The organism is Streptomyces longispororuber, from assembly GCF_024448165.1.
Lineage (GTDB): Bacteria > Actinomycetota > Actinomycetes > Streptomycetales > Streptomycetaceae > Streptomyces > Streptomyces longispororuber_A.
On record NZ_JAMOLN010000002.1, the window covers coordinates 1 to 113,695 of the forward strand.

Sequence of the window (113,695 nt, forward strand, 5' to 3'; positions counted from 1 at the left end):
GCTCGCCCGGCGGGCGCGCGGTGGCGGTGAAGGTGGTGCGGGACGCGCTGCTGCGGGACGAATTGTTCCGGCGGCGCTTCGTGCGCGAGGTCGAGGCGGCGCGGCGAGTGACGGGATTCTTCACCGCCGGGGTGGTCGACGCCGATCCGGAGGGAAACCCGGCCTGGCTGGCCACGGAGTACGTTCCCGGACTTTCCCTCCAGGACGCGGTGGCCTCGCACGGAGTGTGGCAGCAGCAGGCGGTACGGGGCCTGGGCGCCGCCCTGGCCGAGGCACTCGCCGCCGTGCACGCCGCGGACCTGGTGCACCGCGATCTGAAGCCGTCCAACGTCCTGCTGGCGGCGGACGGTCCCCGGGTGATCGACTTCGGCATCTCGGCGGCGGCCGACGACACCGCGCTCACCGAGGCCGGGATGGTCATCGGGACAGCCGGTTTCATCCCTCCCGAGCAGCTGCGCCACGAGAGCTTCGGACCGGCTGGTGACGTGTTCGCCCTGGGGGCGGTGCTGGCGTACGCGGCCGCAGGAGTCGGCCCCTTCGGTGGCGGCGCAGCGCACGCGGTCAACTACCGGGTCGTGCACCAGGACCCCGACCTGAGGGGCCTGGAGCCCGCTCTGGCGGCGGTGGTGGCCCAGTGTCTGGCGAAGGACCCGGAGGAGCGGCCCACGGTGTCGTGGTTGCTGGACGCATTAGGACACCCGGAACCCACCGTCGACGACCGCCACGCTCGACAGGGCACTCCGGGACTGGAAGCCGACGTCACCACGGTTCAATGGATGCCCGGCCCAGTGGTCGAAACGGCCGCACGGCTGCGGGCCGAGGTGCCCACAGAGCCCGTGCCCCGGGCAGAGGACGGCACGCCGGAGCCGCCGGCCGATGCACCTGCGCGCACCCGTCCCCGCCACCTGCGGACGGTTCTCGCCGCGGCGACCGCCCTGGCCGTCGTAGTGACCGGTGCCGTCGTGTGGCAGGTGACCGCGAACAAGGGGACGGACGATTCCCCCTCCGCCGCCCCGCCGAACGTCGAGGAACTCTGGTCCCGGCCACTGCACGAGGGACAGACGATCGCGGCAACGGCGGACCGGACGGTCTACCTCCAGAACACGGACCGCCACGAGATCGCCGCCCTGTCCCTCGCCGACGGCTCCGATCGCTGGACCCGCCGCGTCAAGATCTCCGACATCTCCGGGGAGAGCGACTACGTGAGGAACACGGTGGGAGACGACATCGAGGTCACCGGCGTCTCCGGCGGCCAGCTGTACTACGGAAGCGGACAGTACCTGTACGCGCTGGACGCGGACGATGGTGATCCGCTCTGGAAGCACATGGACGACTCCTTCCACCCGTCCCCGATCGTCGTGGGTGACGGCGCCTACGCGCAGATGAACGCCTTCTTCTACGTCCTCGACCCGCGGACGGGCAAGAAGCTGTGGACGCACGTGTACGACAGCCTGACGTCCGACGACGCCACCGTCACCGGTGACAAGCTCCTCACACACGGCAAGAAGAAGCTGATCGCGGTCCACATCCGTACACGCAAGGAGGCATGGACCTACGAAGCCGACTCCGAGGTGGAGACGGCCCCCGTGACGGCGAACGGCACGGTCTACTTCGGCACCAAGGACGGCGCTTTGTACGCCGTCGACGCCGCGTCGGGCGACGAGCTGTGGCGCGGCACCTTCGAGGGGGAGCTGTGGGACGGCCGCCTCGGTGGGGGAGCCGGCGGGCCGGAAGTGGCCGACGGGACCGTCTACTTCGAGAACGACGGCTATGTGTCGGCCTTCGACGCGGACACCGGTCGGGTGCTGTGGCGGAACAAGCAGACGACGGAAGAGGTGACGTCCCTGACCGTCGTGGACGACACCCTCCTCGTCCACGACTCGGACGGGTACCTGAGCGCACTGGACACCCGTAGCGGAAAGTCCCGATGGCGGGAACCGGTCGACATGGACGACGACTCGGACTTCTGGATCGCCGGAAGCACCGTGTTCGTCGAGCTGGACGACCGGCTGACCGCCTACCGGGCTGCTACCTGATCCACATGTCGTCCAGATCCGCGACAGCGACGAACGAGGAGGAGTGAGTGCAGGCGTACACGCCGCTGGAGGCGGGTGACCCCGTGCGAGTCGGCCCGTACCGGATCGTCGGAAGGCTCGGCTCGGGAGGGATGGGTCGCGTCTACCTCGGCCTGTCACCGGGCGGCCGGGCGACCGCGGTGAAGGTGGTGCACGACGAACTGGCCGAGGACCCGTCCTTCCGCACACGGTTCGGGCGGGAGGTGGCGGCGGCACGTCGGGTGACGGGCCCCTTCACCGCGCCCCTGGTCGACGCGGACCCGGGCGCGGACGTGCCGTGGCTGGCCACCGCCCACGTGCCGGGCCTCTCGCTGGGCGCGGCGGTCGCGACGCACGGCGTCTGGCCCGAGCTGTCCGTACGGGCCCTGGGCTCCGGGCTGGCGGAGGCACTGGATGCGATCCACCGGGCCCACGTGGTGCACCGTGACCTGAAACCGTCGAACGTGCTGCTGGCACCGGACGGTCCGCGGGTGATCGACTTCGGGATCTCGGTGGCCGCCGACGACACCAAACTGACCACCACGGGGGCGGTGGTCGGCAGTCCCGGCTACCTTCCCCCCGAGCAACTGGTCGGTCGCGAGGTGGGGCCCGCCGGTGACGTGTTCGCGCTGGGTGCGCTGCTGGCGTACGCGGCGACCGGGACCGGCGCCTTCGGGGACGGGCTCGCATACGGCGTCAACTACCGTGTGGTCCACGAGGATCCCCACCTGGACGGCCTGCCGGACGGCCTCGCCGACGTGGTCGCCCGGTGCCTGGCCAAGGACCCGCGGCAGCGGCCCGCGGTGCTCGAACTCATTGAGGAACTGGGCCGGTGGGAGGGGGCCGACGGAACTCAGGGCACCTTCACCGCCGGCACGTGGCTGCCCGCGCCGATCGCCGCCGAAGTCACCGCTCTGCGCGCGGCCCCGCTGCCGGAAAAGCCCCCACGACAGCGGAGGACGCGGACCTGCCGACGATCCCCGTGGGCACGGCCCCGACCGCCGTCGCCACGGCGCGGCTCGGCGCGCCGCCCACGCGGCCGTCGTTCGCCGCCCGGCTGCGCGGGGTGCCCCGGCAGCGGCGTACGGCGGTCATCGCCGCCGCGGGCAGCCTCGTCGTCCTGACCGTCGTCGCCGGCCTGCTCCTGCCACGCGCCTTCTCCGGCTCGCCGGACCGGGGCAACGACAAGGGCAGCACCGGCAGCCCCACGCCCGCCGCGAAACAGCTGGCCGTGCGGGAACAGTGGTCGTCCGACGAGGACTTCTGGCAGCCGGTGGCAGCCCACGGCAAGGTGGTCGGCGAGGGCCAGGACGGCGCGCTGCACGCGGTGGACGCCGGGAGCGGCGACGCCGAGTGGACGTACGACGATCCGGGCGCCTCGTCCTTCGAGGGCGTGAGCGAAGGACTGGTGGTCGCCTCCAGCAGGGAGAACGGCACGATCCAGGGCATCGATCTGGACAGCGGCAAGCGGGCCTGGAGCGTGGCGGCCAAGGCGCACACGGCGCCCGGAACGTCGTTCCACCTCTATACACGGGTCGTGGTGGCCGACGGGACCGTCTACGTGAACGCCATGTACGACTTGCCCGAGGGGTCCGAACGCTTCGGCACGTACGCCGTGTCGGCCCTGGACGCCGCCACCGGGCGGCTGAAGTGGACCCGACCGATCGAGTACATCCTGTCCGGTGCGCTCGCGGTCGTGGACGGGGTCGTCTACGGCGGGGTGCGGGAGAAGGGCGGCACCTACTTTCACGCCTGGGACGCGGACACAGGAAAACAGCTCTGGCGGTACCACGCGAGCGCGAGCCGGCGCTACGGGGGCGAGCTGACGGCGATCGCCGTGTCGGACGGCACGGTCTACTTCGGCGACGACCGCGGTGTCCTGCACGCCGTCGACGCCCGGCGGGGCACGAAGCTGTGGACGTACGAACCGGACGTCGACGGTGTGGAGGAGTGGCTCGAACCGCTCGTGGTCTCCGACGGCGTCGTCTACGGCGGGACCGGAGAGACCACCAGCGACTATGGACCCGGCGCCGTGCATGCGGTCGCCGCCGACTCCGGCAGACCGCTCTGGTCCGAGCACACCGAACGCGAACCCGAGCTGCACGGTCTGCTGGACGGCTCGCTGCTCTTCAGCACCAAAGCCGGCACATTGCACACCGCGGACGCCCGTGCCGGAGTGTCCCCGGCTGAGGCGCGGCTGTCGTCCGGCGACCCCGACGCAACCTTCGATGGCGACCGGGTGTACTTCGACGGAGGCGACGGACGTCTTCACGCGGGAAGGATCTCCCTCACCGGCGGCTGAGCAACGCGACCGGACAGGCCCGGCGTCCCGCAGGTCTCCCGGTGACCGACGATCTTCGCCGACGTCATTCGCCCTCGACCAGCACGAGCATGACCGGACCCACGCACACCACAGCCCTCATCTGCACGTTTGGGATGCACCTCCCTCACTGGACGTGTGCGTTCATGTCTCGCACCATGGGCATGACTGGAGGCGCGGAGATCACGGCACTCAGCCGCCGCTCACCGGACGCACATGTACAGCAGAGGATGAAAAGGGATGGGGAACATGGAGCAGCGGACCTTCGGCAGGAGCAAGCAGCAGGTGTCCGTTGTCGGTCTGGGCACCTGGCAGCTGGGGGCTGACTGGGGTGACGTGCAGGAGGAGGACGCTCTGGCGGTGCTGGATGCTGCCGTCGAGTCCGGGGTGACCTTCTTCGACACCGCCGACGTCTACGGGGACGGCCGCAGCGAGGAGCTCATCGGCCGGTTCCTGCGCCGGCGCCCGGACGCGGATGTACTGGTGGCCACGAAGATGGGCCGCCGGGTGGAACTGGATCCGGCGCTGTACACGCTGGACAACTTTCGCGCCTGGACGGACCGTTCGCGCCGCAACCTCGGGGTGGACCGTCTGGATCTGGTGCAGCTGCACTGTCCGCCCACGCCGGTGTTCTCCTCGGACGCCGTTTTCGACGCCCTCGACACTCTCGTGGAGGAGGGCCGGATCGCGGCGTACGGAGTGAGTGTGGAGACCTGCGCGGAGGCGCTGACCGCCATCGCGCGCCCTGGCACCGCGAGCGTGCAGATCATCTTCAACCCGTTCCGGCTCAAGCCCCTGGAGGAGGTACTGCCTGCGGCAGCACAGGCAGGAGTCGGCATCATCGCCCGTGTGCCGCTCGCCAGCGGACTCCTGTCCGGCCGGTACACCAAGGACACGGTCTTCGCCGCGAACGACCATCGCACCTTCAACCGGCAGGGTGAGGCCTTCGACCAGGGCGAGACGTTCGCAGGCGTCGACTTCGCGACGGGTGTCGAGGCCGCCGCCGCGTTCTCGGCGCTGGCGCCCGAAGGTGCCAGCCCGGCACAGACGGCATTGCGCTGGATCATGCAGCAGCCGGGCGTCTCCTCCGTCATTCCCGGCGCCCGCAACCCCGAGCAGGCCCGTGCCAACGCCCAGGCCTCCGCTCTGGCTCCGCTGCCGCAGTCGACGCTCGACGCCGTCCAGGCCCTGTACGACGACAAGATCCGAGGCCAGGTGCACCACCGCTGGTGATCCCATGTTCGCCGCAATGCACGTAAAGCAGCCCAGTTCATTCCTCCCTCGGATGGTTGGCGCAATGCCGACTGGCATCTGAGCTGGGTGCAGTTCGTTCTGCTGGACAGCGCTGAGCTGCAGCGCTGTCCATGGACAAACGGTCCGGTGCGGTTGAGGATCTGCCTGTGACTGATGACGATCTCGTCCTGGCCGTGCGTGCGCAAGTGGCCGACAGGGAACTGCCGGAGCCTGCCTCTGCAGATCATGTAGGGGCAGTGGAGCAGATAGTGGGGCACCCCATGCCTCAACTCCTGCGAAGGCTGTACTGCGAAGTGGCCAACGGGGGCTTTGGCGCCTGGGACGTGGTGTCGTTGACGGACACCGGCGACTGGTTCAGCGACTGTGCGGACATCACGGAGGCGTTCAGCAACTTCGCCGACCCCGAGAACCCTCTTCCGTCCGGGATCGTTCCGCTCATGGACCGGGGCTGTGCGATGTGGGCGCTGATCGACTTCAGGACGGCCGACGGGCAGATGTGGGACTGGGACCCGAACCTGTGCTGCAGGGCGCATGCGCTGGCTCCGCTCAGCCAGTCGCTGGCCGAATGGCTCACCGACTGGCTGAACGGCGCCATGCCGGACGGGCCCTACCCGAATCGTGTGCAGGTGGCGCAGGACTGTCCCGCGCGGTGACGGTGGATGAGCGGGGATGAATGGGCTGATCGGTCGGAGCGAGTGGATGACCCAGGGATCGTCTCTTTGGGCGGCGCGGCGATTCTGCAGAAGCGGGACGCGGCTGGGCTTGTGGCCGGCGGTGCCGAGCCCTCAGAGGGCTGGCGTTCCTTGCCGGCTGCCGTTGAAGTTGTGGCCCTTCTCGATGTCCGCGATCAGCGGGACGTGCGTGGGCCGCCAGCCCAGGCGTTGCTGCGTGAGCGCGCTCGACGCCGGAGTGTCGAGCGACGTCAAGGGGCCGGGAAGGCCGAAGTGTCGGCCTGCATCCTCGGCGGCGATGCTGACGACCGGCACGTTCAGCCGACGGCCGATGGCCTAGGCGGTCTCCCTGAAGGACACCGCTTCGTCATCGACCGCGTGGAGGCGCGAGCCGGCCGGAGCGCCCTCGACGGCCAGCCGGTACAGGTGTGCCGCGTCCAGCCGGTGCACCGCGGGCCACCGGTTCGATCCGTCGCCGACATAGGCGGACACGCCCCTCGCCCGGGCGATGCCGATGAGCGTGGGTACGAAGCCCTTGTGGTCCCCTTCGTCGTGCACCAGCGGCGCGAGCCGTAGGACGGCCGCGCGCACGCCCCGCTCTGCCATGGCGATCACGACATGCTCGGCCGGAACCCTTCGACGCCGCCCGTGCCCCTGCCTCCGGGCGACCCGTCGCCTCTCGAGTGAACCTCACGCTCCCGGTACGAACCGCAAGGCAGGGCCTCCACCATCTCGGCGAAGGCTCGCCCGCGCGCGGCACGGGGCGGTGCAGCACCGGTAGCGGCGGAAGAACACCTGGTGACGGCCGGGCGAAGTCCGGCTCCGCGCGGCCGTCACCGTGATCTTCTCCTCCGAGCGGAACCACGCGTCTCGCGTCCCGGAGGGGGAACCTTGTTGCTCACACGCACCAGATGCGTCCGTCTCGTCCTCGTGGCGGCTGTGCTCGGTCTCGGCGCGGGTCTCACCCCGCCCGCCGCTCCGGCCTCGGCCGCGCCCGCCCTCGCGTCGGGTGCCAGTGCTGGGGAGGCCTGTCCCCGGCAGATGCTCGGGGCTCCGGCCGGGACCCGGCGGGCAGGTATCGCCGACGCCGATCCGACGGGCCGTTTCCAGGCCGGCTACGTCGAGGATGCGTCGTTCATCAGCCGTCTCGCTCTCTGGACCGACGGCGTGGCACAGCCGCAGACCCTGGGGGCCGAACATCCCGGAGTGACGGGGGTCAACTCCCATGGGGACATGGTCGGTTCGGACTTCTTCCCGGAAGGTGGAGGGCGCGGCTGGTCCTACCGGAACGGCGAGTTCAACACGCTGCCTGGTCTGAGCGCCGGGGCGTCGGGCTTCCCGGCCGCGGTCAACGCCGAGGGGACCGCCGCGGGTTCGAGTCTCGACGGCGGCGCCTTCCTGCCGGTCCTCTGGGCTCCCGACGGCGCCGTACGACAGCTCGCGCTGCCCGAGGGGGATACCCGGGGGCAGGCGCAGGACATCGATGACGACGGCACCGTGGTCGGCTGGGCCTCTACCGACGCGGGCGTGACCCACGCAGTGCGCTGGCTGCCCGACGGCTCGGTGGAGCGCCTGCCGGGGACGCCGCCGCAGGACGGTTCGCGCGCCACGGCTGTCCGCGGCGGGAACGTGATCGGCCAGGTGATCCCGGACACGGGCGACTCGTCGATGCTGCTGTGGCGCTGGGACACCGCGTCCCCGCAGGCGTTCACCGGTACGCCGCAAGCGGTCAACGCCCGGGGTGCGGTGGTGGAACTGACCTCCTACTACGTCAAACTGCAGCTCACCGAACCGGACGGCACGGTGCGCTCGCTGCCCACCGACACGACCCCCTACCCCACGGGCCACGTCGTGGCCCTCACCGATGCCGGGGTCGCCTATGGCAATTGGAACAGCACACCGGTCAAGTGGGACTGCCGACCGGCTGCCCTGGCAGAGCGCTGACCGGTCGAGCGGACCGGCCTGCCCACAGCACTGGGTGAACGCAGAGCCGACGCCGGCACACCTGCGCTCGGAGGCGGGCGCGCGGCGTCACCCGTGGTCTTCCCATTCCTCTTGGCAGAATCGCGCTTCGCTGAGCATGGCGTCTCCTGCTCTGGTGGCCCGTACGTACATGTTGAGGTCATCAGGCCCGAGGTCCCCGCCGCAGCCGAACACCAGCTGTATGGGCCCTCAGGTGGTGTGCAGGGCTGAGGTGAGGGCGTCGATGGCGAGTTTGCGGGCGACGTTGGCGGCGCGGGTGTCGCGCAGGCTGTCCAGGAGCAGGAAGTCGTGGACCATGCCCGCGACGCGGACGGATGTCACGTCCACTCCCGCCTCACGGAGCTTGTTCGCGTACTGCTCGCCCTCGTCGCGCAGTACGTCGGCCTCGTCGGTGATGACCAGCGTGGTGGGGAGGCCCTTGAGCTGATCGAGGGGCGTCCGCAGAGGTGAGGCGTGGTGCTCGGCGCGCTGGGCGGGGTCGGTGGTGTAGGCGTCCCAGAACCACTTCATCCCGTCGCGGGTGAGGTAGTAGCCCTCCGCGAACTGCAGGTACGACGGGGTGTCGAAGTCAGCGTTCGTGACCGGGTACAGCAGGACCTGCGCCTTGAGGTCGATGCCGCCGCGCTCCTTGTTCATCAGGGCGAACACCGCGGACATGCAGCCGCCGACCGACTCCCCGGTCACGGCGATGCGTGAGGTGTCCAGGCCGTGCGCGGCGCCGTTCTCCAGGACCCACTTGCCCACCGCGTAGTTCTGCTCGACCTGTGTCGGGTACTTCGCCTCCGGTGCACGGTCGTAGACCGGGAAGACGCCGGCGGCACCGGCGCCGACCGCCAGCTCGCGGAAGAGCCTGTCGTGGGTCTTGTCGTCGCCGAAGACCCAGCCGGCACCGTGGATGTAGAACACCACCGGAAGCGGCCCGGTGGATCCCTTCGGCCGGATGATGCGGGTTCGGACCGTGCCCCACTCGCCGGCGTCGACGTCGACCCACTCCTCGTCGACGTCCGGGCGCGGGACGCTCGGATCGCTCTGCAGACCGAGGAGGATGTCACGGCCCTTCTCCGGTGGGACCTCGTAGATCCGCGGGTGGGGGTCGGTTGCTTCACACAGTTCTTTGGCGGCAGGTTCGAGGTACGGGGTGATGGGCGGCGGTATCTCGGTCATGACTGCTCCCTGCGCCGGATGTGTGCTCTGTGCCTCGCATCCGGCGCCTCTAGGTCAGAACTTCACACGCCTGTCCATCCTTGCGGCCTATTGGTGATGTGCAACTTGCAGGGGAATTTCGCGCCTGCCGGGCGGTATGGCCCGCAGTGGTCACGCGGCCCGGCTCGTGGATGTGCCGGTGTGCCGGGACGCGGTCAGCCAGGTGCGGTAGCGGCGCAGCGCGCGGCGCTGCTGGAGTTGTTCACGGAGCAGGGCGTGCGCCGGGTGGGTGCCGGGCCTGGGGGACCGGCCGTGGGCGATGCGGCGCATCTGGTGGCGGACCTGGGCCATGGTGGCGGCCGATGCCAGAGCCTTGTCGGACCAGGTCGCCGGCCGCAGTTGCCGGTCGGCCTCGCGGTCGCTGCGCCAACGGTCGGGCAGGTCCGGCGTGATGGAAAGGGCGGTCCCCATGCCGACGAGCGCCACGCCGCTGGCGAGGACCGTCTCGGCGGTCTCGCGGCGGGTGATGCCGCCGGTGAGCATCAGCGGGACCGAACTGGTGCGCGCCAGGTCCTTGGCCAGGTCCAGGAAATAGGCTTCGCGGGCCTGCGTGCGCTCATCGGCGGGGCGGCCGGTCATCGCCGGGCTCTCGTAGCTGCCGCCGGACAGCTCGACCAGGTCCACACCCAGGGGTTCGAGCATTTCGATCACCTGCCGTGCGTCATGGGCGTCGAACCCGCCGCGCTGGAAGTCGGCGGAGTTGAGCTTCACTCCGACCCCGAACGACGGTGAGACGGCGGCGCGCACGGCGCGGACGACGTCCAGCAGCATGCGCGCCCGATTCTCCAGCGACCCGCCCCAGGCGTCGGTCCGCTTGTTGACCAGCGGTGAGAGGAACTGCGACAGGAGGTAGCCGTGCGCGGCGTGGACCTCCACGCCGTCGAAGCCTGCCTTCTCGGCGCGGTGGGCCGTCACGGCGAACCGGTTCACCGTGGCATCGATCTGCTCGGGCGTCATGGCGACGGGGCGACCGAACCGGCTGCTGTGCCGGCCCAGATCGACGCCCACGTCCGACGGCCCCCACACCACGCCGGGCATGCCGGCCTGTACCTGGCGGCCCGGGTGGTTGATCTGCATCCAGATCGACCCCCCGCCCGACTTGCCGGCCTCGGCCCAGTCGGCGAACGGCGCCAACGGCGTGGCCTCGTCGAGCACGACCCCCGCAGGCCCGGTCAACGCCTCGGCGTGCACCATGACGTTGCCGGTGATCAGCAGCCCGGTACCGCCCGCTGCCCAGCGCCGGTACAGCTCCATAAGGTGCCGGCCGGGCACCTGGCCTTCGTCGGCCAGGTTCTCCTCCATGGCCGCCTTGGCGATCCGATTGCCCAGTACCTGCCCGGAACGCAGGGGCAATGACGAGAACAGCACGCTGGTCATCCGAATCCTTCTCTGCTCTGCTCGACCGCGCGGGGCGATCCCATAGAATGTGTACGGCGCTTACATTAATCAGAAAATGTAAGCGGTGCATACATGAGAGGGTATGGCCCGTGCCACAAGCGACTGCGTACCATCACGGCGACCTGCGTGCTGCCTGCCTGCGTGCCGCGCGCGAGCTGCTGGAGGAGGACGGCAGTGCCGCACTGTCGATGCGGGCCGTCGCGCGGCGTGCGGGCGTGTCGCCGACCGCTCCCTACCGCCACTTCCCGGACCGCGAAGCGCTCGTCTCCGCCGTCGCGGCCGAGGGCTACCGCGAGCTCACCGAACAGCTGGCCATGGCCCACCCCGCGCCCGCGACCCCTGAGGAGCTTGCCGAGGTCGCCGTTGCCTATGTCCGCTTCGCGCTGGACCACTCCGCGCTGTTCCGGGCGATGTTCGCCGAGCCCTGCGACTCCGACAGCGAGGAACGGGTCGCCGCGACAGCGGCCATCTCGGAATACGTACGCGACATCGTTCGCCGCGCCTTCCCCGGCGCCGACCCCGAGGCGCTGTGGACCGCGGTGTGGGGACTCGCCCACGGTTTGGCGTTCCTGCACCTCGACGGCAAGTTCGACGCCGCCACTCCCGAAGCGGTCGCCGGTCACGTCCGCGCTGCGGTCCTTGCGTTGTTCGGCGCCGCCCCGGCGCTCTCGCGGACGGCAGCCACGCGGTCCCGGTAGCGTGCGGTCGGAGTGATGGTTCGGTGAACGTCTGGGGTGGCGATTCCCTGGCCATTTGGGGGTTGCGAAGCTAGCCGCATGGCCGGTGAGTCAGTGCGGGAACAGGCGGAGCTCACCCGCGCGAGGGCCCGTGAGCTGAGGCGCATCGCTCGTTTCCTGCTTGAGCAGAACCATCGACTGCTTGATGAGAATGACGAGCTCAGGCGGGAACGTGCCGGACTGTTCCGCACGGCCTGGGGCCGTGTGGCGTCTGAGCCGAGGTGGCCGCTGACATTGCCGGGACCACCACACCCCCCCGCCCGAGAACCAGAACCCGTAACGACAGCGGAGCGCGGGGCGAACCGGCAGTCCGCCCACCGTGCTTCACCGGCGTCACCCCACGCGCAGCGGAATCCATGACCCGGCCACCGGGAGCAAGGTTGGCCAGAGCACTGCGGAGCGCCGCACCGGCACCGGCGGCGTCACAGAACACATCGACACCGTCCCCTCCCCCCAGGCCCGAGACCAGCGCCTCGAGATCCTCGCCCACGGGGTCCACGACATGCGCCCCGAGCGCCGCGATCTTCCCCCGACGCTCAGCGTTGGGCTCGGACACCACAATGTGCTCGCCCCCGCGCGGGAACGCGTACCAGGCACCGATACCCACAGGACCCGCACCGGCCACAAGCACGACGTCCCCCGGCCCGGAACTGCTCCGACCGGCACCGTGCCATGGCACCGACATCGGCTCCACCAGAGCACCCTGCTTCAGGTCCACGTCGTCGGGCAGCCGATGGAACTGCCGGGCATCGATCGACACGAACCACATGTGCCGGATCCGCCCCCCCGTGCACCGCAACCAGCGCGGGGCCGCACCCGGTCGAGACGTGACGGCGAAGGGAGGCGACGTGGTCGGGCCGCGGGGCGAGGACGACGACCCTTCGGTGCAGGGGTACGGCCAGGGTGGCCAGGACCGCAGCGAGATCTGTGGCGCCGATCAGCAGCAGCCGCGGCTGACTGGTCAGTACTTCAGTGAAGGCGGGTCCCGGGTGGGGCAGTTGGCCGGGTGCGGCTGTCGTTGACCAGTGGTAGGGCGGCGTCAGCTCCAGCCGTACCGTCAACGGACGGTCCTCGGTCATAGCCGTGGTGATGGCGGCGCGCACGCCCAGCGACGCGAGCGCGGCTGCGTCCGAAGGTCTCCTACTTTTCGGGGCGCCATTGGTATCGGATGTCCGGCTCCCCCTCCTCGTTACGGTGACCGTCGGTGCACTCGGTGGGGATGAAACCGTGTCGCTCGTAGAAGCGGCGGGCCGGCTCGTTGATCTGGAACGTCCACAGCGCAAGACCTGCCGGTCGACGCCGCTTCGCCACCTCCACGAGACGATCGCCCATTCCTCGGCCCCGCCAGGCCGGATCGAGATAGAGCTGGTCCAGGTCGTCGCCGTCCAGCACCATCATCCCGACCACCGCCCCGTCGACCGTCGCCACCCAGGTCTCCAGACCGGGTACGACCACCTCCCGGAACCAGGATCTGACCTGGTCGTCCGTATGAGCGCGACGCACACCGGGAAGTGCGGCCGTGAAGGAACGCAGCCACACCTCGGCCACTGCCGCGGCATCGGAGTCGACCGCACGCCGGACGACGAAACTGTTGATCTCCACGGTGCTGCATACTTGCAGACGTACAGCCTGGCCGCATGCGACTTCCTGCGACGCTCGGGCCACCATCAGATGTGTCGGCTCCCGCGCGCCCCACGAAGTGCGTGTCGGTCCCGTCGTCACGGGGATGAGACGGCGGGACCGACTGCCGCCGCGCGGGGCGCAGCAGCTATCCAGGTTGCCGGTTCAACAGTCGCTCCGCCAGGTCGACTTCAGGCCTCCTCGCGTGCGGGCCAGCCCGCTTGCCTCTCGGGTGCTTCGCCGGTGGGTGGGAGGCGAACGGATCGGGTGGGGGCCGACCGCAGAAGGAGGGCAATTGCGTGTCCGGGTCTCGTCCTCCCAGACGCGGCCGGGCTCGCCGTTGATGTCGTAGTGGCGGCCCAGACGGACCTGTACGGATGGGAATCCGCCGACGATGTCCGATCCGTCGAGTGGCCAACGGTGGCACCAAGGGCTTCAACTTCACGGCGTAGGTGTCTCCGGAGCTCAGCGCCAACGCCCGCAAGACGTCTGAGCGATCCCTTCCCACCGTCCACTCCCGATGCCCCCTGCAACCGTCAACTGGCCATGTAGGAGGTGGTCTTAACGCCATTCCAGGACGTATCCGGTGCTCAGTGCCTCTTCCGCACCCGACTCACTGATTCTCTTTGGGCTGGCGCCGGGGGTGATGGGGGAGAGGAAATGCGTGAGGCTGGTGCCCTGGAGAGAAGCAAAGATCATCTTCTTGCCGTCCGGCGAGATGGCCTGCACGGTATTCTCCCGGTCCGTGGCCGGGATGATCGGCTTGCCCATCGCGTCGTCCGGGACTTCATCGACACCGGCGAGGCCCGAGGTGTCCAGCGTCCAGAATGAGTTCTGCCGCTTCGGGTCATCCGTCGAACCATCCGGACCGCACAGCACTCTCGCCTTGTCGACCCAGCCGTAGCAGTCGATGTCGTAGGAGATGTAGGAACCGTCCAGCCCGGCGCCGAGCACGGCACTGCGCTGCGGGAGATCGACGATGTTGAGGCCGTCGAGGCTCGCGATCGCCTTCCGCTCATCGGGGCTGATGCGCACGTTCATTCCATAGATGCCGCGTGCTGCGTTTCCAACAAGCGCGAGGCGCGCGTTGGTGCTGTTCATGGCGCCGCTGCCTTGTTCCTTACGTGCGTGGTCTCCTGAGACGGAGCGGCTGGCGATCCGTGCGGTGCCCGTGCCCTGGTCGAACTCGGTGAACCAGACGGCACTGCCATCCCCGGAGAAGACGGCATTCTCCTCGTGGGGGGCGTCCGCGAAGTCGTCACCTCCGTCAGCTGACAGCTCCGTCACCTTGCCGTTGGTATCGACGTAGCCCACGCGCGTGGCCTCGGTCTCGCGGTCCATGAGCACGACCGCCATCCGCGTGTAGCCCTTGTCGAAGAGCTGTCGAAGCGAGGACTCCGGGATCGTGCGGGGTCCGTCATCGGTCACGCCGACATCGTCGACGGCGTTGCCGCACAGCTCTGTCAGGGACGAATCGGCCGCCATGGTGGTGAAGGGTCCGGAGTCGTCCATTGCCGCAGCGGGGACAGGGAAGGTACGCGATGCCGTCGGCTCCCAGGTCTGCGCGTCCCAGCCCGTGACGGTCACCCGGGGCTGGTCATCCGTGGACTTGGAGCATGATGCTGTGACAATCACGTCCTGGTCGGGGAAAGCCGTGGTCTTGGATTGCTGCTCTCCGTCTCCGTTGGGGCCCTGCCGATCCCCTGGGGCGCCGGAGTTGCCCGGGCCGTCGCATGCTGTGGCAAGGGTGAACAGCATCATCGTGATGGCTAGTCCCGCCCAATGGCGCGGTGGTTGCCGGCTGCCGGTTCTGCGCACTCCTTTACCGCGCATACCTGCCCTCTCGGACGTCGCAATTGACAGTGTCCGCACAATCGTAGGGCGGGAGGACCGAATGGGCGCCTACGTCGCTCAACGCCCCCTCGATATCGGCCACATGGCGCGATGGGACGGCTCGATCGCGCCCATCGGGGAGCATGTGACGTGGGGCCGTTGAAGTGCGCGGCCCCACGTCAAGGCTCACGGCCACCGCGTGATGTCCAGGGGCAAAGCCCCCGGTCACCAAGCGGTGGCCGTTGCGCTCTCTACCGTGCTTGAAGCCGGTTACGACCGTTGAGGGAAAGCCTCAGAAGGTCAGGCTCCAGCGCTGGAGATGACCCGGGTCCAGGTCGAATATGCCCGGGGTGCCGTCGGTGACGCGCAGCTTCCAGGTGCCGACCGCGGGCACCGCCGAGGCGTCGACCGTGTAGGTCTCGTGCAGGTCGGGCGTGAGCACCCAGGGCCCCCAGGGCTTGACGTGGATGACGGTGCCGTCGGGGGCGATCAGGTCAATGACCATGGCATTGCTGAACCCGTGGTCGAGATCGATCGCGACCTTGAGGTCATTGGGTGCGTTGCCCGGCTTTCTCCGGACGACCAGTGGGGACTCGACCACACCCCACTTGGGGATCACATACGTGGTGGGGTTGACGAAGAAGTGTCCGCCGGATGCAAGAGCGGTCCAGGTGAACGAGAACTTCCGGGTGTTCCTCGCCGCGTCCGTGATGATGATGACCGAGTTGTAGTCACCGGCCTTGCCGGGCCTGCCGGTGATCAGACCGGTGGTGTGGTTGATCGACAGACCCCGGGGCAGCGACTTGGCGGAGTAGGTCAGCGGGCCGGGACGACTGCTGGATGCGGTGATCTGACGGCTGACCGGCTGGCCGACCGCCACCGGCTCGGTCGGCAGCGGTTCCGCGGCGATGTGGTTGACGTAGCGGATCCCGACGTTGACGGCCGCCCAGGAGTTGGCGACGGCCTCGTAGGCGTCGCTCCTCCCGCCGTAGAGGTCGGCGGCGGCCTGGAGCGTCGCGGTCCGGGCGCCGGCGTAGTCGGTGGTGCTGGTCATGTAGACGGTGAGCGCGCGGTACACCACGGCCGCGGCGTCGGTCAGGCCGATGCCCGCCACCGGGAGCCCGTCGTACGTGGGGCTGTCGTAGTCCACGCCGCTGATGGTCTTCTGTCCGCTGCCCTCGGCGAGCAGGTAGAAGAAGTGGTCGCCCACGCCGGCCACCATGTGCGGCTCCTGCCCCTTCGCCTGCGGCGTCCAGTAGTCCAGGGGCGCGTAGCCGACGGAGCTGATGCCGGCCTTGGAGGGACGGTCCATGTAGCGGATGGGCTTGCCGTCGCCGTGCAGGTCGTCCAACTCGGCCATCGTGTAGTCGGGTACGTCGTTGGGGTTGTCGGCGTGGAACTCGACGGCGGCGGCCATCATGTCGCTGATCGCCTCGTTGAGGCCCGGCGATTCGCCGCTGTTGCCCAGCCCGGCCGTGGCGGAGGTGACTCCGTGCGTCATCTCGTGCGCGGCGATGTCCAGGGACGTGACTGGGTGCTGTCCGTCCGCGCCGTCGCCGTAGCTCATGCAGAAGCAGCCGTCCTGCCAGTTGGCATTGGCGAGGGGGACCCCTTGCACGGATTCGTAGTGGACCCGGGAGGAACTGCCGCGGCCGTCGTTGGCTATGCCGTTGCGGCCGAAGTTGTCATGGTAGAAGTCCCACGTCGTCTGCGCGCCGTAGGCCGCGTCCACCGCCGCGGTTCCGGGGTTCGCCGTCGTTCCGTCGCCCCACACGTCGTCGCTGTCGGTGAACAGGACCCCCGTTGGCGTTGTCGCTCGAGTCGAGTGTCCGGTGGTTACCGTGTGCGGGGTCGATCAGGGCGTACGTGCCGTCGTCCTGGCGGGTGGAGCCGATCGTGACCTGCCCGCTGTAGAGGCTGTTGCCCTCGGCGGACTCCACGTGTTCGGCGTTCTCCAGGGTGGCGCCGCTCGCTGCGTCGGTCACGACGTGGCGTTCGCTGGGGGACCCGTCCCGCTGCAGGCCGGTGACGACCGTCTCCCAGGCCAGCTGGGGCTTGTCGTTCATCATCCAGACAACCTGGTGGGGTGCGGTGCGCGCGGCCCCCTTGCGGGTGCCCTTGGCCGCGGCCCTGCTCAGGGCCGACTTCTTCGCGGTGCCGGCCGACACCTTGGCCTTGGCCGTCGGCAGGGTCAGGTGTGCCTTGGAGGCGTAGGTGACGGTGTGCGACCCCTCGTGCTGATGGTCCACCAGGTCTCCGCCGAGCACGGGCAGTCCGGCATACGTCCGGTCGTAGCGGATGTGGACCGTTCCGTCGGCGTCTTTGATGACGTCCTTGGGGATCAGCTTCTCCTGAGGGCCCAGACCCAGCGAACGGGCGGTGTCCGGAGCCGTGTTGGTCGCCTGGTCGAGCAGCTTCCGGCGCTGCCCGGGCGACAACTGCACGGTGGCGGTTCCTGGTCTGGCCGTGGCCTTGATCTGGGGGAGCGCTCGTGCCGTGCGAGTGCTCCCGGATGCGTCGGAGGGGGAGGCGGCGCCGGCCGAGGCGGGCAGTGCGGACAGGGTGAGTGCTGCGGCCGTGACCACCACGGTCGAGATCAGGCGCCGCCGGGACCGGTGCGAACCCTGAGTGGACGCAGCCCTGTTACTGGAGGAATTCAATCTGGGGGACCTTCCGTTCGGCTGTCTGCCGATGTCGAGCGGCACACGGGCCGGTCTCCGGGGGGACCGGCCCGTGCTGTTTCACGGGGACAGGGGCACGAGCTTCACTTCAACGGGAAGCCGGTGTTGCTGGCGGGGAGAGGCTCGCCGCGCGCTTCGAAGTGCGCATCGTTTGAACCCCCACTGCCGAGCTGGGGCCGACCCGCGCTGATTCAAGGTCGACAGCGGACGGTGTACATCCGCTGAGAGAAGAAACTAAGTGCCATCACCATGTCTCCGGCAGGTGAGATGGGTGGCGACTACATGCCACGTGGCACGGATCCGCCAGGCTGCGCTTGAACGGCGTCGGAAGTGCCGGTGTGCCGCCGGCCGGCCGGCCGCCCTGTGACGGATGCGGTGATCGACATGAGGCTCGTCACGCTCCCTCGCCCACGGTCGTGGGCTCAGCGGACGCCGAAGGCTCGTGCAGCCATCCCCGGCGGGCGGCCTGGGCCGCGGCCTGGAAGCGGGTAGTCGCGCCGAGTTCGGTCATCAGATGGTGGATGCGACGTTGGGTGGTGCGCTGGCTCCAGCCCTGAGTACGGGCGATCGCCGCATCCGAGCAACCCGCGGCGAGCAACCTGACGAGGGAGACATGGTCGGGGTGGCCGGGCGCGCCGGGTGAGGCGGTCGGCGGTGCGGGGTCCTGAATGGGGGACGCACGGTCCCACTCCGCTTCGAAGAGTGCTTCCAGCGCGGTCAGCATCGGTGAGCGGCGGATCACGTGCGCAGTGAGGTGTCCACCCGGGGCGAGGCTGAAGGGAATGACTGCCTGCGTGTCGTCGGCTATCACGAGCTTGATCGGCAACTGTGCCCGCACACGTGCCTGTTCGCCGGAACGTATGCTCGGCAGGATGTCGTCCCTGAGGCGGTCCGGCCATGCGACAGCAGCCCGGTCGTAGACCACGCGGTGCGTGACGCCCGAGCTCTGTCTGCGGCGTTGGTCGTCCAGGTTGCTGCCGGGTCGGTCGACGTAGGGCGGCCGGTCGAAGGTGCGGATCTGATGGAGGGCGCCGTCGGTGAGCCGGCGGATGGCGGCGCTGATGTCGTCACGACCGCGGAGCAGTTCCACCGCGATGTCCGGGTCGGCGATCCGCAGAGCTTCGCGGTGTCTGTCGGCCAGTTGGTGAACCAGCGCGCGGGCCGCACCGAGCTGCTGCTCGCGTTCCTTGATCAGCTCGCTGACCGCGACGTCGGGGGCGGCCGCGGTGAAGCGTGGAGGGCGGCCCGCCGATCTGGTCGCGAGGCCGGCCTTCACCAGGGTGGACAGCTGGCGCCCGGCCTGGCTCGTGCTCGTCTTGCAAGCGCTCGCCACCTCGGAGGCAGTGCTGTGGGGCAAGCCGATCAGCGCGGTGTAGACGCGTTGCGTCTCCTCGCCGAGTCCGAGGACGTCGAGTTCCATGTCAGCTCCGGTCATTCGGGCCGTCGACTGCCAGTCGGCGGCACCCGGTCACACGTGTCGAACGGCAGCGAGGTGCCTTCATGCACCGTGCAAGTCCTGTCACCCGCTGGCGCGTCTGCGGCTGCACAGGACATGGGCTCTGCCCAACTCAAGGGCAGAGCCGGTCTTCCTGTCGGGCTGACAGGAACCGGCCGGCGTCATGCGTCGATGTCGAGAAGCATCGGCGCCAGCTCCTTGCGCGACCCGCAGCCGAGCTTGCGCAGGGTGCTGGAGATGTGGCTCTCGACCGTGCGGCGGGACAGGAACAGCTCGGTGGCGATCTCCTGGTTGGTCTTGCCCGAGGCCGCCAGAGCGGCCACCCGGTGCTCCTTCGGCGACAGCGTCTGACCGAGGGAGCGCCGTCCACCCCGCCAGGGATAAGGGATCGGTACGCCGAACTGCCGCATGCTGCGGCAGACGCGCGCGATGTCACGCGAGGCGGTCATCGCACCGTACAGGCGAAGGGCGGCCTCCAGGTCGGGACCGCCCCGCGCCGGATCGCGCTCACAGCGGAACCGGCCGAGCCGTTCGGCGGCCTGGGCCTCGTCGTAGCGCAGCCCCGCGTCCATGAGGATCCGACGCGCCTGCCCGAGCAGGGCCTCGGCATCGTCGGCGCGCCCGTGGGCGGAGGCGAGCACGCCCCGGACGGTCAGGAGGGAAGCCTGCGCGCGCGGCGCGTCCGTCCCGTCGAGCCCGGCCGCGAACTCGTCGACGAGTTCGGCGGCCTCGCTGTCCGGTCCCCGTACGGTCAGTGCCTCCACGAGGCACACCACCGGCGCGGCGCCCCACACCCAGTTCCCCTTGGCGCGGACGTCGGCGACAGCGGCCCTGGCGTGATCGGCGGCGCCGCCCGCGTCGTCCGTCGTCAGCAGCAACCGAGCCATGGCGGTCCTCGCCGCGATGAGGGGCCAGACGGCGCCGACCCGTTCGGCGACGGCGATCACCTCGCTGAAGCGGGCGGCGGCCTCCTCGGCCGGGCCGACCGCCGCGAGCAGCGAGCCGTGCAGCAGCCGCGAGTCCAGTGACGCCGCCCCGAACGTCGCGTCGGCCCCGCCCATCGGGCGAACACTGTCGAGCAGGCCGTCCCACCGGCCGGCGGCGTGATCGACCGCGGCGGCGACGAGGTCGACCACCTCGGCCAGGCGCAGGTAGTCCGCCTGCTCGGAGACCCGGCGCCCCTCGGCCAGCAGCGTCTCGGCGCGGTCCGGACGGCCGATGTGCAGGGCGGCCTGGGCCCAGTTGAGGCACGCGCGCGCACGCTCCCGGTAGGAGGCGCGCAGATCGTCCCCGCCCAACAGGTCGTCGATCAGCGGCCAGCTCTCCGGCCGGCCCTGCTCGAGCATGAGCCCCGCCCGCGTGATGCGGACGGCGACGTCGACACTCCGGTCGCCACTGCGCAGCGCGGCCGCCGCCGCTTCGTCACAGCGAGCGATGTGCTCGCGCATGTGCCGGTCCGTGACCGTCTCGGGCGCGGCAAGGACGGCGAGTGCACGGCCGAGGAGCGCGGGCTCGTCGGCAAGGTCCGCGAGGGCGTTGTCGATCTCCAGGTAGCCGGCGCGGGCGTCACCGGACTGGCGCAGCAGGCGTCCATGAGTGAAGCGCAACTCGCCGCGTACGGCGGCCGGCAACTGCTCGGTCACCAGCAGCCCGTGGACGATCGGCAGCGCCTCGGTGTGGGCGAGCCCGTCGACCGCGGCCCGGCCCAGTTTGAGGGCGAGCCGGACCCGGTCCGGCTGCGGGACGCCTTGCGCGTCGAGCGCCTCCAGCAGGAAGCGGGCGGCCGTCGCGTCGTTGCCGTGCGCGAGTGCGGCCTCGGCGGCCGCCTCCGCGTGGACGACGAACTCCTGGTGGCGGCCCGCGAGCCGGTAGTGATGGGCGAGCCTGGCCGCCGTGGGAGTGCCCACCCCCGACTCCAGAGCACGGGCGGTCCGCAGATGCAGCCACCGCCGCTCGGCCGCAGGCACCGCCTCGTACACCACCTGCTGGGCCAGGGCGTGGCGGAAGCAGCTGTGCCCGCCCTTCTCGTGCAGCAGGCCCATGGTCTGTGCGCGTGCGAGTGATCGGGCGATCGCGCGGGCGTCGTGCTCGGTCACTTCCGCCAGCAGACGGTCGTCGGTGACCAGGCCCAGGACGGCAGCCGCGTTCACGATCTGCCGGGCGTCGTCGTCGAGGGTGAGCAGGCGCTGCACGATCACGTCGCGGAGCACCGCCGGAACCGCGAGGTCGTCCAGAGCCTCGGGGCGAGCCGGGATCGTGCGCGGTGCCGAGCCCTCCACGAAGGTGCGCAGGACCTCTTCGACCACGAACGGAATGCCGCCGGTTCGGTCGTAGAGACGATCGGCGACCTCAGGAGAGAGGTCGGCGTGCAGGATTCGGCCCGCGAGCTGAGCCACTTCCGGCCGGTTCAACGGGCTCAGGACGACGACGCGGGCCGCGCCGGAAGGTGCCCGAGCCAAGGCCTCACTGATCGGGAGCCGCCCGGTCTCGGTGCGCGCGGTGAGGATCGCTGTCAGGCGAGGAGGAAGGTGTGCGGCGAGGAAGGCCAGGAAGTCGAAGGTCACCGTGTCTGCCCAGTGCACGTCCTCCAGCACGAGCACCAAGGGGCCGAGCCGGTCGAGCAGAGCGACGGCGGCGCGGAAGACCCGGTGTCGCTCCGCTCCTTGGTCGGTGAGGGCCGGCGGGGGCGGCGGCAACTGCGAGGCGATCTCGGGGACCAGCGGTGCCAGGGCGCCGAGCACCGGGTTGAGCACCTCGGCGCCGGCCGGCATGCTGCCCACCTGGCGGAAGGCGTCGAGCAGCGGGGACAGCGGCAGGGGCTCCTGGAGCTGCTCGCACTGTCCGACCAAGATCCTGCGGCCGACGACCGCAGGGGAGGACAAGAGCTCTCGTACCAAGCGGCTCTTGCCGATACCGGCCTCGCCCTCGACGAGGACGAGGGACGGCGGGGCGGCGATGGCCGCCTGCAGGACGGCGAGTTCCTCCCGCCGTCCGATGAGGCTGTCGGCCGGATCCACCGCGTGGCCCGCCTGCGACGGCAAGGGCACCTTCCGCCCCTCTCACCAGCCCGATTCCGCAACGTCGCGATCAGATTACCGTCAAAGTTCCGTGTGTCCTACGGAGGTTATTGAGGTGACACCGTCGCTAGCGTCTGCGTTCGATCCCAGAGCTTCATGCGGAAGGCGAACGAATGAGACGGCCCAACTCCTCCCTGTTCCGGGGGTGGTTGCCAGGTACCGCGGCGCTGACAGCGATCGTGCTGACAGCTGCCGTGCCCGGGGTGGCGGCCCCAGAGAGTCCTGGCAAGGAGAAGACCTACATAGTTCAGATGGCCCTGGCTCCCGTCGTCACCTATGGCGGCGACGAGTCCGGGCTGGAAGCGACCAAGCCGGCCCGCGGCAAGAAGATCAACCCCCGCTCGGCCAAGGTCAAGCAGTATGTCGACCACCTCCACGACCGGCAGCAGCGCGCGGTGAAGGCCGTGGGAGCGAAGAAGTTCCACAGCTACACCTACTCGTTCGACGGCTTCGCAGCTGACTTGACGGCCCGTCAGGCAGCGCAACTGCGCGCGATGCCGGACGTCGTCGCCGTGACCAAGGACCGGAAGGTCAAGGCGCAGACGGCATCGACGCCCGCCTTCCTCGGTCTCGACAAGCCGGGCGGCCTCTGGGACCAGCTCGCAGGCCCCGAGGGCGCCGGCGAGGACCTCGTCATCGGCGTGATAGACACCGGAGTCTGGCCGGACAGCAAGAGCTTCGCCAACCCCGACGCCGGCGGGAAGGCGTACAAGCCGCTCGCCGACTTCCACGGGACCTGCGACCTCGCCACCGATGATTCATGGGGCGAGGACGACTGCAACGGCAAGATCGTCGCCGCCCGCCACTTCGACGAGGCGTGGGGCGGCGACGACGGCATCAAGAGCCAGATGCCGTGGGAATTCCTCTCCGCGCGCGACTACAACGGGCACGGCACCCACACCTCTTCGACCTCCGGCGGTGACCACGGGGTCGCCGCCACCGGGCCGGCCTCCGTGTTCGGCGCGATCACGGGCATGGCGCCGCGCGCCCGCATCGCCTCCTACAAGGCGCTGTGGTCGACCAAGGACGGCTCCACCGCGTCGGGGGCCAACTCCGACATCGTGGCCGCCATCGACCAGGCGGTCGCCGACGGCGTCGACGTCATCAACTTCTCCGTGTCGGGCACGACCGACGACCTGCTCGACCCGTCCGAGGTGTCCTTCCTCGCCGCGGCCCAGGCCGGCATCTTCGTCTCCGCCTCCGCCGGCAACAGCGGCCCCGAGGCCAACACGGTCGCGCACCCGTCTCCCTGGGTGACGACGGTCGCCGCCGACACGCACAACCGGACGACGACCGGCACGGTCACCCTGGGGAACGGGCAGACCTACACCGGAGCTTCGCTCGCGGCCAGCTCGGTCGGCCCGGCCCCGCTCGTCTACGCGGGCAAGGAGACGACAGGCCTCTCGACCGCGAGTGAGACACTCGCCCAACAGTGCTACTCGGCCGCCGACAACAACGGCGAGCCCGTCCTCGACCCCGCCAAGGTGAAGGGCAAGGTCGTCGTCTGTGAGCGTGGCTCCAACCCGCGCGTCAACAAGAGCCTCGCCGTGAAGCAGGCCGGCGGCATCGGCATGATCATGGTCAACACCAGCAGCGATGCCGACGACACCGACTCCGACTTCCACTCCGTGCCGTCGGTACACCTGCCGCTCGCCGACCGCGCCGCCGTCAAGGAGTACGCCGGCACCGCCGACGCCACCGCGACGATCGCCACCGCCAAGGTCGGTTACGACGCCCCGGCGCCCTACGTCGCGTCCTTCTCCTCCCGCGGACCGACGACGGCTGCCGGCGGCGACCTGCTCAAGCCCGACCTCGCGGCGCCCGGCCAGGACATCCTCGCGGCGGTCGCCCCTCCGGGGCAGGGCGGGCTGGACTTCAACCTGATGAGCGGCACCTCGATGGCGGCCCCGCACGTCGCCGGCCTCGCGGCTCTGCTCAAGCAGCGCCACCCCGACTGGTCGCCGATGGCGATCAAGTCGGCCCTGATGACGACCGGCTCCGACCTCCTCGACGGGGCGGCCGACAAGCCGGTGGTCGCCTTCGCGCAGGGTGCCGGACACGTCCAGCCGAACAGCGCTGTGGACCCGGGTCTCGTCTACGACAGCGGCACCGACGACTGGTTCGCGTTCCTGTGCGGCACGACGAAGGGCGTCCAACAGGACGTCTGCGACGCCGAGGCCAAGAAGGGCAAGTCCTTCGACCCCAGCGCCCTGAACACCCCGTCGATCGCCCTCGGGCGGCTCGCGCCGGGGACCCGGACCGTGACACGTGAGGTCACCAACGTCGGATCGTCCTCGGCGACCTACACCCCCTCGGTGCGCGGCCTCGCCGGAGTGAGGGTTCAGGTGACGCCGAAGCGGCTCACGGTGCGTCCCGGCGAGACCCGGTCCTTCCAGGTGAAGTTCACCCGGACCACCGCGGCCGTCAACGCCTACGTGTCGGGCTCCCTGACCTGGACCGACGGCAAGCACCGCGTGCGGATCCCGATGGTGGTCCGCCCCGTGGCGGAGGCCTGGACCGCCGTCACCGGCGTCGCGGGCGTGCGGGACTCCGGCGAGCAGGTCGTCCTCGACCCGAAGGGCAAGCGGGTCTACGTCACCGCCCTCAACTACGGGGCGGCGCCGGGCCAGGAGAACCTGAGCATCGTCACCATCGCCCACGACCCGAAGACCGGCGCCGAGTTGTGGACGTCGCGCTACGCGGGCCCGACGGGCGACTACGCCGAGCCCCTCGACACCGACATCAGCCCGGACGGCCGGACGCTCTACGTCTCCGGTGAGACCAATGGCGTCGACACCGGCACGGACGCCGTGACGATCGCCTACGACACCGCGACGGGTGCGCAGAAGTGGGACGCGCGCTACACCGGTCCCGGCAAGCTCACTTCCTCGGCCTGGGAGAACGTGGTGAGCCCCGACGGCAAGCACGTCTACATGACCGGCATGACGACGCTCGCCGAGGGCGGTGTCGACGACTACTTCACGGTGGCGTACGACGCGACGACCGGCAAGCAGACCTGGGTGAAGACGTACGACGGTCCTGGCCACAAGACCGACGACTCCCGGATGATCGCGATCACGCCTGACGGCAGGACACTGATCGTCAGCGGCCAGAGCCCGGGTACCGGGACGGGATTCTCCGACTGGGGCACGGTCGCCTACGACGCCGCCACCGGCGCACAGAAGTGGACGGCCCGCCACGACGGCCCGGCGCACGGGCTCGACGTCCCGTCGGCGATGACGGTCTCCGAGAACGGCAAGTCGGTCATCGTGACGGGCGCCAGCAGTTCGGCCACGACCGCGACCGACCTGGTCACGGAGTCGTACAGCATCGCCACCGGCAAGCGGCTGTGGAGCAACCGCTACGACGGCCCGGGCCACGCGTCCGACAACCCGTACGCCATCACGGTGGCCGGCGGCAAGGTCTTCGTCACGGGCAACACCGAAGGCGAGGGCACCCGGTTCGACATGACGACGGTGGCCTACGACGAGGCGACCGGGCAGCGGAAATGGGTCCAGCGCTACGACGGCAAGGCCCACTACGACGACACCTCGAGGGGCATCTCCGTCACGCCGGACGGCAGCAAGGTCGTCATCACCGGCACCAGCAGCGACAGTGACGCCGGCAGCGACTACGTGACGATCGCGTACGACACCACCGGCGGCCGCCAGGTCTGGCTCGGCCGGTACGACGGTCTCGTCGGCTCCCTGGACAGTGGCCATGCGATCGCCATGAGCGCGACCAAGCACGGCGTACAGATGTTCGTGACCGGCCAGAGTGCGACGCGGGGAAGCTTCGACACCGGCGTCGAGATCGACATCGCGACCATCGCCTACTTCGATCCCTGGACCGAGCGATAGGAGGCTGACGGACAGCGCGGCCGCCCTCGACGGGGTGGCCGCGCCGGCTTGGTTCCTCACCCGGGCGACACCGCCACGACTCCCGACAACGCAACGCAACGGTCAGGTATGTGGGACGACCGCGACCGGACACGCGGAGTGGTGGAGCGCCGCATGACCCACCGGGCCCAGTTGCAGTCCGAGGGCGCTGCTGCGACGGCGGGCTCCGACGACCAGGAGGTCTGAGAGGGCGGATGATTCCACCAGGGCGTCCCGTGCCCGCCCTTCTTGGGCTGTTGCGTGCACGGTCACTGTCGGGTGGGTCTTGCGGGCGTCGCGCAGGCCTTCCGTCAGCTCGTTCTCGGTGTGGACCACGTGGGCCTCGAAGTCGGTGTTCGGGTAGTCGGGCAGCTCGTGGGCCGGGCAGCGCCAGGCGCGCAGTGCCAGGACGGCGCAGCCTCGCAGGTCGGCCTCGCGGAGGGCGAACTCGGCTACTGCCGCGGCCCGTTCGGGCGGGCCGACCCCCAGGGTGATCTGGCCGAAACCGCCATCCACGTTCTTGTCGTTGCCGCGTACGACGATGACGGGTGTCTCGGCGTGCGCGGCAACGGGCAGACTCACCGAGCCGAGCAGCAGTCCGGCGAACGTGCCGCGCCCGCGACTTCCCACGACCAGTACGGACGCTTCGCGTGATGCTTCGATGAGAGCGGCTGCCGGGTCCTGTGGAACCACTTGAGTGGTGATGGTCGCTCGGGGCGCGCGTAGCCGGGCGCGTTCGGCGGCCTGTGCGGTGATGTGCTCGGCGTACTGTTCCACCGAGCGGCGGTCGACGTCGAAGGACGGCTGGTGCCCCTCGTACCACTCCCTGCGCGAGGCGTGGACCACACGCAGGGCCGCTTTGCGGCGTTGGGCTTCGTCGACTGCCCAGTCCAGGGCCCGCAGGCTGGAATCCGAGCCGTCGACCCCCACGATCAGCGGACCGTCCACTGTCCCCGCCTCCTTTCGGGGACTCGTCTGCCTGAGCCCCCTCGGCTCAGACTGGCAGTCGTGGGGTGAGGGGTGGAGGTGCGAACCGGTCCCCGGTCATGGGTCGTTCGGCCCATGGGCGGGTGGGGCGGAAGGGCGCAGCCGGCAGGGGCGCGGGCCGGACGAGCGGGATCCGTCGACGGGTGCTGCGGGGACGGCTGCGACGGGAGACGTGGATGATGGCGAGGGGTTCTCGAGGTGCTGGCGTCACGGGGGCGTGGAGTCGAGCGGGACGGTCCACTCAAGGGTTGTTCCGGGCGGTTCGTCGGCGGTGATCGTGAACGAGCCGTGGAGCGCTGCGGCGCGGGCGCGCATGTTGGCCAGACCGCTGCTGCGCGTGACCTCGGGGTCGATGCCTCGGCCGTTGTCCGTGACCCGGAGCCGAAGCCGGTCGCTCGTGGCCTCGACCGAGATCTCCAACGAGGTGGCCGCTGCGTGGCGTGCGGTGTTCGACAGGGCCTCGTGCAGAACGGCAACCAGATGGTCGGCGTGCTCGTCGGGCACCGCGGTGTCCAGCAGCCCGCTCATGCGCAGTGACGGGGTGAATCCGAGGGACTCCGTCACCCGGCCGACCTGGGCGACCAGGCGGGCGCGGAGTCCTGCGGCCTCGGTGCGGTCGGTCTCGCGCAACGCATAGACGGTGGAACGCACCACTTTGATCGTGTCGTCGAGGTCCTGCACCACGCGGCGCACCCGTCGGGCGATGTCGGGGTGGTCGGCGAGCCGGTTGAGGACGGACTGCAGGCTCAGGCCGCTGGCGAACAGCCGCTGGATCGCCAGATCGTGCAGGTCGCGGGCGATGCGGTCGCGGTCGTTGAGGACGAGCAACTGCTCCGCCTCGCGCCGGTGCTCGGCGATCTCCAGGGCGAGTGCGGCGTGATCGGCGAATCCGGTGATCATCGCGATCGTGGTGTCGGGGAAGGCCATGCCGTCGTCCCGGTTGGCGATCTGGAGCACCCCACGCATCCGGTCCCGGGTGCCGAGCGGGATCAGGAACGCCGAGCCGGGGTGCGGAGCCGACGTGTGCCCGGCCTCGGTGCCCGCGTCCTCGTCCGGGGCTGCGCTCACGATGGTCTCGCCCGAACTGAGTACCTTGGCGGCCAGACTGGTTCCGCTGGGGAGGGCCAGGCCACGCTGTTGCTCGGCGCCGATGCCGACCGCCGCCTCGACGACGAGGTCGCCGCTGTCGCCCACGGGGACCGCGAGGGTGACGAGGTCGGCGTCGGACAGCTCCCGGACGGTGGCCGTGAAAGAGTCCAGTACGTCGGCGGGGTCCGTGCCCGAAAGCAAGGTGCGGGTCAGTTCGCTGCTCGCCGCCAGCCAGCGCTCCCGACGCCGGGCGTCGTCGTACAGGCGTGCGTTGTCGATGGCCACGCCCGCCGCTGCTCCCAGGGTGCGCAAGAGGGCCTCGTCGTCGGCGTCGAACGACTCGCCGCTGTTCTTCTCGGTGAGGTACAGGTTGCCGAAGACGCGTCCGCGGACCTGGACGGGGGTGCCGACGAACGTGGTCATCGGCGGGTGGCCCGGAGGGAAGCCGACGGAGTCGGGGTGTGCGCCAAGGTCGGTGAGCCGCAAGGGGTGGGGCTCGCGGATCAGGAGGCCGAGGATGCCCTCGCCGCGCGGGTAGTGGCCGATGCGGGCGATGGTCTTCTGGTCGATTCCGACGGTGATGAACTGATTGATCCCGCCCTCGTCGCCGATCACGCCGAGGGCCCCGTAGCGGCAGTCGACCAACTGGGTCGCGGACTCGACGATCTGATGCAGCACCACATCGAGGTCCAGGTCGCTTCCGATGGCCAGCACCGCGTCCAGGAGGGTGTGCACGCGGTTCTGGGTGGCGCGCACCCGGTGCACTTGTTGCTGTAGTTCCTCCATGAGGGCGTCCAGCCGCAACTGTGGCGCTGAAGCACCAGGACGCGCGGGTAACTGCGGATCGACTGCGGGTTGCCCCATCACTGCCCCCTCGTTCCCCTCCTCGGAGGCCATCCTCCCGGCCGACGGTGCCCGTGGTCGAGTCCTCGTGCGCTGTGCCGGCGGGTTCATGTCTCCGTCCGAATGCTCTCGGACACCGGTGCTCGAGTTGAGGGTGGCGACAGGTACGTGCGGGGTGTGGCGGGGCGGATGGCGAAGTGTCGCCCTCCCAGGGCCGACCGGCCCTGGACCCCGGGTCCGGAACCGCGAAGGATCGGGGGGCCAGGGTCCGATGCGCAGGAAGGAGCCATCGATGACGGACACCGAGAAGCCCGGCTCCAGCACTCCCATCAGGGTCTTCCTCCTCGACGACCACGAGGTCGTCCGGCGCGGAGTCCACGACCTGCTGGAGGACGAACAGGACATCACGGTCGTCGGTGAGGGCGCCACGGTCGAGCAGGCGCTGGCGCGGGTGCCTGCGCTGCGTCCGCACGTTGCCGTGCTCGACATCCGGTTGCCGGACGGCGACGGCGTCACCGTCTGCCGGGAACTGCGCTCCCGCATGCCCGAACTGGCCTGCCTCATGCTCACTTCCTTCGATGACGAGGAGGCCCTCCTCGACTCGATCATGGCGGGTGCGGCCGGGTACGTGCTGAAGCAGATCGAGGGCTCGAACCTGGTCGGCGCCGTGCGCACGGTGGCCTCGGGCCAGTCCCTCCTCGACCCGAGTGCCACCACCAAGGTGATGGCCCGGCTGCGCGGCGAGCGGACGAAGGAAGCCGAACCGGACGCCCTCGCCCGTCTCACGGAACGGGAACGGCAGATCCTTGACCTCATCGGTGAGGGCCTGACCAACCGGGAGATCGGCCGGCGCCTCTACCTCGCCGAGAAGACCGTCAAGAACCACATTTCCCGGGTGCTCCACAAGCTGGGCGTCGAGCGGCGCATCCAGGCCGCGGTCATGGCGACCGAGACGCACGAACGGCACCGGCAGGGCGGCACCTGACCGGGTGCGGCAGGGGCCGAACGTCCCTGCTGCGCACCCCGCACGGCCCATGTCCGTGCCGCCCCGGACCAGCAGGCTGACAACTCAGGGGTCGGCGAGGCGACCGGGAGGAGAACGGGCATGGGCGTGCGCGTGGGCATCAACGGATTCGGCCGGATCGGGCGCGACTACCTGCGCTGCGTGCTGGAACGAGCCGAGTACGGGGACCGGTTCCCGGTCGAGGTGGTGGCCGTCAACGACATCACCTCGCCCGCGGCGCTGGCCCATTTGCTGGAGTACGACTCCACGTACGGCAGGCTGCGCCGCACCGTGGCCTGTGACGACACCTCCCTGTTCGTGGACGGGCGGCGTATCGCCGTGACCGCCGAGCGGGATCCGGCCGTCGTGCCCTGGAGCACGACCGGGGTGGATGTGGTCATCGAGTCGACCGGCCGGTTCCGGACCCGTGAGGAGGCCGGAGCACATCTTGGATCGGGAGTGCGCAAGGTGCTGTTGTCCGTACCCGGCAAGGGAGTTGATGCCACCCTGGTCATGGGTGTCAACGAGGACAGGTACGACCCGCAGGCGCACCACGTGATCTCGAACGCCTCGTGCACCACGAACTGCGTCGCACCGATGGTCAAGGTCCTCGACGGGCGGTTCGGCATCACCAGGGGTCTGATGACCACGATCCACAGCTACACGAACGACCAGGTGGTCCTGGACGGGCCGCACAAGGACCCGCGCCGCGGCCGGAGCGCCGCGGTGAACATCATCCCCACGAGCACCGGTGCCGCCCGGGCGGTGGGCGTGGTGCTGCCCGAACTGGCGGGAACGCTGGACGGGTTGGCGGTGCGTGTGCCGGTGGCGGACGGCTCGCTGACCGATCTGACCGTTGTCCTGGAGCGGCCGGGGAGCGCCGACGAGGTCAACGCCGCGTTCCGTGAGGCGGCCGACGGGCCCCTGAAGGGGATCCTGCGGGTGTCCGATGCCCCGATCGTCTCGCGGGACGTGGTGGGCGATCCCGCATCGTGCGTCGTGGACGCCCCGCTCACCCAGGTCAACGGCGATCTGGCCAAGGTGTTCGGCTGGTACGACAACGAGTGGGGGTACGCCAACCGACTCCTCGACCTGACCGAGTGCATCGGCGCCCGACTGCCGTAGCGGCCTCGGCAGTGGTCGGGAGCCGAGCGGAGGGAGCGGTCATGGACGGACCGACGCGGATCGCGGTGATCGGGGTGGGCAACGAGTTCCGGCGCGACGACGCCATCGGCTGTGCCGTGGTGCGACGGCTGCGTGCGCGCGCCGTGCACCGGCCGCTGCCCGCGGGGACCGCCCTCGCCACCTGCGACGGGGATCCGGGGCGTCTGATCGGCCTGTGGGAGGGAGCCGAGTTCGCGGTCGTCGTGGACGCCGCACACGCGCACCCGGGCAGCCCCGGCCGGGTGCACCGCATCGAGCTCGACTCCGAGCGGCTGAACCGGCCGCCCACGACGAGCTCCCACGGGATGGGCCTGGGAGAGGCCGTCGAACTCTCCCGCGTCCTGGGCCGGTTGCCGGACCGCCTCGTCGTGTACGCGGTGGAGGGCGCCGACAGCTCGCTCGGTACCCAGATGTCCCGTGCGGTGGCGGACACGGTGGAGCCGCTCGCCACGGCGGTGGAGGACGAGATCGTCCGGCATCGCGACGCCGCCGCGCGGGGGTGACCAGGTGAAGCGTGCCGTGCGGGACTTCCAGGTCACCGGGATCGTCCAGGGTGTGGGCTTCCGGCCGTTCGTGCACCGCACGGCCACATCGCTGGGGCTCGACGGCTGGGTGGCCAACGTGGACGGCCATGTGCAGGGCACGGTCGCCGGGGTGCCGGACGACGTCGAGGCGTTCGCCCGCTGCCTGCGATCCGCGCCGCCACCCCTGGCGCGCGTGCGCGCGGTCCGGATGGCCGATGCGCCGACGGCGTCGCCGACACCGGGCAGCGGCTTCGAGGTGCGCTCCGGCGATCCGCGCCGGTGGCCGGCCGTACGGCCGCGCGAGATCCCGCCGGACGCGGCGACCTGCCCGGCATGCGTGACCGAGCTGTTCGATCCGCACGACCGTCGTCACCGCTACCCGTTCGTCAACTGCGCCGACTGCGGACCGCGCGCCACGATCATCGAGGAGCTGCCCTACGACCGCGTCCGCACCACGATGCGGCGCTTCCCGATGTGTGATGGCTGCGCGGCGGAGTACGCCGATCCCGGCGACCGGCGCTTCCACGCCGAGCCGATCGCCTGCGCGGCCTGCGGGCCGCAGCTCTGCTGGGCGGACCTGAGGGGTGAGGCGGCCCTGCAGGCAGCGGTGGGGGCCGTGCAGGAGGGCCGGATCGTCGCGCTGAAGGGGCTCGGTGGCTACCAGTTGGTCTGCGACGCGACCGACGACGAGGCGGTGGTGCGGCTGCGGCTGCGCAAGCGGCGTCCGGGCAAGGCGTTCGCCGTGATGGTGCGCGATCTGGACGCGGCACGGTGCCTCGCCCGGATCGGCTCGACGGCGCGCGAGGCCCTCACCTCGCCGGTGCGGCCGGTGGTGCTGCTCACCGCGGGGACTGTCCGGCTCCCTACGGCAGTCCACCCGGGTACGGACCGGATCGGCCTGTTCCTGCCCACCACGGGGCTGCACCACCTGCTCCTGGCCGCACTCGACCGGCCCCTCGTCGTGACCAGTGGCAACACCGCGGACGAACCGATCGCCGTGGACGACGCGATCGCCCGGCAGGATCTCGGAGGGGTGGCCGACGGACTCCTCGGGCACGACCGGCCCATCCGGGCCCGCTATGACGACTCGGTGGTCCAGGTGAGCGGCCGCACCGTCGTGACGGTCCGCAGGGCCCGGGGGCTGGCGCCGGCTCCGCTGCGGCTGCCCCGGCGGACTTCCGTACCGGTGGCCGGGGCGGGAGCGCAGCTCAAGCACACCTTCACGCTCGCCGAGGACGGGCGAGCTCATCTGGCGGCGCACACCGGGGACCTGGAGAACCCGGCGACGTATGAGGCGTTCCGCTCCTCGTACGCGGATCTGTGCTCGCTGACCGGGATCACCCCGCAGGCCGTCGCCCACGACCTGCACCCCGGATACCTCTCCACCCGCTGGGCGCACACCACCGGACGGCCCCGCATCCCCGTCCAGCACCATCATGCCCACCTGGCCGCGTGCGCCGCGGAGCACGGACTGACCCGCCCTTTCACCGGTGTCGCCTACGACGGCCTCGGGCTCGGCGACGACGGCACGCTGTGGGGCGGCGAGGTGATGGTCGCCGACCTCGTGTCGTACCGGCGCGTGGGCCGTTTCGCCACGGCCCCGCTGCCCGGTGGGGACGCCGCCGTACGACACCCTTGGCGTGCCGCGCTGGGGCATCTGTACGGTGCCGAGCCGCTGGGAGTGCCGAACCCGGCGGGGGAGTTGACCCGAGAGTTCACCGAGAGGCTCGATCCGGTCGGGGTCACGACGGTGCGCGCCATGATCGAACGCGGGATCAACTGCCCGCGGGCGTCCAGTGCGGGCCGCCTGTTCGACGCGGTGGCGAGTCTGCTCGGTCTGGTGGACAGCGTCTCGTACGAGGGGGAGGCGGCCGTCGCGTTGGAGAGCGCGGCCGGACGGATCCGTGTCGTCGCGCTCGATCGGCGTCTCGTGCGGGCCGGCGGACTCTGGGTGTACGACCCGGTGCCGACCCTCACCGACCTGCTGGCGCGCCGGGCGCACGGAGAGCCTGTGCCCGCGCTGGCGGCCGCCTTCCACCGCACGGTCGCGGAGGTGACCGCCGAACTCGTCGGCCGCGCCGTCGAGTCGGGTGCCCCACGCACGGTGTGCCTGGCCGGCGGCTGCTTCGTCAACCGCCGCCTGCTCGCCGACGTGCGGCGGCTGCTGCGTGCACAGGGGCTGCGCGTCCTGGTGGGCCGTGCCGTACCTGTCGGCGACGGCGGCATCAGCTTTGGGCAGGCGGCGGTCGCGGCCGCCCGGCTGGCCGCGGCCGGAACGAGCACGACAGGGGTGAGGGAGAGGGAGTGAGCGCGCGTCATGTGCCTGGGAATTCCCGGACGGATCGTGGACGTGTACGACCACGCCGGACTGCGGATGGCCACCGTCGACTTCGGAGGTGTGCGCCGCGAGGTGTGCCTCGCGTACACGCCTGAGGCCGACGAGGGCGTGTACGTCATCGTGCACGTCGGATTCGCCATCACCACTGTCGACGAGGCGGAGGCGCGCCGCACGCTCGAGGTACTGCGGGAGATGGGCGGGGCCGTCGAGGGAGAGCTCGGTGAGCCGCTCCCCGCCGGGCCGGGTGGCGAGCGCGACCGGGCCGAACGGCCCCGGAGCGACGCCCGGGCAGCCCATGGGGGCGCCGATCCCGGCGCCGGACGCTGAGAAGGACGGACCGACGGTCGCGCCGGCCCGGCCAAGACCCGGAAGGCGAAGGACATGACGCACAGGCGAGAGACCGTGGCCGAGGCGCATGCGCTCCTGGCGGACGGGACGACCGCACGGATCCGGGCGGCCGACGCCCGGGACCACGACGCCGTGGTGGGCTTCTACGAGGCGATGTCCCCGGAGAACCTGCGACTGCGGTTCTTCGGCGTGAGCCGCCGGTCGGCGCGCAGGGCGGCGGACCGCATGTGCGGCCGTGACCACCCCGGTCACCTCGGTCTGCTCGCGGAGGTGGAGGGGCAGCTGGTGGGTGTCGCGGAGTACGAGCGGACGCCGGACACGGACCTCGCGGAGATCGCCCTCGCCGTCGGTGATGCCTGGCACCACCGGGGGGTCGGCACCATTCTCATCGAGCACCTGGTGTCCGCGGCACGCGTCGACGGCATCACCGCGTTCACCGCGGACGCTCTCGCCGAGAACCACGAGATGCTGAAGGTCTTCGCCGATCTGGGGCTGCGCACGGCCCGTCGGTTCGACGGCCCCGAAGTCCATTGCACGGTCCAACTCGCCGAGGAGGCAGGGTATGCGGCGGCCGTGGCGGAGCGCGGGCGCGCTGCCGACGTGCTCAGCCTCGTCCCGTTGCTGCGACCGCGGTCTGTGGCGGTGGTCGGTGCGGGGCGCAAGCCCGGCTCGGTGGGGCGGGCCGTCCTGCGTAATCTGTCCACCGGTGGCTACACCGGCCGTGTGTACGTCGTCCATCCGCAGGCCGCCGCGATCCTCGGCGTCCACGCGGTGTCGTCCGTGGCCGTACTGCCGACGGTTCCGGATCTGGTGGTGGTGGCCGTGCCCGCGCCCGGGGTCGCAGCGGTTGCCGCGGAGTGCGGCAAGGCGGGGGTGCGTGCCCTGCTCGTCGTCACCGCCGGGCTGGACGCGGCTCAGGGCGCCGAGCTCCTGGAGACGTGCCGTGCGCACGGCACGCGCCTCGTCGGTCCCAACAGCCTCGGTCTCGCCAACGCCGAGGACACCGTCCGGATGGATGCCACCTTCGCTGCCGCGCACCCGAGCCCCGGCACGGCCGGGGTCGCCGTGCAGTCCGGAGGTGTCGGCATCGCGCTGCTCGGCGGCCTGACCCGCCTCGGCATCGGCGTGTCCAGTTTTGTCTCACTGGGCGACAAGTACGACGTCAGCGGCAACGACCTGTTGCAGTGGTGGGAGAGTGACGGGCGCACCGATCTCGCGCTGTTGCACCTGGAGTCCTTCGGGAACCCGAGGGCGTTCTCCCGTACCGCGCGCCGCGTCACCCGCCGCATGCCCCTGCTGACCGTCGACGCGGGTCGCACTGAGGCCGGGCGCCGTGCGGCCGCCTCGCACACCGCGGCCGCCGCCACCCGCACGATGACCCGGCAGGCCCTGTTCACCCAGGCCGGTATCACCGCCACCCGCACCGTTCCCGAACTCCTGGGCACCGCCGCCCTGTTGCACAGCCAGCCACTTCCTGCCGGACACCGGGTCGCCGTGGTCACCAACGCGGGAGGCGCCGGCGTGCTCGCGGCCGACGCCTGTGCCGAGGCAGGACTCGCGGTACCGGAGTTGAGGACGGATCTCGTCGGCGAGTTGTTGTCCGTCCTGCCGCCCGGTGCCGTCGCCACCAATCCCGTCGACGCCACCGCCGCCGTGTCCGAACAGCAGTTGAGCACCTGCCTCGACAAGCTCATGACCACCGGTGCGGTCGACGCGGTCCTCGTGGCTCTGGTCCCGACCGCGGTGTCCGCGGCGACCGGCGACGATCTCGTCCGCGCCCTCACACACGCACCTGGACGGAGTGGCACCCGCACGCTCACCGCGGTCCTCCTCGACCAGGCGAAACCCGTCCGCCTGCTGCCCGCCGGCACAGGGCGCGTACCGGCGTACGCCGACCCGCAGGCCGCCGCGCGCGCCCTGGCCCACGCGGTGCGCCGCGCGGCGTGGCTCGCCCGGCCGCCGGGCACGGTACCCGCACTCGCCGATACCGACCCGGTACGCGCACGGAGCGTCGTCGAGCGGTACCTCGCCGAGCACGAGGACGGAGGCTGGCTCCATCCGCAGGCCTGCGCCGAACTCCTGGACTGCTACCGGATTCCTCAACTGCCCTGGGCCTGGGCGGAGACCGAGGACGAGGCCGTCCTCGCCGCCGAGCGCCTCAAAGGGCCCGACGACCGGACGGTGCTGAAGGCGTACTGGCCTGGCCTGCTGCACAAGACGCAGGAACACGCCGTCCTGCTGGACCTGCGCGGAGACGCCCAGGTCCGCGCGGGCTGGCGGGACCTGGAGACCCGGTTCGCCGGGCTCCTGACGGGGGCCGTGGTGCAGCCGTTGGCGCGGCGCGGCATCGAACTGTTCACGGGGGTCGTCCAGGATGCGGTGTTCGGCCCGCTGGTGCTGTTCGGGCTCGGCGGAACCGCGACCGAGGTCCTCGCGGACCACGCCGCCCGCCTCGCCCCGCTCACCGACCACGACGTGCACGACCTGATCACGGCTCCACGCTGCGCCCCGCTGCTGTTCGGGCACGGCGGTGAGGGCCCCGTCGACCTGGAGGCTCTCGAACAGCTGCTGCTGCGCGTCTCCGCGATGGCGAGCGATCTGCCGCAACTGGCCGAGGCCGACCTCAACCCGGTGCTCGCGTGGCCCGGGGGCGTCACCGCTCTCGACGTACGGGTGCGCCTCGTGCCCGCGCGAGCGGCGGACCCGTATCTGCGGCGTCTGCGCTGACCTCGAACGACGAAAAGAGGTAGGGGACATGAAGCACAGCAAGGTGGGTTCCGTCATGGTGAGCGAGGTTGTCCGCGCTCAGTACGCCACCCCGTTCAAGGAGATCGCGCGGCTCCTGAACCGGCACCACATCAGCGGCCTTCCGGTGGTGGACGAGGAGCAGCGAGTGATCGGGGTGATCTCCGAGACGGACCTCATGGCCCGTCAGGCCCGGGCGGAGGAGGCCTCGTCCACGGCGGAGCACCGGTTCCACCTCCCCGTCGGCCGCGGCTCCCGCACCGAGCTTCGCCGGGCCAGGGCCCGGACGGCGGGCCAGTTGATGTCCCAGCCGCCCGTCACCGCGCATGCCGACGACTCGATCGCCGAGGCCGCTCGCATCATGGCCCAGCACAAGGTGGAGCGACTGCCGGTGATCGACGAGGAGGACCGCCTCGTCGGCATCGTCACCCGCCGGGACCTGCTCCAGGTGTTCCTGCGCCCGGACGACGCGATCCGCCGCGAGGTGGTCGACGAAGTCCTCGTGCGCACCCTGTGGTTGATGCCGGGAACCCTCGACGTACAGGTCCACGAAGGCGTGGTCACTCTGGGCGGACAGGTCGAACGGCGCAGCGAGAAGGAGATAGCCGCGCGCATGACCGGCCACATCGACGGAGTTGTCGCCCTGGTCGACCAGCTGACCTACCGGCTCGACGACTCCCACCTCCGGCCGGACGACCAGGCGTTGCACGGAGTCGCGGACGACTGGCTGCGCAGGACGTGAGCTCGCCGAAGGGACGAGGAGCGAGAGGAGGAGGCGAACATGTACGGAAACTGGGGGCACGACGTCAGTACGTGGGGCTACGTGTGGCTGAGTGCGAGCACCGTCGTCTTCTGGGTCGTGATCGGTCTGGTGGCCTTCGCGGTGGTCCGGGCGGCGTCGCGCGGACCCGGACGGTCGCAGGAACCGGTTGCGCAGCCCGAGCGGCTGCTCGCCGAGCGGTTCGCCCGAGGAGAACTGGACGACGACGAGTACCGTCGGCGGATCGCTGTCCTGCGGGACAACGCCCCGTCGGCAAAAGGGGGTTGACGGACATGGCCCGCAGGGATCCCCGGGTGCTTGTCGCCTACGGGACGAAGAACGGCTCCACCGGCGAGATCGCGGCCCACGTCGCCGATGTGCTGGCCAGGGCCGGGTGTGCCACCACGGTCCGTCCGGCCGGTGAGGCGCTGCGGGACTTCTCCGGGTACGACGCGGTGGTGCTCGGTGGAGCACTGTATGCAGGTCGCTGGCACCGCGACGCCCGGCGGTTCGCGCGCCGCGCCCGCCGGGCGCTGGGCACGCGCCCGGTGTGGCTGTTCAGTAGCGGCCCGCTCGATGCCTCCGCGTCGGAACGCGACCTTCCACCCGTGCCGGGTGTGCGGCGCATCGCGGACCGGCTCGACGCACGGGGGCATGTCACCTTCGGCGGCAGGCTCGATGAGAACGCCCGCGGCCGGTTGGCCCGGATGATCGTCAGTTCCGGCAAGGGGGGTGATTTCCGGGACTTCACGGCGATCACCGCCTGGGCCGAGCGGATCGCCCACGACCTCAGCGGCGTCCCGGCCCAGCGCGAGGAGGCGTGACGCGTGCGAGGCGTACCGAGGGGCGGTGCTCGTCAGGGGTGGGGCACCCTGAGCCTGCCGATCCCATGGATTTCGCGCGCGGGGGGTTGATTCCCACCATCCATTGCGGGTATGCCAGAGGCATCGATGCAGGTCCACCCGGGACCCCGGTGGACAGGGTGTTCGAGCCCATCCGAGACTCCACCCGCCGCTCCACTGTGAGGGGACCATGCCTGACGATTCCACCTTCGGTCTCAGAATCCGCCGTCACGGGTCCCCGCTGGTCATCGAACTGTGGGGCGAGCTCGACGTTCTCGCCGCAGTCCGGCTGTCCGACCGGCTGCTTCGCCTGGCGGCCGGGGCACGGGGCGTGCTCGTCCTCGATCTGCGCGACGTGGTGTTCGTGGACTGCAGCGGCCTGTCGATGCTGTTGCGCGTCCACCGCCGTCTGGGACTGCGCCACGGACACCTGACCCTCGTCGTCGTCAACCCGTTCCACCGGCGCCTGTTGCGGCTGACACATCTGGACACGGTCCTGCATGTGGTCGAGGAGTTTGATGGTGACCTTCCCCCAGGTGTCCGCGGAACGGAGTCCGTCGACTCCGGAGCGGCGTTGATCGGCACTACGGGGGAGTGACGTCGACGTGCCCGCGTGGTTCCGGCCGCCACCGGATCCGTGCGCGACCGAGCGGCTCAGGGCGCCGACGGCACGACCACGACAGGGCAGTGCGCTTCGGACAGCAGCGCCGAGGCGGTGTCTCCCAGGGCGCGTTGCCCGCGTCGCCCCACGACGATCATCTCGGCGTCGGCCGAGGCCCGGATCAGGGCGGCGGCCGGAGTCCTGGCCAGGAAGACGTCCTCCAGTACGGGGACGTGGCCATGCTTCTGGCGCCAGGGCCGCAGGGCATCGGCGAGGAGTTGTACTTCCCGGGCCTCCCACGTCGCCAGTTCCTTCTCCGGAAAGCCGAACGGAAAGGCGCGGACGGCGCATTGGGGTGGGGTCCACACGTGCAGGGCGTGGACGCGTGCCGCGCGGCGGTGCGCCGCATCGAGAGCGAAGCCGACGGCCGGCTCGGCCGGTCGGCGGGCGTCGATGGCGAGGGTCACCTTGTCGGGGCGGCTCCGACGCGCAGCGGTCGGCCCACTGGGGACGAGTACCACCGGGCAGGCGCAGGCCGATGCGAGGCCGAGCGCGACGGATCCCACGCGCAACCCCGCGTACCCGCCCGCACCCCGCATTGCGAGGACGATCAGCTCGGCTGTGGCGCCGAGGCTGAGCAGACGCGGTACGGCTGATCCCGTGAGGACGTCGGCCTCGGCCGTCAACTCGTCGACTCCGGCGAGAAGTCGGGAGCGCCCCCGCGCGTTGTCGGGGCGGGCGTCGTGCGAGGCCACATGGACCAGGCGCAGGGGCAGGCCGTGCAGTGCGGCCTCCCGGGCCGCCCAGTCGGCTGCTCGTGCGCAGCGGAGCGAGCCGTCCATCCCCACCACCACGGACCGTGCCATGCCCGACCGTCCTCCGCGACGTCGCATGCTGTCACCTCCACGGTCGGCCACGCACACCAGAGGCGCACTGGGCCGAGTGGGCCTGCGCGGGGGACCGCCGGCCCCTGCTGCGCCTGTCCGTCCCGCACCAGGATGACGGCGACGGACAACGCACAGCCGGAGGTGACGTGCCATGTCACGCCCGCGCATCGTCGTCGGTGTCGACGAGTCCAGCGAGAGCGCGGCCGCAGCTCGGTGGGCGGCACGCGAAGCACTGTGCAGGGACGCGCCCCTGCACCTCGTGCACGCCTGGGCATGGTCCCCGTGTCCGCCCACCGGCACGCCGGAGGCGGCCGGACGGCGGGGACGTCCTGCCCGGGCCGTGGCATTCGTGGCCGAGCGTCTGGTGGAGATCCTTCCCGCGGGGTACGCGACCACCGGGACCGTCGAGGGGCCGGCCACGTCCGCTCTCCTGAAGGCGGCGGAGACGGCAGGCATGCTGGTGCTCGGATCTCGCGGGCTCGGCGCCGTGGCGGGGGTACTCGTCGGATCCGTCGCGGCCGCCGTGACGGCGAGGGCCTCGTGCCCCGTGGTCCTCGTGAAGGAAGATGCCGGCGGCGCGGGGCACGCAGCGGACTCCCACGACGTGGTCCTCGGTCTCGACCTGGGCGACCCCTGCGACGAGGTGATCGACTTCGCCTTCGAGGCCGCTCGGACTCATCGCGCCCGCCTGCACGTGGTGTCCGCCTGGCCCCGGCCCGGCCCGCTCACCGTCGGCCCCGGCGAGATCGCCCTGACCGACGAGTCACAACAGGCCCGGGAGTGGGACGGCTTCCAGGACGCGGTGCTGCGCACCTGGCGCGACAAGTATCCCGGCGTCGACGTGTGCCGGACCCTGACACAGGGCCGTCCGCAGACGGCACTGCCGGCCGCCGCGTCAGAAGCGGGTCTCGTGGTCGTCGGCAGGCGCCGTCGGCACGAGCCGTACATCGGTCCACGCACCGGTCCCGTGGCGCACGCCGCCCTCCACCATGTGCTCTGCCCCGTGGCCGTCGTGCCGCACGACTGAGAGGTCTGCCATGCATACGACGAACCCGACACCGGTGCGCTACGTGTACGCCTTTGCCGACGGCAGCCGGGAGCTGACCGCCCTGCTGGGCGGCAAGGGCGCCGGTCTGGCGGAGATGACCCGTCTCGGCCTGCCTGTGCCGCCCGGCTTCACCCTGACCACCGAGGCGTGCCGCCGGTATCTGGCCACCGGCGCGGAGCCGGTGGAACTCGGCGTGGAGGTGGCCCGTGCCCTCGCGGAGCTGGAGAGGGCCATGGGCCGCACCCTCGGAGGCGGTGACGACCCGCTGCTGGTGTCCGTGCGTTCCGGCGCCCGCTACTCGATGCCCGGCATGATGGAGACGATCCTGGACGTCGGGCTGAACGACACCACGGTCACCGCGCTCGCCCGGACGACGGGGCAGGACCGCTTCGCCTGGGACTCCTACCGGCGGCTGCTGCAGATGTTCGGGCACACCGTCATGGGTGTGGACCGTGCGCTCTTCGCACCGGCCCTGACCCGGCACCAGCGCGCCCACGGCACAGGCCGCGATGCCGCCGGACTTCCCGAACTGGTCGAGGAACTCAAGGCGATCATCAGGGGCGAGACCGGCGAGGACTTTCCGCAGGACCCCGCCGAGCAACTGCAGCGCGCCATCCGTGCCGTGTTCACCTCCTGGAACGGTGAGCGCGCCCGCGTCTACCGCGGCCGCCACCGCATTCCGGACGACCTCGGTACCGCCGTGACCGTCCAGGCCATGGTCTTCGGCAACCTGGGAGAGCACTCCGGTGCCGGCGTCGCCTTCACCCGTGACCCCGCAACCGGCGCGCCCGGCGCGTACGGCGACTACCTGGCGAACGCCCAGGGGGAGGACGTCGTCGCGGGTGCGCGCGATACCCGTCCGCTCGAAGCCCTCCGCGAAAGCGTGCCCCGTGCGTTCCGGGAACTCGAAGCGCATCTTCGGACGTTGGAGCGCCACTATCAGGACCTGTGCGACGTCGAGTTCACCGTTGAGCGTGGCCGGTTGTGGATCCTGCAGACCCGCGTAGGGCAGCGAACCGCCGAAGCCGCGTTCCGCGTCGCCTACGACCTGTGCGACGAAAAGGCCCTGACCGAGGACGAGGCGTTGAGCCGTGTGGACGGTGCCGCCCTGACTCGTCTGCTGTTCCCACGGTTTGCGTGCAGCGCCGTCGGCGTGCCGATCGCCCGCGGCGTGCCCGCCTCGCCGGGCGCGGCCGTCGGAGCTGCGGTCTTCGACTCGGCCGCAGCCGTGCGCCACGCCAGGGCGGGCCGGCGGACCGTCCTCGTACGACGGGAGACGAGCCCCGACGACCTGCCCGGCATGATCGCCGCCGAGGCGGTTCTCACCATCCGCGGTGGCAAGACCAGTCACGCCGCCGTGGTCGCGCGCGGGATGGGCAAGGTGTGCGTCTGCGGTGCCGAGAGTCTCGTCGTCGACCCTGCCGCGCGCACGCTCACGGCGCGCACGGGAGTGGTCGTCCGTGAGGGGGACACCATCTCGGTGGACGGGACCGCGGGCACCGTGCACCTGGGCGCTCTGCCGACGGCCGACTCCACCGTCCGGCAGTCGCTGATCAGCGGTGATCGCGCGGATCCGTTGGCGTCCGCGGTGCACCGCGCGCTCGACCACGCCGACGCCGTCTCCCGGTTGGAGGTGCGCGCCAACGCCGACACCCCGCAGGACGCGGCCCTCGCCCGCAGGCTCGGAGCCCGGGGCATCGGTCTGTGCCGTACCGAGCACATGTTCCTGGGGGCCCGTCGAGAACTCGTCGAGGCGATGGTCCTGGCCGCCGACGAGGCCGACCGCCGTAGGGCGCTCGACGCCCTACTGCCGCTGCAATCCCGGGACTTCACCGGGATCCTCCAGGCGATGGACGGGCTGCCCGTGACCATCCGCCTGCTGGACCCGCCGTTGCACGAGTTCCTGCCCGACCTCACGGCCCTGTCGACCCGCGTCGCGTCGAGCGCGCACCCCAGCGAACGCGACCGCGAACTCCTCGCCGCTGTCAGCCGGTTGCACGAACGCAACCCCATGCTCGGACTGCGCGGCGTACGCCTCGGGCTGACCGTGCCAGGGCTGGTCGCGACCCAGGTGCGGGCGATCGGCCAGGCGGTCGCACGGCGGCTGAGCGACGGAGGAACCCCGCGGGCCGAAATCATGATCCCGCTCATCGCGACGTACGAGGAGCTGCGGGCCACCAGGGAACTGGCCGAGCGGACGCTCGCCGAGGTGGCTGCCGAGACCGGTCGCCCGCTGCGACTGCCCATCGGCACCATGATCGAACTGCCGCGGGCGGCCCTCACCGCGGGCGAGCTCGCCCAGGCCGCCGACTTCTTCTCCTTCGGTACCAACGACCTGACGCAGACGACCTGGGGACTGTCCCGCGACGACGCGGAAGCCTCCTTCCTGCCGCAGTACCTCGATCAGGGTCTGATGACGGTGTCCCCGTTCGAGAGCCTCGACGAGGAAGGCGTCGGCCGCCTCGTGACCCTCGCGGTCCGCGAGGGGCGTGCGGCCCGTTCTCGGTTGCAGACCGGTGTGTGCGGCGAACACGGGGGCGATCCCCGGTCCGTCCACTTCTTCCACCGCGCGGGCCTGGACTACGTCTCCTGCTCGCCGTTCCGGATCCCGGCCGCCCGCCTGGAGGCAGGCCGTGCCGCACTCGACAGCCGTGCCCCGATCCCGGAGAGCAGGTGACAGCGATGCCCAGGCCGATCGTCGCCGGGATCGACGGTTCGCGCGAGGCCCGCGCGGCCGCGGAATGGGCCGCTCGCGAAGCGTTGCGCAGGCAGCGGCCGCTGCGCCTGATCCATGCCGGCGAGGGCTTGCCCCCGGACGGCTCGGCGGCCACCCTGCCCGAGCTGCGCGCACCGCAGGACCTGGCCCAGCAGGTGCTTCGCACTACGGCCGAGCAACTCACCGACTGCCACCCGGAGCTGATGCTCACGACCGTGCAGGTCTGCCGTCCGCCCGCGCCCGCCCTGATCTCCGAGACCCGGCACGCGGAACTCCTCGTGCTGGGCAACCAGGGGCTCGGCAGCGTCGGCGGGGTACTCGTCGGCTCCGTGGCCCGCGCCACGGTGGGGCACGCGGCCTGCCCGCTCGTCCTCGTCCGCGCCGGATTCACCGCAGCGGACGAACGTCTGCCGGTGCATGACGGCGCACTGGTGCCCAGCCGGGACGTGACGCTCGCCGTCGACGCGGCAGGCGGTTGCGAAGGGGTGGTCGAATTCGCCTTCCGCGAGGCCGAGTTGCGCGGGGCGCCCGTGCGTGCGGTGTACGTGTGGCACGTGCCGTTCACCACCGCGATGCCGGATCCCGAGCACCGTGCCGCCCTCCGAGCGGAGGCGGACCGTGCTCTCGTGGCGCTGCTGCGGCCATGGCGGGAGAAGTTTCCCCAGGTGCCGGTCCGCGACAGTGTCCTGGAGGGGCGGCCGGCGTACCAGGTCGGACGAGCGGCCCGTGGTGCGGGCCTCCTGGTCGTCGGACGCCGGACCCGCCGCCGGGCGGTCGGCTCTCGCACCGGACCGGTCGCGCACGCACTGATCCACCACGCTGCCTGTCCCGTCGCCGTGGTGCCGCACGACTGAGACGACGGCTTGGCGCGTCCCTGTCCGGGGGCAGGGGTGGGCCTGCCCTGGAGGAACGGAGCCGCGCCCAGCCGTCGCCGCAGTCGGGATCGGCCGAGCGATCGGATTGCCGCGGGGCCAGACCGTCCGAGCCGGTCTCACCGCGCCTGGCTGGTCCGTGGCGGTCACGGGAGCTCTCCGGCGGGTTCTCCCCAGCGTGCCGCGGACCCGTGGAACGGGCCAGGAACGTTGTGGCCCGCATATCTGTCCGCCGGACCGGTCGCGAGGGTGCCGGCAGGGCAGCGGGCCCGGCAGGCCCAGGAACTGGGGCCGCCCGGCCCATCCCCGCGACGAGGAGCCCGCGTGACGCTGGATGAGGAGTGAGGAACCGCAGGGTGACGAGCAGGGAGGACGGACCATGCCGGACACCGGACAGACGGCGTTACTCGACCGGGCGGGGCTCGACGCTCTCGTCGCGGCTCTGACGGCCGACGGGCGCACGGTCGTCGGACCGACGGTTAGGGACGGCGCCGTCGTGCTCGCGGAACTCGATGGTGCGGACGCCCTGCCCTGGGGATGGGGAACCGAACTCGAGGCGGGACGCTACCGGTTGGTGCGTCGCGACGACGGTGCGGCCTTCGCGCACACCTCGGGGCCGCAGTCCTGGAAGTCCTTCCTGCACCCGCAGCGCGAGAAGCTGTGGGACGTCGACCGCGATGCGGCCGGCGAACTGACCGTGTGTCCGGCCAGGAACGAACCGCCGTCCTACGCCTTCCTCGGGGTGCGCCCCTGCGACCTGCGGGCCATTGCGATCCAGGACCGTGTCCTGGCCGGCGGACACTTCAGGGACGACGGCTATGCGGAACGCCGGAGCGGAGCCTTCCTCATTGCCGCCGAGTGCACCGAACCGGGGGCGACGTGCTTCTGCGTGTCGATGGGGAGCGGGCCCGCGGCCGAGGCCGGCTTCGATCTCGCCCTCACGGAACTCATCGACACCGGAGGGCATCGCTTCCTGGTCCGGGCCGGCAGCGCGGAGGGCGCGCGGATCCTGGACCGTGTCCCGTCCGAGAAGGGGGACACGACCACGTCCGACGCCGCCCGCTCCGCCGTCGACGCGGCCCGCGACCGGATGGGTCGCGCGATGCCCCCGATGGACCTGCGCGCGCTCCTGGGGGCAAGCCCGGAAGCCGAGCGGTGGGACGATGTGGCCGCCCGCTGCCTGACCTGCGGCAACTGCACCATGGTGTGCCCCACCTGCTTCTGCACCACCACGGAGGAGGTCACCGATCTCACCGGCGACCACGCGGAGCGATGGCAACGCTGGGACTCCTGCTTCGACCTGGACTTCAGCTATCTGCACGGCGGTCCGGTGCGGGCCTCGGCCCGCAGCCGCTACCGGCAGTGGCTCACCCACAAACTCTCCACCTGGCACGACCAGTTCGACTCCACGGGATGCGTCGGCTGTGGCCGCTGCATCACGTGGTGCCCCGTCGGCATCGACATCACCGAAGAGGTCAACGCTCTGGCAGAGGAGGCCCGGTCATGATCGCGACGAGCACGCCCCGCATGGGACAGGCACTGCCCGCCGTCCACCGCGAGCGCCTGATGCCCCTGGCCCGGCATGTGAACTTCTCGTCGGGTACCCGCCTGTTCGAGGAGGGCGGGCATGCCGATCGGTTCTGGATCGTCCGCACCGGGACCGTCGCCCTCGACATGCACGTGCCCGGCCGCCGGCCGGTCGTCATCGAGAACCTCGGCTTCGGTGAACTCGTCGGCTGGTCCTGGATGTTCGCACCGTATGTGTGGCAACTCGGCGCCGAGGCGGCCACCCCTGTGCGGGCCCTCGAGTTCGACGCGGCGACGGTGAGGCAACTGTGCGAGACCGACGCGGTCCTGGGGCAGGAGGTCGGTCTCTGGGTCGGCAAGGTCCTCGCCCACCGGCTGCTGGCTGCCCGCATGCGGCTTCTCGACCTGTACGCGCCGCACGGCAGCGGGCTGCCGCGATGAGTACCGTCCCCGTTCCGTACCGGGTGATCGACCGCTGGGACGAGACGAGGGACACGATCACCCTGCGGCTCGACCCGGTGGGAGAACCGCTGGCTCCCTTCGCGCCCGGCCGGTTCGCGATGGTGTACGCCTTCGGGGTCGGGGAGATCCCGGTGTCGGTGAGCTCGATCCCGACCGACGGCGGCGTGGCCCACACGATCCGTGCGGTCGGTGCCGTCTCGGAAGCCCTGTGCCGTAAGAGGGTCGGCGACGCGGTGGGTCTGCGCGGCCCTTTCGGTACCGGCTGGCAGCTGGAGACGGCACGGGGGCAGGACCTGGTGGTCGTCGCGGGAGGGATCGGCCTGGCCCCGCTGCGGCCGCTGATCCGGCGCGTGGTGGCCGATCCGCGGGCGTACGGCAGGGTCAACGTCCTGGTCGGCGCACGCACCCCGGCCGACCTCGTCTCCCGTGTGGAGATCCGGCGGTGGGCCACCGCCTACACAGGGGTGACCGTCGACCATCCCGGCGCGTACTGGCGGGGCGAGATCGGTCTCGTCACGCGTCTGCTGGACGGGGCGCAGTTCGATCCGGGACAGGCAACGGCGTTCGTGTGCGGTCCCGAGCCGATGATCCGCGCCACCGCCCGCGATCTGGTCCACCGGGGTGTGGCCGCGGACCGTGTCCGCGTCTCCCTGGAGCGGAACATGCGCTGTGCCACCGGACATTGCGGTCACTGTCAGCTCGGCCCCGTGCTGTTGTGCCGGGACGGGCCGGTGATCGGGTTCGACCGGGCCGAGCCGTTGATGAGGACGAGGGAGTTGTGAACGAGATGGCCGCTGTTCCGACGCTCGCCGTGTTCAAGCTGGCCTCCTGCGACGGCTGTCAGCTCACCCTGCTCGACTGCGAGGACGAACTCCTCGCGCTCGCCGGGAGGGTACGGATCGCGCACTTCCTGGAAGCGTCGAGCGCGGTCCAGCCGGGACCGTACGACCTGTCCCTGGTCGAGGGCTCGATCACCACACCGGCCGACGCGGAACGGATCCGCGCCATCCGGTCCGCGTCGAGGCGCCTGGTCACCATCGGCGCCTGTGCCACCGCGGGCGGCATCCAGGCGCTGCGCAACTTCGCCGACGTCGAGGAGTTCCGGCGCACCGTCTACGCCCGGCCCGACTACATCGACACCCTCGCCACCTCCACGCCCGTCTCCGCCCACGTCGATGTCGACTTCGAACTGCGCGGCTGCCCCATCGACCGCCGCCAACTCCTCGAAGTCGTCACCGCGTTCCTCGCGGACCGCAGGCCCGACGTCCCCGACCACAGCGTCTGCTTCGAGTGCAAACGGCGTGGCACGGTCTGCGTCACCGTCGCCCACGGCACCCCCTGTCTGGGCCCGGTCACGCACGCGGGCTGCGGGGCGCTCTGCCCCGCGTACGGGCGGGGCTGCTACGGCTGCTTCGGCCCGTCCGGCTCGGTGAACCTGCCCGCGCTGATCCCGGTGCTGCAGCGGGACGGTCTCGACGACCGGGACACCGAGCGTCTGTTGAGCACCTTCAACGTCGCCGCTTTCGCTGCCCACGACAGGGAGCCCCGCCCGTGACACACCGCGGCACCCGCGTCCTGCACGTCGGCTCACTCGCCCGCGTGGAGGGCGAGGGCGCGCTGCACCTGACGGTCGACGGCGACGACGTCACCGCCGCCCGGCTGCAGATCTACGAGCCGCCGCGCTTCTTCGAGGCGTTCCTGCGCGGCCGCGCCCATACCGAGCCGCCCGACATCACCGCACGGGTCTGCGGCATCTGCCCCGTCGCCTACCAGTTGAGCGCGTGCGCGGCGATCGAGGACGCGTGCGGGGTCCTCGTCCCCGACGGGGTAGGGGAGTTGCGCAGGCTGCTGTACTGCGGTGAGTGGATCGAGAGCCAGACCCTGCACATCTACCTGCTGCACGCCCCGGACTTCCTGGGCCGCGACGGTGCCATCGATCTGGCCCGCACCCACCGCGCCGACGTGGAGCGCGGCCTGCGGCTGAAGCAGGCGGGCAACGCCATCCTCGATCTGCTCGGCGGGCGCGCCGTCCACCCGGTCAACGTCCGCGTCGGTGGCTTCCACCGTGCGCCCGCCAGGGCCGAACTGCAGCCGCTGGCCGAGCGGTTGCGCCGGGCGCTCGACGACGCGTGGGCGACGGTGTGCTGGGTGTCGGGCTTCGACTTCCCCGACGCCGACTGCGACCACGACTTCCTCGCCCTGTCCGAAGCGGGCCGGTACGCCATCGAGACCGGCACGCCCACGGTGCTGCGCCAGGGAGGCGACACGGTGCGGCGGTTCGCACTCGCCGACTTCCCCCGCGAGGTCGTCGAGGTGCAGGTCGCGCACTCCACCGCCCTGCACGCCACACTGGGCGGCCGCCGTCACCTGACCGGATCCCTGGCCCGGTACGCGATCAACCACCGTCTCCTGTCACCGCTCGCCCAGCAGGCCGCACAGGAGGCAGGACTGGATGCCGTGTGCCGCAATCCTTTCCGCAGCATCCTCGTGCGGTCGGTGGAGACCGTGTACGCCGTGGACGAGGCGCTGCGGATCATCGACAGGTACGAACCGCCCGAGCGCGCCCACGTCGACGTGCCGCCGCGCGCGGGCGTCGGGCACGGAGCGACGGAGGCGCCGCGCGGACTGCTCTACCACCGCTACGCGCTGGCCGCCGACGGCACCGTCACCGACGCGCGGCTCGTCCCGCCCACCGCGCAGAACCAGGGCGCCATCGAGGAGGACCTGCGCCGTCTGGCCGGAACGGCCCTCGCCGGGGGGTCGCCCAGCGATGAGGAGTTGACGCGTCTGTGCGAGCGCGGGATCCGCAACCACGACCCGTGCATCTCCTGCTCCACCCACTTCCTCGACCTCACCGTCGACCACGTCGCACCGCCCGGAGGAGGCAGCCGTGAGCGAGAGCCCGCACATCGTCAGTGACGTGATGACCCAGACCGTCGTCGCCGTCGGCCGCGACGCACCGTTCAAGGAGATCGTCGAGGTGATGGACCAGTGGCGGGTGAGTGCGCTGCCCGTACAGGAAGGCGAGGGACGCGTCGTCGGGGTGGTGTCCGAGGCCGATCTGCTGCCCAAGGAGGAGTTCCGCGACCTGGATCCGGACCGGCGCGAGCAGTTGCGCCGTCTGTCCGATCTGGCCAAGGCCGGCGCGGTGTGCGCGGGCGAGCTGATGACGAGTCCTGCCGTGTGCGTACACGCGGACGCCACCCTGGCCGAGGCCGCCAGGATCATGGCCACGCGCAGGGTCAAACGGCTCCCCGTCGTCGATGCCGAGGGCCTTCTCGAAGGCATCGTCAGCCGCTCCGACCTGCTCAAGGTCTTCCTGCGGTCCGACGACGACATCGCCGAGGAGGTGCGCCGCACCGTGGCGTCCTATCTGTTCCCCGGCCAGAACGTGACGGTGACGGTCGCCGAGGGGGTGGTCACCTTCGGCGGCACTTTGAGCAATCGCAATCTGGTGCCCGTGGCAGCGCGTCTCGCACGGGCCGTGGAGGGCGTCGTCGACATCCGCATGGACTTCGCGGCGCCATGAAGTACTTGACGGAGTACCGGGATCCGGTGCTGGCCCGACGCCTGCTCGCCGAGCTGACCGCGACGGCCACCAGGTCCTGGCGGATCATGGAGGTCTGCGGCGGACAGACCCACACCCTTGTCCGCCAGGGCATCGACGAACTGCTGCCCGCCGGGATCCGCATGATCCATGGCCCAGGCTGTCCCGTCTGCGTCACCCCGCTGGAAACCCTTGATCGGGCCATGGCCATCGCGGCCCGCCCCCGCACGGTCCTCGCCAGTTTCGGCGACATGCTCCGCGTCCCCGGCTCCACGACGGACCTGCTGTCGCTGCGGGCCAGGGGCGCCGACGTGCGCGTCGTCTACACCCCGATGGACGCGGTCCGGCTGGCGGCCGAACTCCCGGACAGGGACGTGGTGTTCCTTGCCGTGGGGTTCGAGACAACGGCTCCCGCCAACGCGATGGCGGTGCTGCACGCGGAGCGGCTGGGGCTGACGAACTTCTTCGTCCTGGTCAGTCATGTCCTGGTGCCGCCCGCCATGACCGCTCTGCTCGACGATCCCGACTGTGAGGTCCAGGCGTTCCTCGCGGCCGGGCACGTGTGCACGGTGATGGGCTGGCGCCAGTACGAACCGATCGCCGCCCGCTACCGAGTGCCGATCGTGGTGACCGGGTTCGAACCGCTCGACCTCCTCGAAGGTGTCCTGATGGCGGTACGCCAACTGGAGTCCGGGCGCCACAGCGTCGAGAACCAGTACGCGCGAGCGGTGCGGCGAAGCGGGAACACGGAGGCGCAGGACGCGATCTCCCGCGTCTTCCGCGTCGCCGACCGGGCCTGGCGCGGCATCGGCACGCTTCCCGCCAGCGGCCTCGAACTCGCCGAACCGTACGCCCGGTTCGACGCGGCCGGCCGTTTCGACGTCACCGGCCTGCACCCGGCGGAGGACCCGGAGTGCATCGCGGGCGCCGTCCTCACCGGTGCCGCCCTGCCGACCGACTGCACCGCGTACGGCACCCGGTGTACGCCCCGCACCCCGCTCGGTGCTCCGATGGTCTCGACGGAGGGCACCTGTGCCGCGTTCCACTCCGCAGGCCGCACCCGAAGCGAGACACCTTCGCCCACCAGGAGGACTCCATGACATCGGCCTGCCCCACGCCCCATCACGCACAGGACACGCTCCTCCTCGGTCACGGCGCGGGCGGCCTGCTCACCGCCGAACTCCTGCGTGACGTCGTCCTGCCCGCACTCGGTGCTCCGGCGGACGGCGCCCTGGAGGATGCGGCGCTGCTTCCTGGTGACAGCGAACTGGCGGTCTCCACCGACGCGTTCGTGGTCGACCCGCTGTTCTTCCCCGGGGGCGACATCGGATCGCTCGCCGTGCACGGCACCGTCAACGACCTGGCCATGCGCGGCGCCTTGCCCGTGGCCCTCGCCCTCGCGGTGATAGCCGAGGAGGGTCTCCCGATCACCGACCTGCGCTGTGTGCTGCAGTCCGCGGGCAAGGCCGCCCGTGACATCGGCGTGCCCGTCGTCACCGGCGACAGCAAGGTGGTGGGCCGCGGCGCCGCCGATCGACTCTTCCTCGTCACCACCGGTATCGGCCGCCGCGTTCCCGGCCTCACTCCGTCCGCCGTCCGGGCCGCGCCAGGCGACGCGATCATCCTCTCCGGACCCGTCGGTCTGCACGGCACCACCATCCTCTCGGCCCGCGAAGGCCTCGGCTTCGAGGCCGACATCGCCTCCGACACCCAGCCGCTGCACCGGCTCGTCACCGCGCTCGCCCCCTTGGGCGGGCAGGTGCACGCACTGCGCGACCCCACGCGAGGAGGGCTCGCGGCGGCACTCAACGAGATCGCCCGTGAAGCACACGTCGGCGTCGAGATCGACGAGGCCGTACTGCCCGTGCCGGCGGCCGTCGCCGCGGCGTGCGACCTGCTCGGCCTCGACCCGCTCGTCGTGGCCAACGAGGGCTGCCTCATTGCCTTCGTCGCCCCGCAGGCCACGGACACCGCGCTGGACGCCCTGCGCGCCCTGCCGGAGGGGCACGCGGCTGTCCGGATCGGCACGGCAGGGAAGGCGCCGGAGGGCGTGGTGGCGCGCACTCTGGTCGGCTCGCGACGCATCGTCGACATGCCGCTGGGCGAGCAGCTGCCTCGTATCTGCTGATCCGTGGGGCCAGGCCACCAGGAGAGACGTCATCGCATGCCGTGCGGCGCAGGTCACCCCCTGCTGTCCTGGTTCTCCGCACCGGCACCGTCGGCCAGGCGCACCGTGAAGGTGGTGGCGCCCGGCTCGGTCGTCACGGTCACCGTGCCGCCGTGTGCGGCGGCGACGGCATCGACGATCGAGAGGCCGAGGCCTGTTCCACCGCCGTGCTCGCCGCGCGGACCGTCGCCGTGCACGAAGCGTTCGAAGAGGTTCTCGCGCAGGTCGGCCGGGATGCCGGGGCCATTGTCGGTGACGGTCAGTCGTACTCCGCCGTCACCTGATGCGGTCCGGACGGTGATGTCGGTGCCGGGCGGCGTGTGCAGGCGGGCGTTGGCGAGGAGGTTCGCGAGGAGCTGCTGGAGGCGGTGCGCGTCGCCGCACATCGTGATCGGCTCCTCGGGCAGCTCCAGGGACCAGTGGTGGTCGGGGCCTGCCGCGCGGGCGTCGGTGACGGCGTCCAGGACGAGCCGGGTGAGGTCCACCTGCTCGCGTTCCAGAGGGCGTCCAGCGTCGAGTCGGGCGAGCAGGAGCAGGTCGTCGACCATGGCGCCCATCCGGCTCGACTCGGCGGCGATGCGCTCCAGGGCACGGGTGATGTCCGGCGGGACGGGGCCCGGGTGCAGCAGGGCGAGTTCGGCGTGGCCGCGCACCGAGGCGACGGGGGTGCGCAGTTCGTGGCTGGCGTCGGCGGAGAAGCTGCGCAACCGCTCCTCGCTGCGATGGCGCTGGGTGAGGGCGTTCTCGACGTGGCCCAGCATGCGGTTGAGCGCGTGGGTGACCTGGTCGACCTCTCGGCTGCGCGGAGGGGTGTCGGGAGCGCGCGCGGGCAGCGCCACTTCGCCACTGCCCAGCGGGAGTTCGCTGACCCGGGTCGCGGTGGAGGCGATCCGGCTGAGCGGGCGCAGCGACCGGCGCACCCACAGGGCGCCGGCCACGCCGGCACCGATCAGCACCAGGCCGAGGACGATCGCGGCCACGAGTTCGAGGCGGTGCACGGCGGCCTCGACGGGCTCCAGCGGGAGTCCGGTGAGCAGGACGTCGCCGTCGCGTCCCGGCCAGGCCGCGACGCGGTAGTCGCCGAGCGAGGAGAGTTCGACGCTGTGACCCGTGCCGTCCGGCGGCAGAGCGGCGAGCGCGCGTGCGTCCCTGGTGGACAGATCCACGGTGAGGGCGGTGGTGGAGCTGTCGGCGTGGACCACGGCGGCGTTGGTGACGGCGCCGTCGACGAGGCGGATGCCGAGGGTGCCCGTGGCCTGTCGGCGGGTGTCGCCGTGTTCGTCGCCGTCGTGGTCGTCGTGGGCCGTACGGCTGTGTTCGAGGCTTGCCGCGAACACGCTGCCGGTGTCGGACAGTTGCTGGTCGAGGCGGCCGGTGAGGAATCCACCGAGTTCCAGGACCGCCGTGCCCCCGACGGTGGCGCAGCCGACGGTGAGCAGGACGAGCATCCCCGCGGTGATCCGGGCGCGCAGTGTGCGTAGGCGCGGCCGTCTCACCGGTCCACCGGTTTCAGGACGTATCCGGCACCGCGCACCGTGTGGATCATGGGGGAGCGGCCCGCGTCGATCTTCTTGCGCAGATACGAGATGTACAGCTCCACGACGTGGGCCTGACCGCCGAAGTCGTAGGACCAGACGAGGTCGAGGAGCTGGGTCTTGCTCAGGACGCGGCGCGGGTGGCGCATGAGGCAGCGCAGCAGCTGGAACTCGGTGGGGGAGAGATCGATCGGGGCGCCGCCGCGGGTGACCTCGTAGGCGTCCTCGTCCATCTCCAGGTCGCCGACCACCAGCAGGGACGCAGCCGTCCGTTCCCGTGTCATGCCCGCCCGGCGCAGCAGGCCGCGTACCCGTGCGACGAGCTCGCCGAGGCTGAACGGCTTGGTCACGTAGTCGTCGCCACCTGCGGTGATTCCGGCGATGCGGTCCTCGACGGTGTCCCGGGCGGTGAGGAACAGCACGCACACATGCGGCTGCTCGGCCCGCAGGTCACGCAGGACGGCCAGTCCGTCGCGGTCGGGCAACATGATGTCCAGGACGACGGCGTCGGGCCGGAAGTCGCGGGCTTCGCGCACGGCGGCCCCGGCCGTCGCCGCGGAGCGCACCTCCCAGCCCTCGTAGCGCAGCGCGCCGGTGACGACCTCGGCGAGGTCGGGTTCATCGTCGACGACGAGGACGCGCACAGGCGTGCCGTCGGGGCGGGTCAGGGCCGCGGGGCGTTGGTTCATGGCCCTTCCAGGGTCTCTCGGATGGCTCTGAGTTTCCTATGAAGGCGGCCTCCGGCGCGGGACCTCAGAGCCGGTTCAGAGGTTGCCGCACCACAGTGGGCAGCTCGAACGCGCAGGAGGAGCCGCACATGACCACCACCACGCACGGCCCACCACCGGCGCGGCATCGTACGCCCGCTCCGCGACGGAACCGGTCTCCCGCCGTGCCGTTGCAGGCCGCGGCCTGGGCGGGCGGCCTGGCGGTGCTGGCGCTGTGGTGGGCCGACACCGGATCCGTGGTCGGCGTCGCCGGCTGGCTGACCGGGGCGGGCCGCATCACCGGTCTGGTCTGCGGCTACATGTGCGCTCTGCTGGTCGCCCTGATGGCGCGGGTGCCGTGGCTGGAGAACGGGGTGGGCAGCGACCGCACCGCTCGCTGGCACGCCGCCGCGGGCCGCTGGACGATCGGCCTTCTCGTCGCCCACATCGCGCTCATCACGCTCGGCTACGCGGCGCAGGCGCGAGTGGGCCCGCTGCCCGAGCTGAGCACGATCGTGTTCGACCTCCCGGAGATGCTCAAGGGCGCGGCGGGGGCCGCGGCGCTGCTCGCCGTGGGCTACACCTCGGTTCGCGCGGTACGGCGCCGCATGCGCTACGAAACCTGGTACTACCTGCACCTGTTCACCTACGCCGCGGTGTTCCTCGCCTTCTCCCACCAGGTGGCGCTCGGCGCCGACTTCGTGGCCGGAACCACCGCCCGCACGGCGTGGTACGTGCTCTACGTCTCGGTTGCCTGCCTGGTCCTCTGGTTCCGGGTGCTGATGCCCGTGCGGCTCAATCTGCGACACCGACTGCGCGTCGAAGCCGTCGTGCGGGAAGCGCCGGACGTCCACTCGGTGTGGATCCGAGGGCGACGCCTGGGCGAACTCGGCGCCGAGCCGGGGCAGTTCCTGCGCTGGCGGTTCCTGTCCCCGGGCATGTGGTACGCCTCGCACCCCTACTCCCTCTCCGCGGTGCCGAGGGGCGACCTGCTGCGCGTCACGGTCAAGTCACTCGGGGACCACAGCGGTGCCGTCGCCACCTTGCCGGGCGGCACGCGGGTGTGGGCGGAGGGCCCGTACGGGGCCCTGACCGCCGGACGGCGCCGGCGGGGCAAGGTGCTCCTCGTCGCGGGCGGTGCCGGAATCACCCCACTGCGCACGCTGTTCGAGACGCTGCCCGCCGCGCCCGGCAATCTCACTCTGCTCTACCGGGCACGTACCGCCGAGGAGTTGGCGCTGCGCGGCGAACTGGAGTCGATCGCGGGCAGCCGCGGGGCGCGGCTGCTGTATGCGCTCAACGGTCCGGACCACACGCGTGCCCCGTTCACGGCGGACCGGCTACGGACGCTGCTGCCCGACATCGCCCGGCACGACGTGTACCTGTGCGGGCCACCCGGCATGGCGGACGCCGCGTACGACGCCCTGCGCGCGGCAGGCGTCCCAGCCACGCGCATCCACCACGAATCCTTCGAACTGTGAGCCCCGCCATGCGCGCCCACTCCGTCCGCCGCACCGTACTGACCTGCGTGGCGACCGTGACCGTGACGGTCCTCGCCCTGTCCCTCAAACCGCACCACGTGACCCATGCCGTACCGGCCCCGTCCACGTCAGCGGCGACGGGCGGCACCGGCAGCAGCTCCTCCGGTACGCGCACGATCACCGGCTCCACTGTGCAGACCCGCTACGGGCCCGTCCAGGTCGAGGTCACCCTCGACGGATCCAGGATCACGGCCGCACGCGCCGTACGAGCGCCTGACGGCGACCCGCGCAGCCGGCAGATCAACGCATCGGCGATACCGGTCCTCGTCCAGGAGACCCTGGACGCCCAGAGCGCCCACGTCGACACCGTCTCCGGAGCCACCTACACCAGCGAGGGCTACACCAACTCCCTCCAGAGCGCCCTGGACCAAGCGCATGGCTGACCCCACAGCACTCCACCGGGTCGTCCACACCATGGGCACGGTCTTCTCGCTCACCGTGCGCGACGCGCCAACCCCTCGCCTGCGCAGTGCACTTGATGACGTCGAGAACCTGCTGCACCACGTCGACGCGGTCTTCTCCCCGTTCCGTTCGGACAGCGCCGTCTGCCGGATCCGGCGGGGCGAACCAGTGCCGCACCGGTGGGACGGCGAGGTGCAGGAGGTGCTGACGATGTGCACCGACGCCGAGAACCGCACCGGAGGCTGGTTCTCGTCCCGGCACTCCGGGGCCTTCGATCCCTCCGGTCTCGTCAAGGGATGGGCGGTGGAACGCGCGGCCCGGCTGCTGCGGGCCGCGGGCGCCGGACACCTCTGCCTCAATGGCGGCGGAGACGTCCAACTGCACGGCGGACCCTGGCGTGTGGGCATCAGTCATCCGCTGGCGCCGGGCCTGCTCGCCGCCCGCGTCGAGTCCGCCGCGGGCCCGCTCGCCGTCGCCACGTCGGGCCCGGCCGAGCGCGGCTGTCACATCGTCGACCCGCACACGGGCGAACCCCCGCGCCACGGGCTTGCCTCCCTCACCGTGGTGTCCACCTCCCTCACCGAGGCGGATGTCGCCGCGACATCCGCGTATGCCATGGGAGGTGACGCTCGCGCCTGGTTGGAGGAGCTGCCGGGTGTCACGGCCTTCGCGGTCGAGATGGACGGTTCGACTTGGATGACGGGTCACGCCGCTGGCAGCTGTCAGGTGCAACGCCGATGAGTCCGTGCAGCGTACGAGGTTGCGATGTCGACGCGGGGTTCGCCGGCGGACGCGACGACTGCCTCGGTGATGGTGCGGTCGGTGATCCAGCGGGCGGCGAGGAGGCCCGAGGTGGCGGTGAGCGCGGCGGCGGCGATGACGGTGGCGTTGAGTCCGAGCGTGTCGGCGAGGAGGCCCGCGACGAGGGCGCCTCCTGCGTAGCCGATGTCGCGCCAGAAGCGGTAGGTGCCGAGGGCGTTGATGCGCCAGGTGGGGTGGGCGTGGTCGGAGACGGAGGCGATGAGGGCGGGGTAGACCATGGCGGTGCCGAGGCCGAGGGCGACGGCCGACAGGATGCCCGCGAGCAGGGGTTCGTCCAGGAGGGCGAGGGCGAGGACGAAGCCGGCGGCCTGGACGAGCATGCCGGTGACGATCAGGGGTTTGCGGCCGATGCGGTCGGCCAGGTGGCCGGTGGGTATCTGACCGATGCCCCACAGGATGGGGTAGAGGCCCTTGATGAGCCCGACGGCGGCCAGCCCGAGGCCGTGGTCGGTGAAGAGCAGGGGGAAGACACCCCAGGTGAGTCCGTCGTTGAGGTTGTTGACGAGGCCGGCCTGGCTGGCGCCGCGCAGTGAGCGGTCCCGCCAGGAGGTGCGGGCGAACGTCGCCGCCAGGCCGGGCTTTTCACCGGTGGGCAGGGGCTTGGGGTGCTGGGCGAGTTCGAGGGCGACGTGGTCGGCGGTGTCCCGGACGGCGAGGGACAGGGCGAGGCCGGCGGCGACGAAGACGACGCCGAGCAGTTCCGGGACGGGGCGCAGGCCGTAGCCGGTGGCGAGGTAGCCGGTGAGCAGGGCGGTGATGCCGACTGCGGTGTAGCCGGCGGCTTCGTTGAGTCCGGTGGCGAGTCCTCGTCGGGCGGGGCCGACCAGGTCGATCTTCATGTTGACGGTCATCGACCAGGCCAGACCCTGGTTGAGGCCGAGCAGGACGTTCGCGGCGACGATCCAGAGCCAGGACGGTGCCCAGGCGAGCATGAAGGGGACGGGGACGCCGATCAGCCAGCCCGTGAGGAGGAGTTGCCTGCGGCGGAAGCGGGCCGTCAGGGCTCCGGCGGCGAGGTTGGTGAGGGCCTTGGTGGCTCCGAAGGCGATGATGAACGAGAAGACCGCCAGGTCGCTGGTCAGGCCGAAGACGTCGGTGCCGATGAGCGGCACGGTGGTGCGTTCCAGGCCCACCAGGCCGCCGACGGCGATGTTGACGACGACGAGGAGAGTGAACTGGAGCCAGTTCTCCCGCAGTCCGAGGCGCACGGCGGTTTCGGCGGGCCGTGTGGTGTGGGCGTTCGTGGCCATGCGTGGGTGTCCTTGAACGGTGCGGGTGTGGCTGCGGTGCGGTGGGGCCTGGTCCGGCCTGCTCGGGGCCGGACCAGGACGGTGCCCGTGGCGGCGGACCCCTGGAGGGGGTCAGACGAACGCGTCGACGAGCATCAGGCCGGCGACCGCGAGGAGCACGTAGGCGAAGATCCGCCGGAGGGTGTCGCCGGTGAGTCGTTGTGCGTGGCGTTTGCCGTCCCAGGCTCCGAGGATCGCGGCGGCGGTGAACGGCGCGATGACGGCCCAGTCCAGGTCCACGGCGGTTCCGGCGCGGGCGCCGAGAGCGGCCAGCGAGTTGATGGTGATGACGAGGAGACTGGTGCCGACCGCCCTGCGCATGGGCAGGCGTAGCACGCGGACCAGGGCGGGGACGGCGAGGAAGCCGCCGCCCACGCCCAACAGCCCGGTGATCGCGCCGAGTCCCGCTCCGGCGGCGCCCGCCTTGACGGTGCGCACCTCGCCGACGGCCGGGGTGCGTGCGGGCCGCAGCATGCCCATGGCGGCGACCGAGGCGACCGCCGCGAAGGCGACGGTCAGCGCCGCCTGCGGCAGGTGACCGGCGCCCGCCCCGGTGAGCATGGCGGGGCCGACCCCGGCCGCGGCGAACAGCAGGCCGGTCCGCCAGGCCACGTTGCCGTCCCGGGCGTGCCCGGCGAGCGCGGTCACGGACGTCACGGTGACGATGATCAGGCTGGCGGTGATCGCCTCCGCCGGGCTCAGACCGAGCAGGTAGGTCAGGGCGGGGACGGCCAGGACACTGCCGCCACCGCCGAGTCCACCGAGGGCAAGTCCGACGACGGCGCCGGCGACGAGCGCCAGGATCAGGGCGCTCACGCCACCGAGCCGTTGTTCCCGCGGGTGTCGACGACCGGGTGCCCGGCCGCCGCCCATGCCTTCATGCCGCCCTTGACGTCCACCGCGTCCAGGCCGCGCGCGGAGAGAAGTTCGGCGGCTTTCTGCGAGCGGTTGCCGCTGCGACAGATCACTATCAGAGGCCGTCCTTGGGCGGCCTGCGGCAGGGCGGAGTTCGCGACCAGGCCGGACAGGGGTGCGTACACGGCGCCGGGCGCGTGCCCGGCGTTCCACTCACCCCGCTCGCGTACGTCGAGCAGGACGGCTGGGGCGTCGTCGCCCTGGGTACGCCGGTGGGCGTCTTCCACGGTGACGCGCTGTGTGGTGTTCCGGGAGAACAGGGACATCACAGAACCTTTCGATGAAGCGGAGTTACTGACGAGGGGCACGTCGGCTGGGTGGGCCGCGGTGCCGTGCCGCCGGGGTGGACCGGTCAGTCGGTGACGACGGTCAGACCGGTGGCGGTGGCGGCGTCGAACCCGTCGTCGACGGCCACCACGTCACGGCCGGCAGCGTCGAGCAGGGAGGCCGCGATCCCGGCGCGCAGGCCGCCGGCGCAGTGCACCCACACGGTGCCGGCGGGCACTTCGCCGAGGCGCTTGTGCAACTCGTGGATCGGTATGTGGACGGAGCCCTCGATGTGTCCGGCGGCCCGCTCGGAGTCGCGTCGCACGTCGAGCACGACGGTCCGGGCGGTGTCCCGTCCGGCGAGCCCGGCGAAGGTGGAGCGCGGGAAGGACGCGAGCTCGGCGCCCGCGGGCACCCAGGCGCGCGGGGCGCCGGTCGCCGCGGCGGCGGGCCGGTCGATGCCGACCCGGACCAGCTCGCGCTGCGCCGCGGCCAGCTGCTCCGGTGACTCGGCGAGCAGGGTCACCGGCTTGCCCCACGGGATCATCCAGGCGAGGTAGGTGGCGATCTTGCCGTCCGCATCGAAGTTGAACGACCCGGCGACGTGTCCCTCGGCGAAGGCGACCCGGTTGCGCAGGTCGACGACCCACTCGCCGGCCGCCAGCCGGGCGGCGATCTCGGCGGCGTCCGCGACGGCCGGGGGCGTCAGGTCCACCGGGGCGGGGCCGGAGGCGTTGACCGGGCCCATGTGCGCGTAGTAGGCGGGGACGTCCTCCAGCCCGGCCAGGAGCTCGGCGACGAAGGTGTCTACATCGGTGGTGAGCGCCGTATTGGCGGTCTTCTCCTGGCCGATGGTGGTGTTGTCCCCCTCGGCCTGGGCGGAGGAGCAGAAGCTGCCGAAGCCGTGCGTGGGCAGGACGGCCGTCTCGTCGGGCAGTTCGGCCGCCAGCCGGTGGGCGGAGGCGTGCTGGGCGCGGGCCAGCTGCTCGGTGAGGCGGGGTTCGACCAGATCGGGGCGGCCCACCGTGCCGATGAGCAGCGAACCGCCGGTGAACGCGGCCACCGGCGTGCCCTGCTCGGCGAGCACGTAAGCGGTGTGGTGCGGGGTGTGCCCGGGGGTGGCCACCGCTCGTAGTTCGAGGCCTTCCTCGACCGTGATCGTGTCGCCTTCGGACACCGGGGTGCGGGCGAACGACACGTGGGCCCCGGCGGGTACCAGGTAGAGGGCGCCGGTGATCCGGGCGAGCTCCAGACCGCCGGTGACGTAGTCGTTGTGGATGTGGGTCTCCACCACGTGGGTGATCCGTACACCGCGTCGGGCGGCCGCCGCCAGCACCTGGTCGATGTCGCGCGGCGGGTCCACGGCCACGGCCGCCCGCTCGCCGCCGGCGAGGTAGTGGCGGTTGCCGAGTCCCTCGAGCTCGATGGTGTCGACGAAGAACACGTGCTTGCTCCTTTCCTGGAAAATTACCCCCGGGGGTATCTGTACATCACGGTAACAGCAATACCCCCAGGGGTATTGCTGTCCAGGTGTGTGACGACTCGCACCAACGCCGGTCTCACCCGTGCAGGACCGCCGGCGGACTACCGGCGGGCGGGTCGGGCGAGCGCACCGCGCCGCGGGCAGCAGTGCCCCGTGACGCACATCCGCCGTGCGCCACAGCCGCCCGCAGGCTCACGCCAGGGAGATGACTCCCGCGAGCTGGCCCTGGGCGCGGCGCAGCCGGTTGAGGACTGCGCTCACCGCCTCTTCCCGTACCTTCACCGGGCTTTCTCCTTCGTGCGTGATGACGTGTGGCGTGCGCCCCCCGCGAAGTGCGTCAGGGGTGCACGCTCACCGATCATGCTGACCGAGCCGAAGATCAGCCCGGTGTGCCAGCGGACCCGATGGGCGCTTGCGTGCGGGATCAGGCCGACGAGGCTGGTGACGCCGACGACGAACAGGGCGGCGAGGACGAGGGTGATCACGACCGGTCCCGCAGGGAGGCGACGACCGTGCGGATGTCGGTGCGCGGACCCCGGTTGTAGGGCAGCTTGGAGAGCATCATGCCCATCGCGCAGGTGTTGCTGAGCGCGGCGAACGTCAGCCCGGCGCCGATCGCGGTGCCGATCAGGTGCACGCCGGGGACGAAGAAGCCCACGACACCGGTGACCAGCACGACCGAGCCGGCGATCAGACGGACCTGACGCTCCAGCTCCCAGCGCTGCGGGCCACGGTTGACCGGCAAGCCGGCCGCCTCCCAGGCCATCATGCCGCCGTCCAGGACACGCAGGTTCGGCAGGCCCACCTCGGCGAGCGCCTGCTCGGCCTGCGAGGCGCGGGCACCGGAGCGACAGATCAGCACGACGTCCTCGTCGAGGTGCCGGCGCAGCTCCGCTCGGTGCTCACGCAGGGTGTCCAGCGGCACGTTGTAGGCGCCGGGGATGTGGCTGGTCTGGAACTCGCCCGGGGTACGCACGTCCAGCAGGCGAGGGGTGTTTCCGTTGTCGATCAGGTGCTGGAGGGCGGTGGGGGTGAAGGAGGCGGTGCGGGCGGTGTCGGTCGTCATGAGAACTCCTGGGAGGGAAGGCGAGGAAAGCGGAAGGCGAGGAAGAGGGGGAAGGGGACTGGTGCGGCCGGTGCACCCGCGCGGGCGCACCGGCAGGTCGTGACGTGCCGGGTCAGACGGCGGTGGGGGTGGTGAGCAGAGCCCAGGCGGCCCAGCCGCCGAGGACGTCGGAGACGTCCTCGAAGCCTTCGTGCCGCAGCAGGCTGGCGGCGATGGAGGAGCGGTGACCGCCCGCGCAATGCAGGACCAGCGGCCGGTCGCGCGGGATCTCGTCCAGCCGGTGCGGCAGCTCGCCGAGGCTGATGTGCAGGGCGCCGTCGATGAACCCGTTCTCGCCGCGTTCGCCGCAGTTGCGGACGTCGACGACGACCGGCGGGTTGGCGCCGTCCAGCTCGGTGCGGAGCTGGGCCGCGGTCAGGCGGCTGGCCGGGGTGACCTCGTCGGCCATCGACTCCAGTGCTTCGTCGGAGGAGGCCAGGTAGCCGGCTGTGCGGTCGAAGCCGATCCGGGCGAGCCGGGTGACGATCTCCACCTCGCGGTCCTCCGGCGCGATGACCAGCACCTGGGCGCCCAGCGGCAGCACCGTGCCGGCCTGCTCGGCGAACCGGCCGTCGGCCGGAACGTTGACCGCGCCGCGCAGGTGGCCCGCGGCGAACTCCTGCGGGTCACGGGCGTCGACCACCACCGCGCCCGCCTCCCGCAGTGCGGCGAAGTCCGCAACGCTCAGCGCCCGGGGCGCGTTCTGCGGATCGAACAGCTCCCGCTGCCTGCGGTTGAGGTCCGCGTCGTAGGCGAAGTAACCCGGAGCCGTGGACTGACCGGCGGTGACGATGGTGACGAAGTCCTCACGGCTCATCGGGGCGCACGCGTAGTTGGTGGCGCGCTGCTCACCGATCGTGGACTGACGCTCGGTGGAGAGGTTCTTGCCGCAGGACGAACCGGCGCCGTGGGCGGGGAAGACCCGCACGTCGTCGGGCAGCCCCATCAGCTTGTTCTGCACGCTGTCGTGGAGCATCGCGCCGAGCTCGTCCGCGGTGACCCCGACCGAGGCCAGCAGGTCGGGGCGGCCCACGTCACCGATGAACAGCGCATCGCCGGTCAGCACGCCGTACGGCACGGCATCGTCGGCGTGCTCGTACACCAGCACGCTGATCGACTCCGGGGTGTGACCCGGCGTTTCCATGATCCTCAGAGTGACGTCGCCGAGGCTGATCGTGTCCCCGTCGGCCAGCTTCCGAATCGCGTACTCGGTCTCCGCGCGCCGCCCGTAGCCGATCCACGCGCCGGTACGGTCGGCCATCTCCAGGTGTCCGGCGACGAAGTCCGCGTGGAAGTGGGTGTTGATGACACCGACCACGGTGAGCCCGCGGGCTTCGGCGTCCGCGAGGTACTCGGACACGTCCCGGCGGGGGTCGACGACCACGGCCCGGCCGGTGGTCTCGTCGGCGATCATGTACGACGCCTGCGACAGGCATTCGAGGTAGTACTGCGAGAAGAACACGGAAACCTCCGTAAAGCGTTGGACGGTATACCCCAGGGGGTATTGCCGAGGCCGCGAGACACCCCTCTGGAAGGTGGGGTGCGGGCGGTGGTTGCGGGGAGTTGGAGCGATCGGAGTCGACGCCTCCGGCGCCGCCACGAACTGGGCTGGGGCTCCGCCCCGCCGCGACGTCCGCCGCGGCAGGAGCTGCTCCAATACCCCCTGGGGTATTACACGGACGACGGTAAGTGGCTCCCGTCGCCGCTGTCAAATACCCCCTGGGGTATTTACGGGAGCGTCGGGCGGGTCGACGGCAGGGCGTCCCGGTCGAGGGTCACCTACCGCACGGCACTCGGGTCCCCTCCCGTCCGGTAATCACCGGGCCGCGGCGGCGTGACGGCCGGGATTTATACCCCGTGGGGTATTCTGGGTCTTCTTGTCCAGGAGTGGAGGAGGGTTTCGATGCAGGTGGACGAAGAATCGATGCAGCCCGTCCTGAACCGTCTGCGGCGGGCGCAAGGCCAGTTGACCGCCGTGATCACGATGATCGAGGCGGGCCGTGACTGCAAGGACGTCGTGACGCAACTCGCGGCGGTCTCCCGGGCGCTGGACAGGGCCGGCTTCAAGATCGTGGCCAGCGGAATGCGGCAGTGCCTTGCCGGAGACTCCGACACCCCGCCCATGTCGCAGGAAGAACTGGAAAAGCTCTTCCTCGCCCTCGCCTGACCCCGGTCCACCACCGCGGCAGGGCCGGGGCGTGGTTCAGCGGTGGCTTCACCCACGTCGGGTCGTCAACGCGAAGGCGGCATGGGCTGGCTCTTTGCCGCGCGCCGCAGGGCACTTCGAGCACCGGCCGAACCTGCCGTGACGACCCCGACAGCCCGAAGCCGGGGCACCGAGGTCACAGGCCCCAGATGCGTGCCACGAAGAAGGCGGCGACGAGTACCGAACCAGCCACGATCAGCCACAACCACCAGGAGGGATGTTCCCAGACCCCACCGTCGGCCCGCTGCTGGTGTGCCTCGGCCGTAGAGCCCTCCACGGGCGGTGTCTCCGTGGGCGGGATGAGTGAATCGGTCATGCTTCAACGGTCCTCCTCCTCCAGGGCACCCGCATGTCGAGGAGAAAGAGTCGGGTCACCGCAACCGACAACCGGGAATCTGCCGAACACCTGGTGTCCGGGTCGCGCGCGACCTCGGTTCTCGCGCCGCCGCCAGATGAGCCGACACAGGAGTGCCACGATGGGGGACCGTGCGTCGCGTGTACGGGAGCCGTTGGAGCCGCTGCGCCAACGGGCGGGAAGGATGCTGTTCGCCCGCGTCGCCGGTCCCGACGGCCCCCGCAACCGCGCGCTGATCCACGAAACGCCCGGCCCCAGATGGTTCCCGTGCGACAGCCCTGTCCGCGCAGTTCACGCCGACAGCGCCATGTTCATCGGCGGCCTGTCAGCGCTGCTGCTGCAGACCCTGCATCCCGCTGCCATGGCGGCCGTCGCCACGCACTCCGGATTCCGCGGCGACCCGTGGGGACGCCTGCACCGGACGAGCACCTTCCTGGCCACCACGACCTTCGGACCTGCCGAGACCGCCCAGTCGGCCTGCGACCGAGTGAACGCGGTGCACGAACGCATCCGAGGGGTGACGGACCGCGGTGCCGCCTACCGCGCATCCGACCCACATCTGGTGGAGTGGATCCACATCGCCGAAGTGGATTCCTTCCTGCGAGCGCACCAGCGTTTCGCCTCCCGGCGGCTGACGGTGCGGGAATGCGACGAGTACGTGCGTCAGATGGCGCGCATCGCCCGGGCGCTCGGTGTGCCCACGCCTCCTGAGTCGACCGGCGACCTCCGCGCCCGTCTTGCCGCCTACCGCCCCGAACTGCGCGCCACGCCGGAGGCGCTGGAAACCGCGCGCTACCTCCTGCTGAGACCACCGCTGCCCGCCCCTGCCCTGCCGCTGTACGCCGCTCTGGCCTCCAACGCGGTCGCCCTGCTGCCCCGTTGGGCGACAGCGGAACTTCGCCTCCCGCGCTGGGAGCCCGCCGAGCGATGGGCGGTCCAACCGGCCGGCCGCCTCACCACGGCTCTCATCCGATGGGCGATGCACGATCCCGCCGGCTAGCCGGCGGGATCGACCGGACTCGATACGCACGACGCGCGGAAGGGCGTCCGAGATGGAAGTCGACGGAGCACGCATTCTCCTGCCCGGGGCCACCGGAGAAGTCGGCAGAGCGCTGGCGCACCGGCTGTACGGCGGCGGTGCGACCTTGCACCTTGCCGGCCGGGACGAAGCAGAACTGCGGGCGCTCCAGGGCCGACTTCCAGGAACCGGCGTGAGCGGCTTCGATGCCTACGACCTTGACGCCTGCGCCGCTCTGACACGCGGGGCAGCCCAGCGGATGGGCGGCCTCGACGCGGTGGTGAGCTGCATCGGAGTTCCAGCCTTCGGCGCCGCGGACACCATCAGCGAGGCCGTCGCCGAACACCTGATGACCGTCAACGCGCTCGCCCCCATGGCCTTTCTGCGCGCCGCACTTCCGCTGGTGACAGCCGGCGGGGTCCTCGCGGCCGTCACGGGCGTGGTCGCTGGGAATCCGCCTCCGAAGATGGCCGACTACGCTGCCGCGAAAGCCGCCCTCGCCGCCTGGCTGCAAGCGGTGCGAAAGGAGCAGCGGCGGCATGTCGCCGTGGTCGATCTCTGCCTGCCGCATCTCGACACCGGCTTCGCCGGCCGCGCGGTCGCGGGGCAGCCGCCCAAGCTGCCCCGCGGTCTCACGGTCCCGGCGGCGGTGGATCTGATCATGAATGAGCTCACGGGTCCGGAAACCGTTGCGCGGGCGAGCGGCCGGGCTCGCCGGGAGTCAGCAGAATGATCCGGTGGGCACGGTCGCGGCGTCCTGCCGGGTGACGAGGAAGTCGCACGCGTCGAGCCCGGCCGCGTCGATGGAGGCGAGGATCGCGGGCCGCAGCCCGGCCGGCAGCTCCGGAGTGCGGGACAGCACGAAGCCGGACCTGCGGTCGCTGTCCGTGATCACGGCCCAGCGGTAGTCGGGGTCGAGGCCGGTCACGATGTAGTTGGCATCGTCGCTGTGGCGATACGAGCCGCCGGTCTTCACGAAGCTGACGTTCAGTCGGCCGCCGGAACTGTCAAGGGCCTTGGCTTCTCCGGTCACGCCACTGGTGTTGCCCAGCCACGTCGTGCAGCTGTTGCGGACGCCGACGGTCCCCGGCGCTGTGAGCGTGTAGACCGCGTGCACGTTCTTGGCGCACTGAATCTCAAAGAGCCGCGGAACGGCGGCGATCTGGTACCAGGTTCCCTGATAGCGACTGACGTCGACCTGGCCGACAGGCGGGGGCGGCTGCGGGGCCGCATGGGCGGCCGGGGCGGCGAGCGCGATGCCGAGCAGGGCAGCGGGCAGGGCGGTGGCGTATCGGGAGAGCGGCACGAATGTCCCTTCGTGGAGTGCTGGCAGGTGATGGCTGCTGGTCGTTCCGACGGGCGTGAGCCTCGCTGCCGGCCGGACCCGCAAGCGCACCGTTCGGCACCCTTTCCGCGCCCAGCACCGGTTCGGATTCAGTGCACCGCAGCGGCCATCCAGAAAGCGCCCCGGCCGCGAGCAGCCGGATATGTGTCTCGCTGCGCGCACATGTTGCCCTGTGCGACGGATGCAGTCGACACACCTGAAGCCAGGAAGGCGCAAACCCATGAACATGCGGTTGCACGGCAGACGGGGCCTCGTCACCGGTTCGAGCGCACCTCCGCACAGCGGGAATCACGCCTACCCCTTTGAGAAGTCTACCGGTGTATACTTGACTGCATCGGCACACTCCCCGGACGCCGAGGCGCGGGGAGCCAAAGAGAAAGACACAGAACATGAACCTCAATCTGACCGGAAAGCGCGCGCTCATCACCGGTGCGAGTCTCGGACTCGGTGAAGCCACCTCGAAGCTGCTGGCGGCCGAGGGCGCTACCGTCGTGATCCACGGACGCGACAAGGAGCGCACCGAGCGGGTCGCGCAGGAGATCCGCGAGGCCGGCGGCAGCGCCACCACGGTCCTCGGTGATCTGGCCGACGACGCAAGCGCCGCCGAGGTCGCCCGTGCCGCCCTCGACGGCGGTCCGGTCGACATTCTGGTCAACAACGCCGGCTTCTACCGGCACTTGTCCTGGACCGAAGCCACCCCCGACGAGTGGCGCAACACCTACAACGTCAACGTCGTCTCCGGCGTGCGAATGATCCAGCACCTCGTCCCGGCGATGCGCGAGCGCGGCTGGGGCCGGGTCATCACCATCGGCGGAGGCCTCGCCTCCCAGCCGATGAACACCCACCCTCAATACAACGCCACTCTGGCCGCCCGCCACAACCTGGCCGTCTCCCTGGCCCGTGACCTGAAGGGCACCGGCGTCACCTCCAACATCGTCTCCCCGGGCGCTATCCTGGTCGAGGCCACGAAGGAACTCGTCACCCACATCGGACCGGACCGCGGCTGGGGCGAGACCTGGGAAGAGATCCGACCCAACGCCGTCGAGGCCCTGATCCCCAACGACCAGGAGCGTTTCGGCGAGCCGGACGAGATCGCCGCGGCCGTCGCCTACCTGTGCAGCGACTACGCCCAGTACGTCAGCGGCGCCACCATCCGCGTCGACGGCGGCCTCATCCGTTCCGCGTTCTGAGCAAACTGCGACCAGACAAGGAAGGACGGCCGGACAGGGCGGGACGAGTACCGAGAGGTACTAGGACCTGTCCGGACGATCATCTGGTATGGCAGCTCGGTATACTTTGACCGGAATCGTGGGAGGGGTAGGCGAATCCGTGGACAGTGACCTGCGGCGTGCGGTCGTCGTGACGCTTGGCGAACTTGGGCGAAGCGATGACTGGCGTGACCGGGCGGATGCCGGTCACAGCCTGGCAGGGTTCGCCGAGATGCAGGAGGCCGTGGAGCCGCTCCTGGAGCTTGTGCTCGATCCTGGTGACACCTTCGTCACCAGGCGGACCGCGGAGGGCTTGCTTCGGCGAAAGGACAGGGCCGGACTGGCGATAGTCGCGTCCGCACTGGCAGTCGCCAACGACAATCATGCCGATTGGATCCACACCGCGGTTGTCGATGTCTTCAGCATCTTCTCGGAGGACCTGGACGAGGCGCTACGGCTCTGTGAGGAGATGTCGGGCGACGCCGACGCTCGTGTTGCTCGGGGGGCCCGCCGGCTGCATGAGGGCCTGGCAGTGATCGATCCCGTTCTTCGCCCCGCATAGCAGGGGGCGATCGCTTTTGTGAGGGTGTAGTTCCTCATCGGCAGGGGCAGCGCGGCGCAGGTTGTCGGCGATCATGTTCGGAGCCAGATCGTGAGAGCGGCCACGGTGACGGTGCCGAGGAAGATATAGCCGCGCTTGTCGTAGCGAGTGGCGACGGCCCGGGACTGCTTGAGGCGGTTGATCGCCCGCTCGACGGTGTTGCGCTTCTTGTAGCGGTCCTCGTCGAAGCAGGGCGGCCGTCCACCGCGTGCGCCTTTGCGTAGGCGGGCCGCCTGGCTATCGGTCTTCTCTGGGATGGTGTGGCTGATTCCCCGCCGTCGCAGGTACTCGCGGATGGGTCCGTTGCTGTAGGCCCTGTCGGCCGCGAGGCTGTCGGGCTTCTTGCGTGGTCGTCCCAGGCCTGGTCTGGGCACGCGGATCACCTCCAGGACCGGCTTGAACTGGGTGCAATCTGCTCGCTGACCGGGGGTGACGATCAGGGACAACGGGCGGCAGCAGCCGTCCGCGCTCAGGTGGAGCTTGCTGGTGAACCCGCCCCGCGAGCGGCCCAGGCCCTCACCTCCAGCTCCACCTCCACCAGGCGGGCGACCAGACTCTGCCACGGCGCCTCGTCCTGGTGTTCCACGCCTGCGACCCCCTTTGTCCCGGGACCGGTGGCGGATCGGTGCGGGCGCCGGCCGCGTGCTGATGCGCGCGGACGATGGTGGAGTCGACCGAGATGTCCCAGTCGATCTCACCTGCGGCGTCGGCTGCGGCCTGGACCTGCTGGAGGAGACGTTCCCAGGTGCCGTCCGCCGACCACAGGCGGTGGCGTTCGTAGACGGTCTTCCACGGTCCGAACCGTTCGGGCAGATCACGCCACTGAACCCCGGTCCGCACCCGGTGCAGAATCCCGTCGATCACCTGCCGGTGATCCCGCCACCTGCCACAACGCCCGTTAGAGACCGGCAGGAACGGCCGCAGCCGTTCCCACTCGGCATCACTCAGATCACCCCGCCCCATGCCAACAGGAACGACTCCGGCACGGAGCAGTCACATGATCGGCCGGACAAGTCCTAGTCCCGCCCTGTCCGGCCGTGCGAGCCGGGCCGATCCGGCTCCTGGGCCCAGTCGGCTACGTGGCGGACTCCTGCGCAAGAGGTTCGAGCATCGCCGCCAGCAACTCGGCGACCTCGTCGTCATCGGCAGCGGCGAGCGCACTCGTGCCGACGACGGTCCGCATCAGCCAGGTCCCTGCGACCAGAGCCAGGCCGAGCTGCGCTCGCACCTCCGCCCCGGGCCCTGCGAGCAGTCCCGCCAGCCGGGCGCCCACATGCGCCTCCACGCCCTTGCGCAGGGCGTCCGTTGCCTCCGGGTCCGATGCCGAGCGCAGCATCAGCAAGAACGGGTCCAGGTCGTCGGAATCCGTCCCGGTGCGCTCCGCCAGGGTGTGCGCCATCGTCCGCGACAGCCCCCGGCGCTCGTCCCCGACCACCGTCGGCGGCTTGAAGGCCCGGTCCACCGCCTCCGCGAACAACCGCTCCTTCGAACCGAAGTAGCGGTTGATCATCATCGCCGTCACCCCGGCCCGCTCAGCGATCTGCCGGACTCCAGCCCTGGCGTAACCGTGCTCGGTGAACTCCACCACCGCCGCGGCGAGAATGGCCTCCCGCGTCGCGGCACCATCACGCTTACGACCGGCCTGAACAGCACTCATGCGCAGGAGCATATCGGGGCTCCCCACCATGGCGCGGGCCCGGCCACCCGACCCGTACGAGTCCTGGACGGCGCTCCATGGGACGGCCCGCCGCACCACGGGGGTGAGCGTGACGGGCCGAGGACCGCACTCTCTGCCCAACTCTGGTGAGCAGGCAGCATGATGGCCACCATGCGAGGTGGATTGGGCGGGCGGTTGCGGCGGCTGTGGCCATGGCGCGCGGGCAGCGAGTCAACGAGCGTGAGGAACAAGGCCGGCGTTGCCGCTCCCGGCGAGCCGTGGGACGCCCACCCCTTCAGCATCGGTTTACCCACCTCCACTGACGAGGTGCAGGCCAAAGTGGCAGGTGCCGAAAGCCCTCAAGTCGGCGGAGAAGGTGGCCGGGACGAGGAGACGCATCAACTGGCAATGCCGTCGTACCGTCCGGCCGTCATGGTCTTTCTGACGAAGGGACAGGGGCACGTGCAGCTGCGCTTCGTAGGGTTGAGGGGGCGCTCTTCGCGTCTCTACCGGCTGTCGGGCGACGGGACCCCCATCACCGCGCGGATTCCGCTGCCGCTGGGGACCAAGACGATCAGGTTCCGAGTGACCACTGCCGGTGGTCGAAACGCATGGACGGCATCTGTGTCACCTCTGCGGACAGTCCCGCGCTTCCAGGAGGAGATCAGCGGGACCGGCTCAGACCTCGTCCACTACCGAGGCGGACCGGGCCCAGGCGTGCTGCACTATGCAGGCCCGAACCGGATCCAATTGGAAGCGTTGGACGGCAGCCTCGTCCACAGGGGCTCGGTGGTAGAGGGGCGGGCCGGGGAGCATGCCTTCCAGTGGCCGGGCCGCGGCTATTACCAGGTGCGCTCCTCCGGTGCGTGGAATCTGTCCATTGCGTTCCCGAAGGCGGACCACTGCGATTGATCGCCGCGCGCGCGGGGAGCACAGGGCGTGGCCGTGGTTGGGGCTCGCCGGCTTGTCGCCTTGCTTGCCGCGTCCTTCGAACGACCGACACGACCAAGGGCTTCAGCGGGCTCCACGGCGTCGTCGACACCCGGACGAGTCGTTGGCCAAAGATGCGTTGCGCTCGCTGGATCTGGGTCTGGTCGATGGTGGCGCTGACCTCTATCGCGTGGTGGTGTTCCCACTGTTCAATGAGCGCTGCGGCGACGGTGGCCAGGGTCTGGCTCTCGCGGATCCGTCGTGGCTGGTCGACTTCTTCCCACGTCGTGATCCGTTCGAGCCGGTACATCCGTGGCGCTCGGGCACAGTCGGCGACGAGGTACCAGATGCCGGCTTTGGCGAACAGCCCGTAGGGATCCACGACCAGGTCGCGTGGGCATGGCTCGCGTGAGCTGTCGTACTCGATCCATAGCCGGCGACCTCGCCGCACTGGGCCGATCAGCGAAGCCGGCGTCGTGCCGGAAGCTCGCGCCTGACGCCAGGGACGACTGTCCACGTGCACCACGTCGGTGAGCGGCAGGAGCTCATGAAGTCGACGGGGCCGTGTAGCGGCGATCTTGGAGAGCGCGCGCCGGCTCTCGACCGATGCGTTGAGCTCCGCACGTTGCTTCTCATCCAGCCCGGTGAGCGACAGATGATCACGCTCGCCCGGCGTGAGCCGCGTGAGATCGAGTCCGGACCCGGGCAGCATGGCCACGCCTCCGAGGCGGCCCCGATGTGCGGTCACCGGCAGACCGGCGTCGCGGAGCCAGTTCAGGTCCCGGGTGATGGTTCGAAGGGACACCCCGAGCGCTGAAGCAAGTTCCTGTGTGGTCACGGCATTTCTCGATGCGAGGAGCAGCATCAGGGCGAAGAAGCGATCTGGGGTCACACCCCAAGTCTTCCAAGAATTGCGACACGATGCGGCGCATATCCCGGTCAGGCTGATGGATGCGTACCACCGACCTGCGAGAAGGAACAACCGTGACCGCATCCGTCCTGTCCATCGTCTACGTGAACGACGCTCCCGCCGCAGCTCGCTTCTACGGCGATCTCCTCGGCTTGAGCCCCTCGTTCGAGACTCCGGGATACATCACCTTCGACCTCGGGCCTGGCGCTGACCTCGCTGTGTGGTCGGGCCGGTTCGAGGATCTGTCACCGGACATCCCGCGCACCAGCGAGGTGTGCCTGGCCGTCCACGGGGGCGGGCCCGACGAGATCGATGCGATCTTCAAGCAGTGGCAGTCCAGGGGCGTCACGATCCTGCAGGAACCACATGATGCGGGGTTCGGGCTGACCTTCCTCGCAGCCGATCCTGACGGGAACCGCATCCGCGTGGCACCGCGGGACTGAAAGGCCGCAATGCGGCAGGCGCGCACGATGGGTGTCGCGCCTGCCGTCGTCCGACTTCGAGAGGACGACGAGTGCCCCACGCGAATGCGCCCTCGGAGCGCTACCGGCCGATCATGGCCGAAGAAGTCCTCTACGTCCGCGAGTTCACCAGCGAGGACGCCCAGTCAGCCGCGATCGCAGTGTGGAACGTCCACTCCAACCCATCAGGTCGTTGTCAGTGCTGCCAGGGCGCGGTCCATCGCGTCGTTGAATTCTTCCGGGGCCAGCGTGAGACGGGATTTGACGTCCCGGCTCCACTGGTCGGCGAGGACCTCGGCGGAGCCCGCCTCGACGCCGTCGAGTGCCGCGTCGGCCAGGTCGGACGGCGCGATCTTGTCCACGGGCCAGCCCGCGGCCATGTCGGTATCGGCCAGGCCGAGGTGCACCGCTGTCACGAGGGTGCCCTGCTCGGCGAGCTCCAGGCGGACGCCGTTGGTCATGGCCCAGGCGGCGGCCTTGGTCAGGTGGTAGGCATTGGCGCCCTTGCCTCCGAACCATGACATGGCGGAGAGGACGTTGACGACGGCGCCCCCGCCGTTGCCGGCGAGCGCCGGCGCGAATTCCCGGATCATCCCCAGGTGGCCGAACACGTTGGTCTCCAGCTCGTGGCGTATCGCGTCCAGTGAACCGGTCACGAGGTCGGTTCCTGTCTGGATTCCGGCGTTGTTGATGAGCAGTGAGATGTCCGGGGCGGCCTCGACGGCGGCCCGCACGGATGCGGGGTCGGTGATGTCAAGGGGCAGTACGTCGACGCCGGGCAGATCCACGGTCTGCGGTCGGCGGGCTGTCGCGTAGACCTTGCGGGCGCCCCGTTCGAGCAGCCGCTGGGCGAAGGCGCGGCCCAGGCCGCGGTTGGCTCCGGTGACAAGGGCAACCGAGTTGTTGATGTCCATGCCCGGTACGCTAGAACCTGACGTTGACGTCAGAGGCAAGAGCTGATGGTCAGGTGTGAGGTGGGAGGAAGCATCATGAGCGCCACAGAGGCCGCGGTCGAGCGGCTGATCCGCATCGGCGAGGTCGCACGAGGCGCCGGAGTCTCGGTGCGCGCCGTGCGCTACTACGAACAGCAGGGCCTCCTCATGCCGGAGCGCAGCCCGTCCGGCCAGCGCCTCTACCGACAGGACGCCATCGCCCGGGTCCGTTTCTTCCAGCAGATGTTCGCCGCCGGCCTGACCAGCCGAAGGATCACCGAACTCCTTCCGTGTTGGGACTCCGGGCACACCGACGCCGAGCAACGAGCCATGCTGCGCGCCGAGCGCGACCGCATTCAGGCCAAGGCCGACGAACTGCAGGCCGCCCTGGACCGCCTCGACGAGGTCATCGCGATCACGGACACGCACCCGTAGCCACAGTGAGAGAGACGACACCGGGATCTGCGACTGGAGTTACAGCCCTCCGCACGTTCCTGTTCGGTTCTCCTGGCGGTTGTTGACGCGCGGTCAGCATGGGACGGAGACCGCTCGCCCCGTCCTCACCGTGGCTCCGAGCGACCCCGTCGCGCCCGGGAGGCCGTCCCCTGCAGGGGTCCCACGAAGCGTGGTCAGCCGACCGCGCACGTTGTCGGGCGTGCGTGTCATCAGGGAAAGCAGCTGCCGCCTGTCCCTCCGATCGGCAGCGGAGAGGTAGAACCCAAGCGTTCGAGCTCGCCCCTTCCGATACGGAGACTTGCCACTTTCCGTACTGGAAACTAGCCGCTACTCTTTCCGCTATGGAAACTAACGGGGTGCGACCGACGCCGGAGCAGGCGCGTTCCGCGCTGGTCGACACCGAGCGCATCCAGGCATCCGCGCAAGCGCTCGCGGCCACACCGTGGCCGAACTGGTTCTTCATTACGCTCACGCTCTACGTTGCCGCGCTCCCGATCGCCTACGGGGGAGCCATGGCCGGCACGGACTGGCTTCTGCCGGGCCCTGCCTGGATGGGCATCATGCTCGCGATCACGGCGGTGTACGGGTCCCTCTTCGCCGTCGCGGCCAAGACTTGGCGCAACAAGACCGGGGTCGCCCTGCGGTTCGACGTGCTGCCGAAGCGGGCGACCGTGCCGCTCGCCGTCGGCCTGCCCGTGCTGCTGCTGGGGGCACCGTTCGCGTTCCGCGTCACCGGACGTCCGCTGTGGCTCATCGCGGCCTCCCTGACCGGGGCCGCCGTGTCCGTCGGCTTCCACCTCGCCTTCGTCCGCCTGCACCGGAAGACCTCGTGAGCGCCGAACCCCGAGACCCTCTGGAGGGATTCGACACCACCATCCACGCACCGAACCGGCTGCGCATCTGCGCCCTCCTGGACACCGCGGGCGAGGCGGAGTTCGGCTTGGTCCAGAAGCAACTCGACCTCTCCGCCTCCGCGTTGAGCAAGCATGTCACCGCGCTGATGGACGCCGGCTACGCCGGGCAGCGCAAAGCCGTCCGCGACACCCGGCAGCGTGTGTGGCTTCACCTGACGCGGCGAGGCCAGGATGCTTACCGAGGGCACGTTGCGGCGCTGCGGGCGATCGTGGGGCCGTCGGATCCGGCGCTTTGACCACGATCGGAGCCTGACGAGGCGCGTGGCAGCGGTGACCGGGCCGAGGCCGACGTGTCCGCGCTTGTCGTAGCGGGTAACCGCGGGCTGCCGCGCAGCGAGGGAATCCAAGCGCGACCGACCGTGATGTCGGTGGCGGCTGGCTTCCGACTTGCATCGGCGGCGCCGCCGGCCACGTGGTTCTGGGGCGCTCGTGCGAGTGCTCGCCAGGGTCGGGTGGGCGCCCGAGGTCGGATTGCCCTCTACCAGTGCATGGGGTGCGGACACCCGTCACCTGATCCTTGCTCAGGACGTTCCGTGCAGCCTTGGGGTGCCGAGGGGTGGAGTGAACTCCTCCCAGGCGTTCTCCCGAAGCTTCACGATCGCCGGACGCTTCCGTTCCCAGGCCTCGGCGAACTCGGCGATCCGGTCCAGGGCCGGGCCGTCTCCACCGCCTCGGACAGGTCATGGAGTCCGTCGCAGACCAGCCCGAGCGCATCGCCGACGCCGTGGTTCGTGACCTCGATGATGCGATCTCGTGTGGAAACTCGTGTTTCCAAATAGGCGAGTCGGAAACTATAGTTGTCGCATGACGGTATCTGGGATCACTCCGGAAGAGCAGGCAGAACTCGACAAAGCGCTGTACGACGCCTTGAACCCGTTGGCCTCGGCGATTCGCTCCCGACAGACCGGGCTGCCCGCGGAGCGGATGTGGGAAGCGAGTCCCATCGAAGTGGGACTGTCTGTCCTGGCCGCTTGGAAGGTGATGGCTGCCGAGGTCGAGCGGTTGATCGCCCATGCGGCAGCAACTGCTGGCTCCTACGGCGCCAGTTACGAACAGATGGGGGCTGTCTGGGGCATCACCCGGCAGGGTGCCCGCAAGAAGTGGCCCGACGCCGTCAGCCGTCCAGCGCCGGCGGGCAGGCGGACGCTCGCCCTCTTTGGGGGTACTGCCGCACTGGTGCAGGCCCCTTCGGGCGACTGGAGTTGGACAGGCGTGGGCGCTGACGGGGCGTCCTCCCTGGGCAGCGATGAGACGTACTACGCGACCGCCGAAGAAGCCGCGGCCCATGCAGGCGCCTACCTCAAGGAACACGCCCTCGACGCCGTCGACCATTCCTAGGAGCCCGTAACACGCGTCGCCAGCAGACCAGGCGGCAGGCCGCCGAGACGACAGCGTCGTCGTGGAGTTCGGTCATGAGACGTTCCCAGCAGACGGCGAGGCGTCTGAACGGGTGGAGCGGGGCAATCGTCTGCTCGACGACGCAGCGGAGCTTGCCCGTGCCCTGGATGTTCGGGGTGCCCTTGCGGGAGACGACCTGCAGAATCCGGCGCTTGCGGAGTTCCTCTTCTCGCGCGGATGCGGGACCCGCCCGCACAGGCCCTCGACCTGCACCACATCCTGCTGGCCGATCCCGTTCAGTTCGGCAAGCAGGATGTGGTGCAGGTCGAGACGCCTCCCGCTGTCGCCGTTCCAGGCGTCGTCAGCAGGTTTTCCCGGAGCCAAGGCCCAGCTCCAGCGGCAGGAGTTGCGAGGCCACGTGGTCGTGGAGGACATAGAGGATGCCCTGCAGGCAGAGCCTGTCTGCCAGCGGCCGTGGCCCCGGCCGCTGGGCGGGCCAGAGCGGCTGCAGCGGTTCGAACAGTGCCCACGAGGCGTCGTCCACGATCCACGGCCCGAGTCGCCAGACCCGTCACGCTCGACCAGGACCCTTCAAAAGGGCAGTGGCTCGGAGCTCGTAGAGTCGGTGTATCCCAAAGACCACCGTCCGGGAATGGTCGCGCAGATCGCATCCAAGTCGGCACGAGTGCGGCCCCGAACATGGAGCCAGCTGTGGACGTCCAAACCGTCTTGACCCAGCAACTTGCCCGGGGCGGAGAACCAACGCACGGGAGAGTCCTCCGGCCCCGTCCACATCGGGTAGTCCGGCAGAGGGACCTTCTGAAAATGCTCGGGCACCTTCCTGAGCAGGTCAGCGGACAGCTCGCACGCGTTGTACAGGCGTCCCCCGTCGCCGCACAGTGCCTCGCTCAGCACGAGTTCGACGGACGCCAGAGACAATCGGTCCATGAACGGCACCCAGCCGTGCCGCGCGTGAACGAGCACCGGCGGATCTTCCCGATCGAGATCGGCAAGACGCACGCCCCAGAAGGCACAGCCCTGGTTCTCGCTGCGGAACACGAGGACACCGCCGCACTCGTCATGCACGAACATCTCGTGAGGCGGCAGCAGGGGATCCTGGTTGCCGACCAAGTCGGGCCGGGTGCCCACAAGTGCATAGAGCTCATGCAGTGCAGCCGGCAGCGAACAGCCCAACGGCGCCTCGGCCCGCGTCAACTCCGCCGTGAGAGAGCCGACGCCGACCAACGGCTTGCCCCAAGCGGCAGCAAAGCTGCGGATGAACGCCCAGGCCCGGCCCCGGCTGCAGACGCCTCCGTCCAGAGCCTGGGCCACGTCGAAGCTGCCACTCATGCCACGAACATATCGGAAGCGCTTGCTGATTGAGAAGAATCATCAACTGCTCGACCGGCCGGTGTCCCAGGCGAGCGCGGCCCCGCGTGCCGCACCCGCCACTGATGCCACGCCCTGGCCCATCATCTGGGGACGTCGCCCCACCGAGCGCTGAGTGATTCTCGGCGTCCCCAGGCCATGGAATGTCGTGCTGCGCAGCTGGTTCCACCAGTTCGCGACCCCAAGTCGACCAGCGAAGCAAGGTTCCTGCAAGGTTCCCGCCCACCTTCACGCGACACCGTGGGGGCCACGGGCCAGCGGTGAGGACGCCGCGCGCACCGCAGGAAGAAGACAGGCACCGACCAGGAGCCCGGGGCAGCCTCGGGCAGTAACGGGGGCAGACCGTGCGCCACCGAACCATCGCTGTGACCTCGACACTCGTGATCGGCACAGCGGTCACTGCCCTCTCGGCCGTGACCGGCTGCGCAGGAAACACCCGTACAACGGCGCAGCACGCCGCAGCCAGACCGGCCGGCGACCTGCCGCGTGACCTCACCCGGGCCGAGCAAGGCCGACTGGAACAGGCCGAAGAGCTACTGATACAGCGCTGCATGCAACACAAGGGCTTCCGCTACCAGGTGCCCGCACGGATCGACGCGGACACGGACCACGCCTTCACCTACCGCCTGGTCCAGGACGACGTCGCCTGGGCAAGGGAACACGGCTACGGCGAACAACTTCGGCGTGCCTTCTTCAAGGCCAAGGAGCGCGAGGAGATCGCCGCACGCCGTCAGCACATGACATCGGCCGAACACGAGCGCTTCACCTCTGCCCTTCAAGGGGGGCCGGACACACCCACGCTCTCCGCACGACTGCCGGCAGGGGGCACCGTCCGAACTCTCAACGGGGGCTGCACACGGGCCGCCCGGGACGATCTGTACGGCGATGCGAAAGCGTGGTTTCACGCCGACAAGATCGCCACCAACCTCACCGCGGTGTACCTGCCGAAGGTCATGAGCGACCCTCGCTTCACAGCTGCCCTCAAGATGTGGTCCCGCTGCATGCAGGACATGACGGGACACCGCTACCCCGACCCCGATACGGCACGTGCCGACACGAGACAGCGGACCGCGAAGCTCGGCGCTGTGCAGGCGCACACCCTGGAAGTCGAGGTGGCCGTAGCGGAGGCGACCTGCGCCCGCACCACGTCACTGCCCGCCACCTTGTCCAGGCTTGACCGTGAATACGGCGCCCCCGTGCGCGAGCAGTACGCCGAGGAGATAGCCGCCTGCAACCGGATGAAGCTAGCGGCCCTGCAACGAGCGGACCTGCTCGAAGACCGCGACTGACCTGTGGGCTACGCCCCGCCGTCGAGGTGGCAGGCGCAGTCACGTCAAACCCGTCCCCGACCAGCAACCGAGACCCCGAGGAGATACGGTGCACAAGTTCCGCGTCGCACTCACCGCGACAGCAGTCACAGCAGTCACAGCAACGGCAGCGACGCTGCTGGCCATGCCCGCCCAAGCCGCTCCCGCCGGCGCCAACTGCGACCGCCTGTACCAGCAGTACGCCGCCAACGGAGGCGACGGCTACATCCGCGCATACGACGGAGTCGACTGCACCCAGCAGATCGGCGCTGCCCAGGGCGACGACGACAACTGGAACGACGCCTCCGGGCCGTTCCGCAGCCCCTCCAACGACAAGGCCACTTCACTGCTCAATACCGGTACGTACTCCGGCGGTGTCAACAACGTGCAGTTCTGGGAGAACGCCGGCCCCACGGGGCACACCGGCTGCCTGCGCCGAGGAGAGCTCTACGCCGACGACCTGCGGGACAACGTCCTCGCGTTCGGCGCCAGCAAGATCAACGCGAACAACAAGATCAGCTCCCACCGCTGGTCCTCCGGCTGCACCAACCCCCTGACCTGACACCGCGTACGCTGCCCGGCATGGACTGACCGGGCAGCGTACGACGTGGAGTCGGGGACCACGTTCCCCCGCGGGTGCCAGTGACCCGCAAAGTCACCTCGATCCTCGGAGCTGTCAGGTAGGAGTGGAACAGTTGGCCTTGCAGGAAGCCGAGTTGGGCTCACGGCCGGCGTTGAGCGGCCGGTAGAGGCTCCTGCGAAGCCGTACCGGCCCAGGGACGTAGGCGGCGCCCTTGATATCGCCGGCGTTGGACCTTCAGACGGGAAGTTGCTTCCTCACGCGCCCCGTTGTGGTCGGCCGCATGCTTGCGGGGCACATCGGTAAGCCAAGTAAGGTTCGTTCCCTCGTGGTTGTACCCGGCGCGGTGTCCTCCGCGGCGGGCGTGCTTGAGTACGTGGTGAGACAGACGTGTGATCCATTGCCCGTTCTGCCTGCTCAGACAAGTGTGGAGGGATCGGCGGCGGAGGGTACGAGAGTGGAGCTGCGGGACATCGAGATCTTTCTGACGTTGGCTGAAGAACTTCACTTCGGGCGGACTGCGCAGCGACTTCATGTGTCTCAGGCGCGCGTGAGTCAGTCCCTTGCCAAGCAGGAGCGGCAGATCGGCGCGCGCTTGTTCACCCGCAGCAGCCGCCACGTCGAACTGACGCCCATCGGAGCTCAGCTACGCGAAAGCTTCAGCGTCGGCTACCAGCAGATCTGTGACGGGATCAGGGACGCGTCCGCCGCCGCCCGAGCTGCCCGGAGCACGCTCACGCTCGGGCTCCACGGGCCCCAGGCCCACGATCAGGCGGACCTACTCGACCTGTTCCGCAAGCGGCACCCTGACGTCGAACTGCGCATCAGGGAGATGAACTTCACCGACCCGTTCGGCCCGCTGCGCGAGGGCTCGGTCGAAGTCGCGTCGGCGTGGCTGCCCGTCCGGGAACCCGACCTCACCGTCGGCCCCCTGATCGACACGGAACCCCTGCTGCTCATGGTGGCCACCGACCACCCCCTGGCCCTGCGGGACACCGTAGGGATGGAGGATCTCGCGGACTGGGTCCTGCCGTACTCAGGGCCGCCCACCCCCGAGTACTGGCTGCAGACGCTTGTGCCCACCCACACGCCGAGCGGGCGCCCCATCCGGCGCGGACCGAAAGTCACCACCTTCCAGGAGGTGGCCGCGGCCGTGGCCGCCGGCCACGCCGTGAGCCTCGTCCATGGGGACGCCGCTCGCTACTACCGCTGGCCCGGCCTGCGCTTCCTGAGCCCTCACGACGCCCCCACGGGACAGTGGGCCCTGATCTGGCCGACCGGCGCCGAGACGGACCTCATCCGCGCTCTGGCGCGCGCGGCACGGGACACCGGCCCGCGCACGGGCTGAGCCGGAACGGTTCAGGCGGCGGAAGCGTCAGGTCAGGACCAGCCAACGCCGGCCGTCGAGGAGTTCTCGCACCGTATCGAGGTGGCCGGCATGGCAGGCGGTCTCGGTGATGACATGGAGCAGGACGTCTCGATGGGTGTGCAGGTGCGGTTCGCCGAAGAGGTGGTGGGGCCACCAGGCCAGGGGAGCGTCCATAGGGGTGGCGTTGATGATGGTGTCCGCGCGGCCGGCTTGTGTGCGGTATCGGTCAAGGATCGCGGCAGCCTGTGCGTCCGGGCCCACCTGCCATGCGTCGCCGTCGTCCCCCAGGGAGTTGATGACGTCTTCGTCGCCGCGTACCACCGCGTGGAACCAGAACCGCTCGACGTCGAGAGTGAGATGCTGGATCAGGCCGAGGCAGTTCCATCCGGAGGGCAGCACCGGTTGGCGCAGGGCATCCGCATCGAGGCCGTCGAGTATGCCGAGAACGTGGCGGCGCTGTCCGTGCAGGACCGACAGGAGTGTCTGGATCTCGGGCCCCGGCGCCGCGGTCACCGGGCGATTTCCCAGACGTGGCCGCCGGGATCACGGAAGCTGGCGGTCCGTATGCCCCAAGGCCGGTCCATGGGGCCGTTGAGCAGGGTGACACCGCGGGCGGCCAGTTCCTTGCACATCGCGTCCACATCGTCGACGGGCAGGGTGAGTTGGAGCCTCGTGCCGGCGTCGGATTGGGCAACGCGAGCAGGTGCGATGAGCTCGGGTGCTGCGGTGGTCTTCAGCAGGTTGATGAGGGTGTTGCCGAATTCGAAGACGGCCGAGTTGTCGTTCTCGAAGGCCACCGGCAGTCCGAAGACCTCCCGGTAGAACTGCTTCGTGGCGTCGAGATCCTCGGTGAAGAGGGTGATCGCGCTGATGGTTGTGGGCCATGAGGGGGTGCGTGCCGTGTCTGTCACAGCTACAGGACTATCCACGAGCGGGCGAGCCGCGTACAGAGGTCTGATGGAGGGATCTCCTGGCCACAGGAATGGCGTCACCTGGTGAACGCCATCGCCATCGCCTATGAGTCTGCAGTAGCGGTTGCGGGCCCGACGCCCACCCGTGGTGCCACGTGCACCGCGGGGCAAGACCGCCTACGGAGCGGTCACGGAAACACTCCTCGGCAGATCCACCCGTGCCTCCGGCTCTCCATCGATAACGTCATGGTTATCTGACGATGCGAAACCCGTCATTGTTGGCCCTGTGCTCTCAGGGCAAGCTGAGGCGCGAACGTGCCAGGCAGAAGGGTCTGCAACGGCAGGTCAAGGCGCGGACGAGTCCGGAGGCGGCGCCCCAGGAAGGGACGTGCCGGCAGGCTGCGTAACGGCCTTGCTGCCTGTGCGGGCGCCGGTCCGGCGTGGGGACGGCGTCATATCAGGGAACGGGGGTTCTTCGTGCGCAGCGCGCGATGGTCTGTCATGGGCGTGATCTGCGGGACCGTGGCAGGGGCGATCCTGCTGGCCGGTTGCTCCAGTGACTCAGCGGACGGCACGGGTTACCGCCGGCCGGTGCGGGACGAGGCATCGGCCGCCCCCGCTGCCAAGGCCTACGACCCGCCGCGCAAGTTCACCGGCGGCGGGGTGCGGCTGTCCGCCACGGAGGCTGAGCACACGGAGACGACGCTGTGGAAGACGAAGGCGTTCGTCCTGACCGAGACCAGCCTGAGCGCCTACGACACCCGGGGCAGCGGCGGTCCGGCGTGGTCCGTGAGGAAGCCCGCGGGCATGTCGACCGGTGTGGACGAGCGCGCACGCGTGTGGGAGAGCACCCAGCCTTCCGTGGTCACGCAGGGTGGACGGACTCTGGTGCTGTTCGCCTACCAGAAGTACACCGAGGGCACGGGCACGGCCAAAGGCAGATCCACGGTGAGTCTGCGGGCCGTGGACGCGGACAGCGGCACGGTGGCCTGGACCGTCAGTGTCCCGGCGCCCAAGGGGATGAGCTTCAACTCCGACTCCAGCCCGTCAGTGGTCGGGGTCGAAGACGGCATCGCCGTGCTGACCGCCCGCACCACCCCCGACTTCGACGACGTGTACGACGACCCGCGCAGCATGGTCACCTACGGGATCGACCTTGCTGCGCGCCACGTCGACTGGCGGGAAAGCGGGTTCGGTGCGCGGGTGGTCGCCGACGGCGTGATAGCCGGCGAGCAACTGCCCCGGCAGGCAGAGATCGGAGACGTGAACTGGACCGCTCCCGACGGAGGCATGCGCCTGGTGGGCCGGTCCGTCAGCGACGGGACGGTGCGCTGGAAGGACTCCCGCAATCTGTTCGGGCTGAAGATCGAGAGCATGGGCGCCGGTCTGATGTCGGTCGAGATGGTGCTGGAGTTCAAGGAGAACCGTCAGACGTATGCGCTGCTCGACGCCACGACGGGCAGGCGTCCCGCGGGGATGACCGAGGCCGGTGAGCGCGACTTCGCCTACGAGGGGCGCTCCTGTGTCTACGACGAGCGCTCCGTCATCGTCTGCGGATCTGCGGACCACAGCCTGACAGCCCTGGACTCCCGCACGCACACGGTGCTGTGGGAGATCAACGAGGACGACCCCTCCCGGGACGTGCCCTCACTGATCGCGGCCTGGCACGGGGCGGTCTACGTCGACGCCGGCGTCATCCTGGATGCGCGGACCGGCAAGGACGACGGCACCTTCTCCGCCGGATATCTGACGCACGTGAACGAGTACGGCGGCCTGGACATGGACTTGACGGTCTACGAGGCTGCCGGCTGACACGGGTCCTGGCATCCCGCGAGGGCCCAAGACTTGAAGCGCGCCCGCACAGGGACGCACGGTGAGGCAGGCTGGGGGAGAACCGGGTGAGGGATCGTCGCGCCAGAACGGTGCGGATGCTGTGGAGCGCCGGCGCGGCCGTGGCCCTGGCCCTGCTGACGGCGGGCTGCAGCCCGCCGGAGCTCCAACTGGTGGCCGTGGGTCAAGGCCCGCAGGGCGAGCTGCGCGCCCTGTTGCGGCCCTGTTCGGGCGCCGCGCATATGGAAGAGGTCAGCATCCAGCACATCGCCGATGAGACGGACGGCGCGGATCCGGAAGTCCTGGACGGCTGGTCGGCCCGGCCACCGAGGTCAGTCACAGGAGAACTGGAGATCAGCCTCTACGCGCCGCCCCAGAACTGGCACGGCGCGGCCCAACCGGCCAGGAAACTGTCCGCGGCCGGGTTCTACTCGGTGGACTTTGTGATCGGAAGGCAAGAGACGCAGCCGCGGTCCATCGTCGTCAAGTACCGGGGAATCGGCCGCTTCGAGGCCGCCGATGTCGAGGGACTGGCCCCCGGACAGTGGTGGGCCGATGGGAAAGTCATGAGCCGCACCCAGTTCCGGGAGCATACCGACGACGTCTGCTGACCCTCACCAGCGCGGAGTCCCTGGGCCGTTTCGTCCCGCCGCCATGGACCTCGCACACATCAAGATCCCGGACAGTGGCAACGGCCGCAGGTTGCGAACCGCCCTTCCCGGCGCCCAGTGGACGAAGATCCTCACGCGCAGGAGGTACTGTCAAATCCTGTGGACCGACCGGACAGCCCTATGACCGGTCGATCAAGCAAGCGGCTTGCGGAATCGGACGTACTCGTTCAGCCGCCGGAACCCCACACTCTCGTAAAGATCGAAGGACCGGTGCGGATTTGCCGTGCCCGTGAACAGCCGAGCGGTCGTTGCGCCCTGCTGGCGAAGGCTTCGCAACCCGTCCAGCAGCAGGACCCGGCCGATTCCGAGGCGTCGCTGGTCCGTCCGGACACTCAGCTCTTCCACCTCGCCCACGGTGTGGTCGTGACGGCGGATGGAGCACAGGGCGACGCCGACCATGTCCTGCCCCCACCAGGCGGCCCTCCAGCATGCCGGGTCGGCGGTGTCGACGAAGTCCTGGAAAGGCCATCTCTGAGTGAAGCCGCGGTCCGCGTACGAATCGACGACCGTCCTCCACGCTGCACGGTAGTGGCTTGTCTCGATCGGCCCTGTCCGTATCCCGGCCGGCAACTCGCCGCCCGGCTCGGGCACCTGCTGCAGATCGCCCAGCTCCAGCTCGACCAGACTGAAGACGTGTCGGTAGCCGGCTGCGCGCAGAAGTGCGGTGGCGTCCTCCTCGGAGGCCATGGCGTTCGCGCCGATCACTGCCGTCCGCGCCGTTCCATGCTGTTGGACGAGCTGGCGGATCCGCTCTTCGGCCCAGCTCAGCATGGCTGAGCCGATGCCCTGGCCGCGATGCTCGGGCAAGAGGTGGCCGCGGTGCAGGTACAGCCACGTATCGTCCCGCTCCTGCCACCACCGGATCGTCGCGTAGCCGATGACGCTCTCGTCGAGCACCACCAGGATCTGGTTCTTGGACGGCTCCGCCAACTTGGCAGAAGCTTCGGCGATCTCGGCCGCTGCCGGGAGCCCTTCCACTACCGAATGGACATCGACCCGGTCCCGTTCAACACACCCCAGCCGCACCGCGGCCATGGCGCCGTGGTCTTCGTCGCCGCGATACGGCCGGAACCCGAGGCCGACCGGAAGGTTCTGTCCTGCCGTGCCATCCAACATGACCGGATGTTCTCGAACTTCGACGCAGGTCCGCCACCCTATTCACGCCGCGGTCGTCTGGAACCGTTCAAGGAGCTGGCCGCGTTCAAAGCGGGCCCCAGCGCGGACGAGGGCAACGAGGTGGGGTGCATTCACGGCTCGCCAGCGGGCCTGGGCGGACTCGACTCCGCAGACGGACGGTCGCGAAGGTCGACTCGACGGGGTTGGTTCTCCGCAGGTGGATCCAGTGCTCGGCGGGGAAGTCGTAGAACGCCAGCAGCCCATCCTCGTCATCGACGATCTTCTTGACGGCCTTGGGGAACTTCGCGCCGTACTGCCTGGCGAACGCCTTGACCGCGGCGGCCGCGTGCTCCTTGTCCTCGGCGTTGTAGATGTCCTGGATGGCTTCCTTTGCCGCGCGCTGAGCTGACTTCGGGAGGCTGTCGAGGCAGTTGGCCGTCTTGCGAACCCAGCACCTTTGGTGGCGGGTTTCGGGGAAGACCTCGTTCAACGCGTTCCAGAAGCCCAGGGCTCCGTCGCCGACGGCGAGGACGGGAGCGCCGCATGCCGCGCCGCTGGCAGTTCCGCAGCAGGCTCGCCCAGGACTCCGAGGACTCGCGGTAGCCGTCGGCCATCGCGATCAGCTCCTTCGGGAAGGTACGCCCTCGCGTCCAACCCGAGGCCGATCCACAGGTCATGAGCATTGCTCCACGCGCAGCGCCCTCAGAGGTTGGGGCCCAAGGCCCAGGGACCCGGCGGCAGCGTCAACGGCGCCCAGCCGGTCGGCGTCGACGCTGACAGCGTTCCCCGGGCCGCCGATCGCTGCACGCCAGCGCATGAACGGCACCACCGGCCCCGGCCTCGGGAACCGGCCACTGAGGTGAGGCGCCCGGCGCGCGGGGCAGTGACGAAGCGGACCGTGGCGTGGCCGTGGACGGTGGGGTGAGCGCGGCATCGACCAGGGCCGCGAAGACGTCGATACCCGGAGCGTGTTGGAGCAGGAGCCCGAGCTGCGGGTGGTCGGAACGAGGCCGGCATGGGCGGTGAGGTGGGTGGCCGAGGGGGACCTGGTGCCGTCGCGGACGTCGATGAGGAGGCGGGCCGCGGTCCTGACGCCGACGCCCGCCATCGACGTCAGGACCTTGCTGTCACCCTGCCGAAGGCGACGAGGGCGCAGCGGTGGTCGCCGACCGCCGACGCCGGCCGATGGCGTGCGTCGTAGGGGCTTGTGTCGATGGGCGGCCCACCCGCCTTTCGGCAGAGCCTGGGAGTACCTCCGCACAGGTCCTGAGTGCTGCTTCGCGCATACCGCTGGCGGCACGTGATCTGCACCAGCTGCCGGCCCCCTGCGGATGATCGCGTTGGCTAAGGGGCGCGCCGGAGTCGCAGGCCGTCGCGGAGCCTCCGACGGCTGGCCCTGATCCGCTCACGGCTCTCGTCCATGCGTTGGCGGCTCTGCTCGATCGCCCGGCGGGACCTTTCCACCTGCTCGCCATGTCCGTGCAGAATCGCGCTACCTGCGAAAGCTTGGCCGGGCTCCGACTTCACGCTGCCCACCCCCGATGACTGGAGTAGTTGGACTGCTCGTTCGTCACGTAAGCCCTTCCCGAGATCGCTACGCGGTGGATGCAAGGTTGGAACGGTCGGGCCTGACCGGCTCGCGATCTGTGGGTGCCGGTCCGGCCGACGGACTGGCTCTTGACCGAGGCTGGTGCACGCAGGCGCCGGGCCCCGGCCGAACACCGAACGGAAAGGGTGGCAGAGCGATGCACCACGCTGGGGCACACCAGCGCGCAAGCTCCACCCCGCAGGGTCGCAGTTCCCCACAGCGTGTGCGTCGGCAGGCTTTCGATGTGCGCCCGTTGGTCGAACTGCGAGCCGTGGCGACTCGTTCCACGGCGGAAGGTCGCTCGACCGGGTCCCGGGTTCGACAACGCGTCCCCGTGGAACGCGCAGGCCACATCCCCCGAGTCCCCGCCAGACCACTCCTCACTCAGGGGCGGGGGACCCCACATACGCCCCAGCGGCGTATCGCCGATCTACGCGCCACCCTCGGCGTCGGCAGCGATCCCTCGAACTCCTCGGTCAGCATCGGCTCAGGTAGCGGCCGCGAGGTGCCGGCCCCGCCCGGAGCCTTTGCAACAACACCCTTCAGTGGCCCGACCGCGCTCCCACCTGCTGCCCTTCGAGGACTTCGCAGGTACCACTGGACCACGGTCGGCGAATGTCGGTGGCTCATGCCGAGCCGCTGCATCGGCAGCTCTTCCCCTGGACCGATATGTGGGAGCTGCACTTCAGCAGGTGTACGGAGGTGGATTACACCTGGGACATCCCGTGCATCGGTACGCTGAGAGACGGTCGGTACTACGTCGAAGGACCGTATCGGGGCAGCCCGCGGATCGCCGAGACGGACAGCGCTCAAGCTGCAGTGGTGATGGTCATCGATCGCCTGCCGCCACACTGTGGCCCGGCCTTCATCGGCAATGCAGAGGAACTAGCCGCCTCTCGCGCCTTGATGTCCGGCCGCAGCCTCGCCGTCGGGCTCATGCGTAGTCGACGCGCTGGCAGCTGACGTGTCCTCACCTCGTGGTGCGTCTCGCCAGGCGCAGCTGGACGCGACCGTCCACATGGCCGTCCCGATCCCGCGAGCAGAGCTCACCGCAGAACACACCATGCGCCGCCAAGCACCACAGCCCATGGTCTGATGTTCGGATAAGCCCTACTTGCCCCAGTAGGTCTGCCCCTGCACCGGCGGCCCAGCCCGCCGGCTGTCCATGGTGTCGAACGCGGTGGTCGCCCACTGCATCACCAGGGATCCCACCTCGGACAGCAGCGCACGGGGGTGAATTCGGAGTCTGGCGCGCCGTGGGCGGCGGCGCTCCCGACGGCGTAGCCAGGCCACCCCGAGCTCGAGGCTCGCGATCACCGCGGCCACGACGATCGCAACCGCCAGGATCTGCAACTCTGGCCAGAAGCGCGGCGAGGACGGGTCGGGAAGGTGAGGGGCACCGGCGGGTGGGTGAAGACGGTGTGCGACAACACCGGCGCCGAGGGCGGCAGCAAGCGTGATGAGTGCGCCGAACGCTGCGCAGGTCACCGCAAGATGAATCTTGAGGAACGCCGAGGCCCGTGCGACGTGAGTGGCGACCGTTCCAGGTCGCTTCCCCATGCGCCCGGCGGCCTCGCTCTGCGAGAAGCCCAGTCCCTTGGTCAGCATGACGGCCATACGCTGTTGCTCAGGCAGGTCGTTCAAGTACTGCTGAACCGCCGACCGGTTGGCGATCTGCACAGCGATGTCCTCCAGCACTGCCTGGCTGGCCGCCGACGAGTCGACCAGCGCCCTGGAAGAGCGATCCATTGCATGTCGCCGCGCATGCTCGAGCACGGCGTTCTTGATGATCGTGTACAGATACGCGCGTGGATTGTTGAGTCGGAGCTCCGCCTGGAGGGCAGCGACGAACGCGTCGTGCACCACATCCTCGGCATCGACTGTCGGAGCGAGCTCCCACTGGGCCAGGAGCTTTCGGGTACGGCCGATCATCTCGCCCCGATAGTCCCGGAAGGTGGATTCCAGGGCGGCCCTGTTCGCGGCCGACACTGCTTCCTCAGGCACGGCGCCTCCCCGACTTGCGACGCTTGCCGGCAGACCTGGCCGGGAGCTGGTAGTTGCTGGAAGCCTGACTGCGGGCGAGTGCGATCATGGCCTCCGCCTCCGCCCTGGCCTTGACCTTGTTCCGATACGCCCAGCTGTTGATCCATGCCGTGACACCGGGCAGCAGAGTGACGAGGGAGTACAACAGAAGGCCGATAACGTCCACAGAACTCTCCTCGGATCAGCGACCCTTGTCACGGGCATGGGCGACTGGCGACAGGCCGGTCATCAATGAAGAGGCTCAGAGGGGACGTTCTCTTTACATGGATCCCGCGAATTTCCGTAGAGGGTCAGCGGGAGGCCCATGACCGGCGGGCGTCCTCGGGGGTTCGCCATACCGGATGCGGGCCGGGATGGCGTGGCCATCGCCATCCAGGGGGTAGTGAGCATTGCCACCGAACCATGTGGCGACTCCAGCCGGAACGACCGAACTTGCTGCCCGGATGTCCTGGATCCTCGAACCTTGGTCGTCGCCGGTCTTCGATCCGGACAGCTGGGGCGGCGGGCGCAGCAGGGGCTGGTTTGCCAAGTTCTCCCCGAACTGCAGGAATTGCTCAGGCAGATCTGGAGCGGGGCTGGGGGTCTTGTCGCCCAGGAGCACGCTCCTCAGCTTGCGTTGGTGGGATCGTGGAAATGATCCAGCACGGTCAGCGCGTCGTCCCAGACCAGGCCACCGTCGGCCCAGGTCCACAGCCATTGGCGAAGGGACGGCGCCGCGTACCGCAGGCCGTCGTGCGGGTCCTGGCCCCGGTCCGGCTCCCAGCCGTCGGCGTCCCAGAGCAGTACCGGGTTGTCGACCGCTATCAGCGAGACGTACCACTCCATGCTGCACCCACCGTCAGTCAGGAACAGCCATGACGGTGGGGGAGACCACCCGGCGGCGCGCCCATCGCTGACCGTGACCGAACAGGGCCAGTCCTGGAGGTAACCGGTCGGCCGACGCCCTGGGACCAGAGAGGCAAGACCACCTTCAGGGCCGAAGCCTCCGTCGCCGATCTCGGTGTGGATGCGCCGGAGCAGTTCAGGCAGGCGATAGCCGATCTCGCGCTCCGCGCTCTCGAGGTCGGCTGCGGTCAGCCGGGGGAAGGGGTGGCCTGGGCTGTCGCCTCGGTAGGGCGCCATGCCGGGGGTGTCCCATGCAAGGACGTGTAGTTCCTCCAGCAGGGCGTCGTCGTCCGCAGCGGTGCGGTGAGCGGGGTTGGGCACGCGCGGGAGTGTAGAACGCGGCGCTGGCAGTGGTGTGGCCGCGTGCCGGTTCCGGGCTGCTGCGACTGTTTGGGGCGTTGAGTACCCTAACCGTTGCGGCGGGCGGCCCGGCAGTTGCGTGCACCATGCGGGTCATCACCGACGCCAGCGGTGTCGACCGTTGGCCCATGAAGCCCTGTTGCGCGCGACCCCCCCAGCAGTTCTTGCGCGGCAGGTCCGGCAACAGATCGAGTACCAACTTCCGGACCCGGCATCGGGAATCGACCCGTGTGAAGCGTCCCGTTGTCCGGCTCGTCCGGACCTCGGACGCCTCCTGCCAGCAGGCAGGGTCTACGCTGTGCCCCGTGGCCACCGCATGATCGTTCGCCTTCACACACCGATGACCAGGAGTGGCCGCACTCGTCTCGACACCGCGTCAGGCCGCGCAGCGTCTGCTTGCCGTCCTGTGTAGGGGAGGGCTTATGCAACGTGGCGAAGTCTGGTGGGTCCAGTTCGACGAGCGAAGGTTGGTCGTACTGCTGTCAGGAGACGACGCGTCCGGGTTCCAGGTGATGCAGGTCGTCGCTCCGGCGGGCTTCGACATCAGCGGTCTGGGCATCGAAGTGACGATTGGCGCCAGTGAAGGGCTGCCACTCGAAGGCGTGCTGCGGCTCGCGTTCCCGCGTCCAGGCTTTACCCCGTGCACGTGGCTGACCACCGTGTCCCGGGACGACCTGATAGAGCGGGCGGCCGTCCTGTCCTCCGGGAAACTCAGCGAGATCGACGATGCCCTCCGACTCGCTGAACAAGCACAGGAGCAGACCCCGGCAACGACCGCGAAGTTCAACGAGATCAGGGACGTCCTCCGTCGCGGTGAACGCGGGTAGACGGAGAAGGAGCCGTAGCCGTTGCCGGCGGCGCTCTCGTCGCCAGCACCCTCCCCGACACCCCCATGGTGATTGACCCCGACGACGGCCCCAGGGGACTGCTGCCCGAACTACCGGCCTCGCTTGGCGCGTCGGCGAGACTCGCACTGGACCGGGTTCTCGGGGACGGATCAGAGATGGCGACCGGCTGGGTGGACAGCGCCGAGTCCGATCAGCGGCGCCAGGAGGTGCGACAGGCCCTCCCCGGCGGTGGGCAGGCATTGCCGCCGCCGGGAGATGCCGCCGGTGCCGCTGGGGCGGATTCATCGGCACAGCGCTTGGGCGCCCTCCGGGGCGTGCGGGCGGAGCATCCCTTGGTCGGGGCCGGTGTCGTGGTCGGCGCGTGGCTTTCCGCGTCCGGTCACTGAGGTGCCCTGTCGGTGGGTGGTGGGGTGTCCACTGGGCGATCCTGCGGCTCGTCCGTGGCCGCGAGTTCCCAGTCGAGTTGCCACAGCCGGAGGGCGCCGTCCATGCTGCGGGCGAGGACGAGTTGGCCGTCCGGCGTCATCGCCAGCCTGATGGGGGGCGAGGTGTCGGCGTGGGTGTCAAGGGTGAGCAGTCGGCGGCCCGAGCCCACGTCCCAGGCGGTGACCTGCGCTCCGGTGCCGCAGGAGACAGCGAAGTCGCCGTCGGCGGTGGCGGCGAGGTCGGAACAGGCCTTGGGCGCGCCGAAGTCGCGGATGGCCGTGCCGGTCGTGACGTCCCACTCGCGGATGGTGTCGGAGTAGGCGAGGAGGTAGCCGCCCGCGACGAGCAGGCGCCGCCCGCCGCGGGTGAAGCACAGGCGCTTCACGATCTCGTAGTTGCTGTGCGTGGCGCGGGGATCGGTGAGGGTGTGCAGGAGCCTGCCGTCGCGGGCGTCGAGCAGCTGTACGCCGTGGGAGCCGCCGACCGCGACGGTGCGGCCGTCGGGTGCCGTGGCGATGACACTCTCGTGGCGCTGCCCGGGACCTTTCACCGTCCGCACGATCTGATCCGTGGCCAGGTTCCACCAGTGCACGCCGTTCTGGGTGGCGACGACGGCCTCGGAGGCGCCGGGCAGCAGACAGGCCGCGACGGGCAGGTGGTTCCCCATGGGGTGGGGTATGTCGGGCGTCAGAACTCGGAGACGGTCGCCGGTTCCGGTGTGCCACAACCGCACCGCGCCCGCACTGTCGGCGGTCAGCAGACGGCTGCCGTCCTCGTTGAGGTGGACCTCCAGTACGTGCCCGGCATGCCCGGTGAACTCCTTGAGCAGAGCGCCGGTGTGGACCTCCCACAGTCGTGCCGTGTCGTCCCAGCTGCCGGTGGCGGCCAGCCGGCCGTCGGCCGTCAGGGCGACGCGCCCATCCTTGCCACCGCCAGGGCTGAACTCCCGTATGGGCCATGCCGCCCGAGGCCGGGTGCGGTGCGTGCGGCGGGCGAGGTCGCGCCAGGCGGCCATGACGCGGGGCGCACGTGCGTATCCGTCGATCGCTCGCGCTTCGTGGAGGTGGTCGAGCGCGGCGCCGTAGTGACCGCGATCCTGTGCCTGCGCCGCATCGGCCAGCAGGGTGTCGACCCGGGAGCCGAGCCCGCTCACCTCGGCGTGGTGGCGCGGGCGGCTCAGCCGGGGCGGGCAGGCGTAGGCGCCCGGCAGGGACCAGGTACGCACCGTCCGGTCGGCGCCGGCCGACACCAGGGTGCGGCCACCGTCGAGGAAAGCGACGGCAGTGGCGCCCGCGTCGTGCCCTCGGTAGGTGCGCCGGCAGCGGCCGCTGTCCGTCTCCCACAGCCGAGTACCGTGGTACGTGGGTCCGGCGGTGGCCAGCAGCCGGCCGTCGGGGGACAGGGCGGCGGCGTGAGGGCCGCTCGCCTCGACGAAGGTGCGCAGCAAGCGGCCTGAGTCCAGGTCCCACAGGCGCAGTTCGTCGAACCCTGCGGTCACCGCCCGGCGGCCGTCGGGCGAGACGTGCAGCACCCTCGGCTCGACCGGGTGCCCGCTGAGCGTGTGCAGACGGTGGCCCGAGTCGACGTCCCAGACCGCGACGGCGAAGTCGCGCTGGTCCTCGGGCACCTGGAGGGCGTCCTTCGCGGCCGGGGTGGCGACGACGCGACGTCCGTCGGCGCTCACGTGCACCCCCGCGCCTTCGGAGTGGCCGGGCAGGGCGCGCCGCAGCCGTCCGTCGGCCGTGTCCCACACCCGGACCGTGCCCCGTAAGTCGACGGCTACCCCGGTGCGGCCGTCGGGCGTGAGACGAACGGACCGCCGATGCGGGCCGGGAGACACCCGCTCGACACCGGACAGATCCTTGAGTCTGGGCTCACCGCGGTGCAGCGGGTTGTCGCCCATGAGCCGAGTCAAGAACCCTTCGGACAGATCCCAGAAGCGCACCACGCCGTCTACGCCCTGCGAGAGTGCGTGGCGGCCGTCCGGGGTGAGGTCGACCGACTCCACCTCCCGCCGGTGCCCCCTGAGGGTCTTCACGCAGCGTCCGCGATCCACGTCCCACAGGCGCAGGGTGCCGTCCGGGCAGCCGGTCAGCGCGAGCCGGGCGTCGTGGGTGAGCGCGACGGGCAGCGACTCGTACGTCGCGAACCCCTTCGAGCGCGGGTACTCCAGCTCGTTCAGGCGTCGCGCCGGCCACGGCACCTGCCGGACGGTGAGTGAACGAGCGTGGGCGACCGCACCGGAGTCGACCGCCTGCCGTGCCGCCGCGGCCTCCGGCTCATCCGGATGCTCCCGGGTCACCGTGTCCAACAGTGCGCGAGCCGCGGGCAGTTCACCGCGTTCGAGTTGGATCTGGGCGAGGAGGAGGCGGGTCTCCCCAGTGTCGGAGGTGTCCCGCAGCGCGCCTTCGAGGCGGGCGACAGCGTCCTCGTCGGTGCGTCTGCCGTGCCGCCAGCGCAGCAGTTCGTCGTTGTAGAGGGCCCGTATGTTGCGCGGGTCGATGTCCAGCGCCTCTTCGAACGCCTTCTCCGCCTCGCTCTCGCGGCTCAGGTCGAGGAGCGAGAGGCCACGGTTGTTGAGCTCGTCGGCGCGCAGATCGGCCTCCCGCGGAGCCGGACGCGGATACGGCGAGCCGGTCACCTGCTCGTACACCTCGGCCAGCACGTCCGCGACGTCCGCCATCGACGGCGGCCGGGCGGCCGGGTCCTGCCGCAGGCAGCGCCGGAGGAGATGGGCGATCTCCGGGGGCACGGCGACGGGGTTGGCAGGATCGGCCAGGTACTCGTCCAGGGCGAGCCCCGCGATGGAACCGGCCGACCACCGCACCCCGCCGGTGACCATCTCCAGCACCAGGACCGCGAAGCTGTACACGTCACTGCGACGTCCCACGCTCTCGCCCGCGAGCTGCTCCGGCGGGGCGTACGGCACCGTCATACCGCCCGTCGGCACCAACACGCTGCCGCCCGGCGCCGTTCGCAGGTCGGCCGGAGAGATGCCGGTCCTGGACCGGGCGAGACCGAAGTCGGTGATCTTCGCGACGCCCGCACTGTCGAGCAGTACGTTCGCCGGCTTCACGTCCTGGTGCACCAGCGAACGACTGTGGGCGTGGTCGAGCCCACGGGCCGCCTGGACGGCCGTGTCGAGGATGCGGGCGAGGGCCTGCCGGTCGCCCCCGGTGTAGAGCCGTCCGTCGCCGATCCACTCCGCCAGGCTGCCGCCGTCGACGTACTCGGCGAACACGCGGGGGACACCGTCGATGGACCGCACGTAGTGGCAGGCGCAGACGTTGGGGTGCAGTCCGAGGGACACCCACGCCTCGGCCTCCCGCACGAACAGTTCCTGATCGCCGGGGGAGCGGAACAGTTCGGGCCGTGAACTCTTCACGGCCATGTCGATGCCCCAGACCAGGTGCCGCACCCGGTGGACGATGCCCATCCCGCCGCGGCCCAGTTCACCGATCACCCGATACCGGCCGTCGATGGTCTCGCCGGTTGCCCAGACTGCCTGTGACGCGGGTGAGTTCACGGGATCCCTCTGCTTCTCTGCGGTTGATGCCCGGGGGCGGGGTGCGGCTGAGCGACCATGAGCAGCTCTCCGATGCCGGCCTTCCTCTCGCGGGGCGCAGAAGTCGCCGCGAACCTCCTCCGTCTGGACCGTCCGGCAGGATCCCGCCTGCTGAGCGCGCGGCCAGCGGCGAGAAGGCCGGACGCGGCGGGCCCGTTACGACGATGGAACGAGGATCAGTAGAGCACACGCCATCGGGCCCGGTGCCGTGGTTCGGGGCCTTGGCAGCGCCGATGTCGTCGATGTCGAACCACGATTCGGCGCACGGTACTTGGGCAGCGGCCGGGCCTGACGTGGCGCCGGTGGCGGCGGCGGTTCCGATGCCGTGGGACAGCCACCGCGTGCAGCCGACCGGTCACATCGACGGAGGTGTGGCGCCCAACGGCCACATGGGCGGGGGCGCGGCGCCGGCCGGACACCATGAAGGCAACTGACTGATCCACTCCTGGCTGAGGAGCGTGTCCTTCCTCCGTGGTACTCATGTGCCATGAGCCAGTTCCGCGACTTCAACCTCAAGCTGCTCGTCATCGAGGAGCTCATGTACGGCCCCGAGCCGCTCCTGCCGGTCTTTGACCTGCCTGCGCGGCTGGCCGGGCGTGGGATCGGCGACCCCGCGTCCTACGTTCTGGACAATGGCCTTCACACGGAGGTGCTGGCAGAGTCCCGGGCCCACTTCGAGGCTCTGGAGATCCCGGCCGAGTTGCTCGCCCGTGTTGAGGAGCTGTGTTTCGACGCGGGTGCGGAGGTCTTCCGGCACTGCGCTCCTGCCTGGGACGGCGAGGACGACCTGTTCGACGTCCGCGGACTCGACGACCTCGCTCTGCTGCCCAACCTGCGGGAGGTCACCTTCGTGGAGGACGGGGTCCTGGCAGTGCCGGACGCGACGGCGGTCTTCGCTGCGCGCGGCATCGACACGGACTGAGCCCTCTGGCCGGCCACCTGGGACGGATGTCCCGGGTCTGCTGCCTCAACGGGCTCCGGCGTGGGCGGGTGCCGGCAGGAACCGGTGCGCGCCGGGGCCCCGGCCCGCGAGGGGACTTCACCCGCCGAGCCCCGCGACGAAGAGCCGGGTCAGCGCGGTCGGGGCGGTGATGGCGGTGCCGACGACCACGCTGGACGCACCGCGGCCAGCGCCTCGGCGGCCTGCGCCGGAGTGGCGATCCGGCCCTCCGCTACCACGGGAAACGCTGACAGCTGCCGTGAGTTCGGAGACCAGGCGCAGATCCGGCTCGCTCTGCTGCGGGGATCCCGGTACGTATCCGGAAAGCGTCGTGGAGACGAAGTCGGCGCCCTGACGTGCGGCGTCGACGCCTTCGGCCAGGTTCGACACGTCGGCCATCTCCAGGGCCCCCGCCTCCTGCACGGCCGCGACGGGTTCGGAGAGGGTGCTGCCGTCCGGGCGCGGGCGGGCGGTGGCGTCTGCGGCGACGACGGCGGCGCCGGCCTCGACCAGGGCGAGGGCATGACGGACGGTCGGGGTGATGTACACGCCGGTGTCGCCGTCCTTCCACAGGCCGATGACGGGCAGATCGATCGCCGCGACGGTGGCGGCGACGACCTCGGGCTCGTTGACCCGCACGGCCGCCGCGCCGCCCTCCCGGGCGGCACATGCCATGCGGACGAGGGTGTCGGTGTGCCGCATCGCGTCGCCGGGGGGTGCCTGACAGGACACGATGAGGCGGCCGGTGAGCGCGTCGGCGAGGGTGGTGGTCATCGGCTGGCTCCAAGGGCGCTGGATGTGTGCAGGGGCAGAGTGCGGGTGAGGGCGGCTGCGCCGAGGACGGCGGTGTCCTGGCCGACGCCGGGGGCGCCCGAGCTGATCGTCGCCGACGAACCCATCAGCGCCCTGGACGTCTCGGTGCGCGCCCAGATCCTCAACCTCCTCACGGACCTGCGCGAACGCCTCGGCCTCGGCATGGTGTTCATCTCGCACGACGTCCAGACCGTGCGCTACCTCGCCGACCGGATCGCCGTCCTCTACCTCGGCTGGGTGGTCCAGGAGGGCCCGGCCGACCGGGTCACGGCCACACCCCGGCACCCGTACACCGAGGCCCTGCTGTCGGCCACTCCGAGTCTGCTGGAGCGGCCCGAGCGCATCGTGCTGCACGGCCCCGTGCCCTCGGCCACCCACCCGCCCACCGGTTGCCCTTTCCGCACCCGCTGCTGGAAGGCCGACGACGCCTGTGCCACCGAGTTCCCGGTGACACAGACCGGAAGCGACGGCCGACTCTGGCACTGCGTGCACCCCCAGGGCGAACCGCATGTCGGCGCCCAGCCTCAGCCGGTGCCCGCGCCGGTCCCACGGCCGCGTTGGCGCGGCCTTGACCGGACCCCGTCAACCGGCCGAACAGAATGCGTTCTTCGAGCGGAAGGCTCCACGAGAGCCTTCCGCCGCGGCTCTCCCGCTCAGCAAGAATGCCGTCACCACTTCGTTCGGCGCGGCGAGCGGACAGCAGGTCTTGCAGGGCTGGGCGTCATGATGTTAAGCCGAGGCGGGAAAGGGCACCGTCGTAGAGGTAGGCGCGTGAACACGCCGGCGGTCCGGACAGTGGGCCGATGGCACGCTTCCTACAAGGCAGGATCTGAGGTGCCGAGTTGCTGAATGAACGCGAGGCCGGCGAGATCGCCAAGCTGCTCGAAGAGATGGCGGTGGACCATCCGGATCCGGAGCTGAACAGGTCGGCGACACGTATGGCGAAGCTGCTGCGGCACCGGATCGCAGACACGACGACACGTCGGGGCATCCGCGAGAACGGCGACGCGGATGCCGATGAACGCGACAGAGCTGCTGACGCGCGGGACCGGGAAGCCGAAGCACGCGATGTGCAGGCCCGGCAACGGGATGACGATGCCGCGTGGCTCGACCGGCAGGCAGAGGTGGGTGCGCAGCGGCTGGACGAACTGATCCTGGCCGCTGCGGGGCGTCAACTCGCCGCGGACCTGTGGACTGCCCGCACTTCCTGGGGCGTCGTTGATGCTGGTGCCTTGCGCGAGCAGGCCCATGTGGACCGCGAGTTGGCCGCGACCGACCGGGCCGAGTTCCGTGCGGCGCTGAACGAGGCGCAGGTGAGCCGAAAGGCCGCCATGCAGGACCGGTACGCAGCCGATGGGGACCGCCGAGCAGCACGCCGGGATCGGACCTTGTCGCAGGCCGATCGCTCGGCGGCAGCCGAGGACCGCAGCGGTGCGGCCGAGGACCGCGGCGGTGCAGGGAGCTGTCCGAGCTGACCGCCCGCGCTCCGGCCCGGTGTCGTTCAGCAGTTCGTGTGTCCCGTGCGCGTTGTCAGGTCCGGTGTGACAGCCGGCTGCTAGGGTCCGGGCCTCGTGGATCTCAACCGTCCCGGACCGACCCGCCGGGCCAAGGGGGAACGATGTTGTGGAGAAGGCTGACCATGATGGGGTCCGTGATCGGGCTCACGCTGGGTCTGGGCAGTGCGCCGGCGAGCGCCACGCCGGGCCTGAGTACTTTTGAGAGCAAGGCTGCCCCTGCCCGGAACTGCCTGGACTTCAGGGCCGACTACGGCCCGTATGTCTTCGGGTGCAACTTCACCAACTATCAGAAGTGGTACTGGAACGACGAGTTCGAGTACACGGCACTACGGCAGAAGGCGACGGGGCTGTGCTTGGTGTCGCGCAACGGTCAGGCGACCATGAAGCCCTGTGCCGCGGCAGATGACGCGGCCTTGTGGACGATCACTCCGAATGAGGTGGACGGCGCCACGATCAAGAATGCGGTGAGCCACAAGTGCCTGGCCCGGATGGCGAACGACCGGGTCAACACCACCACGTGCACCGGAGGCAAGTCCCAGCGCTGGCAGATCGGGTGGATCGTCTAGTGCTGTGACCGCCCGGCTGGGACCGCCCCGCGCGCGTCGGCCGCAGGCCGAGCGGGACGCGATGACCACCGAGACGGTTTTCGCGCCGTTCTCCACAACGCTGTGTGCCGACGCCGCGTTCCTCCTGGTCGTGCTGCCGGTGCTGTACGGCCTGGTATCCGGCGCTACGAAGAACGGATTCGCGGCCCAACCGCACGGAACTACCCCGCAGAGTCGGAGTAGCTCCGCTCCCTCGGATACGCGTCGTGAACGCCATCCGGCGGCAACCCCCTCGCGATCGCTGTCAGCGGCCCGGCCGATCTACGTCCCGGTGCGAGAGCGGTAGCGAGGGGCGCGTCCTTGCTGAACTGACGCCGAGCGACCGGCTCACCTGCAAGGGGGCGCGCAGCAGTCGGCGGCGTCGTCGGCAGGTGTCGTGGGCGAGGTGCGCACTGGTCGGCGCCGTGACCCGGTGCGCAGTCCGTCGGATGGGCAGGCGCGCGGCATTGCGTACCGGTCTGCCTCGCCCTACCGAAGCCAGGGGGCTCGCAAGTCGCTCCCTGGTGGAACTCGTGCATGACCGCACGAGGACACTGCGACCGAGACGTCGAGTCCTACCCCTTTCCACGCCGGCCGACCGCCGACGCCGTGTGACAGGGGCGGGCGCGGGTGCGGGATGGCCGCCCAGGGGCGGTGTCCGTTTGGCGGCTCGGCTCACGATGGCGGTCTCCACCTGAGCGATTCCCAGACCGGTCAAGTCCCGGGAGAGGAAGCCGTAGAGCGCGGACAGGCCGGGGAAGCAGGCGGCCGCGTGAAGGTTCGCGGGCCGGATGTCGCGCACGCGCCGTGTACCGCGGGGTGGTCTGCCCGTGCCTGCCCGTGGATCCGACGACCGACCACATTTCGGCCGTTCATGAGGCACGTGCGCTGTCGGGCAGCTAGGTGTCGGATGTTCCAGTGGTCCCCGAGCCCCGGCTCGCAGTGGAGACGCGGAGAGCCTCGCACGGACCCGATAGGTCGGGGGTTCACGTGCGGGGCTGCACCCCTCGGTTCTGGGCGTTTCTGTGGGGAGCAGGGAGCGAAGCGTTCAGGTCGCCTTTCGTTCACTTTTACGTCTCCTCGAAGACTCCTGAAATACACCCGCAATTCTCATGCGCCACTCATATGCCGTTGGTTGCGTGTGCACAGCCGGACGGTCCGCAACGTATGAGCAAGGAGGCGCATGGTGTTCCTGTCGAAGGCAGCCGCGGCGCGTGAGGGCCGGGCAGAGGAAGCCCGGGCAGATGACCGCGGGGGTCCAGGGGGCGAGGACGAGGAGCCGTTGCATGTGGCCAGTCGGCTGCACGCGTTCAACCGGTTCGAGCTCAAATACCTGGTCCCGGTCGATCAAGCGGCCGGCATCCGGGACGAGCTGGCCGCGCGGATGGACACCGATCCGCACAGCCCGGTCGGCGGCTACGGCGTGTGGAGTCTGTACTACGACAGTCCTGAACTCCGCTTCTACTGGGAGAAGATCGAGGGCCTGAAGTTCCGCCGCAAGCTGCGCATCCGCCACTACGGCGACCTCGACGGGGCCACCGACGAGTCGCCGGTCTGCGTGGAGATCAAGCAGCGCGTCAACCGGGTCACCCAGAAGCGCCGCATCACTCTCCCCTACGGTGTGGCACGGCAGTTGTGCGACGGCCGGGAGATGGTGGAGCACGCCCCCTCGGAGAGCCCCTTCATCCACGAGGTCCTCGACCTCGTCGTGCGGCTGAATCTGCAGCCCACCGCCATCACCGGCTACCAGCGCGAAGCGCTGGTCGGACGGGCGGCGGACACCGGTCTGCGAGTCACCTTCGACCGCCGTATCCGCGGTCGGGACCGGGATTTCCACTTCGGTGTGGAGACTCCGGAGAACCGTTTCACGATCCCGCCGCACATGTCGGTCATGGAGATCAAGGTGAATGAGCGCACGCCGCACTGGATCACCGACCTGGCGGCGCGGCGCAACCTCAACCTCGTACGGATCTCGAAGTACGTCCAGTCCATCGAGGCGTTCGGACTGGCCCCGCGTTCGGTCTTCCACGTCAACGAGGCGGACTGTCCACCCCCCACCCCCACTGAAGAACTGCCGTTGCAACAGCGGCCGGCGCAGGATGCTGCGTCGATGAAGGTAGGAGCACAGTGAATTTCGATCTGCAGGAACTTAGCGGCACGTTCAGCGTGGCCGATGTCGTGGCGGCGATGGCGCTGTCGTTCATCCTGTCCACGGTGATCGGTTACACGTACCGGTACACGCACCGCAATGTGTCCTACAGCCAGTCCTACGTGCAGACCCTGGTCATCGTCGGCATGATCGTCGCGCTGATCATGCTGGTCGTCGGCTCGAATCTGGCCCGCGCGTTCTCGCTGGTCGGGGCCCTGTCCGTGGTCCGCTTCAGGAATGCGGTCAAGGAGACCAGGGACGTCGGCTTCATCTTCCTGGCCATGGCGATAGGCATGGCGTGCGGCGCCCGCTTCTACACGCTGGCCGCCGTCGGTGCCGTGGTGATCTGCGCGGTGATCCTGGTGATGTTCAAGTTCAACTGGTTCGCGCTGAACGTGCAGCGTCAGGTCGTCAAGGTGCAGGTCCCGGCCGGTGAGGACTACACCCCGCAGATCCGTGACGTCCTCATCAAGTACACCAGCGAGTTCGAGCTGGTCAGCACCGAGACGATCCGCGGCGGCGCCCTGAACGAGGTCTTCTACACGGTCCGCCTGAAGAAGGGCGCCGAGCCGGGTGACCTGGTCAGCGCCCTGCAGGAACGCACCTCCGGGCAGCGGGTGACCGTGCTGACCGGTTACGACACCACGGACCTGTGATGGCGGACGGCAGCAGCGACGAGGGCGCCGCCGTACGCCGCGGGCGGCTGCGGGACAGAGTGCCCGTCCGGCTGCGCCACCACTGGAAGCCCGCCGCGACGCTGGGCGTCGGGCTAGCCGCGATGGTCTATTTCCTGGGTGACGCACGGATCTCCCCGTATGTGACGTCCTCCTCGCGTGTCGAGGCGGACGCCATCACCGAGAACATCCAGGGAACGGTCGGCCTGTACGACACCTCCGCGAAGCACTCGATCCAACTCGCCTATCAGCAGACCGACTTCAACAAGATGATGAAGGAGTTCAAGGACGACGGCACCAAGGACTACATCGAGGCCGACCTCACCATCGACGGGGTCTACCTCAATGACGTCGGAATCCGTCTCAAGGGCAACTCCACTCTGTCGTCCCTGCGCGGCAACAAGGGCATGCCCGGTGGCGGCCGGGACCTGCCCGAAGGCGCGCAGGGCGCTCCGGCCGGCGGCGCCCCCGGCGCCCCCGGCGCCGCCGGCAATGGGGGCGGCGCCGGGAAGGCGGGAGCCAAGGGCGGCGCCCCGGTCCCGACCGACGGCAAGGGCGGCGCAGGCGGGGCGGCGGGCGGCATGGGCGGGATGGTGCAGTACGACCTCTCCGCGCAGAAGCCCGAGGAACTGCCCTGGCTCGTCAAGATCGACGAGTACGTCGAGGGTCGTGCCTACCAGGGCGAGCGCGAGATATCGCTGCGCCCCGGCAGTAACGACCAAGTGCCCCTCAACGAGGCACTGGCGCTGTCCCTGACCGGCGAGAGCGAGCAGAAGGCCGAGCGGTACGCCTTCACCGAGCTGAAGGTGAACAACCGTCCCGCAGCCGCCCGGCTGATGGTCGAGGCGCCCGACACCGACTACGCCGACGACGTCTCCGACGGCAACGGCGTGCTGTACAAGGCGCGGGCGAGCGGCAGCTTCGACTACAAGGGCGACGACCCCAGCGACTACGAGACGTCCTTCAAGCAGCTCAACAAGAAGGGCAGCCAGGACCTCGAGCCGGTGATGAAGCTCATCAGGTGGGTCAACGCGGCCTCGGACAAGGAGTTCGCGAGGGATCTCGACAAGTACGTCGATGTCGACTCCCTGGCCGACTACGTCGCCTCGCAGAACCTGCTGCTGAACTTCGACGACATGGCCGGGCCGGGCAAGAACTACCTGCTCTGGTACGACCTGGACACCAAGAAGTTCTCCGTCCTGGGCTGGGACTACAACCTGACCTTCAGCGGAGACGCCACGGCCGGGCCTGACGACTCGATCAGCATGGGCGGCGGCATGCCGGGCGGCACCGCAGGCAAGGGAGCAACCGCAGGCAAGGGCGCCTCCGGCGCGCCGCAGGGACAGCCCGGCGCGATGCCGGACGGAACGCCTTCGGGGATGCCTGAGGGAATGCCTGAGGGAATGCCTGAAGGGGTGCCCGGGGGAGCGGCCGGTGGTCAGGACGGGGGTAAGGGAGCGAAGGGCGGAATGGGCGGCATGATGCAGCACATTCTGAAGACCAGGTTCCAGGACTCCGAAGCCTTCGACGACGTCTACATGAAGGCGTACCAAAAGCTCTTCCAGAAGTTCTACGGCTCGGGTACGGCGGCGCAGGACCTGAAGGCCATCGCGGAACAGGCACGCTCCGCAGGTGCCGACTCCAAGAAGCTGGACACCGCTGTGACCAAGCTGGAGAAGACCGTCACCGACCGCACCACGGCCCTGGCCGCCGACAAGAAGGTGACCGGCTGAGACCAACGGAACCCCGGGTGCACTGCCCAAGGACAGCGTCCCCGGGGTGCCGGAACCCGACCGTTCGATGAAGACCGCGATCGTGTGCACAGGGTCTTTGTCTACTATCGCGCCGTATTTCTGGGGCCGCCCGTCGTCGCTCGCTCCTTCCTCCCGTACTCCGAGGTGCCAGAACGTGATAGACCCACACACTCCCGTGCGTATGCCCCTGACCGGGCACACCGTCCTGGTCGTGGAGGACGACGCCAGCATCCGCACCCTGCTCATCTCCGCGCTGGGCGCGGCCGGATATGCCGTGGCCGGCGCATGCAACGGCCAGGAGGCCATGTTCGAGGCGGGCAGCCGTCGGCCGGACCTGATCGTCCTGGACGTGATGCTGCCCGACACCGACGGCTTCCGGCTCACCCGCGACCTGCGCGCCCAGGGCGTCTACACGCCGGTGCTGTTCCTCACGGCACGGACCGGCGTCGAGGACCGCATCATCGGCCTGAGCTCCGGCGGCGACGACTACGTCACCAAGCCCTTCCACGTACAGGAGGTGCTGCTGCGCATCCGTGCCATCCTGCGCCGCGCCGGTGCCCCCGCCGCTACTGCTTCGACGGGGGCACGGCCGCCCTTGCGGTATGCCGACGTGACCTTGGACGAAGGTACGCACGAGGTGCGGCGCGGGGGCCGCCTCCTCAAACTGTCGCCGACTGAATTTCGTTTGCTGGCCTGCCTGTTGGCCCAACCGGAGCGGGTTCTGGAGAAGCTGGAGATCCTCCAGCAGGTCTGGCGCTACGACTTCTCCGGCGACACCCGCATCGTCGACACGTATGTCAAGAATCTGCGCCGCAAGATCGACCACGCGCCGCCGTCCCTGATCCACACGGTGCGCGGGGTCGGCTACTGTCTCCGCTTGCCGCGCGACGAGACCCACGCGGCACCGCGGTGAAGGGGTTCCGCCTTCCAGGCCCGCGTTCTCTGCGCGCCCGCCTGGTGCTGATCGCCGGTCTGTTGGCCACCAGCGCCGTGCTCCTGTGCCAGCTGGCGGGCCTGATCGTGCTGAGGGGCTGGCTCACCGACCAGGTCGACGAACGGCTCTCCCATTTCCGCCCGCCGGACCGCGTCTACCAGGACCTTGCAAAGGACGGCGCGCTACGGCCGCCGAGCTCGAACAACACCCTGCCCTCGGACTACCGCGTCTACTTCTACGACAAGGACGGTCGGCTCCTGCGCACGTTCCTGGGCGCCGGTACCAGCGCAGGCCCCCGGCTGCCCCGACAGGCTGCCGCCCTGCATCTGACCACGGGGCGGCCGAGCACCGTCCCCTCCGACGCAGAGGGGACCGGGTCGGGTTGGCGGGCCATTTCCTACTCCGGCCCCGACCACATGCGTGCTGTTGTCGCGCTGCCGCTGGACACCGTGGACGGAGCCACCACCAAACTCCTCTGGGTCAGTCTCGGCCTGGGCATCGCGGTCGCCGCCGGGGTGGTTGTCCTGGGCAACGGCGCGGTTCGACTGGGGCTGCGTCCGCTCTCTCGTGTGGAGCGCACCGCCCAGCACATCACCGAAGGTTCCTTGGAACTCAACGTCCCGGTGGCGCACCCGGACACCGAGGTCGGCCGCCTCGGCCTGGCCCTCAACACCATGCTCGACCGGTTGCGCACGGCGCTGCACCGCACGGAGAGCTCCGAGCAGCAGCTGCGCCGCTTCCTCGCGGACGCCGGCCACGAACTGCGCACCCCCCTCACCGCCATCCAGGGCTTCGCCGAACTCCTCCTCGACGAACCCGACATGGCCGACCGTCGTCGACGTGAGTCGCACGCTCTGATCGCTCACAACGCCGATCGCATGAGCCGTCTCGTGGACGACCTGTTCCTCCTCGCCAGGCTCGGCGAGGCAGCCGCGGACAGCGGACCACGCGCCGGGCACCGCGAACCTGTTGACCTGCTCTCTCTTGCGGCCGACGCCATCGCCACCACCGCCGTACGCCACCCCCACCGTGGCATCACCCTGGAACCACTCGCCAGCCACCCCGCCGACCCCGGCTCCGAACGCGACCTCGACATCATCGAGGTGCCCGGTGACCTTCACCAACTCGCCCAAGTGCTGGGCAATCTGTTGTCCAACGCCTGCGCGCACACCCCCGCCGACGTCCGTATCCACGTCCGGGTCGGCACCACCCACACCACCGCTCCGGAGGCCCTCGGCAGCGGTTCCCCGTTGCCGCTCGGCACTCCCGTCTGCGTCATCGAGGTCGAGGACAACGGCCCTGGCATACATCCCGACGAGGCCCCGCACGTCTTCGACCGCTTCTACCGCGCGACACCACCCGACGGACGCGCCGGACCGGGATCCGCCCCCGGTTCAGGCCTCGGACTCGCCATCGCCTCCGCCATCGCGACCGCCCACGGCGGACGCCTCGAACTGGACAACCGCCCCGGCGCAGGCTGCACCTTCCGCCTGCTCCTGCCCGACCCGACCACCGCGCCGAAGGACGACACCGATGAGGCTCACCACTGTCCGAGTCACACGTGACCGCACCGCCGCCGCACGCATCGACAAGAAGCACCTCACGCTCCTGCCCCACACCGACGTCGGCACCCTGATCGCGTCTGGCCCCGATTGGGCGCAGCAGGCGGCGGCCGACAGCTCCGAACGGCTTCCCCTCCAGGCCGCAACACCGGCAGAACCCCTGTACACCCCGGCCAGAGTCATCCGAGTGGAGGCCAATTACCCCACCCGCAGCAAGGAACTGGGCAAACAGCGCCCCCTGGCGCCGTCCATGTGCGTTACCCGCCCGAGCGCCACCGCAGGCGCCCGGGCGACCATTTCGCTGCCGGCCTTGGCCGGGACCGGTACGGGCTGGGGCGTCGAACTCGGCGTCGTCATCGCACACCCCGCCCACCGCATCGCCGCATCCACGTCCTTCGGCCACATCGCCGGCTACGTCGTCATCAGTCAATCGCACGCCCTGGACGATGCAGCGGACCGGCCGGACCCTTCAACTCACCCCCTCGACCCTTCCCTCCTCATCGGGCCGACCTTGGTCACCCCCGATCAACTGCCACCCGGCGGGCGAGGACTCACCCTGACAGCCACGCTCGACGGCCGGCTGATCCAGAAGGCCAACACCTCCGAGCTGTACTTCGACGTCGCCACCCTGGTCGCCCACGCCAGCACGCTCACCCCCCTCCGCCCCGGAGACCTCATCGTCACCGGCACACCAGGCGGCACACACGACCACCCGCTGGCCGACGGTCAGCACCTCAATGCCGGCATCAAGGGCCTGGGAGACATCGACATCAACCTCACCACGACGTCCCCACAGCTGCTGCCCTGCAGCCTTGCCTGAAGTGCCGACCTGCATGCGCGTGTCCGGGGCCAGGGCTGCCACGAGTACGAAAGACCGTCGCGTTCACGTGGCTTCCTCGCGCACGGCTGTGGAGAGCATCCGCGCATCATGATCGGAGTGTGATCGGTCTTGGAGAGGGCGGGGGACCCTGGAAACCGCGTGGCACGGGAGGGGCGCCAAGTCGGCGCGACGCGGCGGGTCCTGAGCAGCGTGACGGCGCAGCTGGTATCTGCGCTGCTGCGCGCCTGGATGGACCGCTACGCGGATCTGCGCACGCGCTGGTACCGAGACGACGGCATCGACGAGATGTCCCTGGGGGCCTCGATGCCCGCCTGATCACATCGCGCTGCGTCACGTTCAGCGCCGGTGTTGGCGTCGTCTGTGAAGGGGGCTTGCGTTAGGCCTTCTCACCGTTGCGAGGTGCTGTGGCGAGGACGGCGTCCAGTATGCGCCGCGAGCTCTCCAGTTGGCTGATCGTCTCGGTGATGCGGGCTTGTTCGCGCAACGCGGGACAGGGTCGACCGGCTCCGCGATCGACGCCGCGTGATCCGGTTCGACGGGCCCTCTTGCCGGGGCCGGGCAGGCATTTCACACTGCGGGTCACGGGCGTGTGGGGAGTGGGGGAGTGGGGGAGCGATGGCAGCACGACGGCGCCGCCGGCGGATGAGGAAGCGGACGCGCAGGCACTTACAGGGCTGGGGCGCGGTGGCGGTGGTGATCGCTGCGGTGTGGGTGGCCGGGAACTGGGCGGTGGTGTGGCCCGTCATGGCGGTGGTGTTGGTCATCGCCGTGGTGGGTGGGGCCGGGTGGCGGTTGTGGCGGGCGCACCGGCGCGCGCTCGGCGAGGACCGGCAGTGGCGGGCACAGGAGGAGGCCAAGGCGCGGGAGTTGTCGATGGCAGAGGTCGACGCGTTGTCCTGGCAGGACTTCGAGCACTACGTCGCTGACCTTTGTCGGCGGGACGGGTGTACGCAGGTCGTCGTCAGCGGCAGGAGCGGAGATCTGGGCGCCGATGTCGTCGGCTACCTCGCGGACGGCCGCAAGCTGGTCGTCCAGGTGAAGAAGTATGCGCCGCAGCGCAGCGTGTCCTCGCAGGACATGCAGAAGTTCGTCGGCACCGCGCGCCTGGAGCACGGCGCGGACGTCGCCTTGTTCGTCACCACGTGCCGCGCGTTCACGAGGGCCGCGCTGGGGCTGGCGGTGCGCCAGGACGTCGTGGCCCTGCACCGCGACCTGCTGGGGTCCTGGGTCAAGGGCGCCCACCTGGAGACACTGATCCCGCTCAGCGGAAGCGGCGGCGGCGCGCGACGCCCGCCCGCCTGACCGGGAACCGTCTGGGCACAGATCCAGGAGCGGGTGTGGGGTGCTGTAGGTGGCTGCGTGTTCCAGGATGAGTGCGGATCGCCCGGCTCAGTGCTGTTGACGTCGGACTGGCCGGAGGTGTGGTGCCCAGGTTCGCGAGGAACCTGGGGGTCCCTTTGAGTTGTGGCGCAATCCGGGGCCGAGTCTCGTGCTGTCGTGGATGCTGAAGCTCGGCTTTTCCGTAGTGGACCGGTGGGCCCATAAGGCCTGGCGCAGACTGGTCCGTCACGATGATCGGGGGAACGGAACCTTGCGTACTCGCACGCTACTCAGAGCAACTGTCGTCGCAGTACTGCTGACCGGTGGACTCGCCACGACAGCAGGAGCCACCCCAACCCCTTCTGGTACTGGCTCCGGGAAGAGGCAGTCGGCCTCCGGAGCAGGGTCCTCGGCTTCCGCCGTCTCACCGTCGGTGTCACCGTATGCGCCGAGCGGTCACTATCCCGATGGCGTCAATCCCCCCTGCGAGGAGGGCAACTTCTGCGCCAAGGTGTGGGACAAATCGACCGACGACTGGAAGGTCTTCTGGTTCAACAAGTGCGCCACGTACTCGTTGTCGAACTGGGAAGGCCCGGGGCCGTACTTCAACAACCAGACAGGCGGCCGCGCCGTTGCGTCGTTCTACCGCCGGGACGGCAGCAGCATGAAGAACGTCTCGCCCGGTGACGATGGCTGGTGGGACTGGTCCCCGGTCTGGAAGATCCGTAACTGCTACTGAGCCGCCTCAGCGCTCAGTGCCGCCGCATGGTCAGGTCGAGATGCCACCCGATCGTGCAGCAGGCCCGCCAGCGCGTCCTTCGGAGCACACCGCCTCACCGAAGCCGCGGCCCGCGCCAGGTGCCGCCCCCGCCCGCGGGTCCCTCACCGGCCGGCACGCAGGGCACCCGACGACCGCCTGCGTAAGACGTGCGTGGGCTGGGTTCAGCGCTGCGACGCCCTGCGCTGCAAGGCCTCGCGCCGGGAGCGGAGCTTCTTCTGGCGCTTCTGGCTGGCCTTGCGGCGTTCCGCGCGCTCGCGGGCGGCGGGGCTCCTGAGTTTGGTGTGGTCCGGCAGGCGGTACAGGGCCCACACCAAGCCGATGATCAGCAGCAGGAACACGATGCCGAGGGCAGCTGCGGCCCCCGGCGGCAGGTCTCCGACCTGTTCGACCCGTGTACGGATGTTCATGCGTCCCCCGATGTTGTGTCCATGCCCGTGTAGCCGGACCCTAGCAAGGGCGTCAGGCTGGCGTGTGCAGCCAGGCCGGCGCCGCAGCGCTCGCCTGTACAAAACGTCGACGTTGCCGACGTTGGCCGACCTGGCACGACGAACTGACATGGAAAACCGGCCGCCGGCGAAGGGGTCCGGCCGGGCGGCTGAGGACTAGTCTGGGATCCGTTCCGTGAGTTGCCCAAGCCGGGTGGAGCCGGCGCGGGGGTAGTTCGGACGGTTTATCGGGATCGAGGCGCAGTCAGTACGTTCCGTCAGCGGACATGGCGCGGCTGGTATCAGCCGGATCTTCAATTGGTGGCCTCTTCGAATGCGTCTGTGCGCCTTGCCCCTGCCCACTGAATTGTCTGGGGGCGACAGAACGGACACATGTGATGCCTGCTATGCCGCGTGATGTGCTGGTCGCCCAGGCCGTCTTCGACCTGATGGCGCGTACGGACGGATTCGATGTACTGGAACTGATGCATGATCTGACGACGCACACCGTGCGTCTGGTGGAGGTGCGTTCGGCCGGTGTGACGGTCCTGGACAGCGACGGCCGGGTCGACTACCTCACCGCCTCCGACGAAGCGTGCCGACGCCTGGAAGAGGACCAGGTCGAACTGGACGAGGGGCCCTGCCTGGACAGCACGCGCAGCGGCAGCGTCCTGGGTCCCGTGAGCTTGCGTCCCCCCGGCCCCGGGCGCTGGCCGCGGTTCACGTCGCGCGCACGGGCTGCCGGATACAGCAGTGTCGCCTCGGTGCCCCTGCGCGTTTCCCAAGGCACCGTGGGTGCGGTGAACCTGCTGCATTCGGGGCCCCGCTCGATGACCGGCGTAGACCTACAACTGGTCCAGGTGCTGGCTGATACCGCCGGGATCTGCATGCACCAGCGCCGGACCCTGATGGTCCGGAACGAAGTCATCGCCCACCTCGAAACAGCCCTGGACTCGCGCATCGTCATCGAGCAGGCCAAAGGCATGCTGGCCGCCAGGCTGGGCTCCGACGTGCAAGACGCCTTCGCCCGGCTGCGTGCACACGCCCGCTCCCGACAGCTGAAGCTCACGGATCTGGCCCACCTGGTCGTACACGGGCACATCCCGGCGGAACTGGACAGGACGCTCTGAGGTGCCTCGCGACAGGCGGGACAGCGAATTCGGCGCTGTCCCATCACCTTGCGACCCGCTGGCCGAAGTGCTGGCCCGCGCCCACCGCGCTGTCCGTTCCGGATACGGACCGCACGGCGCACTGCCGACCGAAACCGCCCGCTTGTTCGGCCTGGATGCCCTGACCTTGAACGCCCTTACCCACGACGGTCAGCTCGAACTGATGTGGGCCGACCCGCCCGAGGGGCTGGGACCCGAACTCGACACCCTGCAGTACACCCTGGGCGACGGACCCACACTGCAGGCCGCCCTCGAAGGCCGTGCCGTGACCGAGCCCCATCTGACCACGGCAGACACGGCCCGCTGGCCCCTGTTCCTGCCCGCAGCCGCCCGCACCCCGGCCCGTGCCACCGTCGCTCTGCCTCTGTTGCTCGGCGGAGCCAGCATCGGGGTCCTCACCGGCTACCGCACCACTCCCGGCCTCCCCACCACCCGCCAACTCGATGCCCTCAACCGCCTGGCGGCCACCCTCCTGCTGTTCCTGACCACTGCACTCGCCGCCCCGGTCAACGGCCCCACACAGAACGGCGGTCTGCGGATCTACCGTGCCGAGATCCACCAGGCCACCGGCTACCTCGCCGCTGAACTCGGCATCCCCGTCGGCCAGGCCCTGCTGCGTCTGCGGGCCCACGCCACCGCCCACGACCAGCCTCTCGCCGACCTCGCCCACGCCTTCCTCATGCGCAGCCTGCCCGCCGACACCCTTCATCAGTGAACCCGACACGGGCAACTGGCATGCTGCGGAGGCGGATCACGCGGCCAGGAGGGGTGTTGAGGCGAGCAGGGCGGCCGCGGCTAGGGCCTGTTCTGAGCCTCGATCATGAGGTTCGGGTGAGGTCCTTGACCGAGATCGTGGATGCCCGCGCGGACTTCCAGACCGCTCCCTCCTCCTGCTTCCGCAGCCGCGCGGTCAGAAGAAGCTGGCCGACCTGCGCGGCGACGACCCCCTGCGCTACCTGGCCGCCGGCGGTTCGTCCGGCACCGCCCTGGACCACACCTCGGTCACCTGGCGTGACACCCGCGTCGCCGTGCAGCGCAGCGGCTCGACCAGCGAGGACGGTTACCTGCGGGTCAACACGGACTTCCGCAACCACGGCCACCCCGACGAACTCGCCGTCCAGGTCTACGCCCACGACCGGCTGCCGCTGCCCGCCGTCGGTGCCTACGCCGACGATCCCACGGCCAACTGGCTGCGCAAGGCCACTGAGTCCCTGAGCAGCGTCACCATCGACGGACGCACCCAGGACCCGAACGCCAAGGGGGCGCTGAGTCAGACGATGACGGGTACGGTCTCGGTGCGCTTGGTGGACCAGTTGGTGACGATGGGCTTGTCGACGGTGGCGGTGTCGGGAAGCTTGAGCTCGGCCGGGTTGGGGTCGCCCTCGGTGGTGGCGATGATGACGTTCTCGAACTCCACGCCGCCGTTCTCCTTGGTGGTCTTGGGGCTGATGCCCGTGTAGGCGACGGCGGAGCCCGAGAGCTTGATGGGGTCTTCGCCGCCCTGCCCGACGGGGGAGGCGACGCCGTCGGTGCCGGAGCCGAACGACACGCTGGGCGTGTTGACGTCCAGATAGCAGGTGATGCCGGACTTGGCCTTGGCGGTGACGAGGTAGTAGCCGCCGGCCTGCGACTCTGAAGTCACCGTGAAGTCCAGGTCGTTGGTGCCGCAGGACTGCCCGTATCCGCTCTTTTCGCCGCCCGTGGTGCCCGTCTTGTCGTCTGAATCGCCGCTGCTGGAACCGCCGTTGGAGGAGCCCTTGGTGGTGGAGCCACCCGCGGAGGGGGCGTCGCTGGGGGAGCTGTCGCCATCGGACGAGGCGACGGCCGAGGGGCTCGCGGTGCCGTCGGCGTTCGTGTCGTCGTCGGGACCGCAGGCGGTGGCGGTGACGGCGAGGACCGTCACGGCCGCAGTGGCCAGGGCGAGACGGGCGGAACGGGCGGCGAGACGCGGACGCATCGTGATCTCCAGTGGCTTGTCGGTAGCGGAGCTTCCTCCTGACACCGACGACACTAGGGTCGCATCGATCTTCAAATGATCCTGTACATGTCCGGGTTCTGTCTCAGCGACTTCGGTTGGGCGTCTCGTACAGAACGGTGGAACCGTCGCACAGGAGCCTGCGACAGCGACCTCGGCGAGGTGCGTAGAGGGAGATCACGACCTCTCCGTGTGTGCGTCCGGGCTCGGCGTGCGCGTCGACGACCTGCTCCAGGGGGTGGGGCTGTTCGCCTGCCACCGCTACCTGACCGGCCACCGGCTCGACATCACCAGCGCCAGCCGGGGCCTGAACGGCGCCGAAGGCATGGTGGATCCC

At 70.1% G+C, this 113,695-nt stretch carries 108 protein-coding genes and 6 pseudogenes (1 of these 114 cut by a window edge); 68 read left to right on the forward strand and 46 right to left on the reverse strand.

Annotated features, from left to right (window positions below; translation table 11 throughout):
• From M4J07_RS00835 to M4J07_RS00855, 5 genes are all read left to right on the forward strand, one after another.
• On the forward strand, positions 1-2,036 hold a 2,036-nt coding region (locus M4J07_RS00835; RefSeq protein WP_255965886.1), incomplete at its 5' end, for an outer membrane protein assembly factor BamB family protein.
• Between the two features lie 47 nt (positions 2,037-2,083).
• The gene (locus M4J07_RS00840) at positions 2,084-3,178 is read left to right on the forward strand and encodes a serine/threonine-protein kinase (RefSeq protein ID WP_255965889.1); all 1,095 of its coding nucleotides are present in this window, start codon (positions 2,084-2,086) and stop codon (positions 3,176-3,178) included.
• A 107-nt stretch (positions 3,179-3,285) separates the two neighbouring features.
• Positions 3,286-4,356: an outer membrane protein assembly factor BamB family protein gene (locus tag M4J07_RS00845; protein WP_308284720.1), complete on the forward strand. Its 1,071-nt coding sequence runs from the start codon at positions 3,286-3,288 to the stop codon at positions 4,354-4,356.
• 267 nt (positions 4,357-4,623) lie between these two features.
• A complete protein-coding gene (locus M4J07_RS00850; RefSeq protein WP_374214968.1) occupies positions 4,624-5,607 on the forward strand; it encodes an aldo/keto reductase in 984 nt (327 codons plus the stop codon).
• A gap of 131 nt (positions 5,608-5,738) precedes the next feature.
• Positions 5,739-6,281, forward strand: coding sequence for an SMI1/KNR4 family protein (locus tag M4J07_RS00855; RefSeq protein WP_374214969.1), 543 nt, complete (start codon positions 5,739-5,741; stop codon positions 6,279-6,281).
• A gap of 132 nt (positions 6,282-6,413) precedes the next feature.
• On the opposite strand, the gene M4J07_RS48145 is transcribed toward M4J07_RS00855, so the two are convergent.
• Positions 6,414-6,614, reverse strand: coding sequence for a hypothetical protein (locus tag M4J07_RS48145; protein WP_308284716.1), 201 nt, complete (start codon positions 6,612-6,614; stop codon positions 6,414-6,416).
• Between the two features lie 21 nt (positions 6,615-6,635).
• A complete protein-coding gene (locus M4J07_RS48150; RefSeq protein WP_308284717.1) occupies positions 6,636-6,905 on the reverse strand; it encodes a hypothetical protein in 270 nt (89 codons plus the stop codon).
• Positions 6,906-7,190: 285 nt separating this feature from the next.
• Here M4J07_RS48150 and M4J07_RS00865 point away from each other — a divergent pair, with 285 nt between their 5' ends.
• Positions 7,191-8,243, forward strand: coding sequence for a hypothetical protein (locus tag M4J07_RS00865; RefSeq protein ID WP_255965895.1), 1,053 nt, complete (start codon positions 7,191-7,193; stop codon positions 8,241-8,243).
• Positions 8,244-8,471: 228 nt separating this feature from the next.
• Here the strand turns inward: M4J07_RS00865 and M4J07_RS00870 are convergent, their stop codons facing one another.
• Together M4J07_RS00870 and M4J07_RS00875 are read right to left on the reverse strand one after the other, a co-directional pair.
• Positions 8,472-9,446: an alpha/beta hydrolase gene (locus M4J07_RS00870; RefSeq protein ID WP_255965897.1), complete on the reverse strand. Its 975-nt coding sequence runs from the start codon at positions 9,444-9,446 to the stop codon at positions 8,472-8,474.
• A 150-nt stretch (positions 9,447-9,596) separates the two neighbouring features.
• Positions 9,597-10,862, reverse strand: a complete 1,266-nt coding sequence (locus M4J07_RS00875; RefSeq protein ID WP_255965899.1) for an NADH:flavin oxidoreductase/NADH oxidase family protein — start codon at positions 10,860-10,862, stop codon at positions 9,597-9,599.
• Between the two features lie 110 nt (positions 10,863-10,972).
• On the opposite strand from M4J07_RS00875, the gene M4J07_RS00880 reads away from it, so the two are divergent.
• The gene (locus tag M4J07_RS00880; RefSeq protein WP_255965901.1) at positions 10,973-11,581 is read left to right on the forward strand and encodes a TetR/AcrR family transcriptional regulator; all 609 of its coding nucleotides are present in this window, start codon (positions 10,973-10,975) and stop codon (positions 11,579-11,581) included.
• Positions 11,582-11,780: 199 nt separating this feature from the next.
• Here the strand turns inward: M4J07_RS00880 and M4J07_RS00885 are convergent, their stop codons facing one another.
• The 7 genes from M4J07_RS00885 to M4J07_RS00910 all read right to left on the reverse strand — a co-directional run bounded on the left by M4J07_RS00885 (position 11,781) and on the right by M4J07_RS00910 (position 22,257).
• Positions 11,781-12,389, reverse strand: coding sequence for a zinc-binding dehydrogenase (locus M4J07_RS00885; protein ID WP_308284718.1), 609 nt, complete (start codon positions 12,387-12,389; stop codon positions 11,781-11,783).
• Between the two features lie 371 nt (positions 12,390-12,760).
• Positions 12,761-13,222, reverse strand: a complete 462-nt coding sequence (locus M4J07_RS00890; RefSeq protein WP_255966116.1) for a GNAT family N-acetyltransferase — start codon at positions 13,220-13,222, stop codon at positions 12,761-12,763.
• 579 nt (positions 13,223-13,801) lie between these two features.
• The gene (locus tag M4J07_RS00895) at positions 13,802-15,001 is read right to left on the reverse strand and encodes a hypothetical protein (protein WP_255965904.1); all 1,200 of its coding nucleotides are present in this window, start codon (positions 14,999-15,001) and stop codon (positions 13,802-13,804) included.
• A gap of 364 nt (positions 15,002-15,365) precedes the next feature.
• The gene (locus M4J07_RS00900) at positions 15,366-16,868 is read right to left on the reverse strand and encodes a M4 family metallopeptidase (RefSeq protein ID WP_308284721.1); all 1,503 of its coding nucleotides are present in this window, start codon (positions 16,866-16,868) and stop codon (positions 15,366-15,368) included.
• A complete protein-coding gene (locus tag M4J07_RS48155) occupies positions 16,759-17,661 on the reverse strand; it encodes a hypothetical protein (protein WP_308284719.1) in 903 nt (300 codons plus the stop codon). Before M4J07_RS48155 ends, M4J07_RS00900 begins: the two co-directional genes overlap by 110 nt.
• 487 nt (positions 17,662-18,148) lie before the next feature.
• Complete coding sequence (locus M4J07_RS00905; RefSeq protein ID WP_255965906.1) at positions 18,149-19,174, reverse strand: helix-turn-helix domain-containing protein; 1,026 nt, start codon at positions 19,172-19,174, stop codon at positions 18,149-18,151.
• 197 nt (positions 19,175-19,371) lie between these two features.
• Positions 19,372-22,257 carry a helix-turn-helix transcriptional regulator gene (locus tag M4J07_RS00910; protein ID WP_255965908.1) on the reverse strand — a complete coding sequence of 962 codons (2,886 nt, stop codon included), beginning with the start codon at positions 22,255-22,257 and terminating at the stop codon, positions 19,372-19,374.
• 143 nt (positions 22,258-22,400) lie between these two features.
• On the opposite strand from M4J07_RS00910, the gene M4J07_RS47775 reads away from it, so the two are divergent.
• Complete coding sequence (locus M4J07_RS47775) at positions 22,401-26,147, forward strand: S8 family serine peptidase (protein WP_305127104.1); 3,747 nt, start codon at positions 22,401-22,403, stop codon at positions 26,145-26,147.
• Between the two features lie 102 nt (positions 26,148-26,249).
• On the opposite strand, the gene M4J07_RS00930 is transcribed toward M4J07_RS47775, so the two are convergent.
• Positions 26,250-27,113, reverse strand: a complete 864-nt coding sequence (locus M4J07_RS00930) for a universal stress protein (RefSeq protein ID WP_255965910.1) — start codon at positions 27,111-27,113, stop codon at positions 26,250-26,252.
• Between the two features lie 246 nt (positions 27,114-27,359).
• Positions 27,360-29,027, reverse strand: a complete 1,668-nt coding sequence (locus tag M4J07_RS00935; protein ID WP_255965913.1) for a GAF domain-containing sensor histidine kinase — start codon at positions 29,025-29,027, stop codon at positions 27,360-27,362.
• 349 nt (positions 29,028-29,376) lie between these two features.
• Here M4J07_RS00935 and M4J07_RS00940 point away from each other — a divergent pair, with 349 nt between their 5' ends.
• The 10 genes from M4J07_RS00940 (at position 29,377) to M4J07_RS00985 (ending at position 39,406) form a co-directional block, all read left to right on the forward strand.
• Complete coding sequence (locus M4J07_RS00940; protein ID WP_255965915.1) at positions 29,377-30,069, forward strand: response regulator; 693 nt, start codon at positions 29,377-29,379, stop codon at positions 30,067-30,069.
• A gap of 120 nt (positions 30,070-30,189) precedes the next feature.
• Entirely contained in the window at positions 30,190-31,212 is a 1,023-nt protein-coding gene (gene gap / locus M4J07_RS00945) for a type I glyceraldehyde-3-phosphate dehydrogenase (RefSeq protein ID WP_255965917.1), read from the forward strand.
• Positions 31,213-31,253: 41 nt separating this feature from the next.
• Positions 31,254-31,754 (forward strand): hydrogenase maturation protease, encoded by a 501-nt coding sequence (locus M4J07_RS00950; RefSeq protein WP_255965920.1) that lies wholly within the window; start codon positions 31,254-31,256, stop codon positions 31,752-31,754.
• Positions 31,755-31,758: 4 nt separating this feature from the next.
• The gene (hypF, locus tag M4J07_RS00955) at positions 31,759-34,083 is read left to right on the forward strand and encodes a carbamoyltransferase HypF (RefSeq protein ID WP_255965922.1); all 2,325 of its coding nucleotides are present in this window, start codon (positions 31,759-31,761) and stop codon (positions 34,081-34,083) included.
• 9 nt (positions 34,084-34,092) lie between these two features.
• Positions 34,093-34,440, forward strand: coding sequence for a HypC/HybG/HupF family hydrogenase formation chaperone (locus M4J07_RS00960; protein ID WP_255965924.1), 348 nt, complete (start codon positions 34,093-34,095; stop codon positions 34,438-34,440).
• A 54-nt stretch (positions 34,441-34,494) separates the two neighbouring features.
• Positions 34,495-37,188 (forward strand): bifunctional acetate--CoA ligase family protein/GNAT family N-acetyltransferase, encoded by a 2,694-nt coding sequence (locus M4J07_RS00965; protein WP_255965925.1) that lies wholly within the window; start codon positions 34,495-34,497, stop codon positions 37,186-37,188.
• A 28-nt stretch (positions 37,189-37,216) separates the two neighbouring features.
• A complete protein-coding gene (locus M4J07_RS00970; protein WP_255965926.1) occupies positions 37,217-37,948 on the forward strand; it encodes a CBS domain-containing protein in 732 nt (243 codons plus the stop codon).
• 39 nt (positions 37,949-37,987) lie between these two features.
• Positions 37,988-38,254, forward strand: coding sequence for an SHOCT domain-containing protein (locus M4J07_RS00975; protein ID WP_255965927.1), 267 nt, complete (start codon positions 37,988-37,990; stop codon positions 38,252-38,254).
• Between the two features lie 5 nt (positions 38,255-38,259).
• Complete coding sequence (locus tag M4J07_RS00980) at positions 38,260-38,790, forward strand: flavodoxin domain-containing protein (protein ID WP_255965929.1); 531 nt, start codon at positions 38,260-38,262, stop codon at positions 38,788-38,790.
• Between the two features lie 208 nt (positions 38,791-38,998).
• Positions 38,999-39,406, forward strand: a complete 408-nt coding sequence (locus M4J07_RS00985; RefSeq protein WP_255965932.1) for an STAS domain-containing protein — start codon at positions 38,999-39,001, stop codon at positions 39,404-39,406.
• A 56-nt stretch (positions 39,407-39,462) separates the two neighbouring features.
• On the opposite strand, the gene M4J07_RS00990 is transcribed toward M4J07_RS00985, so the two are convergent.
• Positions 39,463-40,275, reverse strand: a complete 813-nt coding sequence (locus tag M4J07_RS00990) for a universal stress protein (RefSeq protein WP_255965934.1) — start codon at positions 40,273-40,275, stop codon at positions 39,463-39,465.
• 172 nt (positions 40,276-40,447) lie between these two features.
• Between M4J07_RS00990 and M4J07_RS00995 the strand changes: the two genes are divergently transcribed.
• From M4J07_RS00995 to hypE, 11 genes are all read left to right on the forward strand, one after another.
• Positions 40,448-41,323 (forward strand): universal stress protein, encoded by an 876-nt coding sequence (locus M4J07_RS00995; RefSeq protein WP_255965936.1) that lies wholly within the window; start codon positions 40,448-40,450, stop codon positions 41,321-41,323.
• Positions 41,324-41,333: 10 nt separating this feature from the next.
• On the forward strand, positions 41,334-44,021 hold the full coding sequence (gene ppdK, locus M4J07_RS01000; protein ID WP_255965938.1) for a pyruvate, phosphate dikinase: 2,688 nt from the start codon (positions 41,334-41,336) through the stop codon (positions 44,019-44,021).
• Between the two features lie 5 nt (positions 44,022-44,026).
• On the forward strand, positions 44,027-44,914 hold the full coding sequence (locus M4J07_RS01005) for a universal stress protein (protein ID WP_255965939.1): 888 nt from the start codon (positions 44,027-44,029) through the stop codon (positions 44,912-44,914).
• Between the two features lie 397 nt (positions 44,915-45,311).
• Positions 45,312-46,439, forward strand: a complete 1,128-nt coding sequence (locus M4J07_RS01010; protein WP_255965940.1) for a 4Fe-4S dicluster domain-containing protein — start codon at positions 45,312-45,314, stop codon at positions 46,437-46,439.
• Entirely contained in the window at positions 46,436-46,900 is a 465-nt protein-coding gene (locus M4J07_RS01015) for a Crp/Fnr family transcriptional regulator (RefSeq protein ID WP_255965941.1), read from the forward strand. The genes M4J07_RS01010 and M4J07_RS01015 overlap by 4 nt, the downstream gene beginning before the upstream one ends.
• A complete protein-coding gene (locus M4J07_RS01020; protein WP_255965944.1) occupies positions 46,897-47,703 on the forward strand; it encodes an FAD/NAD(P)-binding protein in 807 nt (268 codons plus the stop codon). Before M4J07_RS01015 ends, M4J07_RS01020 begins: the two co-directional genes overlap by 4 nt.
• 5 nt (positions 47,704-47,708) lie before the next feature.
• A complete protein-coding gene (locus M4J07_RS01025; RefSeq protein ID WP_255965946.1) occupies positions 47,709-48,476 on the forward strand; it encodes an oxidoreductase in 768 nt (255 codons plus the stop codon).
• Positions 48,473-49,840, forward strand: a complete 1,368-nt coding sequence (locus M4J07_RS01030; RefSeq protein ID WP_255965948.1) for a Ni/Fe hydrogenase subunit alpha — start codon at positions 48,473-48,475, stop codon at positions 49,838-49,840. Before M4J07_RS01025 ends, M4J07_RS01030 begins: the two co-directional genes overlap by 4 nt.
• A complete protein-coding gene (locus M4J07_RS01035) occupies positions 49,812-50,450 on the forward strand; it encodes a CBS domain-containing protein (protein WP_255965950.1) in 639 nt (212 codons plus the stop codon). The genes M4J07_RS01030 and M4J07_RS01035 overlap by 29 nt, the downstream gene beginning before the upstream one ends.
• On the forward strand, positions 50,447-51,568 hold the full coding sequence (gene hypD, locus M4J07_RS01040) for a hydrogenase formation protein HypD (RefSeq protein WP_255965953.1): 1,122 nt from the start codon (positions 50,447-50,449) through the stop codon (positions 51,566-51,568). Before M4J07_RS01035 ends, hypD begins: the two co-directional genes overlap by 4 nt.
• Positions 51,565-52,596: a hydrogenase expression/formation protein HypE gene (gene hypE / locus M4J07_RS01045; protein ID WP_255965955.1), complete on the forward strand. Its 1,032-nt coding sequence runs from the start codon at positions 51,565-51,567 to the stop codon at positions 52,594-52,596. The genes hypD and hypE overlap by 4 nt, the downstream gene beginning before the upstream one ends.
• 53 nt (positions 52,597-52,649) lie before the next feature.
• Here the strand turns inward: hypE and M4J07_RS01050 are convergent, their stop codons facing one another.
• The gene (locus M4J07_RS01050; RefSeq protein WP_374214970.1) at positions 52,650-54,131 is read right to left on the reverse strand and encodes a sensor histidine kinase; all 1,482 of its coding nucleotides are present in this window, start codon (positions 54,129-54,131) and stop codon (positions 52,650-52,652) included.
• The gene (locus M4J07_RS01055) at positions 54,128-54,859 is read right to left on the reverse strand and encodes a response regulator transcription factor (protein WP_305127105.1); all 732 of its coding nucleotides are present in this window, start codon (positions 54,857-54,859) and stop codon (positions 54,128-54,130) included. Before M4J07_RS01055 ends, M4J07_RS01050 begins: the two co-directional genes overlap by 4 nt.
• 128 nt (positions 54,860-54,987) lie before the next feature.
• Here M4J07_RS01055 and M4J07_RS01060 point away from each other — a divergent pair, with 128 nt between their 5' ends.
• The 3 genes from M4J07_RS01060 to M4J07_RS01070 are packed head-to-tail and all read left to right on the forward strand — an operon-like array spanning position 54,988 to position 57,561.
• On the forward strand, positions 54,988-56,358 hold the full coding sequence (locus tag M4J07_RS01060) for a ferredoxin reductase family protein (RefSeq protein ID WP_255965958.1): 1,371 nt from the start codon (positions 54,988-54,990) through the stop codon (positions 56,356-56,358).
• Between the two features lie 8 nt (positions 56,359-56,366).
• Positions 56,367-56,801: an FMN-binding protein gene (locus M4J07_RS01065; RefSeq protein ID WP_255966125.1), complete on the forward strand. Its 435-nt coding sequence runs from the start codon at positions 56,367-56,369 to the stop codon at positions 56,799-56,801.
• Entirely contained in the window at positions 56,794-57,561 is a 768-nt protein-coding gene (locus tag M4J07_RS01070; RefSeq protein WP_255965960.1) for an FAD:protein FMN transferase, read from the forward strand. Before M4J07_RS01065 ends, M4J07_RS01070 begins: the two co-directional genes overlap by 8 nt.
• Here the strand turns inward: M4J07_RS01070 and M4J07_RS01075 are convergent.
• The 7 genes from M4J07_RS01075 to M4J07_RS01105 form a co-directional block, all read right to left on the reverse strand.
• Positions 57,543-58,892 (reverse strand): MFS transporter, encoded by a 1,350-nt coding sequence (locus M4J07_RS01075; protein ID WP_255965962.1) that lies wholly within the window; start codon positions 58,890-58,892, stop codon positions 57,543-57,545. The genes M4J07_RS01070 and M4J07_RS01075 overlap by 19 nt on opposite strands.
• 111 nt (positions 58,893-59,003) lie before the next feature.
• Entirely contained in the window at positions 59,004-59,747 is a 744-nt protein-coding gene (locus M4J07_RS01080) for a sulfite exporter TauE/SafE family protein (protein ID WP_255965965.1), read from the reverse strand.
• Positions 59,744-60,112: a rhodanese-like domain-containing protein gene (locus tag M4J07_RS01085; protein ID WP_255965968.1), complete on the reverse strand. Its 369-nt coding sequence runs from the start codon at positions 60,110-60,112 to the stop codon at positions 59,744-59,746. Before M4J07_RS01085 ends, M4J07_RS01080 begins: the two co-directional genes overlap by 4 nt.
• A gap of 86 nt (positions 60,113-60,198) precedes the next feature.
• A complete protein-coding gene (locus tag M4J07_RS01090) occupies positions 60,199-61,557 on the reverse strand; it encodes a rhodanese-like domain-containing protein (RefSeq protein WP_255965970.1) in 1,359 nt (452 codons plus the stop codon).
• A 317-nt stretch (positions 61,558-61,874) separates the two neighbouring features.
• Complete coding sequence (locus M4J07_RS48400; protein ID WP_374214971.1) at positions 61,875-62,081, reverse strand: hypothetical protein; 207 nt, start codon at positions 62,079-62,081, stop codon at positions 61,875-61,877.
• Positions 62,078-62,662, reverse strand: a complete 585-nt coding sequence (locus M4J07_RS01100; protein ID WP_255965972.1) for a rhodanese-like domain-containing protein — start codon at positions 62,660-62,662, stop codon at positions 62,078-62,080. Before M4J07_RS01100 ends, M4J07_RS48400 begins: the two co-directional genes overlap by 4 nt.
• Positions 62,663-62,774: 112 nt before the next feature.
• The gene (locus M4J07_RS01105) at positions 62,775-64,163 is read right to left on the reverse strand and encodes a rhodanese-like domain-containing protein (protein WP_255965974.1); all 1,389 of its coding nucleotides are present in this window, start codon (positions 64,161-64,163) and stop codon (positions 62,775-62,777) included.
• Positions 64,164-64,604: 441 nt separating this feature from the next.
• Here M4J07_RS01105 and M4J07_RS01110 point away from each other — a divergent pair, with 441 nt between their 5' ends.
• Entirely contained in the window at positions 64,605-64,868 is a 264-nt protein-coding gene (locus M4J07_RS01110) for a metal-sensitive transcriptional regulator (protein ID WP_255965976.1), read from the forward strand.
• 175 nt (positions 64,869-65,043) lie between these two features.
• On the opposite strand, the gene M4J07_RS01115 is transcribed toward M4J07_RS01110, so the two are convergent.
• A complete protein-coding gene (locus M4J07_RS01115) occupies positions 65,044-65,223 on the reverse strand; it encodes a DUF6480 family protein (RefSeq protein ID WP_255965978.1) in 180 nt (59 codons plus the stop codon).
• 160 nt (positions 65,224-65,383) lie between these two features.
• Here M4J07_RS01115 and M4J07_RS01120 point away from each other — a divergent pair, with 160 nt between their 5' ends.
• Both M4J07_RS01120 and M4J07_RS01125 read left to right on the forward strand, forming a co-directional pair.
• The gene (locus M4J07_RS01120) at positions 65,384-66,262 is read left to right on the forward strand and encodes an oxygenase MpaB family protein (protein WP_255965981.1); all 879 of its coding nucleotides are present in this window, start codon (positions 65,384-65,386) and stop codon (positions 66,260-66,262) included.
• Between the two features lie 52 nt (positions 66,263-66,314).
• Positions 66,315-67,013: an SDR family NAD(P)-dependent oxidoreductase gene (locus M4J07_RS01125; protein ID WP_255965983.1), complete on the forward strand. Its 699-nt coding sequence runs from the start codon at positions 66,315-66,317 to the stop codon at positions 67,011-67,013.
• On the opposite strand, the gene M4J07_RS01130 is transcribed toward M4J07_RS01125, so the two are convergent.
• Positions 67,002-67,586 carry a lipocalin family protein gene (locus tag M4J07_RS01130; protein ID WP_255965985.1) on the reverse strand — a complete coding sequence of 195 codons (585 nt, stop codon included), beginning with the start codon at positions 67,584-67,586 and terminating at the stop codon, positions 67,002-67,004. The two genes, M4J07_RS01125 and M4J07_RS01130, sit on opposite strands and share 12 nt — an antisense overlap.
• 428 nt (positions 67,587-68,014) lie before the next feature.
• On the opposite strand from M4J07_RS01130, the gene M4J07_RS01135 reads away from it, so the two are divergent.
• Together M4J07_RS01135 and M4J07_RS01140 are read left to right on the forward strand one after the other, a co-directional pair.
• Positions 68,015-68,815, forward strand: a complete 801-nt coding sequence (locus tag M4J07_RS01135) for an SDR family NAD(P)-dependent oxidoreductase (RefSeq protein WP_255965988.1) — start codon at positions 68,015-68,017, stop codon at positions 68,813-68,815.
• A 139-nt stretch (positions 68,816-68,954) separates the two neighbouring features.
• Entirely contained in the window at positions 68,955-69,395 is a 441-nt protein-coding gene (locus M4J07_RS01140) for a hypothetical protein (RefSeq protein WP_255965991.1), read from the forward strand.
• Positions 69,396-69,466: 71 nt separating this feature from the next.
• Here the strand turns inward: M4J07_RS01140 and M4J07_RS01145 are convergent.
• Positions 69,467-70,397 (reverse strand): IS5 family transposase gene (locus M4J07_RS01145; protein ID WP_374214972.1). Its coding sequence is split into 2 segments (ribosomal slippage): positions 69,467-70,025 and positions 70,024-70,397, totalling 933 coding nucleotides; the frame shifts between segments, so codons are not numbered across the junction.
• A gap of 112 nt (positions 70,398-70,509) precedes the next feature.
• Positions 70,510-71,091 carry a TetR/AcrR family transcriptional regulator gene (locus M4J07_RS01150; RefSeq protein WP_255965994.1) on the reverse strand — a complete coding sequence of 194 codons (582 nt, stop codon included), beginning with the start codon at positions 71,089-71,091 and terminating at the stop codon, positions 70,510-70,512.
• Positions 71,092-71,331: 240 nt separating this feature from the next.
• Between M4J07_RS01150 and M4J07_RS48160 the strand changes: the two genes are divergently transcribed.
• Both M4J07_RS48160 and M4J07_RS48660 read left to right on the forward strand, forming a co-directional pair.
• Positions 71,332-72,003 carry a hypothetical protein gene (locus M4J07_RS48160; protein WP_255966132.1) on the forward strand — a complete coding sequence of 224 codons (672 nt, stop codon included), beginning with the start codon at positions 71,332-71,334 and terminating at the stop codon, positions 72,001-72,003.
• Positions 72,004-72,145: 142 nt separating this feature from the next.
• Entirely contained in the window at positions 72,146-72,433 is a 288-nt protein-coding gene (locus M4J07_RS48660) for a hypothetical protein (RefSeq protein ID WP_445276293.1), read from the forward strand.
• Here the strand turns inward: M4J07_RS48660 and M4J07_RS48165 are convergent.
• Positions 72,359-73,015 (reverse strand): annotated as a pseudogene (locus M4J07_RS48165) (helix-turn-helix transcriptional regulator); the annotation flags it as partial. The gene M4J07_RS48660 and the pseudogene M4J07_RS48165 overlap by 75 nt on opposite strands.
• Between M4J07_RS48165 and M4J07_RS01165 the strand changes: the two are divergent.
• Positions 73,006-73,374 carry a VOC family protein gene (locus M4J07_RS01165; protein WP_255966128.1) on the forward strand — a complete coding sequence of 123 codons (369 nt, stop codon included), beginning with the start codon at positions 73,006-73,008 and terminating at the stop codon, positions 73,372-73,374. The pseudogene M4J07_RS48165 and the gene M4J07_RS01165 overlap by 10 nt on opposite strands.
• A 203-nt stretch (positions 73,375-73,577) precedes the next feature.
• Here the strand turns inward: M4J07_RS01165 and M4J07_RS01170 are convergent, their stop codons facing one another.
• On the reverse strand, positions 73,578-74,306 hold the full coding sequence (locus M4J07_RS01170) for an SDR family oxidoreductase (RefSeq protein ID WP_255965996.1): 729 nt from the start codon (positions 74,304-74,306) through the stop codon (positions 73,578-73,580).
• Between the two features lie 75 nt (positions 74,307-74,381).
• Here M4J07_RS01170 and M4J07_RS01175 point away from each other — a divergent pair, with 75 nt between their 5' ends.
• The 3 genes from M4J07_RS01175 to M4J07_RS01185 all read left to right on the forward strand — a co-directional run bounded on the left by M4J07_RS01175 (position 74,382) and on the right by M4J07_RS01185 (position 75,930).
• The gene (locus M4J07_RS01175; RefSeq protein ID WP_255965999.1) at positions 74,382-74,759 is read left to right on the forward strand and encodes a MerR family transcriptional regulator; all 378 of its coding nucleotides are present in this window, start codon (positions 74,382-74,384) and stop codon (positions 74,757-74,759) included.
• A gap of 377 nt (positions 74,760-75,136) precedes the next feature.
• A complete protein-coding gene (locus tag M4J07_RS01180; protein WP_255966001.1) occupies positions 75,137-75,613 on the forward strand; it encodes a hypothetical protein in 477 nt (158 codons plus the stop codon).
• Entirely contained in the window at positions 75,610-75,930 is a 321-nt protein-coding gene (locus M4J07_RS01185) for a transcriptional regulator (RefSeq protein ID WP_255966004.1), read from the forward strand. The genes M4J07_RS01180 and M4J07_RS01185 overlap by 4 nt, the downstream gene beginning before the upstream one ends.
• Before the next feature lie 321 nt (positions 75,931-76,251).
• On the opposite strand, the pseudogene M4J07_RS48665 reads toward M4J07_RS01185, so the two are convergent.
• Positions 76,252-76,439 (reverse strand): annotated as a pseudogene (locus M4J07_RS48665) (IS256 family transposase); the annotation flags it as partial.
• Positions 76,440-76,498: 59 nt separating this feature from the next.
• Between M4J07_RS48665 and M4J07_RS01190 the strand changes: the two are divergent.
• Positions 76,499-77,032: a hypothetical protein gene (locus M4J07_RS01190; protein WP_255966007.1), complete on the forward strand. Its 534-nt coding sequence runs from the start codon at positions 76,499-76,501 to the stop codon at positions 77,030-77,032.
• Between the two features lie 361 nt (positions 77,033-77,393).
• Here M4J07_RS01190 and M4J07_RS48405 read toward each other — a convergent pair whose 3' ends face one another.
• Both M4J07_RS48405 and M4J07_RS01195 read right to left on the reverse strand, forming a co-directional pair.
• Positions 77,394-77,576, reverse strand: a complete 183-nt coding sequence (locus tag M4J07_RS48405; RefSeq protein ID WP_374214973.1) for a transposase — start codon at positions 77,574-77,576, stop codon at positions 77,394-77,396.
• 47 nt (positions 77,577-77,623) lie between these two features.
• Positions 77,624-78,382: an SMI1/KNR4 family protein gene (locus tag M4J07_RS01195; RefSeq protein ID WP_255966010.1), complete on the reverse strand. Its 759-nt coding sequence runs from the start codon at positions 78,380-78,382 to the stop codon at positions 77,624-77,626.
• Positions 78,383-78,786: 404 nt separating this feature from the next.
• On the opposite strand from M4J07_RS01195, the gene M4J07_RS01200 reads away from it, so the two are divergent.
• The 3 genes from M4J07_RS01200 to M4J07_RS01210 all read left to right on the forward strand — a co-directional run bounded on the left by M4J07_RS01200 (position 78,787) and on the right by M4J07_RS01210 (position 81,656).
• The gene (locus M4J07_RS01200; protein WP_255966012.1) at positions 78,787-79,710 is read left to right on the forward strand and encodes a hypothetical protein; all 924 of its coding nucleotides are present in this window, start codon (positions 78,787-78,789) and stop codon (positions 79,708-79,710) included.
• Positions 79,711-79,873: 163 nt separating this feature from the next.
• A complete protein-coding gene (locus tag M4J07_RS01205) occupies positions 79,874-80,290 on the forward strand; it encodes a hypothetical protein (protein ID WP_255966014.1) in 417 nt (138 codons plus the stop codon).
• A 475-nt stretch (positions 80,291-80,765) separates the two neighbouring features.
• On the forward strand, positions 80,766-81,656 hold the full coding sequence (locus M4J07_RS01210) for a LysR substrate-binding domain-containing protein (protein ID WP_255966016.1): 891 nt from the start codon (positions 80,766-80,768) through the stop codon (positions 81,654-81,656).
• A gap of 27 nt (positions 81,657-81,683) precedes the next feature.
• Here M4J07_RS01210 and M4J07_RS01215 read toward each other — a convergent pair whose 3' ends face one another.
• Both M4J07_RS01215 and M4J07_RS01220 read right to left on the reverse strand, forming a co-directional pair.
• Complete coding sequence (locus tag M4J07_RS01215; protein WP_255966018.1) at positions 81,684-82,190, reverse strand: DinB family protein; 507 nt, start codon at positions 82,188-82,190, stop codon at positions 81,684-81,686.
• Positions 82,187-82,588, reverse strand: coding sequence for a VOC family protein (locus M4J07_RS01220; protein WP_255966020.1), 402 nt, complete (start codon positions 82,586-82,588; stop codon positions 82,187-82,189). The genes M4J07_RS01215 and M4J07_RS01220 overlap by 4 nt, the downstream gene beginning before the upstream one ends.
• A 591-nt stretch (positions 82,589-83,179) precedes the next feature.
• Here M4J07_RS01220 and M4J07_RS01225 point away from each other — a divergent pair.
• Both M4J07_RS01225 and M4J07_RS01230 read left to right on the forward strand, forming a co-directional pair.
• Positions 83,180-84,400 carry a hypothetical protein gene (locus M4J07_RS01225; protein ID WP_255966022.1) on the forward strand — a complete coding sequence of 407 codons (1,221 nt, stop codon included), beginning with the start codon at positions 83,180-83,182 and terminating at the stop codon, positions 84,398-84,400.
• 86 nt (positions 84,401-84,486) lie between these two features.
• Positions 84,487-85,029, forward strand: a complete 543-nt coding sequence (locus M4J07_RS01230; RefSeq protein WP_255966025.1) for a hypothetical protein — start codon at positions 84,487-84,489, stop codon at positions 85,027-85,029.
• A 192-nt stretch (positions 85,030-85,221) separates the two neighbouring features.
• Here the strand turns inward: M4J07_RS01230 and M4J07_RS01235 are convergent, their stop codons facing one another.
• The 3 genes and pseudogenes from M4J07_RS01235 to M4J07_RS48410 form a co-directional block, all read right to left on the reverse strand.
• Positions 85,222-86,205 carry a GNAT family N-acetyltransferase gene (locus M4J07_RS01235; RefSeq protein WP_255966027.1) on the reverse strand — a complete coding sequence of 328 codons (984 nt, stop codon included), beginning with the start codon at positions 86,203-86,205 and terminating at the stop codon, positions 85,222-85,224.
• Positions 86,206-86,247: 42 nt separating this feature from the next.
• A pseudogene (locus M4J07_RS01240) lies at positions 86,248-86,834 on the reverse strand (IS256 family transposase); the annotation flags it as partial.
• A 44-nt stretch (positions 86,835-86,878) separates the two neighbouring features.
• Positions 86,879-87,325 (reverse strand): annotated as a pseudogene (locus M4J07_RS48410) (transposase); the annotation flags it as partial.
• 1,083 nt (positions 87,326-88,408) lie between these two features.
• On the opposite strand from M4J07_RS48410, the gene M4J07_RS01250 reads away from it, so the two are divergent.
• Entirely contained in the window at positions 88,409-88,756 is a 348-nt protein-coding gene (locus M4J07_RS01250; RefSeq protein ID WP_255966029.1) for a DUF6193 family natural product biosynthesis protein, read from the forward strand.
• Between the two features lie 147 nt (positions 88,757-88,903).
• On the opposite strand, the gene M4J07_RS01255 is transcribed toward M4J07_RS01250, so the two are convergent.
• The 4 genes and pseudogenes from M4J07_RS01255 to M4J07_RS48670 all read right to left on the reverse strand — a co-directional run.
• Complete coding sequence (locus M4J07_RS01255; RefSeq protein ID WP_255966031.1) at positions 88,904-89,797, reverse strand: RNA polymerase sigma factor; 894 nt, start codon at positions 89,795-89,797, stop codon at positions 88,904-88,906.
• Positions 89,790-90,002, reverse strand: a complete 213-nt coding sequence (locus M4J07_RS01260; RefSeq protein WP_255966033.1) for a hypothetical protein — start codon at positions 90,000-90,002, stop codon at positions 89,790-89,792. Before M4J07_RS01260 ends, M4J07_RS01255 begins: the two co-directional genes overlap by 8 nt.
• A gap of 440 nt (positions 90,003-90,442) precedes the next feature.
• Complete coding sequence (locus tag M4J07_RS01265) at positions 90,443-91,042, reverse strand: SMI1/KNR4 family protein (protein WP_255966036.1); 600 nt, start codon at positions 91,040-91,042, stop codon at positions 90,443-90,445.
• A 193-nt stretch (positions 91,043-91,235) separates the two neighbouring features.
• Positions 91,236-91,394 (reverse strand): annotated as a pseudogene (locus M4J07_RS48670) (IS701 family transposase); the annotation flags it as partial.
• A 109-nt stretch (positions 91,395-91,503) separates the two neighbouring features.
• Here M4J07_RS48670 and M4J07_RS01275 point away from each other — a divergent pair.
• On the forward strand, positions 91,504-91,908 hold the full coding sequence (locus tag M4J07_RS01275; protein ID WP_255966038.1) for a type II toxin-antitoxin system PemK/MazF family toxin: 405 nt from the start codon (positions 91,504-91,506) through the stop codon (positions 91,906-91,908).
• 400 nt (positions 91,909-92,308) lie between these two features.
• Here M4J07_RS01275 and M4J07_RS01280 read toward each other — a convergent pair whose 3' ends face one another.
• Positions 92,309-95,881 carry a protein kinase domain-containing protein gene (locus tag M4J07_RS01280; protein ID WP_255966040.1) on the reverse strand — a complete coding sequence of 1,191 codons (3,573 nt, stop codon included), beginning with the start codon at positions 95,879-95,881 and terminating at the stop codon, positions 92,309-92,311.
• A gap of 526 nt (positions 95,882-96,407) precedes the next feature.
• On the opposite strand from M4J07_RS01280, the gene M4J07_RS01285 reads away from it, so the two are divergent.
• A complete protein-coding gene (locus tag M4J07_RS01285) occupies positions 96,408-96,842 on the forward strand; it encodes a DUF6892 domain-containing protein (protein WP_255966042.1) in 435 nt (144 codons plus the stop codon).
• Positions 96,843-96,959: 117 nt separating this feature from the next.
• On the opposite strand, the gene M4J07_RS01290 is transcribed toward M4J07_RS01285, so the two are convergent.
• Positions 96,960-97,634: an N-acetylmannosamine-6-phosphate 2-epimerase gene (locus tag M4J07_RS01290; RefSeq protein WP_255966045.1), complete on the reverse strand. Its 675-nt coding sequence runs from the start codon at positions 97,632-97,634 to the stop codon at positions 96,960-96,962.
• 63 nt (positions 97,635-97,697) lie between these two features.
• Here M4J07_RS01290 and M4J07_RS01295 point away from each other — a divergent pair.
• The 13 genes and pseudogenes from M4J07_RS01295 to M4J07_RS01350 form a co-directional block, all read left to right on the forward strand.
• Positions 97,698-98,213 (forward strand): annotated as a pseudogene (locus M4J07_RS01295) (oligopeptide/dipeptide ABC transporter ATP-binding protein); the annotation flags it as partial.
• A gap of 302 nt (positions 98,214-98,515) precedes the next feature.
• Positions 98,516-99,148, forward strand: a complete 633-nt coding sequence (locus M4J07_RS01300) for a hypothetical protein (RefSeq protein WP_255966047.1) — start codon at positions 98,516-98,518, stop codon at positions 99,146-99,148.
• A 176-nt stretch (positions 99,149-99,324) separates the two neighbouring features.
• On the forward strand, positions 99,325-99,756 hold the full coding sequence (locus M4J07_RS01305) for an RICIN domain-containing protein (protein WP_255966049.1): 432 nt from the start codon (positions 99,325-99,327) through the stop codon (positions 99,754-99,756).
• A 4-nt stretch (positions 99,757-99,760) separates the two neighbouring features.
• A complete protein-coding gene (locus M4J07_RS48415; RefSeq protein WP_374214974.1) occupies positions 99,761-100,081 on the forward strand; it encodes a DUF6332 family protein in 321 nt (106 codons plus the stop codon).
• A 981-nt stretch (positions 100,082-101,062) separates the two neighbouring features.
• Positions 101,063-101,905 (forward strand): polyphosphate polymerase domain-containing protein, encoded by an 843-nt coding sequence (locus tag M4J07_RS01310; RefSeq protein WP_255966051.1) that lies wholly within the window; start codon positions 101,063-101,065, stop codon positions 101,903-101,905.
• On the forward strand, positions 101,902-102,579 hold the full coding sequence (locus M4J07_RS01315) for a DUF4956 domain-containing protein (protein ID WP_255966053.1): 678 nt from the start codon (positions 101,902-101,904) through the stop codon (positions 102,577-102,579). The genes M4J07_RS01310 and M4J07_RS01315 overlap by 4 nt, the downstream gene beginning before the upstream one ends.
• Positions 102,579-104,330: a CotH kinase family protein gene (locus M4J07_RS01320; protein ID WP_255966055.1), complete on the forward strand. Its 1,752-nt coding sequence runs from the start codon at positions 102,579-102,581 to the stop codon at positions 104,328-104,330. Before M4J07_RS01315 ends, M4J07_RS01320 begins: the two co-directional genes overlap by 1 nt.
• A gap of 202 nt (positions 104,331-104,532) precedes the next feature.
• Complete coding sequence (locus tag M4J07_RS01325; protein ID WP_255966057.1) at positions 104,533-105,264, forward strand: response regulator transcription factor; 732 nt, start codon at positions 104,533-104,535, stop codon at positions 105,262-105,264.
• A gap of 44 nt (positions 105,265-105,308) precedes the next feature.
• Positions 105,309-106,850 carry a sensor histidine kinase gene (locus M4J07_RS01330; protein WP_374214975.1) on the forward strand — a complete coding sequence of 514 codons (1,542 nt, stop codon included), beginning with the start codon at positions 105,309-105,311 and terminating at the stop codon, positions 106,848-106,850.
• Positions 106,819-107,667, forward strand: coding sequence for a fumarylacetoacetate hydrolase family protein (locus M4J07_RS01335; RefSeq protein WP_255966061.1), 849 nt, complete (start codon positions 106,819-106,821; stop codon positions 107,665-107,667). Before M4J07_RS01330 ends, M4J07_RS01335 begins: the two co-directional genes overlap by 32 nt.
• Before the next feature lie 159 nt (positions 107,668-107,826).
• The gene (locus tag M4J07_RS01340; RefSeq protein ID WP_255966063.1) at positions 107,827-108,003 is read left to right on the forward strand and encodes a hypothetical protein; all 177 of its coding nucleotides are present in this window, start codon (positions 107,827-107,829) and stop codon (positions 108,001-108,003) included.
• 300 nt (positions 108,004-108,303) lie between these two features.
• Complete coding sequence (locus M4J07_RS01345; RefSeq protein WP_255966066.1) at positions 108,304-108,990, forward strand: restriction endonuclease; 687 nt, start codon at positions 108,304-108,306, stop codon at positions 108,988-108,990.
• Between the two features lie 529 nt (positions 108,991-109,519).
• Positions 109,520-109,747 carry a hypothetical protein gene (locus M4J07_RS01350; RefSeq protein WP_255966068.1) on the forward strand — a complete coding sequence of 76 codons (228 nt, stop codon included), beginning with the start codon at positions 109,520-109,522 and terminating at the stop codon, positions 109,745-109,747.
• A 203-nt stretch (positions 109,748-109,950) separates the two neighbouring features.
• Here M4J07_RS01350 and M4J07_RS01355 read toward each other — a convergent pair whose 3' ends face one another.
• Positions 109,951-110,196 (reverse strand): hypothetical protein, encoded by a 246-nt coding sequence (locus tag M4J07_RS01355; RefSeq protein WP_255966071.1) that lies wholly within the window; start codon positions 110,194-110,196, stop codon positions 109,951-109,953.
• 425 nt (positions 110,197-110,621) lie between these two features.
• On the opposite strand from M4J07_RS01355, the gene M4J07_RS01360 reads away from it, so the two are divergent.
• Positions 110,622-111,344 carry a GAF and ANTAR domain-containing protein gene (locus tag M4J07_RS01360; protein WP_255966073.1) on the forward strand — a complete coding sequence of 241 codons (723 nt, stop codon included), beginning with the start codon at positions 110,622-110,624 and terminating at the stop codon, positions 111,342-111,344.
• Positions 111,345-111,510: 166 nt separating this feature from the next.
• On the forward strand, positions 111,511-112,098 hold the full coding sequence (locus M4J07_RS01365) for an ANTAR domain-containing protein (protein ID WP_255966075.1): 588 nt from the start codon (positions 111,511-111,513) through the stop codon (positions 112,096-112,098).
• 103 nt (positions 112,099-112,201) lie between these two features.
• Here the strand turns inward: M4J07_RS01365 and M4J07_RS01370 are convergent, their stop codons facing one another.
• Positions 112,202-112,516, reverse strand: a complete 315-nt coding sequence (locus tag M4J07_RS01370; protein WP_255966077.1) for a hypothetical protein — start codon at positions 112,514-112,516, stop codon at positions 112,202-112,204.
• Between the two features lie 137 nt (positions 112,517-112,653).
• Positions 112,654-113,340: a hypothetical protein gene (locus M4J07_RS01375; RefSeq protein WP_255966080.1), complete on the reverse strand. Its 687-nt coding sequence runs from the start codon at positions 113,338-113,340 to the stop codon at positions 112,654-112,656.
• 208 nt (positions 113,341-113,548) lie between these two features.
• Between M4J07_RS01375 and M4J07_RS01380 the strand changes: the two genes are divergently transcribed.
• A protein-coding gene (locus tag M4J07_RS01380) for a hypothetical protein (RefSeq protein WP_255966083.1) crosses the window boundary here: on the forward strand, positions 113,549-113,695 show its 5' portion. Its footprint extends 6 nt past the window's final position; only the first 147 of its 153 coding nucleotides appear in the window; it begins with the start codon at positions 113,549-113,551; the stop codon falls past the right edge of the window.

Bases quoted from the DNA above. Each gene is read 5' to 3' on its own strand.
- M4J07_RS00850 (WP_374214968.1), top strand. From the start codon at position 4,624: ATGGAGCAGCGGACCTTCGGCAGGAGCAAGCAGCAGGTGTCCGTTGTC.
- M4J07_RS00855 (WP_374214969.1), top strand. From the start codon at position 5,739: ATGGACAAACGGTCCGGTGCGGTTGAGGATCTGCCTGTGACTGATGAC.
- M4J07_RS48150 (WP_308284717.1), bottom strand. From the start codon at position 6,905: ATGGCAGAGCGGGGCGTGCGCGCGGCCGTCCTACGGCTCGCGCCGCTG.
- M4J07_RS00870 (WP_255965897.1), bottom strand. From the start codon at position 9,446: ATGACCGAGATACCGCCGCCCATCACCCCGTACCTCGAACCTGCCGCC.
- M4J07_RS00875 (WP_255965899.1), bottom strand. From the start codon at position 10,862: ATGACCAGCGTGCTGTTCTCGTCATTGCCCCTGCGTTCCGGGCAGGTA.
- M4J07_RS00885 (WP_308284718.1), bottom strand. From the start codon at position 12,389: ATGTGGTTCGTGTCGATCGATGCCCGGCAGTTCCATCGGCTGCCCGAC.
- M4J07_RS00895 (WP_255965904.1), bottom strand. From the start codon at position 15,001: ATGATGCTGTTCACCCTTGCCACAGCATGCGACGGCCCGGGCAACTCC.
- M4J07_RS00905 (WP_255965906.1), bottom strand. From the start codon at position 19,174: ATGGAACTCGACGTCCTCGGACTCGGCGAGGAGACGCAACGCGTCTAC.
- M4J07_RS47775 (WP_305127104.1), top strand. From the start codon at position 22,401: ATGAGACGGCCCAACTCCTCCCTGTTCCGGGGGTGGTTGCCAGGTACC.
- M4J07_RS00935 (WP_255965913.1), bottom strand. From the start codon at position 29,027: ATGGAGGAACTACAGCAACAAGTGCACCGGGTGCGCGCCACCCAGAAC.
- M4J07_RS00940 (WP_255965915.1), top strand. From the start codon at position 29,377: ATGACGGACACCGAGAAGCCCGGCTCCAGCACTCCCATCAGGGTCTTC.
- gap (WP_255965917.1), top strand. From the start codon at position 30,190: ATGGGCGTGCGCGTGGGCATCAACGGATTCGGCCGGATCGGGCGCGAC.
- M4J07_RS00950 (WP_255965920.1), top strand. From the start codon at position 31,254: ATGGACGGACCGACGCGGATCGCGGTGATCGGGGTGGGCAACGAGTTC.
- M4J07_RS00960 (WP_255965924.1), top strand. From the start codon at position 34,093: ATGTGCCTGGGAATTCCCGGACGGATCGTGGACGTGTACGACCACGCC.
- M4J07_RS00965 (WP_255965925.1), top strand. From the start codon at position 34,495: ATGACGCACAGGCGAGAGACCGTGGCCGAGGCGCATGCGCTCCTGGCG.
- M4J07_RS00970 (WP_255965926.1), top strand. From the start codon at position 37,217: ATGAAGCACAGCAAGGTGGGTTCCGTCATGGTGAGCGAGGTTGTCCGC.
- M4J07_RS00975 (WP_255965927.1), top strand. From the start codon at position 37,988: ATGTACGGAAACTGGGGGCACGACGTCAGTACGTGGGGCTACGTGTGG.
- M4J07_RS00980 (WP_255965929.1), top strand. From the start codon at position 38,260: ATGGCCCGCAGGGATCCCCGGGTGCTTGTCGCCTACGGGACGAAGAAC.
- M4J07_RS00985 (WP_255965932.1), top strand. From the start codon at position 38,999: ATGCCTGACGATTCCACCTTCGGTCTCAGAATCCGCCGTCACGGGTCC.
- M4J07_RS00990 (WP_255965934.1), bottom strand. From the start codon at position 40,275: ATGGCACGGTCCGTGGTGGTGGGGATGGACGGCTCGCTCCGCTGCGCA.
- M4J07_RS00995 (WP_255965936.1), top strand. From the start codon at position 40,448: ATGTCACGCCCGCGCATCGTCGTCGGTGTCGACGAGTCCAGCGAGAGC.
- ppdK (WP_255965938.1), top strand. From the start codon at position 41,334: ATGCATACGACGAACCCGACACCGGTGCGCTACGTGTACGCCTTTGCC.
- M4J07_RS01005 (WP_255965939.1), top strand. From the start codon at position 44,027: ATGCCCAGGCCGATCGTCGCCGGGATCGACGGTTCGCGCGAGGCCCGC.
- M4J07_RS01010 (WP_255965940.1), top strand. From the start codon at position 45,312: ATGCCGGACACCGGACAGACGGCGTTACTCGACCGGGCGGGGCTCGAC.
- M4J07_RS01015 (WP_255965941.1), top strand. From the start codon at position 46,436: ATGATCGCGACGAGCACGCCCCGCATGGGACAGGCACTGCCCGCCGTC.
- M4J07_RS01020 (WP_255965944.1), top strand. From the start codon at position 46,897: ATGAGTACCGTCCCCGTTCCGTACCGGGTGATCGACCGCTGGGACGAG.
- M4J07_RS01025 (WP_255965946.1), top strand. From the start codon at position 47,709: ATGGCCGCTGTTCCGACGCTCGCCGTGTTCAAGCTGGCCTCCTGCGAC.
- hypD (WP_255965953.1), top strand. From the start codon at position 50,447: ATGAAGTACTTGACGGAGTACCGGGATCCGGTGCTGGCCCGACGCCTG.
- hypE (WP_255965955.1), top strand. From the start codon at position 51,565: ATGACATCGGCCTGCCCCACGCCCCATCACGCACAGGACACGCTCCTC.
- M4J07_RS01055 (WP_305127105.1), bottom strand. From the start codon at position 54,859: ATGAACCAACGCCCCGCGGCCCTGACCCGCCCCGACGGCACGCCTGTG.
- M4J07_RS01060 (WP_255965958.1), top strand. From the start codon at position 54,988: ATGACCACCACCACGCACGGCCCACCACCGGCGCGGCATCGTACGCCC.
- M4J07_RS01065 (WP_255966125.1), top strand. From the start codon at position 56,367: ATGCGCGCCCACTCCGTCCGCCGCACCGTACTGACCTGCGTGGCGACC.
- M4J07_RS01070 (WP_255965960.1), top strand. From the start codon at position 56,794: ATGGCTGACCCCACAGCACTCCACCGGGTCGTCCACACCATGGGCACG.
- M4J07_RS01075 (WP_255965962.1), bottom strand. From the start codon at position 58,892: ATGGCCACGAACGCCCACACCACACGGCCCGCCGAAACCGCCGTGCGC.
- M4J07_RS01085 (WP_255965968.1), bottom strand. From the start codon at position 60,112: ATGTCCCTGTTCTCCCGGAACACCACACAGCGCGTCACCGTGGAAGAC.
- M4J07_RS01100 (WP_255965972.1), bottom strand. From the start codon at position 62,662: ATGACGACCGACACCGCCCGCACCGCCTCCTTCACCCCCACCGCCCTC.
- M4J07_RS01110 (WP_255965976.1), top strand. From the start codon at position 64,605: ATGCAGGTGGACGAAGAATCGATGCAGCCCGTCCTGAACCGTCTGCGG.
- M4J07_RS01115 (WP_255965978.1), bottom strand. From the start codon at position 65,223: ATGACCGATTCACTCATCCCGCCCACGGAGACACCGCCCGTGGAGGGC.
- M4J07_RS01120 (WP_255965981.1), top strand. From the start codon at position 65,384: ATGGGGGACCGTGCGTCGCGTGTACGGGAGCCGTTGGAGCCGCTGCGC.
- M4J07_RS01125 (WP_255965983.1), top strand. From the start codon at position 66,315: ATGGAAGTCGACGGAGCACGCATTCTCCTGCCCGGGGCCACCGGAGAA.
- M4J07_RS01135 (WP_255965988.1), top strand. From the start codon at position 68,015: ATGAACCTCAATCTGACCGGAAAGCGCGCGCTCATCACCGGTGCGAGT.
- M4J07_RS01150 (WP_255965994.1), bottom strand. From the start codon at position 71,091: ATGAGTGCTGTTCAGGCCGGTCGTAAGCGTGATGGTGCCGCGACGCGG.
- M4J07_RS01170 (WP_255965996.1), bottom strand. From the start codon at position 74,306: ATGGACATCAACAACTCGGTTGCCCTTGTCACCGGAGCCAACCGCGGC.
- M4J07_RS01175 (WP_255965999.1), top strand. From the start codon at position 74,382: ATGAGCGCCACAGAGGCCGCGGTCGAGCGGCTGATCCGCATCGGCGAG.
- M4J07_RS01190 (WP_255966007.1), top strand. From the start codon at position 76,499: ATGACGGTATCTGGGATCACTCCGGAAGAGCAGGCAGAACTCGACAAA.
- M4J07_RS01195 (WP_255966010.1), bottom strand. From the start codon at position 78,382: ATGAGTGGCAGCTTCGACGTGGCCCAGGCTCTGGACGGAGGCGTCTGC.
- M4J07_RS01205 (WP_255966014.1), top strand. From the start codon at position 79,874: ATGCCCGCCCAAGCCGCTCCCGCCGGCGCCAACTGCGACCGCCTGTAC.
- M4J07_RS01235 (WP_255966027.1), bottom strand. From the start codon at position 86,205: ATGTTGGATGGCACGGCAGGACAGAACCTTCCGGTCGGCCTCGGGTTC.
- M4J07_RS01250 (WP_255966029.1), top strand. From the start codon at position 88,409: ATGTCGGTGGCTCATGCCGAGCCGCTGCATCGGCAGCTCTTCCCCTGG.
- M4J07_RS01275 (WP_255966038.1), top strand. From the start codon at position 91,504: ATGCAACGTGGCGAAGTCTGGTGGGTCCAGTTCGACGAGCGAAGGTTG.
- M4J07_RS01285 (WP_255966042.1), top strand. From the start codon at position 96,408: ATGAGCCAGTTCCGCGACTTCAACCTCAAGCTGCTCGTCATCGAGGAG.
- M4J07_RS01290 (WP_255966045.1), bottom strand. From the start codon at position 97,634: ATGACCACCACCCTCGCCGACGCGCTCACCGGCCGCCTCATCGTGTCC.
- M4J07_RS01320 (WP_255966055.1), top strand. From the start codon at position 102,579: ATGGCGGACGGCAGCAGCGACGAGGGCGCCGCCGTACGCCGCGGGCGG.
- M4J07_RS01325 (WP_255966057.1), top strand. From the start codon at position 104,533: ATGCCCCTGACCGGGCACACCGTCCTGGTCGTGGAGGACGACGCCAGC.
- M4J07_RS01335 (WP_255966061.1), top strand. From the start codon at position 106,819: ATGAGGCTCACCACTGTCCGAGTCACACGTGACCGCACCGCCGCCGCA.
- M4J07_RS01345 (WP_255966066.1), top strand. From the start codon at position 108,304: ATGGCAGCACGACGGCGCCGCCGGCGGATGAGGAAGCGGACGCGCAGG.
- M4J07_RS01355 (WP_255966071.1), bottom strand. From the start codon at position 110,196: ATGAACATCCGTACACGGGTCGAACAGGTCGGAGACCTGCCGCCGGGG.
- M4J07_RS01360 (WP_255966073.1), top strand. From the start codon at position 110,622: ATGCCGCGTGATGTGCTGGTCGCCCAGGCCGTCTTCGACCTGATGGCG.
- M4J07_RS01375 (WP_255966080.1), bottom strand. From the start codon at position 113,340: ATGCGTCCGCGTCTCGCCGCCCGTTCCGCCCGTCTCGCCCTGGCCACT.